Source organism: Brevundimonas huaxiensis (assembly GCF_014218725.1).
Classification (GTDB): domain Bacteria; phylum Pseudomonadota; class Alphaproteobacteria; order Caulobacterales; family Caulobacteraceae; genus Brevundimonas; species Brevundimonas huaxiensis.
Genome location: NZ_JABBJE010000003.1, coordinates 113,687 through 224,423, shown reverse-complemented (window position 1 = coordinate 224,423; position 110,737 = coordinate 113,687). Strand labels below are relative to the sequence as shown.

Genomic DNA, 110,737 nt, shown 5'->3' with positions numbered 1-110,737 from the left:
ACCCTGCTGGCCGCCGCCGCGCTGGCGCCGCTGGCAGGCTGCGCCACGGCGCCAAAGGCGAAGACGCCCGCCGAACTGACGCTCGTCACCTTCAACATCTGGCACAACATGGGCGACTGGGCCGCCCGCCGTCCGCTGCTGGTCGCCGCCCTGAAGGCCCAGGACGCCGACGTCATCGCCCTGCAAGAGGTGCTGGAGGACGCCAATGTCGGGCTGGAGAACCAGGCCCGGATGCTGGCGCGCGAGCTGGGCGGCTATCATGTCGCCTTCGTCTCGACCGACGCCGAGGGCGCCCCGCGTCGCTATGGCAACGCCCTGCTGACCCGCCTGCCGGTTCTGGCCGAGGCCTCGACCAAGCTCGAGCCGCTAGACGATTTCCGCACCGCGCTTCGGCTTCGCGTCGCGGTTCAGGGTCGCCCGGTCGATGTCGTCGTCACCCATCTGGCGTGGCAACAGGACGCCGGCCCGGTCCGCGCCCGCCAGATCGCCTCCCTGCTCGGCTGGCTGCCGCAGGACGGCACGCCCCTGATCGTCATGGGCGACTTCAATGCGACGCAGGAGGATTCCGGCCTGGCGACCCTGACGGGTCCCCGCTTCTTCAGCGCCCTGCCCCGCGGTTCGGTCCCGACCACCCTGAACCCCGCCAAGGGTCACCCCGAGCGCGTCATCGACCACATCTTCGTCGAACAGGCCGCCTTCATCCCCGGCGAGGCCCGTCGCTTCGGCGATACGCCGACCAACGGCGAATACCCGTCTGACCACTTCGGCGTCGTCGCGACCGTCCGTCTCAGGTGAGCGCCGAGGCGTAGGTCTCGGGCTTGAACCCCACCAGCCGCCGATCCCCCAAATCCAGCACAGGCCGTTTGATCATCGACGGCTGGGCCGTCATCAGCGCGATCGCCTTTGCCTTGTCGATGTCCGCCTTGTCGACTTCCGGCAGTTTTTTGAAGGTCGTCCCGGCCCGGTTCAGCACCGTCTCCCACCCGTGCTCGTCGACCCACTGGCTCAGCCGCCCCGCATCCACTCCAGCCTTCTTGTAGTCGTGGAAGACGTAATCGACCCCGTGCTGCTCCAGCCAGACCCGGGCCTTCTTCACCGTGTCGCAGTTGGGAATGCCGTAGAGGGTGTAGGTCATGGGGCTCTCGAAGGTCGTGGATCAAGCGAATGCAGCCGCTTTCGCCCCCTCGCCGACTATCGTCAACCGTCGGTCAGACGCGACGCCGGCGCTTTGAACGTCGCCGAGAACCCCTCTACGCCGTAACGAAGATCCGCGCCGCCGCACCCCAACAGCCCTCTTGCGAGCAGCTTGACGCCAAATCCGGTCTTGAGCGGCGGATGGGCCGGCGCGCCCCCGCCTTCGATCCACGTCAGAACCAGTTCACCCTCGTCCAGCCGCCAATCCACGGAAACGCGGCCGCCGGGCTTGCCGAGCGCGCCGTGCTTGAACGCGTTCGTCGTCAGTTCGTGGATGATCAAGGCGACCGTCTGCGCCACACGCGGCGACAGCTGCACCGACGGCCCCGAGATGGAAACCGGCCTGCGCACCAGATTACCGACCGCGTCGCGAACGATCTCGCCGAGGTCGCCGCCATTCCACGCCTTTTCGTCCAGCGTCTGCTGGGTCCGGGCGATGGCGTTCAGTCGCTCGTCAAAACGCTCCAGCACATCGCGATCGACGCCCGACAAGGTGCTGCGGGCGACCGCTTGAACCAGGGCGAGGGTATTCTTCACCCGGTGGCCGCATTCGTCGACCAACATCTGCCGGTGTTGCTCGCCCCGTACCCGCTCGGTCGTTTCGATGGCGATATTGAGAATGCCGACGATCGCGTCGCCGTCCCGTACCGGGCTGTACGACAGTGTCCAGCTGGTGTCTTCCGCATAGCCGTTTCTGACCATCGTCAGCGGCAGGTCTTCCAGAAAAACGGTTTCGCCTGCCAGCGCCCGTTCCGTCAGGGGGCGCAACACGTCCCAAACCTCATACCAGACCTGGTCCAGCGGACGGCCCAGGGCGTTCGGATGCTTTTGTCCGAGCAGCGGCATATAGGCGCCGTTGTAGAGCAGGGTGCGCTCCGGGCCCCACATGACGCTGGCCGCAAAACCCATTCCCATCATCATGTCATAGGTAATGCTCAGCGCGGGCGACCAATCGCGCCTTGGCCCCAGGGGCGTCGTCGCCCAATCGAACGCGTCAATAAGGGCCGGCATCGGCGCGCCCCCTATTGACGACGGCATTCGACGAGCAACCGACGAATGCAGCTCCAGCATCGATCTGGGATGCGAACCTCATCATCGTCGTTCAGAATAATCGGATGGTTTCGCTTGGCTGATCGACGATCACGCCCGCGACATAGAGTTTGCGCACCAGTTGCTGCGTGCCGAGGATCGTCCGGCTTTGGAAATCGAGCCAGTTCGCGACCAGGGTCTGATCCGGCAGATTGATGTCTCTCTTGCCCGCGACCCGGATCACCAGGCCTGCCTTTTCAAGCTGACCCAGGTGCCGGCGGACCGTTTCGTCGTCCATTGTGGCGGCCTTGGCGACCTCGATCACGCTCACCGGCCCGAACGGCGGGTTCAGGGGGCCGAGACGGCCGGCGTCCGGCTCGTCCTGAACGACCCGCAAGGCGCTTCCGGTGAGATGCGACAGCCAGAGCAGGACGTAGTGCGTCGTCATGCTGATTTCGGGCTTCAGCGACCAGGCGTGCTGGATGCCTTTCAGGACGTGGGCCGTCATCAGCCGCGTCGCCAGGCCGGCGACTGGCCAGGCTGGCGTGACGACCCTGTCGCCGTCGCGGGCGCCGCATGCATTCAGCATCGCCAGCCCATCGACGAACTCCACCGTGGCCAGCAGAAAGGCTTCCATCGCAGACTTGAACGGTTTCGACTGCGACACCTCGGCGCGCAAGACGAAGCCGCCGTCGGTCCGGACCAAGATCCCCCGCTCCACCAGGCCCGCCAGTTTTGTGCGCGCGCTCTCGCGCGGCACGCCCAGGGACATGGCGATGCTGATCGCATTCACAGGCCGCCGCAGGGCGTTCGGCAAAATGCCGGCTCCGATGGAAGGGTTGCGTGCCGCACCTTCGTCATCGGCGCCTCTGACGTTCGCATCCACGACGCCCGCAGTCAGCAGGGCGGATATCAAATCCTCGTCGATCCAGGTGCGGGATGCGGCGATGAAATCGAGCGTCAGCTTCGTATTCAGCCAAGCGACCTGAGCGGCTTGTAAACGCAGAGACATTGCAGACCATCAGAGGCTTCAGCGAACACTGTCGTCCTCGCTCGCGCCCCTGTCGACAAGACAACTACCGAAAATGAGGTTTCGGGACAGAGGCGGAGCGACGATCGATCCACGCTCTGCGGCGCCCCCCTTGCCGTCATTGTTCGCCGACAAATCCGCTTTAGTATCGGGCGTTTAGAGACGGCCTTCATCAATCGACCGTACGTATCCCCGAACGGGATTATGATGTCGACGGGTCTTTGAAAACAGCAGCGCTCAGCAATTGCACCGTCTTGCATTTTGCACGCCCTTTTTCCGCGCTGTGCAATTTCGCTCTGTCGCTGAGTTCAGACGAATTAGACGAATTAGACGGTGTTTTTGTCAGGCGACCGTCTAGGCCGCGAACCCGGCGAACACGCCGATGACCATCACGATGAAGGTCGCAACGACGCTGGACAGCCCGATGGCGATCATCACGATCAGGCCCTTGGCCAGGCCGGGGACCACGCCCCGATACCACCGTCCCCTCCCCATCCGCATGAAGGCCACGATGCCCAGCGCCAGCATCAAAAGGCTGCACGCCGCGGCCAGCGGGCCGGGGCTGAACATGAACCAGGCCAGCGGCAGCAACGGCACGGTCCAGGCGTTCAGATAGGCGAAGGCCGCGCGAAACCCGCATCTCAGGCCCAGGTCCTCGGCGTCCCACAGGCGAAACAGCGGCATGGCCGCCAGGGCGTAGAGCGGCGCCATGATCGGCACGGCCACCAGCGACATCCAGCCGTCGGCGTCCGACATGAAGGCGTCGCGCGACTTGCCCGCTTCCTGAAGCAGGGGGTTCAGCACGTCGGCCGGCATGCCTTCCAGGTATAAGCTCAAGCCCCCGCGCAGGAAGACGATCAGCATCAGGATCGCGTTCAGCGCCAGATACAGCTTCAACGGCTTGGCGTAACGCCCGCCCCCCGTCGGCCCCTCGATCATCCAGGCCTGGAGCACCAGTCGGGGCCGCACCAGCAGGTCGCGCGCGGTCCGCACCTCGGCGCCGCCAAAGCCCAGCGCGTCCTCGGACAGGTCCTTGAACGCCTGTTTGCGCGTCGTCTCGCCGTCGGTCATCGGATTCTCCCCTGGGGGATGCATACACCGCCCGGTTGACCGCGCAACCGCCGATCAGAACCGCTTGGTCAGAACCGCTTGCTCAGGCCAATGCTGACCACCCGCCCGCGCGGATCGGCTACGACCGGGTCATAGCCCAGGGCGAACTGCGCCAGCGGCGGCGCCTTGTCCGCGACATTGACCACCCCGACCGACAGATCGAGATCAGCGCCGATCGTGCGGCTGTAGAGCAGATCGACCGTCGTCTGGCTGGCGATGCTGGCGTCGGTGATCCCGCTGCGATCGTTGGCGTAGCCGTCGGTATAGTGAACCAGCGCCGTCAACGCGTTCGCCCCGCCGCTCCAGCCCACGGCGAACTCCCCGCGATTGCGCGGCAGGGACCGGCCGATGTTGTTCAGGTTGGTCGAACCGACGCCCGACACCTTGGCGGCCGACGCGTCCAGCCGGATGTCATAGGCGTCCACATAGGTCCACGTCGCCGAGGCCGTCGCCTCCCCGCCCCACAGGCCGCGCCGATAGCGGGCCGACAGGTCGATCCCTTGGGTCTCGATGGACGAGGCGTTGATGAAATAAAGCTGGACGAAGGTCAGGGCGCCGCTGGCCGAGCGGGTAATGCGGCTCTGCGCCTCCGTGCCGGTCCGCCCCGCCGCCGTATCGGCCGCCGCCTGGTTGATGATGGCCTGGGCCGACTCCTTGACCACCTGATCGGCATAGTCGAACCGCCAGGCGTCCACGCCCAGTTCCAGCCCGTCGATCGGCGTCCAGACTGCGCCCAGGTTCAGGCTCTCGGACTTCTCGGGCTTCAGGTCGGCTCGGCCCGAGGTCAGGGTGTTGACGAAGACGAACGCCCCCCGGTCGAAGACCGACGGCTGCGACGCCTGCGCCCCCGACTGGGCATAGACCGACGGCGCCCGGAACCCCTGCCCCCACGACGCACGCAGGGCCAGGGCATCGGTGACGTCCCACCGGATCGCGGCCTTGGGGCTGAACCGGCCCTCGTTGCCGTCGTAGGATTCGTAGCGCCCGGCCAACTGCGCCTCGATCCGGTCGCCCAGATGGAGGCGGGCTTCGGCGAACGCGGCCAGAGCTTCCTGATCGCCGTCGAAATCCGGCGACACGCCCGCCGTCAGCAGATCGCCCCGGTTCACCAGATCGCTCCAGTCGTGACGGAAGCCGCTGCGGCGATATTGGGCGCCGACGGCGACATCGATCGATCCGCCGGCCCAGGCCAGGGCCTCGCCGCTGGTGGAGGCGTCCGCCGTCGTCAGGGTCGCCGCGCCCCGCAGGCCGGTCGAGCCGATAAGGCTGTCGATCAGGGCGGCGCTGTTCGCCGTTCCGGTCCCCAGATAGGCGCTGCCGAACGGGTTGAAATACTGGCAACCCCCGACGCCGGGCGTCCCCGTCGCGGGATTGCAGCCCGCTCCGGCCAGGCCGTTCAGCGCATTCTGCAAGGCGCTGCCGATGGTGTCGGGCTTGTCATAGGCGACGTGCTGGCGGCTGCTGGTCGCGGACAGGTTCCAGGTCCAGCCATTGCCGAAGCGCCCATCCAGCCCGGCCGCCAGACGCCAGGTGCGATAGTCGAACTCCGCTTGCGACGCGCCGGCCTCCGCCCCCAGCAGCCGCCCCCGGAACAGCACCGCCTCGCCGAACGGATTGTCGGGATGACTCGCCGGGACCGTCAGCGACCGCGCCAGGATCGGCAGCGACGGCGACTGGCGCGCGATGGTGTTCGTCGCCGACCACGCCCCTTGCAGCGACAGGGTCATGTCGCCCACAGGCCGCCGGTAGTCCGCGAACAGCTGCGTGCGGGTCTCCTCCGGGGCCAGGTCGAAGAAGTCGGAATAGTCCAGCCGACAGAAGCTGTCGGTCGGCGTGTTCAGATAGGCGCTGCCGAACGCCGTATTGCCGCACGCCGGATCGGGCGAAAAACCGTTGCGGCTAGGTCGGAAATAGGAGCCCGGCTGGCCATAGCTGGTCACGGCCGTCCAGGCCGCGCGGCCATAGCGTTCGGCCTGGGTGAAGTCCCGCTCGTCGGAACCCAGGGCCGAGCGATGGAAATGCGAAGCCGCCAGCGTCAGGTCGCCGCCCAGCAGGCCGAACCCGCCGAGCGCCTCGATCACGCTCTCTTCCGACCCGTCGGCGACGGCGTATTTGGCGCTGATCTCGGGGCGGTCCACGCCCCGCCGGGTGATGAAGTTGACCACGCCCGCCACCGCGTCCGAGCCATAGACCGCCGAGGCGCCGTCCTTGACCACTTCGACCCGCTGAAGCGCGATCATCGGCACCAGGGAGTTGATGTCGACGAAGCCCGAGCCGTCCGTCGCCACCACGGCGCTGTTGGTCCAGCGCTGGCCGTCCACCAGGACCAGGGTCGAGCCGAGGCCGAGATTGCGCAGGTTGAACTGGGCCGTGCCCGAACTCTGCGGCTGGTTCAGCTGATCGACCTGGGCCTCGGAGCCCGAGTTCGCCGTGACCAGCCGGATCAGCTGAGAGGCATCGGCGACGCCGGCGGCGGCGATCGTTTCGCGGGCTACAGTCTCTACCGGGGCGATCCGCTCACCGCCCGCGATCCGGGAGCCGGTGACGACCACATCGTCCACGCGCGACGCCTCCTGGGCCTGGGCGGCCGCAGCCGTCGCCAACCAGGCGATCGAGGCTGTCGTCATCAAGAAGTTGCGCTTTGTCATTCGGATACTCCCCGCCATTGGCAGCGGACTTCTATCCAGCGCTTCGTTTTTGCGAAAGCCCAATTTTGCAGTTTTGCAATTTCAATCGTCGGCGAGACATCGTGCGCCATTGATCCTGCGATGTAACCGGTTACGCTGCGGCAAAACAAAACGGGTCAGGAAAGCAGGAAGCATGGCGAATGTCCGTCTGGTCGACGTGAAGAAGGCGTTCGGCGCCGTCGAGGTGCTGAAGGGCGTCGATCTGGAGATCGCCGACGGCGAATTCGTCGTCTTCGTCGGCCCGTCGGGCTGCGGCAAGTCCACCCTGCTGCGCACCATCGCGGGGCTGGAAGAGGCGACCACGGGCCAGGTTCTGATCGGGGACCGCTTGGTCAACGACCTGTCGCCGTCGGACCGGGGCATCGCTATGGTGTTCCAGTCCTATGCGCTCTATCCGCACATGACCGCCTATGAGAACATGGCCTTCGGCCTGAAGCTGGCCAAGACGGACAAGGGCGAGATCGACCGCCGCGTGCGCGCCGCCGCCGAGGCGCTCAGCATCACCGACTATCTGGATCGCAAGCCCAAGGCGATGTCGGGTGGCCAACGCCAGCGGGTCGCTATCGGCCGCGCCATCGTGCGCGAACCCGAGGTCTTCCTGTTCGACGAGCCCCTGTCCAACCTGGACGCCGCCCTGCGCGTAAGGATGCGCTATGAGTTCGCGCGGCTGCATGCCGAGCTGAAGACCACCATGATCTACGTCACCCACGACCAGGTCGAGGCCATGACCCTGGCCGACCGGATCGTGGTGCTGAACGCCGGTCGGATCGAACAGGTCGGCGCGCCGATGGAGCTTTACGAACACCCCGCCAACCTGTTCGTCGCTGGCTTCATCGGCAGTCCCAAGATGAACCTGCTGACTGCCGAGATCGTCGAGGCCTCGACAACCGGCGCGACGGTGGAGACGACGGCCGGCGAGCCGATCAGCATCGCCGTGGACGCCGCCTCGGCCAAGCTCGGCGATACCGTGACGCTGGGCGTCCGTCCCGAGCATCTGATCCTCAGCGACGACGGCGACGCCCTGAGCGCCGAGGTCATGTTCGTCGAGACTCTGGGCGCCACGACCATGGCGCACCTGAAGCATCCGGCGACGCCAGACACGCTGACGGTTCAGCTGGCGGGCGAACTGCGGGCCAAGGCGGGCGAGCGACTGACGCTGCACGTGCCCGCAAAACAGGCGCACCTGTTCGACGCGGACGGGAAAGCCTTCAAGCGGCTCTAACCCCTCCGTTTCAAGAGAGAAGGCTCAGTTCAGAACAACCCGCCGCGCCCCTGCCGGAATGACCAGTTCGTCGCCCGACCACGTCGCTGAGCGGCCGTCGATCCGAACGCGCTCCGGCCGCCCCTGCCCCGCCGCCCACTGAAGCACGAATCCGGCCGGCGGCGTCGCGCCGTCACCCAAGGTGAGGACGTAGCCCTGGCCTTCCTTGCGATAGGCGTAGGTCAGCGGCCCATAGGCGGTGCGCAGATCCCGCAGGCCGACACCCTCCTTCGTGTCCAGCCACACCTCCGGCACGCCCGCCGCCAGCACCAGAGCGTGATCGCTGTCCCGCTCATAGGCGAACAGATCGAGCGCCGAACGGATATAGTCGGAGCTGATCCAGGCGTGCGGCATGTCGCCGATGAAGCGCGGCTCGCGTTTTTCGCGGCCCACCACCTCGGCCCAGCCGTTCCAGGCCTCGGGCCGACGGTCGGCCATCAGGAAGTCCAGCACCTCCAGCGCCCGGTGCTTCTGACCCAGCCGCACATAGGCGCCGACCAGCCGCCATTCGTAGGGGGTGTAGTCCTTCCACGCCGTGCGATTGGTCAGACGGTTCTGGAAGTTTTCCCAGTAGCGATCGAAGGTTCGCGACAGAAGCTCGTGCGGCAGGTTATCCTGTTCGCCCGCCGGCGACAGGGCGATGGTGGTCGAGGTGGCGTCGAAATCGCCGCGGTCGGCCGCCCCCGCGATCCAGTCGATGCCATGATGCACAGCCGTCGCCGTGATTGAGGCGCGGATGTCGGCGGCGAATTGATCGCGCGCCGCTGCATAGCGTGCGGCGACGTCCGCATCGCCCAGGGTCTCGGCGATGAAGACCGCGTCCTTGTAGCCCAGCAGGCCCCAGAAATCGTCCCAGTAGGAATAGGCCGCCTTGTCCGAGTAGCCCTCGTGGCTGATCGTCGGCGGCAGCAGGCCGTACAGATGCCGCTGGTCCGGCGTCTGGAAGGCCGCCGTGCGGGTCGAGGCGCGCAGCGCGTCCATATAGGCGATGGCCTTTTGCACCTGCGGCCAGACCTGGTGCAGCAGGGCTTCGTCCCTGGTGTAGCGATAGGTTTCGGCGGCCAGGAAGACGAACTCGCCGTGGCTGTCGTTCTCGGGCACCGGATCGGCGCCGCGCGCATCGACGCAGCACGGGACCTTGCCGTTCTCGAACACATAGGGGGCGTACCAGCGCAGATAGTCGGCTGAATGCTCGGCCATGCCCAGCCGGTTCAAACCCTCGGCCATCATCGCCCCATCGCGGATCCAGGAGCGGTTGTAGCTGCGTGTGCCGGGTTGCAGGATCGGTCCCTGACGCGACATCAGCATATGGGCGAGCGACGATTTCAGCGCGTCCTCGATCCGCTGGGCGGCGGGCGGCAGGGTCAGGTCCACCCGGTCCAGCTTCTCGCGCCATTCAGCTGCCAGCCGGGTCTCGACCGCGTCCAGCACAGCCGCCGCCTGCCCCACCGGCTCGGGCGCCAGCGCGTCGCCGGACAGTTGCGACACCCAGCCGACCGTGCGCGTCTCTCCGGGTTGCAGCGTCACCTCGTAGGTCAGGAGGCCGGCGGCCAGACCTGTGGCGTCGGTCGTCGTCATGACCTCGGCGGCCGGTCGGCGCGCGGACGGCAGGATCAGGGACTGCGGATCGCTGCCCGCGTCGAAGGTCGCCAGCGCGACCTGATCCGGGGCCGCCAGCGGCTGCACCCGCACCGTGTCGTTCAGCTTCAGTTCGGCGCCGTCCCAGCCGATCGTCTCCACCGGGCTGACGCCACCGGGAATGGCCAGGAACTGACGCGGCGCATTGACCTGCATCGGGCGGGCGGCCAGGGCCAGCGTCAGGGTGCGCGGCCGGCTGGAGGTGTTGGTCAGGTCGTAGCGGCCCCACAGTTGCGCCTGATAGGGCGGCCCGTCGGCGAAGCTGGTGATCTTCAGCGTCCAGTCGTCGGCGGTCCAGGTCACCGACGGGATCGGCAGATCGCCGTCCTTCAGCCCCTGTTCGATATTGACGTCGGCCCAGGTGATCAGCCGCCCGTTGTCGACCACAAAGGGTTCGATACTGGGCCCGGCGCGACGGAGCTCGATGGCGCCGTCCTCGCCGATCAGGCCGCTCTCCCCGCCCCCATCGACCCCGACCAGGGTCCAGTAGGACTGCTCGCCGGAGAAGCCACGCGGATAGACGCCGCGCCGGTTTTCCTTGGCCACGGCTTCCAGAAACACCGTGCGGTCCGCGCCGAAGGTCAGCGGTTCGACCTCGATCTCGTTCAGCGCATAGGTCGTGGCCTGGGCCGCGCCCAGCCGCTGACCCGCGCCGGACGAGCCGACCACATCGGAGGCGGGAACGGGCTTCAGCGGTTCCAATCTCAGCCAGCGCGCCGTCGCCTCGGGCGTCCGCAACCAGTCGACGCCGCCATTGCCGCCCGTAACCGTCGTCAGCGGCCGCCAGTCGCGCCCGTCCATCGAGGCGGAAACGCGATAGTCACTCGCCGCGCCCCGCTCGCCCCAGCGCAGGGTCAGGCCGCCGAACTCGCGCTCGTAGCCCAGGTCCAATGTCAGGGCCGAGTCTTGGCCCACCGGCGGGGTCCAGGCGGTTTTTGGGTCCAGATCGACGGCGTTGGCGGCGGTCGAGTTCATCTGCCCATCGCTGGCCAACGGCTGGGGCGGAACCGGCGGATCGACCGGCAGGGCGCGCAGGGTCAGTTGGTCGATCTCGACCGAGCCCTTGCCGCCCTCCGCCGCGACCACGACGAACTCGACCCGCTCCGCGCGACGCAGGATGGTTTCAGGGCTTGGCCCCCAGGCTTTGGAAACCTGACGGCGTTTAATCACGAACCGGGTCCAGCCGTCGGGGAAGTCGTAGCGCGCCGTCTGCTTCCACCAGACATTGTCGGCGGAGGCGTCGGTCAACTTGACCTCGAAGGTGTTGGTCGGCCCGGCGCCCCGCACCCAGAAGCTGATCTCGTAGTTGTCGGGCAGGTCGAACGGCAGCGGCCGGCTGAGCACCGCATAACCTGCCTTGCCGTCGAAATCGTAATCGAGCCGCACCGCTTTCCCGTCATGGCCGGCGACGGCGGAGACGGCGGCGTGAACGTCGGTCGAGGCCGTGGCCTCCCACCGCGTCGCATCGTCCATGCTGTCGAGAACGCGCGTCTCCTGCGCGACGGCAGGCGCGGCCAGGGCGAGGGTCAGGACCGAGGCGGCGGCCAGCAGGAGATTACGCATTGGAACTCGCAGTTCTGGTCAGCCCTTCACGCTGCCCGCGAGCATGCCGCGGATGTAGTAGCGTTGCAGGGCGAGGAAGAGGATCAGCACGGGCGCGACCGTGACGACGGCGCCGGCCATCATCAGTTCGATGTCCTGCACATGCTCTCGCGACAGCGCCGCCAGGGCGACCGGCAGGGTATAGTTCGACTGATCCGTCAGAATGATCAGCGGCCACAGGAAGTCGTTCCAACTGCCCAGGAAGACGAACAGGCCCAAGGTCACGATGATTGGCTGCAAGGTCGGCAGGACCACGCGGCGGAAGATCTGGCCCTCGCTGGCCCCGTCGATCCGCGCGGCCTCCAACATCTCGTCGGGAATGCTCAGCGCATACTGGCGCACTAGGAACAGGCCGAAGATCGACGCCAGCCACGGCACCAGCGCCCCGGCATAGGTGTTCACCAGGCCCATCGATTTCAGCATCAGAAACAGCGGCAGGGTGCCGATCTGGGCGGGCACCACCAGGGCGGCGACCAGGAACTGGAACAGCCGCTCGCGCCCGGCGAACTTCAGCTTGGCGAAGGCGTAGCCGGCCGGGACGGTGAAGCTGAGCGCGAGGATCGTCGCCAAGGTCGCCAGGGCGAAGCTGTTCCACAGATACCGCCCCATGCCCTGGTTCAAGAACAGGTCGCGGTAGTGCTCCATCGTCCAGTGAGACGGCAGTAGCGGCGGCGGAAAGACCGCCGCCTCGCCCGTCGCCATGAAGCTGACCGACACCATCCAGACCAGCGGGAAGAGCACGATCAGGGCGATGAGGCCCACGGCCAGATTGAGCAGGATGGCGCGGATTTTCATTGATACGCCCCCACCCGCTTGGCGACCGCCAGCTGGACCAGGGTGATCGCCAGGATGCACAGGAACAGGACGAAGGCGACGGCGCTGGCGGAGCCCAGATTCCACCATTTGAAGCCCTCTTCGTACATGAAGTAGAGCACCGTCACCGTGCTCTGGGCCGGTCCGCCTTGGGTCATCACATAGGGTTCGGCGAACAGCTGGAAGAAGCTGGCGACCGAGATGATCGAAACCAGCAGCATGGTCGGCGCGATGGCCGGCAGGGTGACATGGCGGAACTGCTTCCATGGGCCGGCGCCGTCGATGCGAGCGGCCTCGTACAGGTCGTCCGGCACGGTCTGAAGCACCGCCAGGAAGATCAGCATATTGTAGCCGAAGATCTTCCACACCACGAACATCAAGATCGCCGGAATGGAAGTGGATGGGTCGCCCAGCCAATCCACGGCGGGCAGACCGATGCTCTCCAGACCCCAATTGATGACGCCGTACCGGGTATGCAGCAGATAGCGCCACACCACGGCCGTCGCGACCAGGGTCGTGACATAGGGGGCGAAGAACATGACCCGCCAGATCGGCCGCCACTTTACCACCCGCGCATTCAGGATCACCGCCGCCGCCAGGGACGCGGCGATGGACAGGGGCACGCCCAGCACCGCGAAGGTCAGGGTGTTCTTCATCGCCCCCCAGAACAGGGGATTGGTCAACAGCCGCTGATAGTTCTGCAAGCCGACGAACCGCAGATTGTCCAGGTTCGCCAGGGCGTAGATGTCGAAATCAGTCAGGCTGAGCAGCAGGGCCGCGATCACCGGAATGGCGAAGAACAGGCCGATGGCAAGCATAGCCGGGGCGACGAAGGCCCATGCGGCCCGTTCGCGGGCGCCGCGTCCGCGCGACGGCTTCACTTTGACCAGTGTCGGATCGACGACGGTCATACGGCCCTGCCCTGTTCCATCATCCAGCGACGCTTCTCCAGAAGGCGGTCGGCACGACGGTCGATCTCGGCGGCGGCGGCTTCAGGCGTGTATTCGCCGCGCACCATCCGTTCGGCGACGATCTGCATCTCGGTCACGATCCGCTCCCATTCCGGCACCTTGGGCACGGCCTTGGCGCGCGCCAGTTGCCCCCGGAACGGCGCCAGCATCGGATCACGCTCGACGCCTGCGATGTCCCAGGCGCTCTGGCGTGCGGGCAGGTCGCCGACGATGGTGTTGAACCGGGCCTGCACAGCCGGCTCGGACAGATAGCGGACCAGGGCCCAGGCCGCCTCCTGATGCGGGGAGGATTTGAAGACCGCCAGGCTGGACCCGCCCGGCGCCGAGGCGCCCAGGCCATTCGGTCCCGGCACGCCCGCCGTGGCCCAGTTCGGCTGGAACGACGCGGGCAGCTTGCTGCGGAAATCGCCGACGCTCCACGGCCCGGAGAAGTAGAAGCTGAAATAGCCCCTGGCGAACTCGGTCCAGACGTTGGAGATCTGCGTTGACGAGGCCAGCGGCGCCAACTGCTCGTCGAACAGGCTGCGATAGAAGGCCAGGGCCGCGATGAAGCCGGGGCTGGAGAAGTTTCCGCGCGTGTCGCGATCCCTCAGCAGCGGCTCGTCGATCTGAAGCCCGAAGGTCAAAAGCTGTTCGAACTCGTTCAACGGCAGCAGGATGGCGTAGTTGCCGTCGCCCGCCACACGCTTGATCGCATGCATGGCCCGCTTCCATTCGGCCCAGTCCTCGGGCGGCGCATCGAACCCGGCACGCGCCAGCAGATCCTTGCGATAGAACAGCAGCCGCGTATCGACATACCAGGGCGTGGTCATGGCGCGGCCGGCGATCTCATTCGTCTCCAGCACCGCCGGAAACTGGTCGGTCAGCAGGTTCGCGGCCTCAGGCGGGGTCGGCGACAGGGCGCCGATGGCGGTCAGCTCCGCCACCCAGGTATTGCCGATCTGGCTGACGTCGGGCAGCGACGCCCCGGCGTAGGCGGTCAGCAGCTTCTCGTGCGCCGCCGTCCACGGCAGGGGCTGGACCGAGACGCGGACGCCCGGATTGCGGCGCTCGAACTCGGGCATCAGCTGGCCCACCGTCCCGCCCTCATTACCCATGGCCCAGAAGCGCAGCACGGTCTCGCCGTCGCGGCGTGGGGTGCAGGCCGCAGCCGCCCCTCCCGCCATCAGGGCCAGAGCGCTGCGTCTATCAAGATTGGGCCTGGGGGCCGTCAAACTCATCCGTTCATCCAGCCGCCGGTGAAGCCCGCGATGTCGAGCGCGCGGCGGATATTGGGCTCGCCGCGCATATAGCGCCAGACGAACTCGGACCTGTGATTCTCGGTCATGATGACGATCGGCCCCTGGTCGATGCCCAGATAGTCGCCGTCCACCCAACCCACGCCGTCCACGATCTTGCCGTGCTGCAGCGGCCCGTCGCGCACCGTCAGGGTCGGGTTGAAGCTGTCGAGGAAGCCCCACTCGGTATAGACGCCCGCGCCGTAGCGCGCCTTCATCGCCTTGACGCAGGGCACGACGATTTCGGGCGCGAAGGCGATGGAGCTGGCCGCCGCCGTCGGCGCGATGGTGCCGTCGTCCCGGTCGCCGGGCCCGCGCGCGGAATAGCTGAAGAACTCGCGCTCCTTGCCGTCGATGACCTGTTTGAAGTCGCCCGGCCCGTCGCAGGCGGTCAGGCCCCAGACCTCGGACGAATAGCCCGCCCAGCCGCCCGGGTTGTCGTGGGCGTATTTCTGCTGGGCGTAGACGGCGCGGCGGCTGTTTTCGAAATAGTCGAGGTATTCGCCCAGCTGGGCCGACTGCCCACGCATCCAGGCGTCCTGAATGCCGCGGAAGTCGATGAACATATGGCTGTACTGGTGCCCGAAGATGGGCGCGAAATTCAGGTGCCAGCTGCCCCAGCGATCCGTCCAGCTCTCGTCATAGCTGGCCGCCCATTCGTGCCAGACATTGACCGACACCGGATGGGTGGGGCTGCCGATGGCCAGCAGCAAGACCAGCATGCCCTCGTTGTAGACGTGCCAGTCGGAGGGAATGAAGCCGCTCTCGGGGTGCCAGCCCATGGTGATGCGGTTGTCGCGGATAACGGCCCACGGCCATTCGATCCGCTCGTAGATGGCTTGAGCCTTCTGACGGATTTTTGCCTCGTCGGCATGACGGCCGTCGAAGTAGCGGGCGGCGAACAGCATACCGCCGATCAACAGGGCCGTATCGACCGTCGACAGTTCGTTGGTCCGGTAACGAAGCCCCGTCTCCATATCCAGGAAGTGGTAGAAGAAGCCCTTGTACCCCGCCGTGCCGCTGGCCTCCGGGCCCTGCGGCAAATCGTGGAAGAAGCGCAGCGTCGTCAGGGTCCGCTCGCGCGCCTCGGCCCGGCTCATCCAGCCGCGCTCGACGCCCACCGGCCAGCAGGTCAGGGCGAAGCCGACCGCCGCCACCGAACAGAAGGACGGCGTGGGCCAGCGATCCGGCGTCAGGCCGGTCCTGCGATCCGTGACCTTCTCGAACCATCGGAACGTCCGCTCCTGAAGCTCCTCGATCTCCTGATCCAGCCGCATCGGCCGTCTCTGCGTCCCATTGACCGCCCCCGTCGCCGCCGCCTGCTGCGCCGCCGCCATCACCGGAAATCCTACGGCCAGAGCCGCCGCGCCTGTGGTGGTCCGCATCAGGAAGTTTCGACGATTCATGGGCACGCTCACTGGGTCTCAATCGAAAAAGAAAGGCCGCCTCGCAACAAGCACGAGGCGGCCCAGGCTCAGGATTTAGAAGGAGTAACGCAGGCCGACCTGGAAGCTGCGGGTCGGCAGATACTGTTCCGTCCCCATGCCGAAGCGCGGGCTGTTGAAGCCCTGATCGAAGGACTTGTAGTTGGTGAAGTTGAAGATGTTGATCGCATCCACGATGAACTCCACCTTCTGGCCGCCATAGACTTCGAAGCCCTTCGTCAGACGCAAGTCGATCTGGCGGTAGGCGAAGTTCAGACCGGGCAAGAAGGCGCGCTTGTCCGGACGACCGCCGTTCCAGCAAATGTTCGGGCCGCCGGCGGGAGCGTTCGGGCAGTCGAACACGGTGTAGGGCAAGCCCGAACCCAGGGTCACGATGCCTGACAGCAGGAAGTCCGCGGGCAGACCGATGGTGCCGGACGCCACGATACGATGCGTTTCGTCGGTGTTCGACGGGAACTCAGGCGACTGTCCAGGCACATTGTAATCGAAGTCGAAGGCGCCATAGCCGGAGTCGCGGCTGCCGTTCTGGGTGGCGTCCATATAGGTATAGGCGATGTTTACGCCCCAGCGATCTTCGGCGTTGTAGTGCTTGTCGGCCGTGAAGTAGATCGCCTTGTAGTCGCGCTCTTTATCCGTGTTCTGGAAGAAGATCAGGTTGCGGAACTGCGGGAAGCCCACCGATCCCGGCGTCGGACCGTTGAACCGTCCGCCCGTCTCCGTCAGGGCATTGGCGATATACCAGCTGGATTCGCCTCTCGTCTTGCCGGCTGCAAGCGTCAGCGCCGTCTGGAACATACCGATCTTCTGGCGCACGCCCAAGCTAAACTGATCGGTGCGAGGCGGCTCGAAGTCGTTCTGCACCAGGAAGACTTCGCCGGCGCCCGGGCTGGCCGCCAGCAGGGGATCAAGACCCTGCGGCGTCAGATAGCTCGGGTTCCAGGCGATGGTTTGGACACCGCCACGAGGCCCGCCCGTGTTCGAGAAGTAGATCGTCTTGTTGAACTGGAAGGGCTTGAACCGCTCGTCGAACGCGAAGTTGAAGCCGATACGATCGTAGTAGCGGCCGGCACCGCCGAAGATGACCGTCCGCTCATCGTCGAAGACGTCGTAGGAGAAGCCGAAGCGCGGTTGGAACGCGCCCTTGAAGGCCTTGCGATCACCATCGGAAATATAATCCGCCGGGTTGAAATACGACGGGAAGTCGTAGTTCGGCAGGTTCTGGATCGCGGCCAGCATGTTGCGAATGGAATCAGGCGTGCGGTAGTCGTTGTTGACCGCATTGTCCTCGTAATCCCAGCGAATGCCGAGGTTCAGCTCCAGCTTGGAGGTGATCTGCCAGTCGTCCTGAATGTATAGGCCTAGAACATTGTTATCGACGTCCGCAGGCGGAACGGCGACTCCCAGGTCAACCGAGACGGGGATATCGCGGCTGCCGTTGATCTCGGGGCGGGCTTCGATGTCGTAGGTAAAGGTGGGGTTACGCCCGAAATCCTTCTGAACGAAATAGTTCTGCATCGAGTATTTCGCACCGATCTTGATCGTGTGCGTACCCATCCACTCCAGATCCGGAATGGTCAGATCGTTACGGATCGTGGTGCTCTTCTGCTCGAGGAACTGAGCATCAGCCCGCCCGCCGGCCGTGAATACGGTAGAGTCGCGGTTGTTGAAGTTATACTGGAACCCCGGCGTCGCTGCGCTGTCGTCGCGGAAGATTACGTACTGGCGCCCATAGTCGGACCCATTGATCACCGACTGTTCATAGCTTGACGTGAAGTAATCGATCGCGAACTCGTTAAGGAAGCGATCGCCCTGATACTGATGGCGCAGATTGAAGGCGATATTTTCGCCGTTGTTGCGCGCCGCGCGGCTGGGCGCATTCTGGCCGCTGGCTCCGCGGATATCTTCTTCCGTCTTGTACTCGCTGCTCAGTTCCAGCCTTTGGCGGTCGTTGATCTGCCAGGACAGTTTGCCGAAGAAGACGTCCTGCTCATAAGGCGTCGAGGTCGTGCCCAGGTCGTTGGCGAAGAAGCTGGTGTATTCGGTGCGGTTGAGGAAGGACTGCGAAATGCGCTCTTCGTCCTTGCGCTCATAGGCGCCGAAGAAGTGCAGCCGGTCCTGAATGATCGGGCCGCCCAGGCTGGCGCCGTACTGGATGCGCTTCAGAGGCGCCTTGGCGTCGCCGCGACGTTCCGAAATCACATCCTGAGCAATCCAGCCGGGATCCTGATAGTAGGCGAAGACGTCGCCGTGAAACTCGTTCGTGCCCGAGCGCGTGACGGCGGTGATGATGGCCGAACCGGCCTGTTCGTACTCGGCCTTGAAGTTCTGGCTGATGACGCGGAACTCTTGCACGGCGCCCTGCGGGAACGGCGTGCCGCGACTGTCGTCCTGACCGGCGACACCGCCGTCGTTAATCAGCGACTTGCGGTTCTGGCCGTCGATGAAGACGTTAATTGCCTGAGCGGTCTGGCCGCCGGCCGAGATCGTCCGCTCGGTGTCGTCCTCGGTCACGCGAAGACCCGGCGCCAGGGCGGCGAAGTTCAGGAAGTTGCGGCTGATCTGCGGCAGGTTATTGATCTGCTGCTGGGTCACGTTGGTGGCGACTTCGGGCGTGCGCACCTCGAAGACCCGGCGGCCGGTGACCACGATGTCGCCGAGCTCAGTCGCGCCGTCGGTGGCGGCTGTCGTCGTCGCTCCGGCGACATCCAGGTTCAAGGTGCCGACCTGACCCAGGGACAGGGTCACGGTTTCTTCCGCCGTCTGGCCGTCCGCGCTGGTGACCTGCACGCGATAGGTGCCGGGGCGCAGGCCGGACAAAACATAACGACCATCGGCGCCGACGCGCGCGCGTGTCGCATAACCGGTGGAGACTTCGGTCGCGACGACCGTCGCGCCCGTCTCGACGGTCTGGCCGTCATAGACCGCGCCGCGCAACGTCGTCGTTGCGTTCTGCGCCTGCGCCCCGCCGACGACCGCCATGCTGATGGCAAGCGCCGATGCGGCGGCCAAGGCGGCCTTACGCGTGTTGAACTGGGTCATCCTGAGCTCTCCCCTCCTGATGGGATCGGTTTTCAGCGACATGGCTGGCCTACCCTTTGTTGAACCTGGCGGACGAGGCCGCCGCGGTGGACTGGCGTTCGACCAGGATCGGCCGAACGATTTCGCAAGCGGTGTCCGTGGCGTCGGCGGTCGCGCCGGCCTGGACCAGGCCGATCAGGCGTTCGACGCCCCTACGGCCGATTTCCGCGATATTGACGCGCATGGTCGTCAGCGCAGGCCGCATCAGCGCGGCGATGGGCACGTCGTCGAAGCCGACGACGGCGATGTCCTCAGGACAGCGCACGCCGGCCTCCTGGAAGGCCAGAAGCGCCCCGACAGCCATCATGTCATTGGCGGCGAAAACGGCGTCGGGCCGCTCTGTCATGGCCAGAAGCTGGGTCGCGGCGCGGTGCCCCGAGGCCTGAGAGAAGTCGCCCTCGACGATGATCGGGTCATGACCGTCCAACGCCGCCGTATAGCCGGCCGCGCGCGTGTCCGCCTCGATATTGCCGGCGGCGCCGCGAATGTGGGCGATCCGCCTGCGGCCAGTGGACAGCAGATGCTGGACCGCGCCGACGGCGCCGCCGTGGTTGTCGATCATGATGGACGCCCGGCCGGGCTCGGCCGCGCCGCCGTTCATCAGCAGGACCGGCATCCGACCGGCGAACTCTGACGACAGGTTCGCCGCGCCCAGATGCGGCGACAGCACGATCATGCCGTCCACCCGCCCGCGCATCGAACGTACGGCCGCCAAGGTGTCTTCCGCGCCGTCATGCGAACTGGAGACGATCAGGTGCTTGCCGTGAGCGCGGGCGGCCAGGTCCATGCCCCGGATCAACTCGGAGAAGAACTCGCCGAACAGGTCAGGCAGGATGACGCCGATCGTGTCGTTCTTGCTGGTCGACAAGCTGCGGGCGCCGAAGTGAGGGACGTAGCGAAGATCCTCGACCGCATCGAGCACGCGCTGGCGCGTCGCGTCCGAGGTCACGCCCAAGCCGTTCAGTACACGAGACACGGACGCCACCGATACATTGGCGCGTTCGGCGACGTCGCGCATGGTGGCGGCCTTGGCGAAGGGCTGGCCCTCCTGCCGTGCAGACGCAGCGCTAGGCGCGGCCATGTCCAATTAAATTCTCCCTGCTCCCTATCGTCCCGGCCCCTTTTCGAAGATCCGTCGATAAGCGATGTAAGCGGTTACATGACACAGGAGCGATGTGCGCCGCAAGCGCCGTTCGGCCAAATTTCGGGCGATTTTCGATCTCTGCTCGAGCCGTCCCAACGAGCCACGGGCGCTAAGCCGCTGCTTTAGCTTCACTCTTCGCAGGCTCCTTCCGGCGAACGGAATAAGGCGAACGCGGTGGGCGCGCGCCTTGGTCGCACCAGCCGTCGGCGATCTGCGTCGCGGCTGCGGCCTCATACGAAAAGGCCCGCGCCGCCGAAGCTGCACGGGCCGCAATCACAATGCGAAAGACGAATCTATGCCGGGTTAAGCTCATCCAGCTTGCCGCGCAGCATCTGCAGCATGGCGGAGAAATCGCGGCCGCCGTGCCCGATCCCGTCGAACAGGGCGTAAAGCGCCTCGGCCTGTGCGCCCAGAGGCGTCGAGGCGCCGGATTTCGCCGCTGCGTCCTGGGCCAGCTTCAGGTCCTTCAACATCATGGCCGTGGCGAACCCGCCCTGATAGTCGCGGTTGGACGGCGCGGTCGGCACCGGACCCGGCCAGGGATAGTAGCTGGTCACGCTCCAGCACTGCCCCGAAGACTTGGACGCGATCTCGAAGAACCGTTCGGGATCCAGGCCCAGTTTCTCGGCCAGGGCGATGGCCTCGCACGTGCCGAGCATGGAGATGCCGAGCAGCATGTTGTTGCAGATCTTGGCCGCCTGCCCCGCGCCATGATCGCCGGCGCGGATGGTGATGCGGCTCATAGGCTCCAGCGCTGCCTCGACGCGGGCGAAGTCGCCCTCATCGCAGCCGACCATGAAGGCCAGCGTGCCCGCATCCGCCGCCGCGGTGCCGCCTGACACAGGCGCGTCGGCAAAGGCGTAGCCGGCCGATTTGGCAAGACCGGCGACCTTGCGCGCGGTTTCGACGTCGATGGTCGAACAGTCGAGCAGCAGGGCGGTCGACGGCGCCGCGCCGATGATCTGTTCGGAATAGACCTTATGCACATGCGGCCCGGCCGGCAGCATGGTGATGACCACCTCGGCGTTCTTGACCGCCTCGGCGACCGATCCGGCCGCGACGCAACCCGCCGACGCGGCCCGCTCCAGCGCCTGCGCCGACAGATCGAAGGCGGCGACCGCATGGCCCGCCTTGGCCTGGTTCGCAGCCATGCCGCCGCCCATATTGCCCAGGCCGATGAAGGCGATCTTGGTCATGGTCTCTCTCCCTTTTTGTCGTCCGCTCATCCCCGCGAAAGCGGGGACGTGGTCAGGCCAGCGGCGTCCATTTTTCATTGTCCGGCGAAGGCGCGAACAGCGCATCCAGCGTCTCGTCGGTAACGCCCGACAGGTCCGCCGGGGACCATTTCGGCGAATTGTCCTTGTCCATGATCACGGCCCGCACGCCTTCCTGGAAGTCGTGGGTGCGCACCACGCGGCCGCCCAGGGCGTACTCCATCGCCATATTGTCGGCAAAGCTGGTCAGCGTCGCGCCCGTGCGGATCTGGCGCAGCGAGACCTTCAGCGACTGTGGCGACTTGGTCTTCAGCGTTTCCAGCTGCTTCAGCGCCCAGTCCGAGCCGTCCGCCTCAAGCGCCTGGAAAATCTCTTCAACCGTGTCGAAGGCGAACAGCCGGTCGATGGCCTGGCGGTGGGCCGGCAGCGGCGCAGGCCCCGCGTCCCCGGCGTGGCGCGCCACGACCGACGACGGATCGGCGGCCTCGCCCATCAGATCGGCCTTCAGCGCCTCGACGCGATCCGCGGGCACGAAGTGCGTGTGGATGCCAAGGGCCACCGTATCCGCCGCCTTCAGCCGCGCGCCTGTCAGCGCCAGCCACACGCCGGTCTGGCCCGGCAGGCGCGGCAGGAACCAGCCGCCGCCCACGTCGGGGAACAGGCCGATCCCTGTCTCGGGCATGGCGTAGGTGGTGCGCTCGGTGGCCACACGAATGTCGGCCGGCTCGGAAATGCCGACCCCGCCGCCCATGACGATGCCGTCCACGATGGCGATGATCGGCTTTGGATAGTCGAACATCAGGTGGTTCAACCGATACTCGGCCAGGAAGAAGGCCTTGGCCTCCGACGCATCGCCCGCACCGCTTTCGGCGATCATGCGAATGTCGCCGCCCGCGCAAAAACCCCGCTCGCCGGCGTGGTCTATAAGTATGGCGGAGACGGAGGGATTCGAACGCCAGGCCAGCAGCGCCTCCGTCATCGCGTCGCACATCGCCCGGTTCAGCGCATGGATCGCCTTGGGTCGGTTCAGGGTGATGCGACCAACGCCGTTTTCGATCCGAGTGACGACCTCGGCCTCGTTCACTTGGTCATCTCCCGCGCGATGATCACCCGCATGATCTCGTTGGTGCCTTCCAGAATACGGTGGACCCGCAGGTCGCGCACGATCCTTTCGAGCGGATAGTCCTTCAGATAGCCATAGCCGCCGTGCAGTTGCAGGGCCTCATCGGCGATCTGGAAACAGGCGTCGGTGGCCAGGCGCTTGGCCATGGCGCACCACTTCGTCTTTTCCGGATGATCGGTGTCTATGGCCCAGGCGCCGCGCAGCACCATCAGTCGCGCCGCCTCCAGCTCCGTGGCCATGTCGGCCAGCCGGAACTGCAGCGCCTGAAACTCGCCGATCGGGCGGCCGAACTGTTTGCGGGTAGCGACGTAGTCCTGCGCCGTCTCCAGCGCCAGCCGCGCCCCGCCCAGCGAACAGGCGGCTATGTTCAGGCGCCCGCCGTCCAGACCCGCCATGGCGTAGCGGAACCCCGCCCCCTCTTCGCCCAGCAGATTGGCGACCGGCACGCGACAGTCGTCGAACTGGACGATGGCGGTCGGCTGGGCGTTCCAGCCCATCTTCCTTTCCTGCGCGCCAAACGACAGGCCGGGCGTGCCGGCTTCGACCACGATCGCGCTGACGCCCTTCGGACCCTCGCCGCCCGTGCGGACCATGACGACATAGACGTCGGACGTGCCTGCGCCGGAGATGAAGGCTTTGGACCCGTTCAGCACATAATGGTCGCCGTCGCGTACGGCCGTGGTCCGCAGCGCCGCCGCATCCGATCCCGAGCCCGGCTCGGTCAGGCAGTAGGAGGCGATCTTCTCCATCCCGACCAGCGACGGCACGAACCGGCCGCGCAGATCGTCCGACCCAAACCGGTCGATCATCCACGTCGCCATGTTATGGATCGAGATGAAGGCCGCCGTCGCCACGTCGCCGCGCGACAGCTCCTCGAAGATCACCGCCGCCTCGACCCGGCCCAAGGCCATGCCGCCGTGCTCCTCAGCCGTATAGATGCCGCAGAAGCCCATTTCGGCCGCCTGTTTCATCACCGCGACGGGGAAATGTTTGTCCTCGTCCCAGCGCGCCGAATGCGGCGCCAGCTCGGCCTCGGCGAAGGCGCGGGCGGCGTCCTGAATGGCGCGCTGGTCGTCGTTGAGAGCGAAATCCATGACGACCTCAGCGCATCGTCGGAATGACGAACGAACTGTCCGAATGCTCCAGCGCCGAGTCGGGCCAGCGGGCCGTCACGGTCTTGGTCTTGGTCCAGAAGCGGACGCCCTCCATGCCGTGCTGGTTGATGTCGCCGAAGGCCGAACGCTTCCAGCCGCCGAAGGTATGGTAGGCGACCGGCACCGGGATCGGCACATTGATCCCGACCATGCCGACATTGACCCGGGCGGCGAAATCCCGCGCCGCGCGGCCGTTCTGGGTGAAGATGGCGACGCCGTTGCCGTACTGGTGGTTCGACGGCAGGGCCAGCGCCTCCTCGAACGTCTCGGCCCGCATGATCTGCAGCACCGGACCGAAAATTTCCTCCTGATAGGACGACATCTCGGGTTTCACATGGTCGAACAGCGACGGACCGATGAAATAGCCCTTCTCGTGACCTTGCAGGCTGAAGTCGCGACCGTCGACGACCAGTTCGGCGCCTTCCTGCACGCCCTTTTCGATCCAACCCGCGACACGCTCGCGGTGCTGAGCCGTGACGACGGGGCCATAGTGGGCGCCCGCATCGGTCGAGACGCCGACCCGCAACGAGGGGATCTCGGCGACCATCCGCTCGCGCAGTTCGTCGGCAGTCTTCTTGCCGACCGGCACCACGACCGGCAGCGCCATGCAGCGTTCGCCAGCCGAACCATAGGCCGCGCCGGACAGATCCTTGATCACCTGATCCATGTCGGCGTCGGGCAGAACGATGCCGTGGTTCTTGGCGCCGCCCATCGCCTGGACGCGCTTATGGTTGGCGGCGCCCGTCTGATAAACATAGTGAGCGATATCGGACGAGCCGACGAAGCTGACGGCGTGAACCAGCGGATGGGTCAGGATGGCGTCCACCGCCGTCTTGTCGCCGTGCACCACGTTCAGCACGCCGTTCGGCGCTCCGGCTTCCAGCATCAGTTCGGCCAGACGCACCGGCACCGACGGATCGCGCTCTGACGGCTTCAGCACGAAGGTGTTGCCCACCGCGATGGCCACGCCGAACATCCACATCGGGATCATGGCCGGGAAGTTGAACGGGGTGATGCCCGCCACCACGCCCAGCGGCTGGCGCATCGAATAGACGTCGATGCCGGGGCCGGCGCCTTGAGTATATTCGCCCTTCAGCGCGTGCGGGATGCCGCAGGCGAACTCGATCACTTCCAAGCCGCGCTGGATGTCGCCCTTGGAGTCGGCGATGACCTTGCCGTGTTCGCTGGACAGCAGCTCGGCCAGTTCGTCCATCCGCGCCTCGACCAGGCGTTTGAAGTCGAACATGACGCGGGCGCGGCGCTGGGGATTGGTCGAAGCCCAACCGTCAAAGGCGTTCTGCGCCGCCTGGACCGCACGATCGACCTCGCCCGTCGTTGCCAGTTGCACGCGAGCCTGCACATCCCCGGTGTTGGGATTGAACACGTCGCTGAAGCGTCCGGACGCACCGTCGAAAGCCGCACCGTCGATGAAGTGGCGAATGTCGCGCATGGCCTGGATGTCCCTGTTGGTTCTTTTGTTGAGGCTATGGCTATCACCCCTGCGCGCGGGTCGATAATGCAAAGTTGCAGGCAACATTCTGCGTTTTTGCAAGACGACTGGACGGCCATGTACGACTGGGACGATCTGCGCATTTTCATCGCCGCGGCGCGCGCAGGCTCACTGGGCGGTGCGGCGCAGCGGTTGGGCGTCGACGCCGCCACGGTCGGGCGTCGGGTCGCCCGACTGGAGAGCGCGCTGAAATCCACCCTGGTCGTCCGCTCGACCACCGGGCTTCAGCTGACCGCCGCCGGCGCCCAGTTGCTCGATATCGGTCTGGAGGCCGAAAGCGCGATGGAGGCCGCCGGCCGCGTGACCCAACCGGATGCGCCGGCCGGCGTCGTTCGCGTCAGCGCGTCCGAGGGGTTTGGCGTCACCCTGATGGCCCCCGCCCTGCCCGCGCTGCGCCTGGCCCATCCGGGTCTAAGGATCGAACTGGCGGCCACCTCCGGCTTCCTGTCGCCGACGCGCCGCGAGGTCGATATGGCGATCACCCTAGCCGCGCCGCATGCCGCACGCCTGATCGTCGAGCCGCTAACGCCGTATCAACTGGCCCTCTACGCCTCGCCCGATCACCTGCACCGCAACGGCGTTCCGAAGACCGTCGACGACCTGAGCCGCTTCGACATCGTCGGCTATATCGACGATCTGATCTATGCGCCCGAGCTGCGCTATCTAGACGAGGTCCAGCCGGGCCTCGCGCCCCACGTCGCCTCATCTTCGATCCGGGCGCAGCGGGAGATCATCGCCGCGGCAGGCGGCGTCGGCGTCCTGCCGTGCTTCCTGGCCGAGGGTCTGGTGCGCGTGCTGCCGTCGATCCTGATCGAGCGTCGCTTCTGGCTGGCCACCCACCGCGACGTTCACGACACCGCACGTTTGCGCACCGTGCGTTCGTGGCTGAAGACCCTGTGCGAAGAACAACAGTCGAGCTTGAGGCCATTCTGACGTCAGCAGAGAAATCGAAGTGTGGTTCGCCGAACACACCCGCGCGTTTTTGAACGTTCGGGGAACGGAGATCTCGTTCAAATCTTAATAGAAGACGAACGAGGCCTGCCATGACACTGACCTTCAGCCTGACATTGATGACGGCCCTGATGGGCGCCCCGACTGGACCGCTGCTCAAGGACGCGGCCCTGTACAGCGCGCCTCAACCCGCCATCGAACGCGCCGTAGCGCCGAAGGCCCAGAGCACCGACCGCTTTAGCGTGCGCCTGCGCTGCACCGCCCTGGCATCTGGCCATGTTACCGACTGCGTCGTGCTGGAAGAAACCCGTCCGGGCATGGGCTTTGGCGAAGCCGCCCTGGCCCTGATGAACGGCGCCGAGGTCACGCCGATCATGGATCGTGGCCGTCCGGTCGATGCGCCCTTCGAACGCACCATCGACTTCACGCCGTAAGTCAAAGCTCTCCCCATAGGCAAGGTCCCCGGTTGCTTGCAGCCGGGGACTTTTCTTATTCGGCTAGGTCTCGAAGACATGAACGATTTCCCTCGCCCTTGCTGGACGAGGGAAAAGCCGGCCTATCGCGCAGGCGCGATGCGCCACACCGTATTCGACAGGTCGTCGGCGACGAACAGGACACGTTTGGTGCCATCGAACGCGACGCCGACCGGGCGTCCGCGCGCCTTGCCGTCCTTCAGGAAGCCCGTGGCGAAATCGACGGGCTGACCCGCTGGACGACCGGCGTTGAACGGCACCCAGACGACCTTGTAGCCGGACGGATCCTGGCGGTTCCAACTGCCGTGCATGCCAATGAAGGCGCCGTTGGCGAACGACCCGCCAAAACCGCCATTGCGGGCGAAATCCAGGCCCAGGGCGGCGACGTGCGATCCCAAGGCGTAATCTGGCCGAATGGCCTTGGCGACCATCTCGGGATTCTGAGGCATCACGCGCGGATCGCGGTTCTGGCCCCAGTAGCTGTAGGGCCAGCCGTAGAAGGCCCCGTCCCGCACTTGGGTCAGATAATCCGGGACCAGTTGCGGCCCCAGTTCATCCCGCTCATTGACGACCGACCACAACAGATTGGTCGTGGGCTCGATGGCCAGGGCCGTCGGATTGCGAATGCCGGTGGCGATGGTGCGCCGTGCGCCGGTCGCCCGGTCGATCTCCCACACCGTGGCGCGCTCTTCTTCGACCGCCATGCCGCGCTCACCGATATTGGAGTTCGAGCCGGTGCCGACATACAGCTTCGACCCGTCCGCGCTGGCGGTCAGGGACTTGGTCCAGTGGTGGTTGATGCGCGACGGCAGCTCCGTCACCCGCTCGGCGGGCGTGGCGATACCGGTCTGGCCCGGCTGGAAGGCGAAGCGAACCAGCGCCCCCTGTTCGGCGACATAGAGATAGCCGTCGACATAGGCTAGGCCGTAGGGCGCATCGAGGTTGTCCACCAGAACGGTCCGCAATTCGGGCGTGCCGTCGTTGTTCGCGTCGCGCACCAGGGTGATGCGATTGCCGCCTTTGATCTTGGTGTTGCCCTGCTTCTTGATGACGCCGGCGATCACATCCTTGGGCCGCATGGCGGGCGCATGGCCGCCGCGCCCCTCTGCGATCAGCACATCGCCATTGGGCAGGACCAGCATCTGACGCGGGATTTTGAGATCGGTGGCGAAGGCGGTGATCGTAAAGCCTTGCGGCACCGTCGGCGTCTCGCCGTTCCAACCTGCCGGCGGGCTGATCTTCATCGGAGGCACCAGAGTCTCATTGACCTTGGGCAGGTCAGGCGTCGCGCCGGTCTGGTTCAGTTTCGGATCGCTGGCGTTCCCGCACGATGCGACCGTCAGGGCCATGGCCAGGGTGGCGGCGCTGGCGGCGAGCAGGTTCTTGTTCATCGGACGCTCTCCCGCGCGGCATAGGCGGTCCAGCCGGCGATCAGGACCAGGATTGTGCAGAGAATCGAAAGGATCAGACCGAAGGCTCCGACGGAGCTCCAGGCGTCCTGGCTATGTTTGAAGGCGTTCACCAGACCCAGCACCCAGGCCAGCGCGAGCGCGACCAGATGAACCGTGGCCCGCCGTGAACGCCCATGGCGCAGACCGACGACGAAATCGAAGATCGAAAACAGGCCAGCAACGCCGCCGAACACCAGCGCTCCGGTGATCAGCCAGGCCGAGAAGTTTGTCCACTGGACCTCGGCCGTCTTCAGATAGGCGATGTCGGTGAACAGGGCGAAGGTGAACAGCGCGATTGGAAACGCCAGCAATAGCCAATGCAACGGTCGAACGACCGCATCCTTCAATCCATGGGTGCTCATGCCAGCCCTCTCCGTAAAGTCTGGCTTGGCTAACCGTCTGAACGGGAAATGGTTCACATCGGCTTTTGCCGCGCCGATCTTGCAGGGGCCGGAGCGAGGAAAGCGTTCTCGCTTGGCGCCTCACACATTGCGTCGCGGATGCGCCGTCAGCCCCCATCGACAATGCCGATCAGCGTCTCGGCTTTACCCGACCCGATTGGACCAATCGGCGTAAAGGTCTAACGCCTTCTGCAGCGAAGATATCCACCAGGAATAGCCGTTGCGTCTTCCGACGCAGATTTCATTCACATCGTCATGGATGGTCTGATCCTTGTCGCCGAAGATCGGACGCCCGGTCACCAGATCGTATTTGCGAGACCAGATCGGTCCCGCCCCGGCCTTGTCGATCAGCTTGCGTCCGTCGTCGGTCATTTCAAAAGACTTGTCATAGACACGCACCGCCTGAAGCCATTCGGCGGCGCCGCGAACGGCGGCCTTGATCTCCGGCGACGGGTTCTCCTCGCCCATCAGGAAGATCAGGATATCGGTTGTTTCGCCGCTTGCGATGGATCGCGGCTCGTAGTTCCGAGCGCTTGTTGGCACCAGCCGCATGGGCTCGACCTGCTGCGGCCAGCCCAACAGGCGATCCCCTTGACGCACCTGGGCCGCGAGGATCACCTCGATCGCCTTTTGGGTCGCCCTGGCCGCCTGTGTCTCCAAGTCAGCCGGCACGAAGTCGAAGCCCTCAGCGCCATGGGCGACATCACGAAGCAGCATGGCCGCGTTCGCCACCGCATTGTCATTGAAGGTGCTGGAGTCGTGGAAGCCGCCTTCGAGCGGCCAGATCTGAGGCCAGCCGCCATTTGGATATTGCGCGTTCAGAAGATACCGCACGCCTCGGATCACGCTGGCGCGCCAGGCGTCGCCGTCGCGTCCCGGCGCGTGCGCGGCGACCTTGGCCAGGAACCGCATTTCCGACCACGTCGCCTCGTTGTCCAACGTACCGACGAAGGTCCAGAAGCGATCCGCCGGCGCATCGAAGTTCGCCGGGTTCTGCTCCATGGTTTCGGCATCGTTGGAGAACCGCTGACCCGGCAGGCGCGCAATGCTGCGATCCTGGCTTTTGCTCCATCCGCCGGCGGGGGTCTGGAAACTGACGATCGCATCCGCGACGGCCCGGGCTTCGGCCGTGGCGTACCAGTCGGCAGGCCGATCCAGCGGCATGTTGTAGTGTGCGGGTCCGATGGCCTTGGGCGGCGGCGGCGGAGCCACTCCAGCGGGAAGCTCGGCCGCGAGCGCAGCGCGGTCGGCCAGATGCTGGGCCTGGGAGCGTGCCAGATACTCGGCCCACGGACCACGCTCCGCGTCGGGCAAGGCGCCGATCCTGTCGCTGGTCAGGCCCACCGCCGGCGTGTTCAGCCGCAGGACTTCAGCCTGAGCAACGCCGGAAACGCCCCCCACAAGCGCGACCACGCCAAATGCCAGGATCGAACAGGCGGATAGAATTTTCATCGCGCTAACTCCCACAATTTTTGGTTTTTCATGCTTGTCTGGATCGCAGCCCAGTGACGCCGGACGACGCGGTCACCTTGGGGCCTTGGCCGTCCAGGGTGTCGATGTTGCAATCGCGGAAGCGCCAGTTCTCGGCATTGGCGATGGCGCCCGCATCCTGCACATCCCAGTCCAACCGTTCGAAAATGAAGTCTTTCAGCGGCGCTTCGGGATAGGCGGCGGCGGCGAATCCGACTTTGCCGCCGACGGCCTTGATGTTCGACAGGCGAACATCGTGGATACGGGGAATGCCCTGTTCGCGCGGCACGGGCGTGGCGAGCGCGCGCCAGTAATCCGGCACGTCCGCGATTCCGCGCGGGATCTGGGCGTAGCTGTAGTTTGGGTACCAGTTCAGGTTCACTTGCATCAATGTGCGCACGTCCTGCAGATGGATGTCGCGCAGGCGGATGTTGGAGATCACGCCGCCGCGTGTGTGGCCTGATTTGAAGAAAATCCCCAGCGGCACCGGATACTCGATCCTCAGCCCAGAGACTTCGATGTCGTCAAATCCGCCAGATGTCTCCGATCCGAAGGTCATCCCGGCCAGGGCGTCACGGACGATGCAGTCGCGAATCTTCACCTGACGGCACGGCCGGGCTACCCGCAGCCCGTCCCAGTCGCGTCCGGCCTTGATGCAGATCGCGTCGTCGTTGACCGACAGGTCGCATCTCTCAACCAACACCCGCTCCGACGAGTCGATGTCGATGCCGTCCGTCGAAGGTCCGCGTCCGCCGATGTTATTCCTGATGATCAGGTCGGCGACCTTCACATCCCGCGAGTAGCAGACGTGGACGGTCCAGAAGCCCGATCGCGCCAGATTCAGACCGGAAACCTCGACCTGCTGTGAATCGTAAACGTGGACCAACCGCGGACGGCGGCAGTCGTAGTCAGCCGCCCATCGCAGGTCGCGCGGATCATAATCGCGGCGCAGCGCCCAGTAGGAGTCCCAGAAGAGCTTGCCGTCGCCATCGACCAGACCCTCGCCCGTGATCTTGGCGTTCTGTTGCTGATAGACATTCAGCAAGCCGGCGGGCCAGTCCATCTCAACGCCGGCAACACGCGTGCGAACCATCGGATAGGCGGCCAGATCCTGAACGCCGCGCAGAGTGGCGCCGCGTTCGATCGACAGGGTCACCCCCGACTTCACGAATAGCGAACCTGACAGATACAGACCGGGCTTCAGGACCACGACCCCTCCGCCCTGCCCTGCCGCTGCGTCGATGGTGGCCTGAATAGGACGCGTGTTGATGGTCACTCCGTCGCCCATCGCGCCATAGTCGGACGCATCGAAGGTGCGCGAACGGCTCGACTGTGCAAACGCCGGCGTCGCTTGCGTCAAGGCACTGACGACACCCAGTTGCAGAAGCGTGCGGCGATCGGCGCGCATCTAGATCTCCCACATTCTGTTCTTTCGTCTCACAATAGTGGACGATATAAGGCTGGCAAGAGATACCGATAGTTGATCGTCAGAATTTGACACCGGTTACGTTGCGGCTCGCTGTCCAGGTGGGCCACCAACCATCATGCGCCGCCCGGAGCAGCGCCGGAGGAAACATGGCCCTGCCAACCCGACCCTGCCTTGGCCTGATAGCAGTCCTGATGAGCTCGGCCGCCATGTCCGGCCCCGTTCTAGCGCAAACGACCGGAGCCTTGCCGCCGGGCGTCGAGGCTGAATGGCTGGCTGAACGCGATCGCCCCGCCCTTTACACCGACGTGGCAGGCGTGCCGTCTCGAGAGAGCACGATGGCGGCTGTCGAATATGTTGCTTCCTCGCAAATCGCCGCCATGGCCGCCGAGCCGCTCGCTCTATCGACGGGCAGCAACCTGACGCAGATGTCGTCGAACTGGGTCGCAGCCACCTTTTACGTCGGCGCCTCGCGACTTGCGCGCGTCTCGGACGACAGGAGAACCCTGCGCTTTTTGAGCGCCGTGGCCGATCACTACAACTACAGTGTACGGGGCGCGCGCTCGGGCAAGACGATGCTGAACGCCGACGATATCGCGATCGGCGATCTCTACGAAGAACTCTACGCGCGTCGTGGACAGGAGGGCGTGCTGATGCCGCTGCGTCAGCGGCTGGACTGGCAGGTCCCCTATCTGGCCCGGGCGGAAGACACACCGGCGCTGGTCTGGTGGTGGGCCGACGCGCTCTATATGGCGCCCCCGGTCTTCGCCCGGATGACCGCGATCACAGGCGATCCGAAATATCTGAACGCCGCAGACAAGGAATGGCGACGCACAGCGGCGCGGCTGTGGGTGGAGGACGAAAAACTCTTTCTGCGCGACGAACGGTTCAAGGACGAGAACCATCGTGACGCTGATGGCGACCGCATCTACTGGTCGCGGGCCAATGGCTGGGTCATGGGCGGTTTGGTGCGATGGCTGGAATCCGTGCCTGCCGATTTGGCCGGGCGCGGCTTCTATGTCGACCTCTTCCAGAAGATGGCCGGCAGGATCGCAGGTCTCCAACAAGAAGACGGACTGTGGCGCGCCAGCTTGCTGGATCCCGAAGCCTATCCCGAGGCTGAAACCTCAGGCTCGGTCTTTTATGTCTACGCTCTGGCCTGGGGGATCAATCACGGCCTTCTGGATCGCGACATCTACCTGCCGCACGTGTTGAAGGGTTGGGCCGGGCTGAACCGCCATGTGCTTGCGAACGGCCTGGTGGGCGCGGCGCAGAGGACTGGCGATCAGCCCGTATCGACCGACCCTGAGGACGTCGGCCTCTATGCTTCAGGAACCTATATTCTGGCCGGGCTGGAAGTCGCGTCTCTGAATGATCCAGTTCGCTCTCTGCCATTAACGGAACCCACGCGCGACACGGCCGAAGTGATCGCTGCGACCACCCCTGTCCCGCCCGCCCCCGTGACGGTCGTCGGCGCCGAAGAAATCCGACGTCGAGACGCCGAAATGCGTGCGACCTCGGCGCTCTCCTACGATCCATCCGCTCTGAATCGACCCTCGACCATCGAACCGCTGGAGCCGCCGCCGGAAGACCAGCAGCGACCGCGCGCGGTCGCCCGCTTCGCGCCGGATCGTTTGGATGACCTGCTATGGGAAAACGATCGCGTCGCTCATCGCATTTACGGTCCCACGCTTGAAGCGCGCGAGGCGCCGTCTGGCTCGGGCATCGATGTGTGGGCCAAACGGGTCCGCTATCCCTTCATGGACCGCCAGTTGAAGTTCCCGAACTATCACGTCGATCGCGGCGAAGGCCTGGATTATTACGACGTGGGACGCGGCAGAGGCGCCGGGGGTCTGGGCATCTGGTACGACAACAAGCTCTGGACCAGTCGCAACTTCTCCACCTACCAGATTGAGAAAACCGGCGGCGGCGAGGCGCGGTTCAGCGTGACCTACCGTCCTTGGCCTGTCGACGTCGTGCGCACGGTTTCAGAAAGGCGTGAGTTCAGCCTTCCGTTAGGCTCCAACTTTACGCGAATGACTTCCACTCTGACCTCGAACTCCGACGCACCGCTGATCGTCGCGATCGGCATTTCGAAGCGCAGCAACGACAACGGACGGGGCTTCGTCACGCGCGACGCCGCACACGGGCGTCTGATGTTCTGGGAGCCTGAAAACCCCGAGCATGGCTCGCTCGGCATCGCTCTGGCGGTTGATCCCGCCACGGTCGAAGGCTTCACCGAAGACGCCGACAACTATCTGATCCTGGTGCGGGTCACGCCGGGTCAGTCGTTCACCTACTACATGGGATCGGCGTGGGATCGCGGCCTGGACTTCGCCACGCGCAGCGCCTGGGAAGATTTCGTCGCAAACCAAAGGTTCGACTTCCGCCAAGGCGACTAGTCGTAAGCAAAAGGCCTCGCGCCGCGTCGCGCCATTTCCGCCAAGGTCAAAAAAAAGGCGGCGCCGGACATACCGACGCCGCCTGTTTTATTTCGCCGATCTGTTGGGATCAGAAGCGATACCGCGCGCCAATGTAAACCTGGCGGCCAGTGTGGTGATAGACATAGGTGCTGTCACGCGGCAGGCCGATGTCGCCGTGGTTCTGACGATTGGCTTCGTCGGTCAGATTCAGCCCCTCGACAGAAACACTGAGGTTATCGGTCAGGTTATACGATGCTGAAGCGTCGATCGTCGTGGTTTCGGTCTTGCCCTGATACGGGATCAGGCCCGTGGCGCCGTTTGAACCCGGCACGTTCTGGAAATAGGTGTCGCGATAGGCCGCCGACACACGCGCATTGAACTTGCCGTCGTCATAATACAGCGTGGCGTTCCAGGCGTTTGGCGACAGATTGACCAAGTCCGCTGTGACGAAGGCCGCGCAGGTTGCGGTGACGCAATACTGAATCTCCGATTCAACGTGCGTGTAGTTCAGCTGCGTACCGATATTCGACAGCAGGCTGGGCAGGAAGGAGAACGTCTGCTGATAGCTGATCTCGAAGCCTTTCAGCGGGCCGCCCGGCGTGTTTGTGGGCGTGCTGAACTGATAGATGTCGCCGGCAGGACGACCGCCCGCCGGGAAGGCCACAGGGTTCAAGGCCGTCAGTTGGCTGTACGAAAGCGGTTCGGTGGTCGTCTGCACATAGGTCGAGATGTCCTTGTAGAAGTAGGCGAAGGACAGCAGAGCTTCAGGCGCGAAGTAATATTCAACCGACAGGTCGTAGGTCGTCGCCCGATAGGGTTCCAACTCGACATTGCCCAACGACGCCGTATTCGTCGCCGCCCCGGCCGCGCTCAGCGTGAAGACCGGAACCAGACTGGTGACAGGCGGTCGCGCCATGACCTTGGCGGCGCCCAAACGCACGATCAAATCCTTCATCGGCTCGATCGACACGTTCAGCGACGGTAGGGTGTCGTCATATTCGTTCTCGCCCCGGACCGGCGTCGCAACACCACCGACGTTCGAATAACCCAAGGCGTCGACCTCGGTCTTGACCTGACGCACACCGACATTGCCTCGGAAGGGCACACCCATGATTTCCGTGTCCCAGTCGGCCTGGATATAGGCGCCGGTGTCGGTCTCGGTCACGTCACGCCAGTTGCCATAGGTGGACGGATTGCCGTTCAGGCCGATCAGTCGGAAATCACCGCCTGCTACGCCCGTGTCGCAGTTGCAGTTGTAGTTCCAGACTGTTTGCAATGCAGCCAGATCCGGCCGAACCCAGCTGGTCGCAGCGCCTGACGGGAGATCGAGATTGCGACCGAACCCGGTAAGCAGATTGGTGACCGAAGCCATGCTCGTGCCCGCCGGCAGCGCTGGCGAACCGTTGGCGTTGTTTGGGCGCGCGAAAGCGCGGCTGCTCGACTCATATTCCTTGCGGCTGACGCCCGCTTTCAGTGTGAGCCAATCGCTTACGTCGAAGGCGAAGTTGGCCTCACCCGTCGTATAGACGTTTTCCTGGAAGTTCGAACTGATGCGCAGTTCCGAGCGGGGAGGCCGCGCGGTCGGATGCGAGGGTGATCGTCCAAGCGGGCGTGGGCGTCCTTGCCTTGCGCGAGCTCCACACGGGCCACCGAGACGGCGGCGACGTGGTGACCTCGCATCTGCTTCATGAAGTCGATGTCGGCGTCCCCGGTGAAGGCGGGCATCGCCTCCATCATCGTGTTCATCGAGGCCTTGTAGCCTTGGGTGGCGACGGAGTCGCCGGGCGCAGGCGCAGCCATGCCGCCCTCCATTCCGCCATGGGCGTCTGCCGCTGCGGCGGCCTCAGGCGTGGCTACGGCGGGCTCTTCGGCTTGCGGGGAACAGGCCGTAGCCAAGGCGCAGGCGGCGAGGACGAGGCTGATGCGTTTCATGACGGCTCCTTGGGGTCCCGACGTTAGCGACCAGGAGGGCCCATTCGTTCCGCCGACCCTACCGTCCGGCCCGCGCCAAGAGCTCGATCAGCTCGCCGGCCTTGGCCTTGCGATCCTCGGGATCGTCGCCGGTCATGGCGCCCATGACGCAGTGGTCGAGGTGATCCCGTAGCACTTCGGTCTCCACGCGATGGAGCGCGGCTCGAACGGCCTGAAGTTGCGTCAGCAAGTCGACGCAATACCGGTCATCTTCAACCATGCGGGAGATTCCCCGCACCTGGCCTTCGATCCGACTGAGCCTGTTGAGGACTTTGGGTTTCGTGTCGGTTTGCATGCGGCCTGTCCTCCTGAGCACCCCCATATACCCCAGACGGGTATCTTGCGATATACCCCCCCATGGGTATATGTGAGCCCTTCGGTCAGCCGGAGAGAGCGACATGTCCACGCATCCTCACAATCATGCCTCGGGTCACGCCTGCTGCGGGGCGAAGGCCTCGGATGGCGCGGCTACGGTCAAGGATCCCGTCTGCGGCATGTCGGTCGATCCGACGACTACCGCTCACCGAGCCAGTCATGGCGGTCAGGACTATTTCTTCTGCTCGGCGGGGTGCCGGACCAAATTCATCGGCGATCCGATGCGTTACCTGAACCCTCGCGTGGAGGCCGAGCCGGCCGTTCCCGGCGCCATCTACACCTGCCCGATGCACCCCGAGATCCGGCAGGAAGGCCCAGGCTCCTGCCCGATCTGCGGCATGGCGCTTGAGCCGGAGACGGTCACGGCGGAAGCCCCGCCCAACCACGAGCTGATCGACTTCACCAGACGCTTTTGGGTCGGTCTGGTCCTGACCCTGCCGGTCTTCGCCCTGGAAATGGGCGGACATCTGGCCAATCTCCACATGTTCATCCCGGGCCAGATGTCGAACTGGATCCAGTTCGCTTTGGCGACCCCCGTGGTTCTCTGGTGCGGCTGGCCCTTCTTCGAGCGCGGCTGGACATCGCTGCGCACCCGTCGGCTGAATATGTTCACCCTGATCGCCATGGGGGTCGGCGTGGCATGGCTTTACAGCGTCGTGGCCGTCGTCGCGCCAACCCTGTTCCCGCCCGCCTTCCTGAAGGCCGACGGCAGCGCGCCGGTGTATTTCGAGGCGGCGGCGGTTATCACCGTGCTGGTCCTCGTCGGCCAGATTCTGGAGCTGCGCGCCCGCGAACAGACCTCGGGCGCGATCCGCGCCCTGCTGGACCTCACGCCCAAGACCGCCCGCCGAATCCGGGCGGACGGCGTCGATGAAGATGTCTCGCTTGACCAGATCGCCGTCGGCGACCGCCTGCGGGTCCGGCCCGGAGAGAAGATCCCGGTCGATGGCGAACTCCTGGAGGGGCGGGTCGCTGTCGATGAATCCATGGTGACCGGCGAGTCCATGCCGGTGACCAAGGACGTCGGCGACCGCGTCGTGGCCGGCGCGCTCAACAAGACCGGATCCTTCATCATGCGCGCCGACAAGGTGGGCGCCGACACCCTGCTGGCGCAGATCGTCCAGATGGTGGCCCAGGCCCAGCGCAGTCGCGCCCCGATCCAGCGGCTGGCCGATACGGTCTCCGGATGGTTCGTTCCCACAGTGATCGCGATCGCCCTGCTCGCCGCCGTCGTCTGGGGCCTGGTCGGTCCCGAGCCCCGTTTGTCCTACGCCCTGGTCGCCGCCGTTTCGGTGCTCATCATCGCCTGTCCCTGTGCGTTGGGTTTGGCCACGCCGATCTCGATCATGGTCGGGGTGGGACGTGGCGCCCACGCCGGCGTCCTGATCAAGAACGCCGAGGCGCTCGAACGCTTCGAGAAAGTCGACACCCTCGTTCTGGACAAGACCGGCACCCTGACGGAGGGCCGTCCGTCGGTGACGGCGATCCTGCCAGCCCAGGGCTTCGTGGAAGCGGACATCCTGCGTCTGTCGGCCAGCCTCGAGCGGGGCAGCGAACATCCGTTGGCCGACGCGATTGTCCGGGCAGCCAAGGATCGGGACATCCCCCTTACCGAGGCCGTGGACTTCGACAGCCCGGTCGGTCGCGGCGTCCGCGGGACGATTGAGGGCCGCCAGGTCGCCCTGGGCAACACCCGTTTTCTCGGCGAGCTTTCAATCGACGTCTCCGCGCTGGAGCCGAAGGCGGAGGCCCTTCGCCACGACGGCGCCACCGCCATATTCGTGGCTATCGACGGAAAGGCGGCCGGGGTCATCGGCATCGCCGATCCCATCAAGGCCACCACGCCGGCTGCGATCCTCGCGCTGAAAGCGGCCGGTCTGCGGCTGGTGATGATGACCGGGGACAACCGGACGACGGCCGAAGCGGTCGCGCGTCGCCTCGGCATCGACGAAGTCCAGGCGGAGGTTCTGCCGCAGGACAAGGCGTCTGTAGTACAACAGCTTCGTTCGCAGGGTCGGATCGTCGCCATGGCGGGAGATGGCGTCAACGATGCCCCTGCCCTCGCCGCCGCCGATGTCGGCGTCGCTATGGGGGCGGGTTCGGACGTCGCCATCGAAAGCGCCGGCGTCACCCTTCTGGGCGGAGATCTGCAAGGCATCGTGCGCGCACGGCGTCTGTCCCGCGCGGTGATGGGCAACATCCGCCAAAACCTCGTTTTCGCCTTCGGCTACAACGCCCTTGGCATCCCCGTGGCGGCTGGCCTGCTTTATCCCGTCTTCGGCTGGCTTCTCTCGCCTGCCCTTGCGGCGCTCGCAATGGCGCTCTCCTCGGTCAGCGTCATCGGCAATGCGCTGAGACTGCGCGCGGTGAGGCTTTAGCCAGGATAGGCAATCACCAGTCCGCCCACCCACCCAAGGGAGGAACCGGCTGTGACGGGCCGGATTGATTTAGACGCTGACCGCAGTCTCCAGGCATTCGCAGCGGCAGGCGAAGACGAACTGAAATTTCTGAAGAGGATACGGACGATGTCTCATCAACAGATGGACCACGGCGGGCAAGGCAACGCTCGTGGACTCGGCCCTTATCGGAGCCTGTACCTCGAGTTGGCGCTCGATTTCGTCATCATGTACCTGGTCATGTACACGATGATCGCCACGCTCGGTCACTTCTATCTCAACCTGAACAACGTCTACATGACCCTGATGATGGTCGCGCCGATGGCGGTCCTCATGCTCGTCTTCATGCGGTCCATGTACCCGTCGCGCAAAACGAACCTGGTCATTGGAGCGGTCGCCGTCGTGATCTTCGTCGGCAGCTTCGTCGGCATGCGCACCCAGGCGTTCGTTGGCGACGACGAATTCCTGCGATCGATGATCCCGCACCATTCCGGGGCTGTGTTGATGTGCGAGCAAGCCTCCCTGACCGATCCGGAGATCATCGCCCTGTGCGACGGCATCGTGCGTGGTCAACAGGAGGAGATCGCCCAGATGCAGGCGCTCCTCGAGAAGCGTCGCCGCTGACCCCGGCGTGCGGGGGAAGGCCTCAGCCGCCGCCCGCTTCCTCTTCATGAGGGACGCGGTCGTGTGGCGCGTAGAGAAGCAGAAGGCCGGGACCGGCCAAACGTCTGGAGACTGAGTATGCGTTACTTCAACCCCGCGCCCTTCATCGCCGTCGCGGCGGTCGTGGCCTTCGCCGCCGGACCGGCGGCGGCCCACGCTCGCCTGGTCAGCGCCACCCCGGCGCCCGACTCCACCGTGGCCGCGACCCGGACGCTGACCCTGACCTTCAGCGAACGCAGCGTTCCCGCCTTTTCCGGCTTCGACGTCGTCAATGCGGCGGGGGAGAAGATCGCGATCCGCACCTCGGTCGCCGAGGACGGCAGGACCCTCACGGGCGCGCTGGCTCGCCCGCTGGCCGCCGGCGCCTACCGTGTCGACTGGCGTATCGCGTCGAGCGACGGCCACCGCATGACGGGATCCTACACCTTCACGGTGCGCTGACGCCGTGCTGGAAGTCGCGGTCATCGCGCTTCGCTGGCTTCAATACGCCGGCGGCGTCGTCCTTCTCGGCGCGCCGCTGTTCCTTCTCTACAGCTTCAAAGACCCCGACGCGCCGAACCTGGAATGGTCGCGACCGACATTGCGCCTCGCGGCGATCATCGTCGCGCTCGGCTCGCTCGCCGCCCTGGTGGCCCAGACGGCCGTCATGGCGGGGTCGCTGAGCGAAGCCGTCAAACCCGCGTCCCTGTCCTTCATGGTCACCGGCACGGCCCTGGGCATGGCGATGGTCGTGCGGGCCGCCGCCGCCTTGCTTGGGCTTGTCGCCTTGGTCGCCCTGAAACCCGGTCGCGCGCTCTGGAGCGTGACGGCCGCCTTGGGTCTGATCGTGGCCGCCAGCTTCGCGTGGACGGGTCATGGCGCGGCCACCGAGGGCCCTGGCGGGCCCATACATCTCGTCGCCAACATCATTCACGCGGTGGCAGCGGCCTTGTGGCTGGGCGCCCTGGCGGCGTTGACGGCCCTGCTTTTGCGCCGAGCCGGTCCGGACGATCGTGCAATCCATCGCGCCCTGCATGGCTTCGCCGGTCTGGGAACGCTGGCGGTCCTGTTGCTGGTGCTGACCGGTCTCGTGAACAGCTGGTTCCTGATCGGTCCCGAGCGCGTGGCGTCGATCGCGGGCAACCTCTACGGCCAGCTTCTGGTCGCCAAGCTCGTCCTCTTCGGTTTGATGCTGGCGCTGGCGGCGAGCAACCGGTTCCGGCTGACGCCGACACTGGGCTCTGCGCTGGAGACGGGCCAACCCTCCCTCGCCGCCATGAGCGCGCTCCGGCGCAGCCTGTTGGTCGAAACGGGTCTGGGACTCGCCCTGATCGGCGTCGTGGCGGTCATGGGAACCCTACCGCCCCCGGCGTCTCTGTAGCCGCGATCGCGATGATCTGAATGAGGTCGTCGCTCCGCCGGCCATTGAAGTATGATCAGACGATGCCGTTCCTGCGTCATGACCTCGTCCGACTGACGACCGCGCTGCTAGCGGCGTTTGCCGTGCTGTTCGTGTCCACCGCTTCGATCGCCTGCGAAGCTCCGGTCGATCAGGATATGGCGTCCATGTCGATGAGCGGCGACGGCGTCCCTTGCGAGCCGAAGACCGTCAGGATCTCGTGCCATAAGGCGTGTCTGGCCATCTGCCAGGGCCTGGTCCCTCAGGGCGGTGAACCCACCCCCGCACGGGCCTATGCGTCTGTCCTCTATCCATCCCTTGATGCGCGGCATGCCGATTTCACCGCGGAGGCGGACGACCCGCCCCCGCGACGCTGATCCTGTTGAAGAAGACCGAACTCATTCAATCAAACAGAGATCAAAACCATGAAACGCACGCTCACCCTCGCAGCCCTGGTGCTGCTGGCTTCCGGTTCAGCCGCCTTCGCGGCCGCGCCGCACGCCGTGGCGCAGGCCGTATGCGCTTGCTGCGACGCTATCGCAGCCTGCGCGGAAGCCTGCACCTGCTGCTGATCGTATGATCGGGGACGCCCGCCCGCGAGGGCGGGCGTCTTCTCGATGTTCCTCACCGACGTCGCAGGGCCGGCGACCCGCTGGCGCGGGCCTGAGCGTCAGCCGGGCGCGCGCGACGACCAGTGAATGTGGTGGATGCGCCAGCCGTCGGCATGGCGTTTGAGGACCATGGTTTCGGTCGTCAGGCGGTCTACGGCGCGGCCGTTGAATTGGCCCGTGGTGCGGCCTTCGCTGGTGATCCAGGCGATGTCCCCGTCGGCCCATCCCGATCTGCGCGTCACCGTCGCTTCAGAGGCGGCGGCGAAGGCGGCGTCCGAGCCCAGGTGATGGGACGCATACTCGTCGCGCGATCGCTCCGCGCCACCCTCCTCGAAGATCATCACATCCGGCGCCATCAGGGCCAGGGCGACGGCCGTGTCGCCGGCCTTCAGGGCGACGTGAAAGGCGTCGACGGCCGCCGCCGCGTCCGCAGCTTCCGCGGCGACCGAGCCGGCGGCTTGGGCATGCACGTGGGCGTGGTCCTGGGCGAAGGCGGGTGTCGCCGAAAGCACGGCGAGCGACAGGACGAGGGCGAGAGAGGTGCGGGACATGGCGAACTCCGGATTGTGGGTGATCTGAACGGGCTGAGCGCGATCTGCGTCAGGCCGGCGGGTTGTGGCGGGCGAACACGCGGGTCGCGCCCGAGCGAAGCACCAGCAGAGTGTCGTAGGGCTCCTTGCGCCCCTGCGGCGTCTCCATGCCGGGCGAACCGAGCGGCATGCCCGGGACCGCGACGCCCACCGCCGCCGGTCGCTCGGTCAGCAGTCGAATGACGTCCGGGGCCGGCACATGACCCTCGACCAGATAGCCATCGATCAGACCGGTATGACAGGAGGCGAGCGCGTCCGGCATGCCCCGGCTGCTCCGGACCGATTGAAGGCTTGGAAGGACGGTGATGGTGGTGGTGAAGCCCGCCTGGCGCATGTGCGCGATCCAGGCGTCGCAGCAGGCGCAGGTGGGCGTCTTGAAGACCGTGAGGTTTCTGGACGGACGGGTCTGGGCGCAGGCGGACCCGCCCATGCCGATGAAGACGGCCGCGCCCATGAGTAGACGACGGTTCAGATTGGCGGGATTCAAAAGGGTTCTCCCTGATCGCTGTGGACGGATCGCTGCGCCTCGACAGGGTCGGCGCGCTGCGGCGCCAGCCGCGCCCGCAACCACCGTCGGCCAGGCTGCTCGACGAAGACATGGATGGCGGCCGCGGCGGCGAGCGTCAACACAAGCATGGCGGCCAGTTCGTCCAGGCCCATTCGATAGTCCGCACCCCAGCCGGAGAACGCCTGCGCCGCATTGCGCCACACCATCAGGATGGGGATGTGGACGAGATAGAGGGCGAACGACGCTTCGCCGGCGAACAGAAGGACGGGGTGAGACAGGAAGGTCCGGACCGGAGCCTTGGCCAACAGGGCGAGCGACAGGATGAAGAGACCGGCCGCCGCCACGATGACCCGGTCGTCGGCGCCGATCTGCATGAGCGTCAGCAGCAGGGTCGTGGCGACCAGGGCGCCCATGAGGGACATTCGCGGCGAAGGCGTCCAGCGCTGACCGAGATAGTAGAGGCCAATGCCGTAGAGGAATTCGGGAATGATGCGCAGGATGCCCAGGCTGTCCTCCGCCCGTGGCAGGACCCGCCCGAACTGCGTCCGGTAAAAGGCGTCAAGCGCGACGAACAGCAGCGCGGAGAGTGCGATCAGAGCCCACGGCCTCGACCGCAGGCGGAGGGCGACAGCAGCGTAGGCCGGGAAGAACAGATAGGCGAACCATTCGGCAGACAGCGACCAGGCTGGTCCGTTCCAGAGCGCCATGGTTTCGCGCGGAAACCAGGCCTGAACGAGCAGCAGAGTGCCCGCGAAATCGGCGGGATTGAATCGGCCTGGCTCCAGACCGACGCCGACCATCGGGGCGATCAATACAAGCCCGAGCATGGCCAGGAGGATGAACAGGTGAGCCGGATAGATTCGGGCGAACCGAGCTGCCAGAAACCGCTTGTAGTCGGGCGCGCCGTTCCCTTGCAGATAGACGTGCGCGAGGATGAAGCCCGACAGGATGAAGAAGACATCCACGCCGAGCCGGGCGCGGTTCAGCAGGCCCGCGCTCTCCGCAGGCAAGGTCCAGTAAAGCTGGAAATGGAAGAGCACGACGCCGAGCGCGAGGAAAAACCTCACGCTGGTGAGGGGATCGAGCACGTCCGGGAAGGGAGCCCGGGCGGGGCCTGACCTGTCGCTCACATCGATCCCCCTGGACGACACGGCTATTCCGGTCGTTCTCTGGTATCTACGCGGGGCCGGACCTTTCCCCTCATGAGGGGAAGCTCAAACCGGCGCGTATGGAGGGGGGGCGTGAGGCAGGTGCGCAATGACTGACGACATCGAAAGACTGATCGGAGCGGCTGCGCCCGGCGACGCTTCACGGCTTGCGGGCGTGGAGGACGCCGTCTGGTCCCGGATTGGCGAGCGCCGGGATCGCGCCCGAATGGGTCAGGTGCGGATCGCCGCCGTGGCGATCGCCCTTGTCGTCGGCGGTGCGAACGGCGGTCTGATGCTCATGACCCCACGGCCAGAGCCTTCAGAGCTGCGTATCTTCACGGTGTCAGCCGGCCTGTCACCTATGGCCAGCCTGGATGTTTGGGGATGAGGGCGACGTGGAAGTCGATCGTCGCCACGGCGATCTTGGCGGCGCTCGCCAGCGGGGCAGCGACCTGGGCGAGCGCGACCTGGATCATGCGCGAGCGCCAGCCGCCGAGCCTGCACAGCGTCGTCCATGAAAAACTCGACCTTAGCGCGGAGCAGGACCGCCGTCTAGACGTCATTGAAGCCCGCTTCGCCGCGCGTCGCCCGGCACTGGAGGCGGAGGTTCGTGCCGCCAATCGCGAACTCGCGGCCGCCATCGCCGCAAGCGACGGGGACACGCCGCAGGTCCAGGCGGCTGTCGATCACTTCCATACCGCCATGGGCGATCTGCAAAAGGCGACGATTACCCATGTGTTCGAGATGCGATCCGTTCTGACCCCGGCACAGGCCGAGGTGTTCGACGCGGCCGTCGTCGACGCCGTACGCTACGAAGCCGGCTAAGCGCGGCGCGTGGGGGTTGAAGCCAGCATCGAGGTCCGAGCGGCGGGTGGAGACCGGGCCGCTTTCACTGCCTTGATGACCGCCACCAAGGCCGACCTCTACCGGTTCATTCGCCGCTACGTCGGCGACGAGGCTGAAGCGCATGACGTGCTTCAGGAAGCCTATGCCTCAGCGTGGCTCGCCATGCGGCGATATGATCCGGCGCGGCCTTTCGATGTCTGGCTGCGTTCCATCGCCTTGAACAAGTGTCGGGACTGGAGCCGGCGGCGCTCCGTTCGCCGTGTCGTGCGCGGCGTGATGGGGCTCGATGCTCCCGAGGCGACGGCGGTGGGGGAAGACGCACCCATGCCTGAAGCTAGGCTGGACGATCAGCGCAGGGCCCAGGACCTGCAACACGCGCTGTCTGAGCTTCCCGACGCCCTGAAGGCCCCACTCCTGTTGGCCACGCTTGAAGGGCGCTCTCATGCGGAGGTCGCATCCATATTGGGCATCACGCCGAAGGCCGTGGAAACGCGGATCGCCCGCGCGCGAAAAAAGCTGGTCGACGCCTTGGCTTGAGCGCCGGTTCGGCGTCGCGGTGCCGAGCGCGCGCGCAAGAGCGTTATCTCGAAGACTGTGGCGACCTGACGCAAGGGATGCGCCGCTCAGATGCGTATCTGAACGAACGGCTCACTTGCCGACCAAGGAAAACTTCTCTGATGTCGACCGCTCGCCTTGATCGCCGAACGCTTCTCCGGGGCGCCGCCATCGGCGGTGGATTGCTGGGACTGCAAGGCTTGCTTCCGGCCTGGGCGCAGACGGGTTCGGCGGGGCTGCGGTCGGACCTGCCGACGCTGACCGGACCGAACGTCGACCTGACCGTCGGCCACTCGCCCTTCACGGTGGGGGGGCGCACGGGCCATGCGGTGACCATCAACGGCGTTCTGCCGGCGCCGCTGCTGCGCCTGCGGGAGGGCCAGAATGTCCGGCTAGCGGTCACCAACGGTCTGGACGAGGACACCTCGATCCACTGGCACGGCTTGCTCCTGCCGTTCCAGATGGACGGCGTGCCGGGCATCAGCTTTCCCGGCATCAAGGCCCGCGAGACCTTCGTCTATGAGTTCCCGATCAAGCAGTCGGGCACCTTCTGGTATCACAGCCACTCTGGTCTTCAGGAGGCGATGGGGCACTACGGTCCGATCGTCATCGATCCGGCGGGCGCCGATCCCATCGCCTACGACCGCGAGCATGTGCTGGTCCTGTCGGACTGGAGTTTCATGCATCCGCACGAAATCCTCGACAAACTGAAGAAGAGCCCCGGCTACTTCAACCAGCAGCGCACCACCTTGGCGGGCCTCCTGGATGGCAGCGACCGCATGAGCCTGGAGGAGCGGCGGATGTGGGGCCAGATGCGGATGGACCCTCGCGACATCCTCGACGTCAACGGCTCGACCTACACCTATCTCATCAACGGCCACGGTCCGCAGGAGAATTGGACCGGCCTGTTCCGGCCCGGCGAGCGGGTGCGGCTGCGCATCATCAACGCTTCGGCCATGTCGATCTTCAACATCCGCATTCCCGGCCTGCCGATGACCGTGGTCCAGGCCGACGGCGAGAACGTCCGCCCGGTCGAGACCGATGAGTTCCAGATTTCGGTGGCCGAGACCTATGACGTCATCGTCCGGCCGACCGATGACCGAGCCTACACCATCGTCTCCGAAGCCATCGACCGCTCCGGCATGGGACGGGCGACCCCGGCTCCCCGCCTGGGCATGACCGCCGAGGTTCCGCCGCTGCGCGAGGTTCCCAATCTGACCATGCGCGACATGGGCATGGGCGGAATGGATCACGGCTCAATGGGCGGCATGTCCGGGATGGATCACGGCGTGATGGCCGGCATGGACCACGGAGCCCCGGCCCAGGGCGCGGCGCCGGCGGGCGAAATGGCCGGGATGTCCATGGCCGGCATGAACATGCGTGACCCCGAGAACGCCCCGCCGGACATGGCGGTCGGCGTCGGCGTCGATGCGATCGCCATGGCCCCGGCCAACCGCCTCGGCGAGCGTCCGATCGGTCTCACAGACGTCGATCACCGCGTCCTTGTCTACACCGACCTGGTGTCGCTCCAGCCCAACAAGGACCAGCGCCCGCCGTCGCGAACGATGGAAATCCACCTTACCGGCAACATGGAGCGGTTCATGTGGGGGTTCGACGGCCGCAAGTTCAGCGAACTGGTCGAGCCGATCCGCTTCGAACGCAACGAGCGGGTGCGGGTGACGCTGGTCAACGACACCATGATGGCCCATCCCATCCACCTGCACGGCCACTTCTTTGAACTGGTGACGGGCGGGCCGGCCGGACATCAGCCGCTCAAGCATACGGTCAACGTCGCGCCCGGCGGCAAGGTGACCTTCGACCTGACCGCCGACGCGCCCGGCGACTGGGCGTTCCACTGCCATATGCTGATGCACATGCACGCCGGCATGTTCAACGTCGTGACGGTGCGGCCCATGGACGGAGCCAACTGATGATCCGCCTCGCCGTCGCCCTCGCCCCCCTGGTCCTCGCCGCCAGCGCCTTCAGCGCCCAGGCCCAGGACCCGCACGCCGGCCATACGATGCCGGCGCCGGCCCGCCCCGCTCCGGCCCCGACGCCGCAGGCGCCCGCCCGGCCGGCGGCGCAGGACCCCCACGCGGGTCATGTCATGCCGGCGGCGCCGACCCCGCCCGCACCCGATCCTCACGCTGGCCACCGGATGCCGGCTCAGCCCGCGCCCGTCGATCCCCATGCGGGGCACGACATGGCGGCCCCGGCCCCGGCGCAGCCTGATCCCCATGCGGGCCACGACATGTCCGCCATGGCCCCCGCCCAGGCCGATCCCCACGCCGGGCATGACATGTCGGCCATGAGCATGGGGCCGCCGGACGTCCCCACCAGCGCCGACAATCCCGGCCGGCCGCCCGAAGACCCGCTCCCCGCCGCCGCCCTGGGCGGCCCGGCTCACGCGGCCGATCTCGTCTTTGGCACCGAGGCCATGGCCGCCTCTCGCCGGACCCTGGTCCGCGAGAACGGCGACGTCCGCACCACCGCCGTCATCGTCGACCGTCTCGAAGCCGGTTTCGGCGACGACGGCGAATCATATCTCTGGGACGTCCAGGGCTGGACGGGCGGCGACATCAACCGCTTCTGGTGGAAGTCCGAGGGCGAAGGCGACTTCGGCGGCGAGCTCGAGGAGGCTGAGGTCCAGGCGCTCTACAGCCGCGCGGTGACGCCCTTCTGGGACGTTCAGGCCGGCGTGCGTCAGGACTTTCGTCCCGACGGCGAGGACACCACGCATCTGGTTCTCGGCCTGCAGGGCTTGGCGCCCCACTGGTGGGAGATCGACGCCGCCGCCTTCCTGTCGACCGAGGGCGACCTGACCGCCCGCGTCGAGGCCGAATACGATCAGCGCATCACCCAGCGCCTGATCCTCCAGCCGCGCCTCGAAATCGACGTCTCGGCGAGCGACATTCCGGAGCTGGAGATCGGCTCGGGCCTGTCCTCAGTCGAGGCGGGCCTGCGGCTGCGCTATGAATTCCGCAAGGAGTTCGCCCCCTATGTCGGCGTCGAGTGGAGCCGCGCGTTCGGAGACACCGCCGACTACATCGAGGCCCGAGGCGGCGAGGCTGACGACACCCGCTTCGTCATCGGCCTCAAGGCCTGGTTCTGAGGACCGCATCCATGAAGAACACTATGCTGCCCCTGATCGCCGCGTTCGGTCTGGTCGCCTGCGAGCCGGCGCAAAAGCCGGCCGACCCGGTCGGAGTCGAAGTGACGGCCCCTGCGCCCGTCCCGACGCCGCGAGCCGTAACCGGACCGGCGGAGCCTGCGGCCTCGCCCGCGCCGGCCGCTGCGGCTCCCTCGCGGGCGGCTCCCGCGAGACCCGCGGCGAAAGCCGCCGAATCTCCGGCTCCGGCGCCGCCGCCGTCGACCGCGCCGGCCCCGGAGCCGATGACCGACCATTCCGGGCACGACATGTCCGCCATGCCCGCGCCCCCGAAACAATGAGAGGAGACCACCCCATGATCCGCACCCTGGCCTTCACCGCCGCCCTGGCTTTCGCCGGAGCCGCCGCCGCCCAGGACCCGCACGCCGGCCATGCCGGGATGCAGCACCCGACCCCGGCCGCCTCGGGCATCGTCACCACCCCCGCCGATGGCGCCATGACATCCGGTTCACCCGAACGGTTCAGCGCGACCTTCCCGCACCCGATGGTCCTCAAGACCGTCACCCTCAGCGCAGAAGGTCAGGAACCGATCGTCGTGACCGCGCCCGCCGCACCGGCCGCCGCGGCTGTCAGCGTGGCCTTGCCGCGTCTCTCGCCGGGGACCTACACTGCCGCCTGGACCGCCGAAGGTCCGGACGGTCACAAGATGTCCGGCTCCATCCGCTTCATGGTCCACTAGGAGAACGACGATGAAGGTTTCCAACCTGCTGGCCGCGGCCGGCGCGATCCTGACGCTGAGCGCCGGCGCGGCCCTGGCCGCAGAAGGCTGCGCCTGCTGCAAGGACATGGCTGCGGACGCCGCCATGACCTGCTGCGACGACATGAAGACTGAGCCGGCCGCCCCGGCCGAACCGGCGCCGCCCGCGCCGGCTCCGTCGGACGCGCCCGCGCCCCAGGGCCACGCCGACCACAACTGATCCTCCGCATCGGCGCTTCCGGCGGCCGCCTCCAGGGGAGCCGCCGGAAGTGATCGGATGTCAGAGCGTCACACCGTGCGCCAGAGCGGCTGACGCCAGCGGTGAGCTCGCCGTTTCCACACGAACGAAGCGCACCGTCTCGGCCCGAATCCTGGGTTCGGCGACGAAGCCGGCTTCGGCAAAGGCGATGTGCTGGGGCATGACCGGCCCGGCCGGATCCGCGCTCCACCATCCTTCCACGGCCGCGGCCTTCGGCAGGATGCCGCCCACGATCCGTTCGATGTCCCGGAAGGTCAGGTCCACCTCGGCGCGCTTCTGGCGTCGGAGGAAGGCTGCGAGCGGGGCGTATTTGGGCATCGGCGTGTTTTCCTTTCTCTGATGGCCTCCGGTCAACCCGACTCGCGCGACCAGCCGCAAGCGGTGTAGGGTCATTGATGGCGGGTTCCGGGAACGATAGGCGCCGATCGAGAGCCAGGGGACGCGTGAGCGTCGGCGGCGATCGGCGGCGAAACGCCGGGCTTCCTCACAGAAGTTCCTGGCCCGCCCCCTCACCCTTCGCGCCTTGACCCGTCTTCGTCAGGATCGATGATGCCGGCGCGGACCGCAGCCGCGACAGCTTCGATGCGCGTCCGGACACGAAGCTTGGCGCAGGCTTTCTCGATGTAGCTGTCGACCGTCCGGGGCGACAGGCCGACGATCTGACCGATGTCCGCCGAACTCTTGCCGCGACTGACCCAAAGAAGACACTCGGTTTCGCGACCGCTGAGAAGCAGGGATGATTGGCGTTCCGCATGGGGACTACGCTGCATGGCTCGCTCCTTCCAAAGTACGCGATTCACGTTCGGCGGGAATCAACGACCGGGCAACGACAGTGAATTGCGGGCTCTCCGCCATTTTCTTGCGGGATAACCCGATCCGCGCGCCAGACCACGCCAGCGCTTGCCTCCGCCGGGGGCGGCTTCTAGACCGCCCCGGTCGGGCGCCGTGAGATAGGCCCACAGCTTGAGCCGGGGTCTGTCCGCGAGACAGAGGCGCCGCTGTGAACCGAAGCAGCGGGCCTCGCGATCGCAGAGGATTCCAACGCCCGACCCCTCCGGCTTGCGCCGGGATTCCGTTTGATTCATGCTGACGTCGCCGACGCTTGCGTTGGCGGGGCCTGGAATCCCCTGTGCGATATCAGATCATCGACGGCGGCGCGCACAGCGCGCATGCCCGTTCCCAACGCCTGACGGCGCGCGCCTGCGCGCCTGTCCCAGGCCGTGTGGACGCGTCTGGGTTCCGGACCCTCTCGTCGAGAGGCCGGAGAACCGTGGTGACCGATACGAAGCAGCTGGGCACGGAGGCGCAGGACGGTATCAACCGTCTCTATCGGCGCTATGCCGCCTGGCTGGATCGTCGCCTGCGAGCCCATGTCGACGCCGAGGCGGCGGCGGACGTCGTTCAGGAGACCTACATCCGTGCCGCGCCCTATGCGCTGGACGACATCCGTCATCCGAAGGCTTTTCTGCTCAAGATCGCCCTGAACCTGGTACGCGACGAGAGCCGGCGGGAAGGACGGCGGCGGCGGGATCGGGACTTTCAGATACCGGCCGGAGCCGAGGCCGCGCCGCAGTTCGATCAGGTTCTGCTCGAGCAGGTGATCGGATCCATGCCGCAACTCTACCGCGACGTCTTCGTCTTGAGCCGCTTTGGCGGTATGACCTATCCGGAGATCGCCCAGTCGTTCGGGATCAGCGTAAAAACGGTGGAATGGCGAATGTCCAGGGCGCTTGAGTACTGCGCGTCTCGGCTGGACCTGTAGGCAAGACGGATGACGATCGAGGCTGAAGCCGACATCAGGCGCAAGGAAGCAGCGGAATGGTTCACCACGTTGAGCCAGCGCAAGGTCACCACTGCCGATATCAAGGCCTTCAGCGTGTGGCGGCGGGATCCTGAGAACGCCCGCGCCTTCAGCCGCCTGGAGGCCATGTGGGACGCGGCCGGAACGCTGGCAAACACCCCCGGGATGGCGGCGCTGACGGAAGACGCGGCGAACCGGGCTCGCCAGGCTTCGACAAAGGGGGGAAGACGCACCTCCGGCCGCCTGGTCCCTCTCGGGGCGGCCGGGGCCATCGCATTGGCGCTCGTTGTGGGAAGCTGGTCCTGGTGGTCCGCCCAACGTTCCGACGTCTACGACACCGCCATCGGTGAGCAGCGCACGGTCCGGCTGGAAGACGGTTCACGCATCATCCTCGACACGGCGTCTCACGTGACGGTCCGGTTCAGCGGGTCCGAGCGTCTGGTCACGCTCACCTCCGGACGCGCCATGTTCGAGGTGCAGGGAGACGCCACCCGCCCCTTCCTGGTGAAGGCCGGCGATACGGAGGTGACCGCGATCGGCACCCGCTTCGACGTCCGGCGGACCGGCGCGGGCGCCCGGATTGTTCTGGTCGAGGGGCAGGTTGCCGTGCGGCAAGAGGCGTCGTCGCGGCCGGCATGGACCCTGGCGCCGGGACAACAGGTCACGACTTCGGTTCAACGCCCGGCGGTTGTGGCGGTGAACGTGCCGGCGGCGACGAGCTGGACGACCGGCCGCCTGACGTTCGAGAACACCCCGATCGCCGTCGCCGTCGCGGAGGTCAACCGCTACAGCCCCTCGCCGGTGGAACTGCGGGACGACCGGATTTCGGCCATCCGGGTCAGCGGGGTCTTCGATGCAGGCGATGTCGACGGCTTCGTCGCCGCGCTCAGGGACCTCTACGCCCTCGAAGCGGAGCGGGCGCCGGACGGCCACCTTGTTCTGACGGGACCCGCCTGAAAATAATCTGATCCCGGACTTAGGGGATGGGCCGCGACCCGACGTCTCCTCCCCGACCCGCAAAACTGCGGGTAGAGAATCGGGGGAGATCATGGGTGACAGGTTCACTTCTACCGCGCTCGCCGCACTGATGCTGGGGGTCGCCACGCCGGTGGCGGCGCAGACGGTCGAGGCCGTGCGCGCGTTCAGCATCGGAGCGGGGCCGCTCGAGCGGAGCCTGCCGGTCTTCGCCCAGCAAAGCGGCCTGCAGATCCTCTATCCCAGCGCGCTCGTCGCCGGACGTCAGTCCCAGGCCGTCACCGGCAATCTCACGGCCGAGGCCGCGCTCGCCCAACTATTGCGCGGAACGGGCCTCACCTATCGTCAGAGCCGCCCGAACGTCTTCGTGCTGATCGATCCGTCGGCCCGGGCGGAGACGGACGCTGAAGCCACCCAGCTCGAAGAGGTCGTGGTTACGGGCAGCTACTTCCGCGGCGTGGACAGTCCCTCGCCGGTCACAGTCCTGACCCAGGACGATGTAGCGCGGCAGGGGCGCGCGACGGTGGCCGAGACCTTGGCCGCCCTCCCCCAGAATTTCACCGGCGCCGCCTATGAGGGCTCCGCGAACACCGGCGCGGATCGTTCGGCCCGGAACAGCGGCGCGGCGACCGGGCTCAACCTGCGCGGACTCGGCGCAGACGCAACCCTCGTCCTCGTCAACGGCCGGCGGATCGCCGGCACGGGCATCTCCGGCGACTTCGCGGACGTCTCCAACATTCCCTCCAGCGCAATCGCGAGGGTGGATGTGCTGCTGGACGGGGCTTCAGCCCTCTACGGCGCGGACGCGGTCGGCGGCGTCGTCAACATCATCCTGAAATCCCGGTTCGAGCAGGCGGAAACCCGCGTGCGAGTGGGCGGCACGAGCGACGGCGGCGCCGAGGAAGTCCTGCTGTCCCATGTCGGCGGGTTCAACTGGTCGAGCGGAAGCCTCGTCGCGGCCTACGAGTTTCATGATCGCGGCGAGCTCCGTTCGGAGGACCGACGCGTGATCTCCAGCGCCGACCTGCGCCCGCTGGGCGGTTCGGACTGGCGGCTTGTTTACAGCGCGCCCGGCAACATCATGGCGCAGAACCCCATCTCGGGCTCCTATCAGCCCATCTTCGCCATTCCTCGCGATCAGGACGGCGCAGGGCTGACGCCGGGCGACTTTCGGGCCAATGAGGTCAACCTCACGAACCAGAACCTGGGCCAGTGGTTCCTGCCGCATCAGCGTCGGCACAGCCTCTTCGCCGCGGCGCGGCAGAGTCTTCCATTCGGCTTCAGCATCGACGGCGACATCCGCTACACAGAGCGGGACCACACCCTCCAGACGCCCGCCGACACCGGCATCGTCGTGATCACCTCCGCCAATCCTCACTTCGTGTCTCCGGTGGGCGCGACACGCCACGACATCGCCTATTCCTGGATCGACGAGCTTGGGCCGGCGCTCTCAGAAGGCCGCACGCGAAGCGTCAGCGGCGCCCTTGGGCTCAACGGCGCGATACGGGACTGGAACCTGTCGGCCTACCTCAGCGGCGGTCGGGAGTTCAGCAGCCGGACACTCTCCAACCGGGTTCAGACGACCTTCCTGCAGGAGGCCATGGGGTCCCGGGCGGATATACCGACGACGACGTTCAGAACGGCGGTCGACGGCTTCTTCAATCCCTACGGCGATCCCGCCAACACCAGCCCGGCGATGCGGGCGCATATCGGCTCGGGCTATTCCTGGACTGACCACACGACCACCGTGACCTCGGCAAACCTCAAGGCTGACGGGTCGCTTCTTGAGCTCGCAGGCGGTCCGCTGCGGGTGGCCGTGGGCGTCGATCTTCGCGGCGAACGGTTCGAAACCGAGGGCGAGAACTTCCTTTCCGGCATAGCGCCGCGCATCGTCGCCCCTCTCGTCTATGAGCGGGATGTCTCGGCGGCCTTTGTGGAGTTCCGGGCGCCCTTCGTGAGCGCCGCAAACGCCCGCCCGGGCCTGGAGCGCCTTGAGTTCTCCCTGGCGGCGCGGATCGAAGACCATGAGGGGGTCGGGCAATCCACCAACCCCAAGGTCGGTCTGCTCTACAGCCCGGCTTCCGACCTGCTGCTGCGGGCGAGCCATGGCACATCGTTCCGCGCGCCGGCGCTCCGCGAGCTGTTCACGGCCTATGCCCTCGGCCCGACCTTTCTCAACCGGGGCGGCGTCAATGTGCTCGCTGTCGTCCAGTACGGCGGAAATCCCGACCTGCGGCCGGAAACGGCCACTTCGACGACGGCGGGCTTTATCTGGACGCCGGCGGCCCTTAGCGGGTTCCGACTGGAGGGCGGCTGGTTCCGCACCCGGTTCGAGGACCGCATCGGCAATCCGGTCCTCGAGAATCTGACGAATGTTCTCAACGATCCCGCCCTGGCCCCTTTCGTCCGCTTCGTGAACCCGGCCACCAACGCCGAGGATCGCGCCCTCGTCCAATCGCTGCTGGACCACCCCGGCAATTTCAACCCGACCGTCATGCCCGTCACCGCCTATGGCGTGATCGTCGACAATCGCTTCGTCAACGCGGCCGCCGTCGAGGTCGAGGGGCTGGACCTGTCAGCGCGATATCGCTTCGACCTGGGCGCTGGTCAGATGTCGATCGATGCGTCGATGACGCATCTCCTGGCCAACGATCGCCAGATCACCGACGCGTCCCCCAATGAGGACCTGCTCGGAGACCCTCATTTCCCCGCCCGGTGGCGCGGCAGGCTCGGCGGCCAATGGGTAAGCGGCCCTCTGACGCTCGGCCTGATCGCCAACTAGGTCAGCGGCGGACGAGACCCCGTTGGCGGTCGCGGCATCGACGACTGGGCGACCTTCGACGGGCAGGTCCGCTACGACTTCCCTGGCTGGGGCGAGGGCCTTTCCCTCTCCCTGAACGTGCTCAATCTCGCGAACTCGGAGCCGCCGTTCTACGACGCGTCGCGCGGGATCGGCTACGATGCGGCCAATACCAACGCGCTGGGCCGCCAAGTCTCCCTGCAACTCGTCAAGCGCTGGTGAGACGCCATGCGCAAACGTCTGTCCGGCGCGCTGGTCGCGCTGGCTCTCGCGTGCCCGACGACGGGCGCTTCGGAGCCGCTGACCCTCGACACCCTGCTCGGGCTTGAGAGCTTCGGGCGGATCGCCGTCGATCCGACCGGCCAAGTGATCGTGTTCGAGGAACGCCGCGCGCGGGACGATCTTCCCCGCTACGACCTGCAGCCCGAGGGCGCGCTCCGCTACGCCCGCCTCTATCGGGCCGATGTCGCGAGCCCTGCCCGCGTCGCGCCGCTCCTGCCGATGGAGGAGGACGCCGGCTACACCGCCGGCCCCTTCTCCCCCGCCGGCGGCAAGCTCCTCGTCTTCCCTGCACGCCCTGCAGTTCCACATCGGGATCGTGGATCTGGGCAGCGGCGGCGTCGTGTGGACCGACATCTCTCCGGAAACGGGCGCCTGGGGCCGATCCGTGGAATGGCTGTCCGAGGATGTTATCGTGGTGCTCGGCATGCCCGACGGGGATCTGCCGCCGCGTCTGGCGGACACCAATCGAACCCAGAGAGAACTGCCCCCGCTCTGGGACCGGGCGGCCCGTGGGGAGGCGGCCTTCGTTTCGGTCGGGCTTGGGTCGGAACCGGCGCGGCCCCTTCGCGACCTCTTGCGGATCGACGCCCGGACCGGTGCCGCGACCCGTCTCGCCCGAGGGCCGTTCCTTGACCTGGAGGCGTCCCCGGACGGCCGCCACGTCGCCCTGATAGTCGACGGCGCCCTCCAGCTCCTCCCCTCTCCGGGCGCCGCAACGGAGTTTCGGCGTACCCGCGCCCTGCGGCTGGTCGACAGTCGCTCCGGCGAAACTCGGGACCCGCCCGAGGCCCGGGACGTCTCGACAAGTCTCCTGACTTGGTCGCCGGCGTCCGACACCCTCATGGTAGCCGCGATCGATGGCGACTCTCCCCGCCTTCTCGCCGTCAGCCCGGCTGGCGCGGCGCGGGACGTCACCCCGCCGGGCGTCACCCCGCTCATCCCGCTCGATTTCCACGGATTGCCGACGGCCGAGGCCGGTTGGATCGGTGAAACGATCGTCCTGCACGGCCGTGATCGGGATGAAGAGGGTTGGTTCTTGAGCGGCGAGAGGCTCCCGGCCTTGGCGCCGGACGCCCGCCTCATCGCACAAGGAGGCCGCGGGGCTCTGTTCTCCAGTCGCGGACATGTCGTTCGCCTGACCACCGACGGGTCGTCCGATGACCTCGGTGCGTTCGCCTCGGTCGTTCGGCCGGATGGCCCGCTTGGCCAGCGGGCCCTGGCGGGGCCAATGAAACAAGACAGCGCAGTGGTGTCGGAGCCGACAGGACAGCTGTGCCGGATCCGGGCTGACCCGGGCCCCATCGTCTGCGTCACGGGTCCTTCCGGCGCGGCAGTGAGTTGGTCTCAAGGTGTGGCCGTCGCGCGCGGCGGCGAGGGTCGGGCTGTCAACCGCCTCGCCGTGACACGCGGAACGTCGACGCAGACGATCCGGAGCCTCAATCCCGAGCTCGACGACGTAGACCTCACAGCGGCCCGGCGGGTTGACGGCCCTGGAGGGGCCGGTGGATGGCTCTACGCCCCGGCTCAAGGCCATCGGCCGCTTCCGGTGATTGTCATCCCCTATCCCGACCGCGCGTATGCAACCCCGCCGCCGACCATGCGCCCCGAGGCGGGTAATCTGACGCTCAACGGCCAGCTTCTGGTCGCCGCCGGCTACGCCGTCCTCTATCCCGACCTGCCTGTCGGCCCCGAGCCGGCGGCCGGTTTGGCGGACCGGATCCTCGCCGTGGTCGACGCCGCCGCCGCCGAGAGGCTCGTCGATGGCGACAGGATCGGCCTTTGGGGACACAGTTTCGGCGCCTGGGCGGTCGTGCTGAGCGCGTCACAATCCCCCAGGTTCAAGGCTGTCGTCGCCCTGAACGGATCCTATGACCTGGCCGGATCGCTCGGCAGGCTGTCCAACCATGCGCGTCTGGCGGGCGAGAACGAGGCTGCGATCATGGGAACGGCGCGGTGGCTGGAATCCGGTCAGGTCGGGATGCGTGCGTCCTACTGGTCCGATCCCGACAGGTACCGCCGCGGCAGCGCCTTCGAACAGGCGGATCGGATCACGGCTCCCATTTTGCTGGTCTATGGCGAGATGGACCATGCGACGGGCGAGGCCGAAGGCATGTTCGCCGCCCTCAGACGCCTCCAGCGCCCGGCCGCCCTGCTCTATCTGATCGGCGAGGACCACGGGATCCACAACCCCGGCAATGCCCGGATCTACTATGAGCAGGTCATCGGCTGGTTCGATCGCCATCTCATCGCGAACGCGCCTCCAGCCGCGCCGTCCACCGTCGAACCCAGGCCTCCGTCAGCGCCAGGGTGAGCAGGCGGGAGAAGCCGCCGCGCCACAGCAGCGCCTCCCGGGAAAGGTCCGTCTCAAGGTCGTCCAGCAGGCCCGCCTGAGCCAGGGCCCCGCCCAGCAGATAGTCCCGCAGGAAGGGCAGATTGCTCGCGGCAGCCTCGCCGTAGAAGGCTCCGAGTTCGCCTTTTGAACGGCGGGCATAAATCGAGGGAGGCAGAACGTCCTGAAACGCGTTTCTGGCCGCGGCCCGATCCCGGCCGCCCCAGGTCAGATCGACAGTCGACCAGGACAGGCCGGCTTCCATCACGGGCTGGCTCAGCAGCGGGTTCACGCAGACCCCGCGCCGGCTCCGTGCGGCCTGCCCCTGGAAGGTCTGGCAGAAGGCGAGGATCGAAATCTGCAGGGCCTTCGCAGGTGGAACGCTCCGCAGGTCGTCGAGCCAGGGATGATCCCAGTCGGCGCGGCTGCGCCGGTGTTCCCGGAATGCGCGGAACCAGGCCCAAGGCCAAAGGGACCGGCGGGTCCAGCGTGCGATCCGGTGCACGGCCGCCGGCCGCGCCCTGACCCCGCGCTCCTGGATTTCGTCGAAAGCGATGAGAGGGCTCGGCATCTGGAAGAAGACCGCGTCGCCGCCCTGTCCCGTGAGCGATCCCCATGCCCCAGCCTCCCGAACGCGGGCGGCGATGTCGTCATTGTAGTCCGTATCTATGTCGTTGGTGGCCGGTCGGAAGGCGTCCGCCGTGCGCGCCAGACGCTCGGCGGACAGGCTCAGCCCTTCGCGCCGCACCTCGGTCAGCGCATGTCCCTCGCGCGCCAAGACCGCCCGCGCATAGATGCGCTCGTCGCCTTCGGGCTGCTCGACGTAGTGGTTCACCCAGGCCGCGACGCGATTCCGCTGCGACGTCTCGAGGGACGCCGCGACAATCGCAGAGTCGAGACCGCCGCTGACCTCGGCGACCCATGTGTGATCGCCGGCTAGGCTGCGCACCGCCATCTGCACCACCGACCGAAGTTCAGGCGGACGGCCGCGCCCGCGTCGATAGACGTCCGCCGGCCGCCAGATCTGCACGCCGCGAGACCCGCCGGCGCCGACCGTTCGGAGCTCTCCGCCGGCGATCGGCGTCAGTCCGTCCAGGGCGAGATCGTGACGATATTCGCCGCCGCGGCTGACCAACCGCGACACCGCCTCCCAGTCCAGAGCCAGATCCTCGGGCAGGAGAGGGTCAAGAACTGGCGCCGCGCTGGAGGCGACGACGGTCACACCGGACCTGCGCCAGCAGACGGCCTCGATCGCACCGGAAGGATCGCGCAGGATCGCGGCGTCGCCGCCAGTGCGCCGGACCAGCACGTACCGGCCCCAGTGCTCTCCAATAATCCGTCGAGCGGACGCCGCATCCAGGGACCGGCAGGCCAGCGCGCCCCCCTCGGAGGCGGAAGCCGCCCGGCCCGTGTTGTCGAACATCTCGCCGATCAGGACGCCATGGCCGTCCAGCGCTGCTGTGATCCTGAGGCGGTCGGACGGCGCATAGACCTCGAGGAACGGGTGCGAGACACAGCGCGACCAGCCGGCGCCGGCCAGCCGCCGACGCAAGGGGGCCATGAGCGCATCGACCGCGCCGGCCGCGTCGCCGACGAGCGCCACGAAGGAGTCCGCGCCCATCCTCAGATGACCAGAATGGGATGGAAATGGCTGAGCGTTTCCGCGGACTGGCTGACGCAGACGTCATCGACCCGCAGCCAGCAATGGGCCAGGAACGGCCAGGCGCGGACCCCGAACACCCAGTCGGCGTCGAGGTCGCCGGCGTTCAGGAAGCGCAACAGCATCTCGGCCTGGAACAGGCATGCGCCGGTCCGGGGCGCGAAGGGCAGAAGCTGGAAAAACGTCTGCGCGCGCGCCGCGATCATTTCGAGGTCATCGCGCCGCCCGGTCCGGTCGCCATGAGCGGCCGCCAGTCCGGCCAGCGTCGGGCGACGCCAGGCCCGATCGGCCCAGATCGCGCCGAACGCGGCGATCTCTGCCAGGCGCGGCCGGCGACCGGAAATCTCAGGCAAGCTGTGCAGGGGGAGCGGCGGAGGCGGGACGCACGCAGGACGCGCTGGACCGGAATGCAGCAGTTCTGCTGACGCCAGTTCGAGGAGGGTATCCATCGGTCCGCGAAGGCGTTCGCCCAAGACCGCAACGTCACCGCAGTCCGCGAACAGCAGATAGTCATCCGCCGCCAGATCCAGAAGGACCAGATCGCCTCCGATCGGAACCGCGTGGACGCCCTGCGCCAGTTGCCCCTCCTCGGTCATTCGAGCGGGAGGTCGTAGCGGTGGGTCACCTGCAACTCCACGAACTCGCCGCCCTTGCCCCGAGTCAGCCGTCGCGCCGACCCGAGGACAACCAGGCGCCCAATCTTTCGTATCAGCATGAACTATTCCTCCAATGGGAGCCGCTCGGGGCCGCCCCGAGGGACGACCCCGGCCCGCTCATTCGGGCGGCATTTCCCAGCGGAAATGCGAGTTCAGTTCGGCGAAGTCGCCTTCGTCGACGGCGCGCGTCAGGCGGCGCGCGCCGCCCAGCCGCAGGATGCGGCCCTTGTTCTGGACCTTCATGGCCAGACTCCCTTTTTCGGTGAAAGCCTCTGATCAGGACGCGCCGGGCGAGGCCGGACCGGGCGTCCGTGCCGTCCCGGAGGACGGCACGTCGCGCTCAGGCGCCGGGCGGGATCGTGTAGAGCTTGGAGGTGTTCAGCTCGGCGTAGTCGCCTTCGTCGACGGCGCGCGTCAGGTCGCGGGCGGCGCCGAGGCGCACGAGGCGCGGGGTGCGGTGGGTGGTCATGGTCGTCTCCTCGTTGAAATATCGACAAAAGGTCGACGACGGACCATCAGCGCCTCAAAGCAAATCGATTCAAACTATATTGCGCGTATACTTTGACTGGTCGGGATCGATCCGCCGCACGCGCGAAGCGATTGTTCCCGCGGTGATCCGCCAGCGGGCGTAGTAGGCGTCGATACTGTCGCCATCGGATGGCCCGGCCGGCGGCTCCGTCGAAGGGCCAAGGCCTCGAAGCGGCGCAAGACGGCGACGGACCCGCGCGAGGCTCTCCAGCAGGGGCTGATTTTCGCAGACCTCGATCAGTTCGATGATCCACGCATCGACGGCCCCGTCCGAGCCGTCGATCGGATTGGCGAACCCGGCTCCGCGCGCCGCAAGCCGAACGTGAGCAGCTTCCAGATCCAGCAGGCCGAGGATGTCTTCGAGCGGCGTCGCCCGCGTGAAGTAGCCCAAGCCTCGACGGTCTTCGATCAGTCCCTCGCCGCAGAGCCGCGACAGGGCCTCGCGCACCGGGCTGGTGCTGAGGTTGAGCGAGGCGGCGATGTCGGCCACCGACAGATGCTGACCGGGCGCCAGCCCGTCCTCGATCGCTGTTCGCAGGCTGGCGAGCGCCGTGCCAAAGGGATCCCGCTGTCTCATCCCCGTGTCCCGCACGGGCCGCCGACGATCCGCAGGCCAGCGACCGCCAGGCACTGGGGGAGTCGGTCGACGCGATAGCGTCTATACTGTCGTCCGCAAGAAACTTGCGTCATAGCCGCAGCTTTTATGTTGTTGATCTTTATCAGCTTTCATTTGACGCTTGGCTGAGTCATTTTTCAACCTGTAGGGGTGAACCTGAGTTCGTAACGCGTGGTGCCGACGGCGAGGGAGTAAACCGAGAGATGGACGCCCGGCACACCCAGTCGACGAATGCGGTGCTCTCCTCGAGCCTGCGCCTGATCCGGTCCCATCGGCGCATGCGGTCGATCGACGTGGCCCAGGCCATGAACATGGCGCTCAGGTCGTACGAGCATTTCGAGTCCGGCGCCGGACGAATCAACATCGAGCGAATCCATCGCTTCGCCGAGGTGACCAACAGCGATCCGCACGGGATCCTCGCCGCCCTCGCCCTCGGGTCGCCCGCCTTCGCCTTGCGGTGCGCCGACAATAAATTGGCGACGATCCTCGCCGTCGCCCTGCAGGAATTCGACGAGGAGGCCGGCGACGCCATCGCCGACCTCGACGCCCGGCCGATCATCAACACCTTCACGAGGATGTTCAGGGATCTCGTGGACCAATCCGTCCGGCGCGACGCGGAAGCCGAGGCCTGGCTCGAACAACGCCGCAGCCGGCTGTTGGCCCCGGACCGCGAAGACGGCGGCTGAGGCGCCCCAGCCGCTGACGCCACCGCAGATTTACGGTGAGAAGGTCACGGACTGGCGCGCGGCCGGGATTTTCCGGCTGGATTCGGCGATGAAAGCGCTCGCCTCCCATCCCGCAGAGTCATCGGCCCTTCTGGTCGAGGCCCTGACCGGACGGCAGCGCGAATGCCTGCAGCTCGCGTCCACGGGACTGACCTCCTCCGCCATCGCCGAACGGCTGGGGCTCTCCCCGAGAACGGTCGATGAGCATCTCATGACGGCCTGCAGAATCCTCGGGGTGCGGACGCGCGTGCAGGCGGTCGCGCGCCTGGCGGTCGCCGCACGACGCGCAAACGAACCCCGCAGCTTCCTACCGTAGATCTCCCACGGGACGCTCGCGGGTCGTCGCCGCCGGCCGGATCGGCTGGGATTGGGGCGGTTCCTGGAGGCCCTGATGCTCGACCTCGCGTTCGTTCTCGCCCTCTCGCAAAGCTGCGCGCCTTCCGTGGCGCCTCAGACCCTTGCCGCTATCGCGCACGTCGAGAGCCGGTTCGACCCGCTGGCGATCGGCGTCAACGGCAATGGGCCCCGCCCCGCCCGGGCGCGCGACGCAAGGGAGGCGGCGGCGACGGCCCGTCGTCTCCTGGACCGCGGCGCCAACCTCGACCTCGGCCTGGCCCAGATCAACAGCGACAACCTCGGCTGGCTGGGCCTGTCTGTCGAAGACACATTCGATCCCTGCCTAAATCTCCGCGCCGCGGCGACGGTCCTCCGCGCGGGCTACAGGCCGTCCGGCGAGGCTCCGGCGCATCGCCAGGCCGCCCTGCGCGTCGCCCTGTCCCGCTACAACACCGGCGATGCCGGGCGGGGGTTCCGCAACGGCTATGTGGCCAGAGTGGAACAGGCGGCGGTCGCCCTGGATCTGGCGACGCCGCTCACGGCCGCCGCCGTCGGAGCGACCGGCGCGACCCTGCCCGAGACACCGCCCCCGAGAACCCCGCCCGCATCCTGGGACGTGTTCGCGCGCGGGCCCGTGCAAGTCGCCTTTTCCACATCCGACGACCGGAGCCGCTGATGTTTCGTCCTCTGATCCCCTCGCCTTTCCCCCGTCACGCCGGCGCTGCGGTCTGCATCGCGCTGGCGGCGACCTGCCTCTCGGCGCAGCCCGCGCTCGCCTCGGCCAATGTCGAAAGTTTGCTCCAGAACGTCGTCGACATGCTCACGGGCAATACGGCCCGTCTGCTGGCCGTGCTGGCGGTCGTAGTCGTCGGCATCCTGTGGATGTTCGGCCTGTTCGATCTGCGCCGGGCGGCGATCGTCGTGCTCGGCATCGTCGTGGTCTTCGGCGCGGCCGAGATCGTCAATCTGATCACGGGCGGCGCGTGATGACCGCCGCCGCGCCCTGGCTGTGGATCGGGTCGGCGTCAGCCGTCGTCGCCCTGTGCCTGATGCTCGGCCTGAAGCTGATCTCGCCCAAACGGTTCGCCCAGCTCCTCGGCGGGCTCGGCATCGGCCTGACCGTCGGCCTGGCCCTGTGGCGCCTGCCCGCGGGAGGCCCCCATGGCTGACGAACGCCTGGCCGAGGACCCGCTGTTCCTGGCCTGCACGCGGCCGGCGATGATCCTGGGCGTGCCCATGGAGGCGATGGGCGTCAACGTCATCGTGTCGGGCGTGGTCTTCCTCGTCGGCGGCAGCCTGCTCTATCTGCTCGTCGCCCCGGCCCTCCACCTGGTGTTCCGGGCGATCTGCCGCGCCGATCACAACGCCTTCCGGCTGCTCTTCGTCTATGTCGACACCAAGGGCCGGTCGCGCAATGCGGCGCTCTGGGGCGGCAGTTCGGCGACGCCTCTTCCCCTCGTGCGCCGCTATCGTGCCGCGGAGCTGTCCCGTGGCTGAGGGCGGCGTCAGCGCGGCGCGTCTGCGACGGGAGGCCGAGGCGCGGCCGCATCTGCCTTACGCCCGCCACGTCTCGGACCATGTGGTCGCGCTCGACAGCGGCGCCCTGATGATGGTGTTCCAGATCGACGGCGCCAGCTTCGAGACCGCTGACGCGCGCGACCTCAACGACTGGCACGTCAAGCTGAACCAGGCCTGGCGCAACCTCGCCGACGACCGTCTGGCGGTCTGGCACCATGTGGTGCGGCGTCCGGTCGAGCTGGAGCGGTCGACCGGCTACCGCTCCGCCTTCGCCGGTGAACTCGGCGCCCTCTACGACGAGCGCGTGGCCGGGCGACAGCTCTGGGTCAACGAATTGTTCGTCACCCTCGTGCTGCATCCCGGCCGCGACACAGGCGACCGCGCCGCAGCCCTGGCGAAACGTCTCAGGGCGGCCCGCCGCAACGACGCCGAGGTCGAGGTCGCCCATATCCAGCGCATCGAGGAGGCCGGGCGCGACCTGGTCCAGTACCTCGGACGCTACGCCCCGCGCCGGCTCGGTCTCTACGAGCGCGCGGGCCTGTGGTTCTCCGAGCCGATGGAGGTGATGCGGCTGGTCCTGACCGGACGACGGTCGTCCGTTCCGATCGTGTTCGGCCACCTCGGCTCGGCGGTGTACACCGTGCGCGCCATCTTCGGGCGGGAAACGCTCGAACTGCGGGACGCCGCCGATGCGCGCTACGCCGGCGTCCTCGCCGTCAAGGAATACCCCGCCACGACCCGGCCCGGGCTGTGGGACGAGCTGCTGAGCGTCCGCTTCGGCTTCGTGATCAGCCAGTCCTTCGCCTTCCTGTCCAAGGCCTCGGCCCGCGCGGTGATGGAGCGCAAGCAGAACCAGATGGTCTCCGCGCGGGACCGCGCGGCCTCGCAGATCACCGGCCTGTCGGACGCGCTCGACGACCTCGTCAGCAATCGCTTCGTCATGGGCGAGCACCAGGCCTCGATCCTCGTGCACGGCGACACCCCGACCGCGCTGGCCGACCACCTGTCCAAGGCCCGCGCCATCCTCGCCGACTCCGGCCTCGTCGTCGCGCGCGAGGACCTCGGTCTGGAAGCGGCCTTCTGGTCCCAGTTCCCCGGGGCCTTCGCCCGTCGCACCCGGCCGGCCGCGATCACCTCGCGCAATTTCGCGGCCCTCGCGCCCTTCCACGCCCATCCGGTGGGCAAGGCGCGCGGCAACCATTGGGGCGACGCCGTCGCGGTGCTGCGCACCTCGGCCGGCTCCCCCTTCTGGTTCAACTTCCACGTCGGCGATCTCGGCCACACCTTCATCTGCGGACCCTCCGGCTCGGGCAAGACCGTGGTCCAGAACTTCATGCTGGCCCAGCTGGAGCGGTTCGACGCCCAGCAGCTGTTCATCGACAAGGACCGGGGCGCCGAGATCTTCGTCCGCGCCTGCGGCGGGACCTATCTCGCCCTGCGCAACGGCGAACCGACCGGCTTCGCCCCGTTCAAGGCCCTCTCGCCCAGCCCCGCCAACCGCGCTTTTCTGGTCCGCCTGGTCCGAGCCCTCGTCGCCCGGCCGGAGGAAACCCTGACGGTGCCGCAGGCCCGCGCCATCGATCAGGGCGTGGCCGCGCTGGAGGCCCTGCCGCGCGAGCGGCGATCCATCGCCGCCCTGCGCAGCCTGCTCGGCCAGGCGGACGCCAGCGGCGTGGGCGCGCGGCTGGAGCGTTGGCAACGAGGGGGCCCCCTGGGCTGGGTGCTCGACAACGACGAGGACGCCCTCAGCCTGGAGGCCCGCTTCGCCGGCTTCGACATCACCCAGGTGCTCGACCACGACGAGGTCCGCACGCCGGCGATGTTGTATCTGTTCCACCGCATCGCAGAGCGGGTCGACGGTCGCCGCCTCGTCCTCGACATCGACGAGTTCTGGAAGGTGCTGGGCGATCCGGCCTTTACGGAACTGGCCCGGGACGGGCTCAAGACCTGGCGCAAGCAGAACGCCCTGATGGTGTTCGGCACCCAGTCCCCGGCGGACGCCCTGCGCTCCCCGATCGCCCACGCCATCCTCGAACAGTGCGCGACCAAGATCTTCCTGCCCAACGCCCACGGCCAGGCGCGCGACTACATCGACGGCTTCGGCCTCACCCAGGAAGAGTTCCGCCTGGTGCGCGAGGTCCTGACCCCGGAGTCGCATCGCTTCCTGGTCAAGCAGGGCCACGACAGCGTGGTCGTCGAGCTCGACCTGGGCGGGATGGACGACGCCCTGTCGGTCCTGTCCGGCCGCACCGAAACCACCGCCCTGCTCGACCGGCTGCGCGCCGAGGTCGGCGACGACTACGCGGCGTGGCGCGATCCCTTCCATGACCAGAGGAGGTTCCTGTGAGAACCCGCATCTCCATCGCCGCGGCGGCCGCCGCCCTCGTCCTCGCCTGCGCGCCGGCCGTCCAGGCGCAACAGATCGTCCACGATCCGCGCGCCTTCGCCCAGATGATCGAGGAGGCCCGGACCACGCTCGATCAGCTCCGGGCGCTGCAGGCCCAGGTCGAGCAGGGCCAACAGCTCCTCGACAGCCTGAACGATCTGTCCGGCGTCAACGCCCTGGCCAGCGAACTCGGGCTGCCGACAGTGCGCAACCCGCTGCCGGACATGCGTTCGCTGCGCGCTGCGGCCAACGGCGATCTCTCCGCCCTTGGCGACCTGGCGGACCGCGCCGACGCGATCCGTCGGGAGACCCGCCTCTACTCGCCCCCGCCGGGCGACGCGAACCCGGCGGAAGCCTGGTATCGGGACAGCCTCGAACGCGCCGGCGCCCGGACCGCCCGCGACCTCGCCATCGGCGAAGCGGTGGGCGGCGCGGCGGATCGCCGCCTGCAGGGCCTGGAGACGCTCCGCTCCGCCCTGGACACCGCGCCGAACGCCCGCGCCGTCCTGGATCTCGAAGCGCGCCTCGCGGCGGAACAGGCCATGATCCAGAACGAACAGGTGCGGTTGCAGGGCCTCGCCCTGACCCAGGCGGCCGAGGCGCGCCTCGAGGAACAGCGCGCCCGGGAGCGGGCCGAAGCCGCCCGGGCGGCGCGCATGGACGTCTATCGGCGGACCTTCCAGTGAAGCGGACCGCCCTTCTCATGATCCTCGGCCTGGCCGGCTGCGGCGCGCCCGCACGGACCGCCGGGGACTTCGCCGCCGATCCGCAAGAGGCGGCCCGGGTGGTCGCCGACTGCGACGCCGGACATGAGGAGGACGAATGCGAGGCGGCCCGACGAGGCCTGGCCGAAGCGCGCCGGGAGGCGCGGATGCGCGCCTACGAGCGGGCCTTCCGAGGATCCCGACGATGAGCTTTCGCGTCTTCGAGCCCAGCTACGACTTCATCGACGAACGGCTCAACGTCTTCCTCGGCGACCGTCTGTCGTCGGTGATCGCCGAGGTCGAGGGACCGCTGCGCATCGCCCTGGTCCTCTATGTCGTGCTTTACGGGATCGCCATCCTGAGAGGGGCGATCAGCGAGCCGGTCATGGACTTCGCCGTCCGGTCGCTGAAGCTGGCCTTCCTCTATCTGCTGGCGACCACGGCCGCCTATTCGACCTTCGTCACCGAGCCACTGTTCACCGCCCTGCCCAACGCCCTGACCCGGGCCGTCAGCGGCGCGGACACGCCGAGCGTCGGCGCGGCCTTCGACCAGTTCTTCGCCTATGCGGCCTGGCTGGGCGAGGACATTTCGCGCGAGGGCTCGGCCTTCAATCCGGGCCCGTGGGTGGTGTCGGCCGCCGTCTTCATCATCGGGGCTCTCGCGGCGGCGCTCGGCTTCGGGGTGGTGCTGGTGGCCAAGCTGGCCCTGGCGCTGCTCGTCACCCTGGGCCCCATCTTCATCGCCTGCGCCCTGTTCGACGCGACCCGCCGCTTCTTCTTCGGATGGCTGAGCCAGGCGGTGAACTATCTCGTCCTGTTCGCCCTTATCATCGTCATCTTCCAGCTCGTCCTGTCGCTCGTGCGCGACCAGTGGGGCGCGATCCAGGGCGCCGATCCCATGATCGGCGGGCTGATCTTCATCGCCCTGTGCCTGCTGGGGGCGATCTTCTTTCTGCAGACCCCGGCCATCGCCGCCGGCGTCGCGGGCGGCGCCAGCGCCGGCCTCGCCGACTTCGCCAACGCCGCCGCCCTGGGCGGGAGCGGCTCCGGTCGCAGCCAGGGTCCCCAGGAAGCTGACCGCCAGCCGCCCAGGGGCGGCGGCTCCATTCGACCGAGAGGCGCCTGACATGACCTGCCGACCCCTTCTGCTCGCCGGCCTGATGCTGCTGGCCGGCTGCGCCCACCGGGGCGATCCCGTCCTGCCCGCCTGCGACGGCTCAGACCGGCGGCCGGCCAATCCACATGGTTCGGTGCTCGCCCCGGAGGCCCCGCCGCAACCGGCCGCGCCGGCGGCTGGCGCCGCGGTCAACCCGGGCGCGGGAGGCTGCGCATGAGCGGCGTGCCCTCCCCCGATCTGAAGCGCTACTTCGCGGAGGCGCGGCGCTGGGATCAGGACCGGCTGGCGTCCGCGCTGCGGTCGCGCCGTCTCGCCTGGTCGGCCGCCGCCCTGGCCACGGGTCTGGCGGTGATCTCGACCGGCGCGGTGGCCATGCTGACGCCGCTGAAATCCACCGAACCCTTCGTCATCCGGGTGGATCAGACCACGGGCGCGGTCGACGTGGTGCGCGGCCTTTCGGCCGAGGACGGCCCGGTTCGCTACGACGAGGCCGTCAGCAAATATTTCCTCGCCCAGTACGTCCGCCACCGCGAGGGCTACCTCGATCCGGCCGCCGAAGACGCCTTCCGGCTCGTCTCCATCCTGTCCGCCCCGTCGGAGCAGCGGCGCTGGGCCGACCTGTTCCGCGGCTCCAATCCGGCGAGCCCGCAGAACCTCTACGGGCGCGACGGCGAGGCGATCGTCTCGATCCGGGCCATCGGCTTCATCAACGACGGCGTCGCCAACGTCCGCTTCCACCGCACGGTCCGCCAGGCCCAGCAGACGGTGGAGAGCGACTGGATCGCCACCATCGCCTTCACCTACACCCGCGCGCCGATGTCCGAACCGGACCGGCTGAGAAACCCCCTCGGCTTCCAGGTCACGTCCTACCGCGCCGATCCGGAGGTCATCCGATGAAATCCCCCCGACCCCTCCTGACCCTCATCGCCGGGCTCGCCCTGACCTCCCCCGTGGCGGCGCAGACTCTGCCCGATCCCCGGATCCACGAGCTCACCTACGATCCGGCGGCCGTCTACCGGATCGCCGGGGCGTTCCGCACGGCGACCCAGATCGTCTTCTCGCCCGAGGAGACCATCCGTCACGCCGCGATCGGGGACAGCGTCGCCTGGGAGGTGGCCGCGGAAGGCTCGGTGCTCTTCCTCAAGCCTCGCGAACGTCACCAGCCGACCAATCTGCTGGTCGTCACCGATCGCGGCGGCGCAGCCCGGCACTACGCCTTCGAACTTGTGGCCCGCGACACCGGCGACCGCACCGCCATCGCCTATCAGGTCCGGTTCCGCTACCCGGCCGACGAACAGGCCGAGGCGGCCCGCACCCTGGCCGCCTCGGCCGAGGCGGTGGAGCAGCGCCTGATCAGTCTTGAGCTGGAGCGCGGCATCGTCGAGGGCGCCCGCAACCTGGCCTGGTCGGCCCAGGGCGACGCCGCCCTGCAGCCCAGCGAGGTCAGCGACAACGGCCGCTTCACCGTGCTGCGCTTCCCAGGCGTCCAGGCCCTGCCGGCCCTGTTCGAGGTCGGGGAGGACGGGTCCGAGCGTCTCGTCCCCTATGACGTGCGCGGCGAATTCGTGGTCATCCATGGCGTCGTGCGCGGTTTGCGGTTGAGGCGGGGGCGGTCGGTCCTCTGCCTGTTCAACGACGCCCATGACGCCCGCGGCGTGGGCCTCGGCACCGGCACGGCCTCGCCCGCCGTCGATCGCGCGCCGGCGGGGAGCCCGTCATGAGCCACCTCGATCCGACCCCGCCGCCGGAAGATCCGAAGCCGCCGTCGCCGGCGACCGACCGCGGCGTCTCGCCCATCGCCGGCCGGCTCGGCGGACGGCAGGGCAAGGTCGTCACCCTCGCTGCCTTGGCGGTCGGGTGCGGCGTCTTCCTGATCGCAAGCTGGGACCGCGGCGACGCGGACGGCGCCGAGCCGACCCGGCGCGACGAGCCGCCCCGGCAGACGGCGCCGTTCGAGCCTGCCCGCCGCGAAACACCGCCCTTGCTGGACGACGGCGCCGTCGATCCGTATGCGCCGACGCTGACCGACGGGGAGGTCGTCCCGCCCCTTGAGGCGGGTCCCCGGGACCCGGCGCCGACCGCATCCGGTCCTTCGCCGGCGGAACAGCGGCGCGCACTGGCCGAAAGCGCCCGGCGCGCGCCCGTCCTCGCCTATAGCCGCGCCGGCGGCGGCCCATCGACTGCGCCGCCGGTCGTGGCGCCCTCCCTGCCTCCGGGCGCCCCGACCTCGCTCGACCAGCTGCGTCAGATCACGCCGGTGAGCCAGGCGCGGGCGGGCCGTCTGCCGGACCGCAACCTTCTGATCACCGCAGGGACCAGCGTGCCCTGCGTCCTGCAGACCGCCATGGACAGCACCACGCCCGGCTATGTGACCTGCGTCCTGCCGCGCGACGCCTGGTCGGACAACGGCGCCGTGGTGCTGATGGAACGCGGCACCCGGGTGCTCGGCGAGTATCGCGGCGGCCTGCAACAGGGCCGGCGCCGGCTGTTCGTCCTGTGGACCCGGGCCGTGACGCCCACTGGCGTCGCCGTCGCCCTCGCCTCGCCGGCCGCCGACGCGCTCGGCCGTTCGGGCTTCGACGGCGACGTGGACACCCGGTTCTGGGACCGGTTCGGCGGCGCCCTGTTGCTTTCCATCGTCGACGACGGCGTCTACGCCGCCGTGGGTCGGAGCGACGGCGGTTCCGCCACGGCCCGCCTGCCGTCCGACGCCGCGAGCGTCGCCCTTCAGGGCTCGGTCGACATCCCGCCGACGCTGCGCAAGGGTCAGGGGGCCGAGGTGTCGATCTTCGTGGCCCAGGACCTGGATTTCTCCGGGGTCTATCAGCTGCGGCCGCGCTGATGGACGACACCTCCGTTCTGGATCACTACATCGCGCCGCTGCGCCCCTTCCTGGAGCCGGCGTCCGTCACCGAGGTCGTCATCAACCGGCCCGGCGAGGTCGGGGTCGAGGCCGACGGGGCCTGGCGCTGGTCCGAGGCGCCGGAGCTGACCGAGGCCTGGCTCCGCACCTTGGCGGTGGCGGCCGCGGCCTACACCCGGCAGGACGTCGGCCCCGAACAGCCGATCTGCTCGACCACCCTGCCCGGCGACATCCGCTGCCAGATCGTCCTGCCGCCGGTCGCGGCCGACGGAGGCCTGTCCCTGACGCTGAGAAAGCCGTCGCGGCGCCGCCTGGGTCTGAAGGATTTTTCCGCGGCCGGCCTGTTCGACCAGGTCGCCGACGCCCGGGCCGACGCGTCCGACCCCGCCGACGCCGAACTGGTGCGGCTGCGCGAGGCCCGCGACTGGCCGGGTTTTCTCACCCTGGCGGTGGCGGCCCGGCGCAACATCCTGATCTCCGGCGCGACGGGCTCGGGCAAGACCACCCTGGCCAAGGGGCTGATCGAGCTGATTCCGGATCACGAGCGCCTGCTGACGATCGAGGACACCCGCGAGTTCGTGGTGCCGCACCGCAATGTCGTCCACCTCGTCTATTCCAAGGACGGGCAGGGTCTGGCCCGGATCGGCCCCAAACAGCTTCTGGAAAGCGCCCTGCGGATGCGGCCGGACCGCATCCTGCTGCAGGAGCTTCGCGAGGGCACGGCCTTCTTCTACCTGCGCAACGTCAACTCGGGTCACCCCGGTTCGATCACCACGGTGCATGCGGATTCCGCCGCCCTGGCCTTCGAACAGCTCACCCTGCTGGTGCGCGAATCCGAGGGCGGTCGCGACCTGCCGCGCGAGGACATCCGCGCCCTGCTCCACCTGCTCGTCGACGTTGTCATCCAGATGAAGAAGGTCGACGGGCGTTTCCGGGTGACGGAGGTCTGGCATGACCCGGTTCGCAAGCGCCAGCCCGGCGGCTAGGACGGCGCTGCTCGGCGCCGCCGCGCTCCTCGGCCTCGGCGTTGTCGGGGTCTTCGCCATGGCCGTCGCCCTGATCGGCCTGGGCCGGTTCTCCGGCGACATCGATCCCGCCCGCGTCCCGGCCTGGTTCCTCTACTACCGGCATGACCCCGAGGTCCGCCGCTGGCTGACGATCGGCTCAGCGTCCGGCGGCCTCGTCTGCCTGGTCCTTGCGGCCGCGGTCGCGCTCAACGCCCGCCGCCCGCTTCACGGCGCGGCCCGGTGGGCGTCCGCTTCGGAGCAGCGCCGCGCCGGTCTGCGCGCGCGTCAGGGGGTGATCCTCGGCCGGGCCGGCGACCGCCTGCTGATCGCTGACGGGCCGGATCACGTCATCCTCTATGCGCCGACCCGCACCGGCAAGGGCGTCGGCGTCGTCATTCCCAACCTGCTGGCCTGGCCCGGCTCAGTGGTGGTCCTCGACATCAAGCGCGAGAATTTCGCGGCCACGGCCGGCTACCGCGCCGAGGCCGGCCAGCGCGTCCTGCTCTTCGATCCCCTGGCGAAGGACGGGCGCACGGCCCGGTACAATCCGCTCGCCCACATCGAGCGGAGCGATCCCGCCGCCGTGCTGGACGAACTGCAGCGCATGGCCGCCATGCTGTTCACCGGCAGCGATCACGCCGACCCGTTCTGGTCCGAGGCCGCCCGGATCGGCTTCATCGGCGTCGGTGCCTTCGTCGCCGAGACGCCCGACCGGCCCTTCACCCTGGGCGAAATCTATCGCCAGCTGACCCAGGGCGATCCCCGTCTGCGCTTTCCGGCGCTGATCGAGGCGCGCCGCCGCCAGGGCCGTCCGCTGTCGCCCGGCTGCATCTCGGCCCTCACCGACTTCTGCGCCTCGAGCGAAAACACCTTCGCCTCGGTGCGCCAGTCGATCACCAGCCGGATGGGCCTGTGGCTCAACCCGGCCGTCGACGCCGCCACCAGCGCCAGCGACTTCGATCTCCGGACGGTCCGCCAGAGCGGCCTTTCGCTCTACCTGGGCGCCTCGCCGGACAACCTGTTGCGCGTCGCTCCGCTCTACGCCCTGCTGTTCCAGCAGCTCGTCGACCTGAACAGCCGCGCCCTGCCCGGTCCGACCGATCGCCCCGTGCTCGTCCTGCTCGACGAGTTCGCCCGGCTCGGACGGGCGCCGGTCCTGGCGCATGCCTTCGCCTGGGTGGCGGGCTATGGCCTGCGGCTGCTGCCGGTGATCCAGAGCCCGTCCCAGCTGCGCGGCCTCTACGGCGCGGATCTCGCCGAGGAGATCCTGACCAACTGCGGCATCGAGGTGGTCTTCGCGCCGAAGGAGCTCAAGGTCGCCCAGGACCTCAGCGAACGGCTCGGCTACTACACCTACCGCGCGCGCAGCCGCAGCCGGCCGAGCGGTCTGGCGCAAGGCCGCCGCAGCCAGACGGAGTCCGACCAGCGCCGCGCCCTGATGCTGCCGCAGGAGCTGATGCAGCTGCCGGCCGACGCCCTGCTGGTCCTCAAGGCCGGGCTGCCGCCGGTCCGGGCGCGCAAGATCCTCTACTACCGCGAGCGGGCCTTCACCGATCGTCTCCGCGATGCGCCGGTCGTTCCGCCCGCCCCGGCGCCGGCCGCGGGCTCCGACCCCTCGCCGATCGGCTCTGACACCCCGAGCCTGGATTTCGACAGCCTCGCGGCCGAACTCGCGGCCGAGGGTCTCGCCCCGCCCACGTCGGCCGCCTCGGAAGCCGAGTTCGGCGACTGGATCGACCGGATGATCGACACGGCGGGCCGGCCCGGGCCGGCCCTTATGGAGGCGCGTGACCGCTGATGGCCAGTCCGGACAAGACCGCGGCGCCGTCAAATCGCCTCTCGCCCGTCGGCGACGCCGGCGCGCGGCGGGCGCGGTCGCTGGACAAGGGCGACGTCCCCGCCGCCCTGCTCGACCGCTATCTCGTCGAACGCGACCGGCAAGGCCGTCCCGAACGCTATTATCGCGACCACCGCGCCCGCGAACCCATGTTCCAGGACAAGGGCCGATCGCTTGTCGCCCGCCAGTCCTACCCCGACACCGTGGCCGACATGCTCAAGGTGGCCGAACACCGGGGATGGTCGAGCCTCCGCGTCGCCGGCGATGACGCATTCCGGCGCGAGGTCTGGGTCCAGGCCCAGGCGCTCGGCCTCGAGGTGAAAGGTCATCGACCCACCGAACGGGACCGCGCGGCGGCCGCGCCAGCCGGTCGCGACCAAGGCCCGCCCGCGGCGGACCGCGACCGATCGCTGGAGCGCAAGCCCGCCTCCCGCACGGTGGAGGCGCGCCTGGCCATGGCCGCCCAGGTCGTCCGCGCCGTGGTGGTCGATCCCGAGATGCAGGCGCGGCTGATCGCCCGCGCCTGGACCCGCGCCGCGCCCTATCTGGAGCGCTCGCGCGACGCGCAAGACCGGCCCTCCAGGGGCGGCCGCGACCGCTGACCGGGGCGCGAGCCCCTATCGAGCGCGTCCGCCCGGCGCCCGCCCGTCATCCCGCTGGCGGGATGGCGTCTCCCTGGCCGCTTCAATCCGTCGTCGCAGCAGGTCGCGGCGGGTCTCGACCTCGGGCAATGCGCGGACGAACCGTTCGATCGCCTCTCCGAACCGCTGGTCAGCGGCGTCCCCAGACTTCTGCAGGGCGACGGCCTCGGCCACGAAGGCCCTACGGACCGCCAGCTGGCGGGCGCGGATCGGCCGCCGCCAGGGCTCCGATCCCGTCCCGCCCTCGACCGCCTCGCGCCAGGCCGAGGCGAGGACGCGGGGCATGTCGGTCCCACCCGCCATCGCGCGTTCCCGCAGTTTCCGGATGGCGATCGGGTCGGCCTTGCGCACCACGCCTCGCGCCCTGCGTGGCGTGGCCTCCGCCTCGACGCCTCGCTCGCGCAGAGTCCTGGCGAACCCTTCGCGCCAGGCCTGCAGGTCCGCCTTGCGGGGGTTCAGCCTCTCCCCGTCCCGACCCAGCATCCGCACGGTGAGATGCACGTGCGGATGCCGTCCCTCGTCGTGGAGCGCGAACACATAGGCGAACCGGTCGCCGAAGGTCGCGGCGGCGAAGGCCCGCGCCGCATCGTGCAGCCGATAGGGCTCGGTCCCGGCCGGCATGCTCAGGACCACGGACAGGGACGCCGGCGAATCCTTCCGGCGATGCGGCTCCACGGCCAGCTCCGCCGCCCAGTCCCCGGCCAGCGTCCTCACCGCCTCACGGCCGACCAGCCGCTCGCCGTCCGGCCCCTCCAGAGCCAGGGCGCCGTCGCGGGAGATGTAGTCGAGATGGCGCACGAGATGGCCGCCGTCGCGCGTGCGCCCGGTGATCTTGACCATGACCTCCGGCGCGCCCCGGACCACGCGCATGAGTTGACTGCGCGCCGCGTCCGGCGCCCTGGACGAGAGCTTGCCGAGCACCGCGGGGGTCAGCCGCGCCCGCCGTAGGTCCACCGGGGGGCGCAGCGCCTCCTCGAAGCCGGACGGGGTCCGCATCGGGCTCAAGGCTCGGACGCCCAATAGGCGAGATTGCCCTCGAAGGCGTCGCGCAGCCCGAGAAGATGGCGGCGAATCTCCTCGGTGAAGGCGGCCAGCTGCGCGGTCTCCAGGTCGAGCACCTGGCCCTCCATCACCGCCGTGTTCAGGGCCCGGGCGATCTGGTTGACGTTGACGCCGATGCGCCGGAGCTCGCGCTGAACCTCGATGAGGACGATCGCGTCCGGCGGACTGAACTGCGGCGACCCATGGAGACGTCGGCGGATCAGGGCGACGCACCATTGGGTCCGGGACAGGCCCACGCCGGCGGCCACGGCCTCGACCAGGGCCAGGTCGTCCGCCCCGAGGCGCAGGGTCAGCTTGCCGGCCCCGCCGCCCGGCGGACGGTCCGGAGCTTCGGGCACGGGCGCCTGGGCGGCCGCCTCCATCAGGCTGCGCAGGAACCGCGAGCGCCCGCCGCGACCGGCCGCCGCGGCGTCGAAGCGGCGCGCCAGATCAGGTGGAAGACGAAGGGTGAGGCGGTCCATCGGTCGGGGGCTTTGTCAGACATTGCCGGCGCAAAGCCTATCCTGCCCTAGACCGTCACCCCCCTCGCCCCGTAGGCCTCAGGTGTAGCCGCCCTCCCCTCGGCGACCGAAGACGGCCGCTCGCCCGCCGTCCTGCCGGACGCCCCAGCCGGAGGGTTCAGACCCTGACGCGTCGGTAGCCGGCACCCTCGACGAAGCCCGCTGCGAGGCATCCTTCGCGCACGAACCCGGTGCGCGTTCCGTTGGAGTACAGACGGCCGTCCCGCCGATACTGCAGAAACCTCGGCCATCGGGCGGGCCGGGCGCGGAGCGTTTCGGTGTGCACGAGCACATCCCGATCGGCCTGCGGAACGATGTCGGCCAGGGGGCGCACTTCGTAGCGAACGTGCTCGCCGACGACCTCGTCCCGGACCGCATAGGTCGTCCGGTGTCGCGGGGTCTGGCGACGGTCGGCCGCCTCCCTCACCGCGCCCGCGACCACGGTGCGGTCTTCCCATCTCCGGAAAAACAGGTTCGCCGCGCAGTTCAGGATCTGATGGTCGTTGAGCGCCAGCACGTCGTCCTCGCGTCGCAACTCGATCACGCCGTCCTGATGCGGAACGGCGTAGACGCCCGGATCGTGGAAGACGACGAGCAGCTCCGGAGACAGCGGCAGCAGCATCACCGCGCCGCCGCTGCGAACCCCGAACGCCAGCCCGCGCGCCCGGGGGTTCTGCAGGTGCCATCGATTGGTGAGAACCGCCGGATCGTCGGAGGTCACGAACGGCGTGGCGGTCCGGTTCCGGACGAGCGTCATCTGCAGATCGTCCACGATTTTCATCGAGCGCGCATAGAACAGCATCGCCGCCTGAACCGCCTCGAGCATCGCCGCCTTCGGGTCGAACGCCGCCCCGTCCGGTAAGACCCCCGGCAGCTGCGCCAGGGCGGCGGCGATCTGGCTGGCGCTGACGGACGCGGCCTCGGTCCGCAGATGCTGGAGAAGCACAAACCGGCGAAGCACGAGGCGATCGAGCCCGGTCGGGTCCGCGCCCTGGATGACCAGCCGCTGGATCGCTGACCCGTACGCCCCTCGATCGTCTGGATGGCTCTCTCGAGCTGTGCGTCCCGACCGTAGAGATAGTCGTGGGAGCACTGCTTGCGGACGGCCGCGTTCGGGATGGCCCGGCCGGCGTCCAGATTGAACAGGTGAATGGCCTTGCCTTCGCCGTCGACCGAGAACGGCTTCAGATGGGCCTTCGGGACAAAATGCTGGTTCTTGTTGTCGGCCATCGCCACCCTCCTGAGCGAAGGCTGGCTGAAGCTGACGCCGGAGACCAGACATCATCCCGACTGGAGCGCATGGAGCCACGCCACGGCGCGTTGGGCGTGGGCGGCGGCCGAGAAGATGAACCGGGTGTCGTCGCGCAGCACCTGGAGCCACGAGGCGAGATAGGCGGCGTGATCCTCGCGAGGCTGCAGGGCCAGTCCGAGGTCGGCGCAGAGGAACGCGGCGCCGAGTTCGGCCACCAGCTCTTCCCGGGCGTAGCCGGCGTCTCCGTGCCGACGGCGTCCGAAGTCGCGGTCGAGCCGGCTGGGATGCCGGGTCCAGTGCGTCAGCTCGTGGCTTAGCGTGGCGTAATAGGCTTCCGGATCGCGGAAGCTCTCGAACGCCGGCATCTGCACGAAGTCCGGCTCCGGCGCATAGAAGGCGCATCCGCCGCCATGACGGACCTCCGCCCCCGTCGCGGCGAAAAACGCCTCGGCCCGAGCGAGGCGTTGACCCGAGTTCAGGACCGGCGTCGGCGCCGGAGCGTACGACGCGGGCAGGCCCTCGATCTGCTCGACGTTGAAGACGGTGTAGGCCTTCAGGAAGGGAATTCGCCGGGTCGCCTCCTCGCCGGCGTCATCGGCGTCGGTGCGGACCAGTTGATCGGCGTAGACGACGGTGGAACCCCGCTCGCCCTTGCGGACACAGGCGTTCAGCGCCAGCGCCTGACGGAAGGTCATCCAGGTGGCGGACTGGAAGCCTCGGGCCGCGGCCTCGCCCCACAGCAGGACGACGTTGATGCCCTGGTAGGGCGTGCCGTCGTGCCTGAGCGGCCGGCTGACGCTTTCGGATGCGGCCCAGGGCTGGGTCCAGGGCCGGACGCCGGCTTCGAGCTGGGCGACGATCTGGCGGGTGATGCGGGTGTGGAGATCGGAACGTGAGGGTTCGTCGGGGCGCGACATGGCGGCCTCCTCGAAAAATGGGATGTGAAGAAGGGGCGGCGGCGCTGTCGTCAGCGCCGCCGCGGCTCGCTCAGCGGGACCAGATCAGGCTGTGTCCGCCTTCGATCTCGACCAGGGAGGCGTAGATCGGAGCGGGGAAGCTGGGATCGTCGAGCTTGACCGACAGGTAGTCGCGGTTCTGCTGGCTGGTCTTCTTCCAGGCGGCGCCGAACTCGGTCTGGCCGGAGAAGATGCGGAAGTCTGGAGCCTTGTCGTCGGTCTTCTCGTTGGCCCGGAGCTGGGCCGCCTTGACGTTGAGGGTCAGGGTCTTGATCGAACCGCTGTAGCTTCCGTCTGCTTGCTGGGTGAAGGAACCGATGGTGGCCATGGAAGTCTCTCCTTTGCTGTCGGGCCACGCCTGCCGCGGCCTCGATGGCGATCGACGGACCGGGAGACGGACGGCCCGCAGGTCGCAGCGCCGCAGGCGTGAGAGACCCCGCAGCGCATGCGAAGGACCGGGCGGGGCGTGTTTCTTGACTTGCGCGAGGAGGCCGCCAGGCCGGGGAAGAAACTCGCCCCGCGCCGGTTGCGGAAGACGGACGGCTTTCGGTCAGATCAAGCCCTTCGAGAGGCCGCGCGGGCTGGCCCGCCGGCGAGAGACCCTCACCCCGCCTCGGAGCCCTCCCCGCGCATGACCCGATCCGGTCCGACCTTCTGGCCCTGCACATCGGCTCGATCAGGGCCTTCTTGAACCTGCCCAGAGAAGGCCTGTAGATTGGCTACGACCGCACGCATGACCGGCGGACGCGTAAGGAGGCGATCGCTTGGCGATGCACCCCGACACCATCCAGTTCGCTGTGATCCGCGGCGATGGCGACTGGCGGGTTCTTCGCGACGGCCGAACCTCGGGGCATTTCGACTTCAGCGTTGACGCCATCGAGTCCGCGCTCGTCAAGGCGACGACCCTGATCGACAGGGGCGCGCGGGTCGAGGTCTTCGTCCAGGACGCCGCCGGCCAGCTGCGTCAGGTCGATCCGGTCGGCGGCGAAGTGCTGCACTGAACGCCCGTATCGGCGACCGCCGATCCAAAGCCGCGCTCGCTGGTGCATCGGTCGCGGTTACGGCGTGAGATCGGCGGTCCTAGGCGTCGTCATCGCGCGCCGCCTCGCGCAACTGGTCGAGGCGCTCCTGACACACGGTCGTCGCGACGGCCCGCAGAATCTCGACCCGCTCCGTCAGCCAGGCCAGTTCCTCGGCGCTGATCTTGTAGTGTTTGGAGTAGCGAGCCTTCACATAGGCCTCGCGCAGCAGCTCGAAGGAACGGCGCTCGAACTTGGTCTCGCGTGGCCAAGCCTCGGCCAGCCGGACGTCGATGGCTTCGCACTTCTTGCGTAGGAACGCGAGGTTGTGCGCCTTGCCGCTGTAGAGCGTCACCACGAGCAGGACGCAGTGATAGAGATGCTCGGAGGCTTGGTGGAGTAAGAACGCTGCCCAGTTCGGCTGATCGTTCTCGATGAAAAATCGGGCTCCCTTTTGCGCCCCAGTGGCGCTGGCCATCCACTTTTCTAGGTGCTGTTCCGCCTCGGCCAAGGCGACCTTCGCCTTCAAGTCCGCCGGCTTGTGGAGCTTGGCGCCAGACGTGTCGAACAGAACGATTCCCTCGCGCACGATGTCGGCCCAGAAGTAGCGCCCGCGATCCAGCTGCTCGTTCACGTCGCCAAGACTGTGCACGATCAGGCTGACCGGCGTGCGGATCAGTGTCTCGCCCGGCATCAGCTTGTTCTCGGCGTCGTGCCAGAACTCGCCGTCGGTCAGGTCTTCATGATCGACGACGATCAGCAGATCGAAGTCCGAAAAATAGCGTCCGACCGGATCGTGGACCCAGTCGCCGCGCGCATAAGAGCCATAGAGGATGATCTTGAGAATATTGCCGTTCTTCAGCCGCTCGGCCCGGCGGGTCGAGACGGCCTCGGCGAACGACTCGCGGATCACCTCGACTACCCGGCGCAGCTCCACCTGCTTGCGCGGCGGCAGATGATCGATCGAAGTCTTCATCGGGCGAGTCTCGCCCAAGGAGTGCATCGGAGCAAGGCGCGAAGCCTCAGTTCTGGATCAGGCGGACCAAGGTCCCGTCCGGGTCGATCAGCGCGCCGATCCGCAGCCCTGAATCCTCGACCTTTGGCGGGTGCAAGCGGGGTTGACCCCAACAGGTTTCCGGCAGGCCGGTGACAAGGCAGGCTGCGTAAAATGCGTCCAGATCGTCGAGCCTCAGGCAGCAGCTGAAGTTGCTGGTGAGCGGATCCAGGTCCGGATGCGGGAAGAACTCGAGCGTGAGTTCGCCCCGTTTGAAGATCATCCAGCCTTCGTCGCGCCAGCCCTCCTCGAAGCCGATCTTGGCGTAGAACCGGGAGGTGGTTTCGAAGTCCCGCGACGGCAGGTTGGGCGTTGCGTGGTCGGTCACGGCGAGCTCCGAATGCGGCGATGCCACCGAAGCCTAGCCGCAACAGCCCTTCCCATCCACTTGGATCGGAGGACACGGCACGTCGGCATAGGAGCAGAATACGCAGCAGTCGCCCGGCAACGGCTTCAGCTTCAAGCCGCACCCGAGGCAATCGTAAAACCAGATGCAAGCGTCGGTGGGCATGGTCTCCGTCGCGACATGACCGCAATGCGGGCAGGTCAGCGTCGACTCCAGAACGAAGGCGGCCGTCATCGCATCGCCGCCAGTCGGGGCGTGGCCCAGGGCTCGATGTAGGGCTGCCACGCCAGGGACAGGACGATCAGCACGCTGGCGGTCACCAGCAGCCAGAACGCCAGGCGCGAAGGGCGCCGGCATGCGCCGTCCTTCTTGCACATGCGCAGACGGCGCCAATGGAGCAACCAGCCGGCGGCGAGGATGACGGCGGCCAGGAGCGTCAGCCAGTTTCTCGCGCCAGCGATGACGGCGGCCCCGGCGAAGGATACGCCCGCCACCGACAGAGCGAGGGGCAGCACGCAGCAGGCGGCCCAGGCGAACACCGAGGCGGCGGCGCCGATGGCCGCCGAGGCGCTGACGGCGACCTCAGGATCTCTCGGTCGGTGTTGATCGATGGCCATGGAGCCTCCCGTTCGATTTCTGCTAGAGGCTACAACCCGTAGCCACTACGGGATCAAGAGCCATGTCCACACGAAGTTTGACGATCGGGCGTCTCGCGGCCAGCGCGGGAGTGAACTTGGAAACGGTGCGCTATTACGAGCGGATCGGCCTGATGCCAGCCCCGGCCCGGACCGACGGCGGCCACAGGAGCTACGAGCCGGAACACGCCCAACGCCTGCGCTTCATCCGTCGGTCACGCGAGCTGGGCTTCGGCATCGACGCCATTCGGCGGCTGATCGCGCTCAGCGAGCCCGGCGTGCAGGCGTGTTGCCAAGTTCGCGACATGGCCCAGGACCACCTCGCCAGCGTGGACGCCAAGATCGCGGACCTCGAACGGCTGCGATTGGTGCTTAAGCAGGCCGTCGCAGACTGCAGTGAGGGCGGCCGAGTCCGGTGTCCGGTGATCGAAGAACTGGGCTCGATCGCATAGATGCGGGCCGGAGCGCCCCGGGGAGCGGACAGGCTCACGCCAGATCAAGCGCCGATAAAGCCCAGGTGCTCAAGCAGGATAGTCAGGCCGAGCGCGACGAGGGCAAGGCCGCCGATCAGTTCGGCCATTTTGCCGAAGCGCTGGCCGACCGCCCGACCGATCAGCATGCCGACAGTGGTCAGCAAAAAGGTCGTGACGCCGATAGAAGCGGCGATGACCCAGATATTGGCTCCAATGAAGGCAAGGCCGACGCCGACGGCGGCAGCGTCGATACTGGTCCCGACAGCCGTGGCGATCAGCCCCCACGGTCCGGACCGGCGGGGCGCCTCGCCCGCTTCCTCCGACCGCGGACGGGTCGCTTCCCAGATCATCTTGCCGCCGACAGCGGCCAGCAAGCCGAACGCGATCCAGTGGTCGATCCTTTCGACGAGGCCAGCGGCGACCATGCCAAGCGCCCAGCCGATCAAGGGCGTGATGGCCTCGATGACGCCGAACACCAGTCCCGCCTTGACCGCGCCTGGCAGGGTCGGTCGATGCGAAGCGCCACGGCCGACCGCTGCCGCGAACGCGTCAGTGGACATGCTGAGGGACAGGACGGCGATGGCGACGGGAGTCATGACGGGCATCCACCGGGCAACGAACAGCGCCTCCCTTCCCGGCCGGTGCGGCGGTGGGACGCGCTGGTCTCGCTAGGCGGCGGTTCCGCTGGCCGGACCACGCGCCAAGCGCGAGTGTGTTGACCCGGCCCCGACGATGAATCGCCGGAAGCTACTCCCCAACAGGAAGCGGCCTTCTAGCCGGCGTTGCGTACAGAGGTCCATCGACAAGACGACGCATCATGATCGTGCGCTTGTTGAGATCACCGGCCCGGGCGAGGGTGCTTGGGCGACGGACATCGTCCAGCACGTGTCGGGCCAAGCCTTGGCGACGACGTTCGCCTCAGTGGCGCGAAGGCGTGATCGAGGCCTCGGCCGCCCGGCAGGCGCCTTCGCAGCGGCGGCATTCATCGGCGCAGATGCGGCAATGCTCATGCATCTCCGCGTGCTTCTCGCATTCGACAGCGCAATCGGTGCAAATCTCGGCGCAGGTTTCGAGCATGCGTTTGATCAAGGCCTCGTTGCTGCCGGCGCGCCGCGCGGCGAGGCCTGCCGTGGCCAAGCAGACATCCGCGCAGTCGAGATCGAGGCGGATGCACTGGGTCAGATCCCTCACCATCTCCTCGGCGAGGCAGGCGTCGGCGCAGATGCGGCACACGGCGGCGCAGCCGTAGGCCGCCTCGATCGCGCGAACAAGGCTGTCATTGACGCAGCCGCGCACGTCCGGATGGGTGCTGATCATCGGTTGGATTTGCATCAGGGGCTCCTTGGCTGATCGGAATCAAACCCGGGCGTTGAACTGATGTTCCGAACGGTGGAGCCTGGGAGGCTTCGCGTTTGCGTCCGTCGCCTACAGCCCTCCAGCCGGCAGCCAGACCGCGCCCTCGGGGGCGAGCGACGCCCAGCCGCCGGGCGTCGGGAGACCGGCTGCCGTAGCCAACCCGGTCGAGGCTTTCTTGGCGCGGACAGCCGAACGGCAGCGCGGTCGGGAGAACGCCTTCGCCAGACGCGGACTTTCCGGCAGGGACGGGCAGTTTCGCGCGCTGCTCGCCTCGTCACGCATAAGTCCGCCTGGGCTGGGACGCCAAGGAGCTACGCGAGAGCGGCTGGAGAGCACCCTGACAACGGAAAGCATTCACCTCCTAGTCGCCGCCGGGGCCAATCCCAGCGACGTGCGGCGGCTGCGCGCTCGCGGGGTCGATCTCTTCGAAGCGGCGTCCGCCGCCATTCGGGGGGAAGCGACTTTCGCCCAGCAGGCGACCCTGGCTCCCGTTGTCGTCGTCGCCGAGGCGGTGCAGGCGCGTCAAGCCGACGGCGGCGACGGGTTCGGATCTTCTATCGGTTTCCGCGTCGTCGAAAGCCTGAAGGGAGACCTGCCAGCGGGCGCCGACTTCGTTGTACGCCAGGTTTCCGGCGCGGACATGGATGTGAGCACCGATCTGCGCCCGGAAGCCGGCGACCGGTTCCTGCTGCTGCTCTCGCGAGACTATTACGAACAACTCGTCGCGGAAGCGGGGCGTTCACCGCGAACAGGCGCCTATGCCCAGCTGCTGCCGGGTTTCGTCGTGAGGGGCGAGCAGTTGCTGCCGACCGTGATCGGTCAGCCGCCCGTCGGCTCGCTGGCCGCGGCCCGAACCGCCGCAGGTCTTTAACCCGGAGTTCCGAATGAAGACGCTCGTCACCCTCGCCTCGTGCCTGACCCTGGCGACCGCACCGGCGCTCGCCCAGACGCCGCCCATGGAGCGGAAATGGGCCTCTCCGTCGGCCCAGGTCTTTATTCACGTCGACCTTCCGCCCGCCTGCGATCCGGCCACCCAGAGGGCGATCTCCACCTGGAATGGCCAAGGGTCGCTGTGGAACTACGGATGGTCTTCGCAAAATTACCAGACCGACTATCAGGCCTATACTGGCCGCGTAACCTTCGCCCCCCAGCGGCTGTCACCGTCCGTGCCGGGCCAGACCACGCGCTACCCCAGCACAGGAACGACCATGAATTCGGCCTGGATCGGGATCAACGACCAGATGCTGTTCTGGAACGGCAGCTACTATACGGCAGACGGGGATCTGCAGTGCCCGCACTCCGGCGGGGTTTCATCGACGCGCTACAGCTACGAATACGTGGCGCTTCACGAACTCGGTCATGCGCTCGGCTTCGGTCACCATGGCGACTATAGCTGCGTCATGAGCTACGGCACCTATGCGGGGGATCCAAGGACGCGCCCCTGTTCGGCCGAGACGCTCGAGCTTCGGAGGCAGTACGGTGCGCGCTAGATGGTCGGTCGTCGTCCCTGCCCTGGCGTCGACCGCCCTGGTTCTGCTCAGCGGCTGCGAACAGGAACCGGAAGGCGGCTCGATCACCCCGCCGGAATGGCGCACCATAACCTTCGACCGTTGCTGTGAGATCGCCCTCCCCCCTGGTTTCCGGGAAATACCGAAGCCGCCCGGCGTGGTCGACCCGAGCTTCATCGCCGTCGGCGACGGGTCCTCCGAAATCACCTTCGAATACCGGCCTCAGGTCGGCTTCCCGGAAGGTGCCTTGGGCCGGACGGGCTGGTCGAAAGAGACCGTTCTGGTTGACGGCCGGAACGCCGACTTGGTTCGGCACGATGCGCAAGACGCATTTGCCGGCGGGCGAACGCTTCGTCTCAGGGTGAGACTGCCGGATGTACCGACCCTGCAGTCCGCGCCCGCCGCCGCTAATGGCATGGAGCTAGGCGCGACCGGCCATTGCCGGGACGAAGCCAGCTGCGCGACGGTCGAACAAATTTATCGATCGATCGATCTGCCGCCGCTTCGGCGGGCCGACTGACTCGAACGGCTTTGTGGCGCCAGGGTGCCGGGCTTCATCGGGCCTGCGCCCGATCGGCAAGCTCGCCGCCGCCACCGGCGTCAAGGTTCCGACAATCCGCTTCTATGAAGAGATCGGCCTGCTTCCCGCGCCGCCGCGCACCGCCAGCGACCGGCGCATGTATGACGACGCGGCGGAGCGCCGCCTGTCCTTCATCCGGCATGCACGCCAGCTGGGCTTCGACCTGGACTCGATCCGCTCCCTGCTGGACCTGTCCGATCACCCGGACCGGCCCTGCGCCGAGGCGAACGTCATCGCCGAACGCCACCTGGCCGAGGTGAAGCAGAAGATCGCCCAGCTCAGGGCGCTGCAAGGCGAGCTCTCGCGGATGACGGCGGAATGCGCCGGTGGCCGGGTCTCGGCCTGCAAGGTGATCGAAGCCCTGCACGATCACCCGGCGTCGCTTTGAGCGCGACAGTCTCGCGGCGCGAATGCTAATGCGAGCCGCTCACAACTAGGTTTCCCATGCGTCCTCTGTTCCACCTGCTCGCCCTGCTGTTCGCCATGGCGCTGGCTGGCCCCGCCCTCGCCCAGGCCCCGTCCGCCTCGGAGGCCCAGGTGGCCTGGCGGCTGCTCGACTATGTGGCGGTCGACTACGCCGGCGCTGTGGCCGATGGCGAGATCGTCAACCCGGCCGAATACGGCGAGATGATCGAGTTCAGCACCCAGATCCGGACGCGTTTGGACGCCCTGCCGGCCAACCCGGCCAAGGCCGCTCTGGCGCGCGACGCCGCGGGCCTGCAGGCGGCCATCCGGGACAAGGCCGATCCGGCCGTCGTCGGCGCCCGGGCGAAGGCCCTGGCCGGCGCGGTGCTGACGGCCTATCCGAGCCCGCTGGCGCCTTCGTTCCCGCCCGACCTGGCTCGCGGCGCCGCCCTCTATGCCGAGCAGTGCGCTGTCTGCCACGGCGCGACCGGTCGCGCCGACGGCCCGGGCGCCGAGGGGCTCGACCCGCCGGCGATCGCCTTCGCCGACCTGGAGCGCGCCCGCCAGCGCAGCGTCTTCGGCCTCTACCAGGTGATCGACCAGGGGCTGGAGGGCACGGCGATGGCCAGCTTCTCGCACCTTCCGGCCGAGGACCGCTGGGCGCTGGCCTTCTATGTCGGCCGCTTCGCCTTCACCGACGCCGAAGCCGCCGATGGCAAGCGCCTGTGGGACGGCGATCCCGCGGTCCGTGCGGCCTTCCCCGACCTGGCCGCCCTCACCCAGACCACGCCGGCCGACCTGGCCACCCGCCTCGGCGAACCCCGGGCGCGAGCCCTGACCGCCTATCTGCGGCGTCATCCCGAGGCGGCGGCGCGCCCGGCCGGATCGACGCTGACCCTGGCGCGGACGCGCCTGGCGGAGAGCGAGGCGGCCTATCGCCGGGGCAACCGCAAGGCGGCGACGGACCTGGCGCTGTCCGCCTACCTCGACGGCGTCGAGCCGATCGAGCCGGCCCTCGGCGCCCGGGACAGCGCCCTGATGCGCCGGGTCGAGACCGCTATGACCGAGCTGCGCGTCTCGATCAGCCGGGGCGCGCCCGCCCGGGAGGTCGCGGACCGGGTCGCGCGTGCGAACGCCCTGCTGGACACGGCCGAGCGGGCCCTCGCGCCCCAGGAGGCGGACAATCTCGCCAGCTTCCTCGGCGCCTTCACCATCCTGCTGCGCGAAGGCCTGGAGGCCCTGCTCATCGTGGTGGCGATGATCGCCTTCCTCAGGAAGGCCGAACGCCCCGAGGTGCTGCGCTACGTCCACGGCGGCTGGGTGGCCGCGCTGGTCGCCGGCGGCGCCACCTGGGCGGCCGCGACCTTCTTCATCTCCATCAGCGGCGCCAGCCGGGAGCTCACCGAGGGCTTCGGCTCGCTTCTGGCCGCCGTCGTGCTCGTCTCGGTCGGCATCTGGATGCACGGCAAGTCGCACGCCGACGCCTGGCAGACCTATATCCGCGACAAGCTCTCCCACGCCCTGTCCAAACGGTCGGCCTGGTTCCTGTTCCTGCTGGCCTTCGTGGTGGTCTACCGGGAAGTGTTCGAGACCATCCTGTTTTATGCGGCGATATGGAGCCAGGGCGGCCATGTCGGCATGCTGGCCGGCGCCCTGACGGCGGTGGCGATCCTGGCCGTGGTGGCCTGGGCCCTGCTGGCCTACAGCAAGCGCCTGCCGATCGGCCGGTTCTTCTCCCTGAGCTCGATCCTCATGGCTGTCCTCTCGGTCGTCCTGGTCGGCAAGGGGGTGGCGGCGCTGCAGGAGGCGGGCTGGCTCGATGTCCACCCCCTGGCCTGGATCCCCCGCATCGAGATCCTCGGCCTCTATCCGACCGTCGAAGGCGTCGCCGTTCAGCTGTTGACGATCGCCATCCTCGTGGTCGGCTTCTCTCGGCATGGGACGCCGAAGGGCGCGCGGCCGGCCTCTTGAGCGGCCGTCTCCGTCTGCGGCCCTCAGACTGCGGCCCGTCGGCAAGGATATCGGCGCCGCTTGGGCACGAGGGCGCCGATACCCGAACGATCCGCGGATACCAAAGATGCGGGGCTGCAGCCGATGGCTGTGAGAGCCCAGCCTTGGTGTGCGGAGATTAAGCTCCCTATTCTCCGCACCATGCGCGGAGAATAGCCTTGCTCTTACGGCGAATAACGCCCATATTCTCCGCAAGGAGTGCGGTGAATGGCGGAGTACATCCACGAGATCGAAGGCTGGCCGCGTCTGGACTGGCGCGCTGACGCGCTCGCCGAGCGCCTCGCGGCGGTCCGTCACCGCCAGGGCCTTCTACTTGGCCGGATGCATACGCTCGGCTTCGACCTGCGCGCTGAAGCGGTTCTCGAGACCCTCACCGAAGACGTCCTCAAGTCCAGCGAAATCGAAGGCGAACTGCTCGACAAGGATCAGGTGCGATCCTCGATCGCCCGCCGCCTCGGCATGGATATCGGAGCCCTCGCCCCTGCGGACCGCAACGTCGACGGCGTGGTCGAGATGATGCTCGACGCGACCCAGAACTTTGCGTCTCCGCTCACCGAGGACCGCCTGTTCGCCTGGCACGCCGCCCTGTTTCCGACCGGGCGCAGCGGCATGACGAAGATCGTCGTCGGCGCCTGGCGCAACGAGAACTCCGGCCCGATGCAGGTCGTCTCGGGCCCTTTCGGACGAGAGCGCGTGCACTACGAAGCGCCGCCCGCCGCCCGTGTGCAGGACGAGATGCGGGTGTTCCTCGACTGGTTCAATGACGAGCCGCGGACGGATCCGGTCCTCAAGGCCGCGATCGCTCACCTGTGGTTCGTGACCATCCACCCGTTCGACGACGGGAATGGCCGGATCGCACGCGCGATCGCCGACATGGCGCTCGCCCGCTCCGAGAAAAGCGCCCAGCGCTTCTACAGCATGTCCGCCCAGATCCGGCTGGAGCGCAAGGACTACTACGCCACCCTGGAGACGACCCAGAAAGGCGCGCTTGACGTGACCCTCTGGCTGGACTGGTTCCTTGGCTGCCTCGATCGCGCGTTCGACGGCGCGGAAGCCACCCTGACCCATGTGATGCGCAAGGCGCGCTTCTGGGAGGCGCTCGCCGGTCAGACGTTGAGCGGGCGCCAGAGCACGGTCATCAACCGGCTGCTCGACGGCTTCGAAGGCAAGCTCACCTCGACCAAATGGGCGGCGCTGACGAAGTCCTCGCCCGACACGGCCTTGCGCGACATCAACGATCTGGTGGATCGGGGCATCCTCGTGAAGGATGAAGGCGGCGGGCGCAGCACGAGCTACTCCCTGGTCGATCGAGGATAGGCGGCCTCCTACGGCGCCGGCGGGACTCTGGGCGGGGCGGCTCCGCTCAAGAAGCGGGTCTCAACAGGGTGAATCGCAATTCGCCACTTCTGGCGAGTTACGCCAAGACGCCAGCTTATTTCCCCAGAAGTGGCGACTTACGACCTTTGCCAAGCGCGCGACGCCCCAAGCCGCCGCCGACGCGGCCTCAAGCCTGACGCGCGATGGCGATAGCCGGGAGATCGGCGGCGGCGTCGACCGGAATTCCGGCCGCCTTGCGCTCGGAATAGCGGTCCACGAGCTGGGACGCGTGGGGCCGGACAAGGATGGTGAAGCGCACCAGTTCCTCCATCACATCGACGATGCGCGCATAGTAGGCCGAGGGCTTCATCCGCCCCGCCTCGTCGAACTCCTGGAAGGCCTTGGCCACGCTGGACTGGTTGGGGATGGTGATCATCCGCATCCAGCGGCCCAGCAGGCGCAGGGTGTTGACGGCGTTGAAGCTCTGGGAGCCGCCCGACACCTGCATGACCGCGAGCGTCCGGCCTTGGGTCGGGCGCATGCCGCCCAGGCTCAACGGCAGATGGTCGACCTGCAGCTTCATCAGGCCGGACACCTGGCCGTGCCGCTCCGGGCTGCACCAGACCATGCCTTCCGACCACAGGGCGTGCTCGCGCAACTCGCGCACCGCCGGATGGTCGTCGTCGCCGGGCGCGCCCGGCAGGGGCAGGTCGGACGGGTCGAAGATGCGGGTCTCGCATCCCATGCGCTGCAGCAGGCGGGCCGCTTCCTCGACGCAGAGCCGCGAGTAGGAGCGTTCGCGCAGCGACCCGTACAGGAGAAGAATGCGTGGCGGGTGGTCGTGCGGACCCAGGCCGCCCGCCGGATCGCTCGACAGAAAAGCCGCGTCCAGGGCCGGCAGATGATCCGGATCCGGCAGCGGCCGCAGACGCGCGAAGGTCATCCGAGATCCTTGGTGAGATAGGCGGCCGAGGCCGGGCAGATGTCCGTGAACTCGCCGGTTCGCCGGATCGCTTCGGGCGCGGTCTCCCGATCGGCGGCGACGAAGCCGCGCCGGATGAAGAAGGGCTCGGCCGTCGTGGTGAGCAGGTGAAGACGTTCCCCGCCCATGTCGCTCGCCACGGCTTCGGCGGCGGTCAGGATGCGGCTTCCGAGGCCTTGCGCCTTCCTGTGGGCGGATACGACCAGGGAGGGCAGCAGCAGGTCCCGCCCCTGCCCTTCCAAGCCGACGTATCCGGCCAGGGCGCTGTCGTCGTCGGCGCGGAAGTAGCGGCCGGCGCCGGGGTCCGGCAGGCCCTCGGTTCTGAGCGCGGCGATCAGACCGGAATCGTTTGCATCGACGCGGTGAAGCCCGATCATCAGACGACGTCCGCCGGCGGGGCGGTGTCCGGGAACCAGCGCCGGCCCATCCACAGCGCGACCGACACCAGCAGGATCAGCACCGGCACCTCGACCAGCGGCCCGATGACCGCCGCGAAGGCCACCGGCGAGGTCAGCCCGAACGCGGCGATGGCCACCGCGATGGCCAGTTCGAAATTGTTCGAGGCCGCTGTGAAGGCCAGGGCTGTGGTGCGCGGATAGTCGGCCTCGATCAGCCTGCCCAGGAGGAAGCTGACCACGAACATGACGAGGAAGTAGATGGTCAGCGGAATGGCGATGCGCAGGGCGTCGAGCGGAAGAGCCACCACCTCGCCGCCCTTGAGGCTGAACATGACCACGATGGTGAACAGCAGGGCGACCAGGGTGATCGGCCCGATGCGCGGCAGGAAGCGGCGCTCGTACCAGTCGGCGCCCCGGCGGGCGATCAGACTGCGGCGGGTCAGGAAGCCGGCCAGGAACGGCAGGCCGAGGTAGATCAGAACGGCGCCGGCGATGGTCCAGACGCTGACGTCGACCACGCTGCCCTGCAGGCCGAACAGCGGCGGCAGGACCGTCAGGAAGATCCAGGCGTAGAGGCTGAAGAACAGGATCTGGAAGATCGAGTTGAAGGCGACGAGCCCGGCCACATACTGGTTGTCGCCCCGCGCCAGCTGGTTCCAGACCAGCACCATGGCGATGCACCGCGCCAGGCCGATCAGGATGACGCCGGTCATGTATTCGGGCTGATCGCGCAGGAAGATGACCGCAAGGACGAACATCAGCACCGGACCCAGCACCCAGTTCTGGAACAGGGACAGGGCCAGCACGCGCCTGTCGGCGAACACGCGCGGCAGCGCCTCATAGCGGACCCTGGCCAGCGGCGGGTACATCATCAGGATCAGACCGATGGCGATCGGGATGTTGGTCGCGCCGACCGAAAGGCTGTCGACCCAGGCGGGAAGGCCGGGAACCAGGGTTCCCAAGGCGACGCCCAGACCCATGGCGGCGAAGATCCACGCCGTCAGCCAGCGGTCGAGGAAGGACAGGCGGCGCGGCGGCGCGGCCTCCGACACGGGCGTATCGATCATCGTCCCACCCGCCGGCCGTCGACGTCGATGACCACCTCGCCGTCCTCCTTGGTGAAGGGTTTGAGGCCCTCAGCGGGCAGAAGGTCAAGCACGGCTTCGGACGGCCGGCAGAGCCTGACGCCCAAGGGACTGACGACGATCGGCCGGTTGAGCAGGATCGGATGGGCCTCGATCGCGTCCAGAAGCTGATCGTCCGTCAGGTCGGGATTCCCGAGCGCCAGTTCGGCGAAGGGCGTGTCCTTCTCGCGCAACAGGTCTCGCAGCGGCGCGCCGGTGCGTTCGGCCAGCCAGGCGACCATGGCGCGCGACGGCGGGGTCTTCAGATACTGCACGACATGCGGCTCGATGCCGACGTGGCGGATCAGCTCGAGCGCGTTGCGCGACGTCCCGCAGGCGGGGTTGTGATAGATGACGATGTCCACGGGATCCTTAGGGGCAACAGGGCGCGAGTTCAGCCAGCAGGGGTTCGCACAGGTCCGCCCTGCCCCCGCAGCAGTCCTTGAGCAGGAAGAGGACCAGGTCGCGAAGCCGATCAAGGTCGGCCCGGTAGATGATCGACCGGCTGCGCCGCTCCGACCTGATCAACCCCGCGCGGGTCAGGACGCCCAGATGGGACGACAGGGTGTTGGCCGGGATCGCCAGATGGTTTGCGATTTCACCGGCCGGCAAGCCGCCGGGTTCGTGACGCACGAGCAGGCGGAACGCCTCCAGCCGCGTCGATTGCGCCAGGGCGGCGAGCGCCAGGATCGCGGGTTCGGTTTCCATAGTTCCGAATTAGTCGAAATATGGATATGTGCAAGCCCTCTCCGCGCACAACGCAGTAAGCCTACGGTCGAGAGGTTGGCGGCTAGGCCTGACGCGGTCTTTCGACTTCGATTCCCACGACACTGTGGAGATATTCGATGGCCCAGGCCGACCCCCCGCTGAAGCGTACGATCAAGAAGCCCCAGTTGCGCCAGATGGTGCCCCTGGCCGACAGCACCATCTGGGAGATGGAGCAGCGCGGCCAGTTTCCGAGACGGTTCCTGCTGACGCCGCGCTGCGTGGTCTGGGATCTCGCCGAGGTCGAGGCCTGGCTCGCGCTTCGCCGGGCCAAGCCGATCCGCAGGGCTCCGCCGCCCGACGTGCGCAAGCGGGTCAGCCGACCGGTCAGAGCCGCGGATCGAAGCGAGGTCCGGCCGTTTCCGGGATGACGAGCACGGGCGTGAACGCCCGCCCGGCCTCCCAGGCGTCCACGGCGTTCGACCACTCCTGGGCCATGTGACGGCGCTGGGCCTCGAACTCGGCCTTGTTGTAGACGCCGCGGGACGACCGCTCCTCGTGGGCCAGACATTTCTCGATCCAGTCCGAGTTGAAGCCCATCTCGTGCAACAGCGTCAAGGCGGTGCGCCGCAGGTCGTGGACCGTGAAGGGCTCCAGCGGCAGGTCTCGCTCGCGCGCCCGCTCGGCGATCGCCGAGGTCACCCGGTTGAAGGTCGCCCGCGACATCGGCGCGTCGGCGTCATAGCGCGAGGGCAGGATGTAACGGGAGTTTCCGGCGCAGGTCTTCAGCGCGATCAGGATGTCGAGCATCTGGGTCGAGAGATAGACGTTGTGCGGCCGCGACCGCTTCATCCGCTCCTTCGGAATCGACCAGACCGCATTGGCGAAGTCGACCTCGTCCCAGACGCCATCCTGCAGCTCACTCTTGCGAACCATGCTCAGCAGGATGAACTTCATGCCGAGGCGGATCGTCGGCAGGGTCGCCACCTCCCCCAGCAGGCTCAGCGCGATCCGGATCTCCGTTGGCGACAGCGACCGGTCACGTGGCCGGAAGGTGGCGATCGAGGCCGGCCCCACCCCGTCGGCGGGATTGTCGATCTTCTCCCCGTGCAGGATGGCGTAGGCGTATATCTGTTTGACGATGTCGCGCACGTGCACGGCCGTCGCCGGCGCGCCCCGCTCGACGATCGTCTTGCAGTGGGCGCGAAGATCGTTGGGGGTGATCTCGTTCAGCAGGCGGGTGCGCCATTGAGGCAGGATTTCCCGGTTGAAGATGGACCGCCGCATGTTGCGGGTGCTGTCCGCCATCGGAGCATGATCCATCCATCGGATCGCCACCTGCTCGAACCTCTGGGCCTCCTTCAGCCGGCGCTTGACCCGCTGCTTGTCCAGCGCCGGCGAAACGCCTTCGGCGATCTGGCGCTTCGCCTCGACCAGCTTCTCCCGCGCCCTGGCGAGCGAGAGCCCGGTCGGGCCGTAGGCGCCGAACGTGACCGTCTCGCGCCGCCCGTTGAAGCGGTAGTCGTACTTGAAAGCGATGCCGCCTGTCGGTGTTACGAGGACGTACAAACCGTCCCTGTCGGTCTTTTTGTAAGGCTTCGTTTTTCCACGTGTATTTCGCAATTCAGCGTCGGTGAGCATGCCGTTTTCACTCCAAAAGACCGTCAGGCGTTTTCGGGACCTTTCGGGATCTTTTTCCTCAGCCAAATCCGCAGCTTGGCTCAGAAAAAAGACCGTCAGGACGCCCTCGGCCCTATGACGGTATGGAGCGGAGTCTCCGCGAGCAATGGCGGCGGGACCGTCGGAGCGACCGACAAAAACGAAAGCAGCCCCTCGAAAGGTATCGAGAGGCTGCGAAAGCATTTATCTTGCAAGTCAGTGATTTAGCGCTATATTTCAAAGCGCCGCCGAAAGACTTCGAAAGCCCTGAATCACTCCCACTCGATCGTCCCGGGCGGCTTGGACGTTACGTCGTAGACGACGCGGTTGACGCCGCGGACCTCGTTGATGATGCGGGTGGCGGTCTTAGAGAGGACGTCCCAGGGGAACTGGTAGAAGTCGGCGGTCATGCCGTCGGTGGAGGAGACGGCGCGCAGGGCCAGAACCTTTTCATAGGTGCGGGCGTCGCCCATGACGCCGACGGTCTTGACCGGCAGCAGGACGGCGAAGGCCTGCCAGATCTTGTCGTAGAGGCCGGCCTTGCGGATCTCGTCCAGATAGATGGCGTCGGCCTGTTGCAGGGTCTCGACGGCGTCCGGCGTGATCTCGCCGGGGATGCGGATGGCCAGGCCCGGTCCGGGGAACGGGTGGCGCCCGACGAAGGCGTCGGTCAGGCCCAGTTCGCGGCCCAGCGCCCGGACCTCGTCCTTGAACAGTTCGCGCAAGGGTTCGACCAGTTTGAGTTTCATATAGTCCGGCAGGCCGCCGACGTTATGGTGGCTCTTGATGACGTGGGCCTTGCCGCTGGAGGAGGAGACGCTCTCGATCACGTCGGGATAGAGGGTGCCCTGGGCCAGGAATTCGGCCCCTTCGATCTTGGCGGACTCGCGATCAAACACCTCGATGAACAACCTGCCGATGGTCTTGCGCTTGGTCTCGGGGTCGGAAATGCCGGCCAGTTCGCCCAAAAATTCCTTCGACGCATCAACGTGCACCAGCGGGATGTTGTAGTGCTCGCGGAACAGGGTCGTGACCTGTTTCGCTTCGTCCTTGCGAAGCAATCCGGTGTCGACGAAGACGCAGGTCAGTTGATCCCCGATGGCCTCATGGATCAGGACGGCCGCGACCGATGAATCCACACCGCCCGACAGGCCGCAGATCACCTTGGCGTTGCCGACCTGTTCGCGGATCTGGGCGATCTTCTCGTCGCGGTAGGCGGCCATGGTCCAGTCGCCCTTCAAACCCGCGATGCCGTGGGTGAAGTTCTTCAGCATCTGATGGCCGCGCGGCGTGTGCATCACCTCGGGGTGGAACTGCACACCGTAGAAGCGGCGGGCCTCATCGGCGATCACCGCATAGGGCGACCCTTCTGACGAGGCGACCACGTCAAAGTCTTGCGGGATGGCGACGATCTTGTCGCCGTGGCTCATCCAGACCTCTTCGTTCTCGCCGACGGGAGCCAGATCGGCCAGCAGGGGCGAGGCCTTCTGAACCGTGATCTCGGCGCGGCCAAACTCGCGCGTATGGCCGCCCTCGACCTTGCCGCCCAGTTGCTCGCACATCGTCATCTCGCCGTAGCAGATGCCCAGCACCGGTACGCCCGCCTCGAACACGCCCTGCGGCGCGCGGGGGCTGCCCTCTTCATGCACGCTCTCGGGACCGCCCGACAGGATAATGGCCGCCGGTTTCATGGCCGTCAGAGCTGCCTCGGCCTTCTGGAACGGATGGATCTCGCAATAGACGCTGGCCTCGCGAAGGCGGCGTGCGATCAGCTGCGTCACCTGGCTGCCGAAGTCGACGATGAGGACCTTTTGGTGGTCTTGCGGCGTGGTCATGGCGTGATCGAATCCGGGGCAGGAGGATGGGCGGGGTCTTGGCCGGGCGGGGCCGATATTTCAAGGGCGGGACGCTCAAGAGCGGCGGGGCCGTCGGCCTCCAGCGCGGCGATCAGGCGATCCAGGGCGGCGGCCAGGGTCTCGTCCACATGATGCAGGGTCGAGGTCCAGTCCTCCAACGCCTTCAACTCGGCGCGACCGTCCGACACGCCGCGCAGGGCGATCAGGGGCACACCGAAGGTCTGGGCGGCGCGGACCAGGGCCCAGGTCTCCATGTCCACCATCTCGGCGTCGATGGTGTCATAGGCGGCGCCGGAGACGACGTTCGCCCCCGTCGACAGCGTCGCCGTCGGCACGCCGGGAACCGGGCACGGCAAAGACAGGACGGCGGGCTGGTCCAACAGGGGCGTCACGCCCTTTGCGAATCCGAGCGGGCTGGCGTCCATGTCGCGATAGGCGACGGACGAGGCCTGATAGACCGCCGCATGCTTCAACACCCGCGATCCGCATGAGCCCAACGATATGATCAGATCCGGCAAATCGCCCGCCGCTTCCAGCCGCGCCAGGGCGACGCCCAGGCTCACGGCGGCCTCGACCGGACCGACGCCGGTCATCAACGGCGTGATCCGGGCCTGAAGATGCGGCCCGTACTCGGCGGGCGCGGCCATGACGTAGAGCAGCGAGACCCCGCCATGCCGCGCCAGCTTCATGCCGCGCGCTCGTAGACGGCGGCGAAGAAACCGTCCGTGTCGGCCGAGGCCGGCGACAGGCGCAGGCGCGCCCCGGACGCCAGCTCGGCGAACTTCGCCTGAGCCGCCGTCGTCAAAAATCCTCCCCCGTCCACGGGGGAGGGGGACCGCGAAGCGGTGGAGGGGGCGAACGCATCCCCGGCGCCGGAACTGGGGTCGCCCCCTCCACCACGCTGCGCGTGGTCCCCCTCCCCCGCTTCGCTGGGGAGGATCGGGACGGGATGGAATTCGGGATGCAAAGCCTCGAAGGCGTCGACACTGGCCTCGTTCTCGCGCGCCAGCATCGAACATGTGACATAGACCAGTCTGCCGCCCGGCTTCACCAGCTTGGTCGCCTGGCTCAAGATACGCACCTGAAGGCCGTGCAGCTTTTCGACCTCCTCGGCGGTCAGACGCCAAGCGTCCTCGGGCCGACGACGCCAGGTGCCGGACCCCGAACAGGGCGCATCGACGAAGACCAGATCGGCCTGCCCGTTCAGATCTTCCAGGCCGCCGCCATTCTGACCGATCAGGACCAGCTCCGCCTCGACGCCCGCGCGCTGCAGGCGAGGACGAATATTTTCCAGCCGCTTGTTGACGACGTCGGAGGCGACCAGCTTGCCTTGCGCCTTCATCGCCTGGGCCAGACCCAGCGTCTTGCCGCCGCCGCCGGCGCAGTAATCCACCACCGTCATGCCGGGTTGCGCCCCCGCCAGCCAGCAGACGACCTGGCTGCCTTCGTCCTGAATTTCGAACCGACCAGCCTTGAAGCCGTCCAGCGCCTGGATGTTGGGCGGCGGTTCCGACGGCACGCGCAGGCCGACGCCCGACCAGGGCGTGCGCGAAACGTCGAGACCGGCGGCCTTCAGCTCGGCCTCGACCTCATCGATCGTGGCGGCCGCATCATTGACGCGCAGGTCGATCGGCGCGCGCGGCGCCATCAGGGCGTGGGCTTCCTCGGCCCAGCGGTCGCCGAAGGTGGCCTTGAAATCCTCGACCACGAACTCGGGCAGGCCGGCGGCGACCCAGCCCGGCAGTTCGCCCTGCCCGGCCGTGATGCGGCTGCGCTCCTGTTTGGACAGCGGGCGCGGACCATAGCCGTCGCCCGAATGCAGGGCCTCGATCTCTTCCAAGGACAGGCCGTCGATGGCGTGCAGCGAACCGATGACCAGGGCCCGACCGTCCTCACGCCCGCCCATGATCCACGAAAGGCGGCCGCGCGCGCGCAGGACTTTATAGACCCGGTCGGCGATGGCGCGTCGGTCCTTGGACCCGGCGTAGCGGTTGGCCGTGCCCCAGGCCTTCATGACGGCCTCGGCCGGTTGGCGGCCCTGGGCGATGGAGTCCAGGACGGAGGCGGCGGCGGCGAGGCGAGCGGCTGGGGTCAATTCAGGCTTTCAAACGAAGAACAGGGACGCCAGGACCATGACCAGCCCCGCAAGCGAGACCACCCAGACCAGCGACCGGATATAGGGAACACCGAAGGCGTAGAGCGGCACATAGACCACCCGCCCCCAGAAATAGAGCGCCGCGCCCCACACCGTCAGGGCGCTGGACGCGCCGATGACATGGGCGATCAGCACCGCGCCGATGAACAGCGGCAGGGTCTCGTACAGATTGGCCTGGGCGCGTTCGAGACGGCCGGTCAGCGGCTTCTTCGCCTCCGGCGTCTCGTCGCGCGGACCCGCATTCCATTTCGAGCCGAACTCGGCCGTCCGCGCCCCGGCGGGCAGGAAGATCTGAACCAGGGCGAGGATCAGCGTCAGGGCCAGATAGGTGAGTTCGGTCGTCATGCTCGCCTACCCTTGCCGATAGTTGGGCGCTTCACGCGTGATCATCACGTCGTGGACGTGGCTTTCACGCAGACCCGCGCCGGTGATGCGCACGAACCGGGCGCGTTCCTGGAACTCCGGGATCGTGCCGGCGCCGACATAGCCCATGGAGGCGCGAAGACCCCCGACCATTTGGTGCAGGACCGGGCTGATCGGCCCCTTATAGGGCGTCTGGCCCTCGATGCCCTCGGGCACCAGCTTCTCGGACGAGACTTCCTTCTGGAAATATCGATCCGCCGAGCCGCGCGCCATGGCCCCGACCGAGCCCATGCCGCGATACGACTTGTAGCTGCGGCCCTGGTACAGGAAGACCTCGCCGGGGCTTTCGTCGGTGCCGGCGAACATCGATCCCATCATGGCCACGTTGGCGCCGGCCGCGATGGCCTTGGCCAGGTCGCCCGAATATTTGATGCCCCCGTCCGCGATGACCGAGGCGCCCGTGCCCTTGGCCGCCCGCGCGGAGTCCATCACCGCCGTCAGCTGCGGCACGCCCACGCCGGCGACGATGCGGGTGGTGCAGATGGATCCGGGACCGATGCCCACCTTCACCGCATCCGCGCCTGCGTCGATCAGAGCCCGCGTCGCATCATAGGTGGCGACATTGCCGGCGATGATCTGCAGCCGGTTGTTCTCGCGCTTGATCCGCTCGACCACCTGGGCGACCGAGGCGGAGTGACCATGGGCGGTGTCGATCACCACCACGTCGCAACCCGCTTCGGCCAGCGCCATCGCGCGTTCGTATCCGGCGTCGCCGACGGTGGAGGCGGCGCCGACCAGCAGGCGGCCCTGCTCGTCCTTGGCGGCGTTGGGGAAGGCCTGGGCCTTTTCGATGTCCTTCATGGTGATCAGGCCGACGGCCCGATAATCCTCGTCCACCACAATGACGCGTTCGATCTTGCGGGTCTTCAGCAACTCGCGCGCCTCGTCGCGGCTGGCGCCTTCGCGCACCGTGATCAGGTCGCCCGTGGTCATCAGCGAGGCGGCCGTGACGTTGAGGTCGCTCTCGAAGCGCATGTCGCGGTGGGTCAGCATGCCGACCAGCTTGCCCGTCGCCGGATCCACGACGGGGAAGCCGGTGATCTTCTTGCGCGCCACGATCTCGCGCACTTCGCCCAGAGTCGTTTGCGGGTCGACCGTCACCGGATTGACCACCATCCCGCTCTCATAGCGTTTGACGGCGCGGACCTCGTCGGCCTGCTCCTCGATGGTCATGTTGCGGTGCAGAACGCCCAGACCGCCCGACTGGGCCATGGCGATAGCCAGACGGCTTTCCGTCACCGTGTCCATGGCGGACGACAGCAGCGGGATGTTCAGTTTGATGTCGCGCGTCAGCTGGGTCGAGACATCGACCATCGCCGGCATGAACTCGGATGCGCCGGGTTCCAGCAAAACATCGTCGAAGGTCAGTCCTTCGCGTATCTCCATAGGGAGTCTCCGTTTTGCGGGCCGCGTATAACGGGATGCGGGGGTCGGGGGCAAGGCCGATTGCGGTTATAGGCCCGATAGATTTTATTGCTTTGCAACCCGCAGGGCCGCTCACCATTCTCTCCGCATGGTCGGCGTCATCCTCAGCACCGCGCGCAAACTGGCTCTGAAGATCGCCAGCTATGGCGTCATGCACCTGATCGTCGCCATCCTGGTCGCCTTCGCGATCACCCGCGACTGGCGCATCGCCCTGGCCGTAGGCATGGTCGAGCCGATCTTTCAGACCATCGCCTACACCGTCCACGACCGCGTGTGGCACAAGGTCGAGCGGCGGCGCATGGCCTCCAGTATCGAGGAAGCGACCGAGGCCTTCACCGCCCGCCTCGACATCATGTCGCCCGAGGAACAGCGCCGCTCGCACGATGCCCATCACGGCCACAGCCATGCCCTGCCCCGGTCGTTCAAACAGATCGCGCTGAAGACCGTCACCTATGGCGTCATGCATTTCGCCGTGGCGGTCGCCGTGGCCTACGCCCTGACCAACGACATCCGCACGGCGCTGACCATCGGCATGGTCGAGCCTCTGGTGCAGACGCTCTTCTTCGCCCTGCACGACCGCATCTGGTCGCGCCTGGAAGATCGCAGAGCCCGCGCGAGCACAGCCGCCGCCTGACGCGTCAGCGCTTGTTCAGCGCGACCAGAAACACTTCGGCGCTGTCCTTACGGCTCGACGCCGGCTTGACGTATTTCACCGTCTCGAACTCCTCGCGCAGCCGCGCCAGAACGCCGCCGGCGTCTCCGCCCTGGAAGTTCTTGGAGACGAAGTTGCCGCCGGGCCGCAACGTGCGGATGGCGAAGTCAGCGGCGATCTCGATCAGGGCGATGATCTTCAAATGGTCCGTCTGGCGATGCCCGACCGTATTGTGCGCCATGTCCGACAGAACCAGGTCCGGCGCCCCGCCGATGGCGTCGATCAACTGCTGGTCCACGCCCGGATGGGTGAAATCGGCTTGAAGCAGGGTCGCGCCCGGGATCGGCGCGATCATCAGCAGGTCCACACCCGCTACGGCGCCCGCACCGCGGTTCAAGGCCACCTGGACCCAGCCGCCCGGCGCCGCGCCCAGGTCGATGACCTTCGACCCGCGCTTGATCAGCCGGAACCTGTCGTCGATCTCGATCAGCTTGAAGGCCGCGCGCGAGCGCCAGCCCTCGGCCCGCGCCTTTTCAGACCATTTGTCCGACAGCTGGCGCTTGATCCACTGCTGGCTCGACATCGACTTGGTGTCGGCCGTCTTCATCTTGGTGCCCATGCCGCGTCCGGCGGCGGTTCCGCCGCTGGGCGGTCTCACCATCCGGCGGCGTTCTCCCGCCGGTTGATTCTGGGGCTTTTCGTCTTCGCTCATCGTTCCCACATAGCCCCGACCGGCGTTGCGGGCTATGTCCCGCCTCAAATCAACCCAAAGAGGACGACCGACATGGCCGACACCCTGACCTTCACCCTGGACACCGGCGACGGCGAAGCCCGCGACGTGGTCATCAAGCTGCGCCCCGACCTGGCCCCCGGCCACGTCGAACGCATCACCGAACTGGCCAAGGAAGGCTTCTACGACGGCGTGGTCTTCCACCGCGTGATCCCGGGCTTCATGGCTCAGGGCGGCGATCCGACCGGCACCGGCACCTCGGGTTCCAAGAAGCCGAACCTGAAGGCCGAGTTCTCGGCTGAGCCGCACGTGCGCGGCGTCTGCTCGATGGCCCGCACCTCTGACCCCAACAGCGCCAACTCGCAGTTCTTCATCGTCTTCGACGACGCCACCTTCCTGGACCGCCAGTACACCGTTTGGGGCCAGGTCGAATCGGGCATGGAACACGTCGACGCCCTGCCCAAGGGCGAGCCGCCGCGCAGCCCCGGCAAGATCGTCAAGGCGACGGTCAACTAACCACGCAATCTTGACGTTTCTCGATGATGGCTTTCAGTTGCAACGCTGAGCCATCGTCGGGGGACGACATTGCGCATTCTTCTGGTCATCGAGCCGTCCGGCGGCGGCTCGGGGCGTCATGCGGTCGATCTGGCCCGCGCCCTGATCAGAAGCGGCCATCAGGTGTCTCTGATCTGGTCGCCACGCCGTGCAGAGCCTTGGTTTCAGGCCGCGGTCGCCGCTCTGCCCCTCCACGCCAATGAACGCCTGCCTATGCGACGCAGCGTCGGACCGTGGGACGTCGCCGCGCTTCACGCCCTGAATCGCCTGATCGCCCGCCTCGGCCCGTTCGAGATCGTTCACGGCCACAGCGCCAAGGCCGGCGCCCTGGTCCGCCTGGCCCACGCGCCCCGCGCCGCCAAGATCTACACCCCTCACGCCCTGCCGATGATGGGCCCGGCCAGCCCGGCGACGATCAGCGCCGGCGCGGCCGAGGCGCTTTTGGCCCGGTCCGGCGACGCCATCATCGCCGTTTCTGAGGAAGAGGCCGCCGTCGCCCGTCTCTGGGGGCTGGGCGGAAACCGCTTGCACGTCGTCCCCAACGGCCTGGCCGCTCCGCCCGCCAACGATCGTCTCGCAGCCCGCCAAGCCCTCGAGGTTCCCGACGACGCTCTGGTCATCGGATTCGTCGGCCGGCTTTGCGCTCAGAAAGACCCCGTCCGATTCGCGCACGCCGTCCGCCGGGCGAACGCCGTCGATCCGCGCATCATCGGCGTCATGGTCGGCGACGGCGATCTGGCCCCGTCGGTCAGGACCGCCGGCGGCGACGCCCTCCGTCTGCTGGGCGCACGCGACGCGGGGCCGCTGATGGCGGGCTTCGATCTGTTCGCCATGACCAGCCGTTACGAGGCCGATTCCTACGCCATGATTGAGGCGGCCGCCCTAGGCCTGCCCATCGTCTGCATCGACGTCGGCGGGATCGCGCGTCTGACCCAGATCGGCGCGCGCATCGACCGCTTGCCCGTCGACGCCTCGCCCGATCATCTGGCCGAGGCGATGCGCGCCGCGCTGGCCAGCCGCGTCGTGCCCCTGCCGATCGCGCCGGGCCTGCTGTCCGCTTCGCTGATGGTCGAACAGACGGTTCGGATCTACCGCGACGCCTTCGCCCGCCGACGCCTGGGTGGCTGACCCCGTCTTTATCAACGGCCGCTTCCTGACCCAGCCGATGAGCGGGGTTCAGCGTTATGCGCGTCAAATCGTCCGCGCCCTGGACCAGCGCCCCGGCGCCGCCGACCGCTATGTCCTGCTGACGCCCCCCGGCGCCGACAACCTGAACCTGCTCCACATCCCGACCCGCACGATCGGACGCGCTGGCGGCCATCTGTGGGAACAGACCGCCCTGGCCTGGACCGCGCGCCACGGCCGCCTGCTGTCGTTAGGCGGTTCGGGCCCGGTGCTGCACCGGCGGCAGATCGTCGTCATCCACGACGCCGCCGTCTTTCGTCATCCCGAGCATTTCCGAACCGGCTACGCCGCCTTTCACCGCGCCCTGAACAGGATCCTGGCGCGCCGTGCGCGGCTGGCGACCATCTCCGACTTCTCCCGGCGCGAGCTGGCCTCGGTCCTGAACCTGTCGCCTGACAGCGTCGCCGTCGCCCCGAACAGCGCCGACCATCTTCTCAACATCACGCCAGACCCGGCCGTCATTGAACGTCTCGGTCTGACCACCCGCCCCTACTACGTCGCCCTGGGCAATCTGACGCCGAACAAGAACCTCGCCGGCGCCATCCGCGCCCTCTCTCGTCTTGCGGACCCTGCCGTCCGGCTGGTCATCATCGGCGACCGCCCCGCCGTCTTCGACCGTTCCGCCTTTCCCGCTGACCCGCGCCTGATCTTCACCGGCCGTCGCTCGGACGCAGAGATCGCCGCCCTGCTCGGCGGCGCGCAGGGGCTCGTCTTTCCCAGCCTCTACGAAGGCTTCGGCATTCCGCCGCTGGAGGCGATGACCCTCGGCTGTCCGGTCATCGCCTCCGACATCCCGGCGACGCGCGAGGTCTGCGCCGACGCCGCCCTCTATTTCGATCCCGCCGACGACGCAGCCCTGGCCGCCCATATGGCTGACCTGCTCAGCCGACCGGATGTCGCCCGTCCCGACGCCGGCCTTCGCCGCGCTGACCGTTACGCCTGGTCCCGCTCGGCCGAAGTCATCGAAGATCTTCTGCTCAGCACCTGACGATAGGCGGCCCTATGAGCCTCGACGATCGATGCCTCGGTCCAGGCCGGCGCACCGACCGCCGCGAAACGCCACCGTTCCGGCTGGTCCACAGCCGCCTGCATCGACGTCGTCAGCGCGTCTGCATTCCCCGGCTCGATCAGGGCCGACATGCCCGCCCCCTGCGCCGCTTCCGGCAAGCCGCCGATGCGCGAGGCGATCACGCCCCGTCCTTGCTGAACCGCCTCCGCGACGCTGCGTCCGAACGGCTCGGCCCACACCGCCGGCGCGACCAGCACATCCACCCTGGGCCAGAACGCCTCCCCCTCCACCTGCCCCAGCCAGACGATGCGCGGATCCTCATACGCCCGCCTCAACGCCTGCACGTAATCCTCCTCGCCCCGCCCGGCGATATTCAGCGTCCAGTGACCGTCCAGCCGCCTCGTCGCCGCCAGCAGAACCTCGATCCCCTTTTCCGGCTCGATCCGCCCGAGAAACCCAAACCGCATCGTCGGCGCCTCGGCCAACGATGGTCTTGGCGCGATCGCCGCCGCGCCCGCTGCATTGCCGATCACCGACCCTGGCGTCCGCCGAAAATAGCCCGCCGCCCGATGCGTCTCCAGCACAGGCCCGCTCAGCCCGATGACATGATTCACGCCTTGCGACCGCGCCCGCTTGCCCGCCGTCAACAACACGCACGACCCACACCGCCGCTCGCAACGCCGTCCGCGTCGAAACAGCGACGCCCGCGCGCACAGCATCGACCAGTCCCTCAGCGTCTGCACCATCGGCAGGTCTCGCCGCGTCGCCGCGCGATAGACCGACAGCGAAAACCCCGTCGTCAGGTGCAGGTGGATCAGATCCGGCCGCACCCGCGCGACCGCGCGATCCACCTGATCATCCATCAGCGAATTGGCCGCCTCCAGCCCATGCCAGATCGCCCGCCGGAACGCCGGCCGCCGCGCGCCGTCATAGGGCCAGTACAGATTTCGCAGCGGCAGCCGCTGCACGGGGACGCCGTCGATCCGCTCGTTCACCGTTTCGCGCCCCGGCTTCAGCGTCAGCACCGACGCCTCCACGCCGGCCCGCGTCAACCCTTGGGCCAACTGCGCCACGCTTCGTTCCGCCCCGCCGACCTGCGCCGGCGGATACAGGGTGTTGACGATCAGCACCCTCACGGCGCCAGCGGCCTTCGCCACGCCAGGGCGCCCACCAGACAGCACAGGAAGACCATCCCCGCCCCCTGCGTCAGATCCTCTCCGAACATCGCCGCCAGCACATAGACCGACAGCGGCGTCAGCGCGTCCAGCCGCGCCGCCGACGCCAGATGCAGCCCCAGCAGCACCAGCGCGCTCACCACCCCCGCCGTCCGCGCCGTGAACAGATAGCCGTTGTGGCTGACCGACAGCGCCCGAAACGCCCCCATCTCCTCCGCCGACGACCACCCCGTTCCCATTGGCCTTTCCACGACCAGATCGACCGTCCGCCTCCAGGTCAGCATCCGTCCGGCCAGATTGTCCCGCAGCGCCATCCTGTCGAACCGTCCCGCGAACCGGCCGCCGTCGAGGTCGAACCGCCAGGCCTGCAAAGCCATCGCGCCCGTGGCCAGCACACAGACCGTCAGCACCATCCCCAGCGGCCGAACCCGCTCGCGCCATCGCCAACCGACGACCATCCTCGCCAGCCCCGCCAGCATCGCCGCCATCATGCCGCCCCGCGACAGGGTGCTGACGAACCCCAGAACCGCCACGCCGACGCCGCCCCACGTCGTCCCGCCCCGCGCCCAGCGCCGTCCCGCCAGCATCACGCCGGCCGGGACCGCCAGTCCGATCATCGCCATCGCCGCATTCGGATGCTCGGCCAGGGTCGTCAACCGCACATGAGCGGCCGTCGTGGTCACCATCGCGCGCGGCGACGCCAGCCCCACGGCCTGCAAAGGCTCCAGCCCGACCAGCATCGCCATCCCATAGGTCGCCAGGTGACACGCCGCGCCCGCCAGCACGGCCAATAGGAACAGCCGCCGCCGTCGCTCGTCCCTGAGGATCAGGCTCGCCACAGCCGGCGCCGCCAAGGCCGAGGCGATCCACCGAAACCAGAAGACCGCATCCCCGATGTTCAGCCGATCGCCGCCCCGCGCGACCTGAACCAGCAGCGTCATCACCAGAAAGCCGGCCGCGACCACGACCGCCGCCCTCAGAACCGGCGCCATGCCTCGCCACGTCACACCCACGAGCGGCACAGCAACCGCCAGCGCCAGATCGCCCAGCCGCGGCCCGCTGACCTGCCCCGGCGTCAGAAAGAGCGGCAAGGTCACGCCCAGGCCCAGCAGGCTTAGCGCCACCCGCTCATAGGCCGCGCGCACCTGCGACCACCGCAGCGTCCCGCGCCGCGATGCGCTCAGGACGGCCTGCAATGCTCGACCTCGGGATCGAACCGCGCCCCGTCCATCACGCCCGCGACCAGCACCCCGGCCTGTCGCCAGCGTCCGCCTAGCGCCAGCCGACCTGCCAGCCTCAGCCGCGAGGCGGCATAGCGCAGCGCCGAGCGCCGCCCCTCGTGCCGCCGCTTGGCCAGGATGACGTTGCGCGTCAGATAGCGATGCAGCCGTTCGCGCCGCGCATCGGGCTCTGTCTCGATGGTCAGCCGTCCCGGCGCCGCGCGCACGTGCTCGACCCGGCTGGCCGCGACCAGATAGCCCGGCGCCTCGCGCGACAGCCGCAGCGTATATTCCGTATCGTCGCCCCAGATGAACATGGGCGCCAGCGGCAGGCCGTGCCGCATCACCGCCGCCCGGCTGACCAGGACCGACACGAACGTCGCCTGCCGCACCGGCGCCATCCCCTGCTCCAGTCGATCGCCCCAGGCCGGATAGCCCAGCACATTCTCGCGTCGATCGATCTCGGGCGTATTGGTCAGATGCCCCTCAGGCGATCGCACGCTGGAACACAGGAAGGCCGGCACGACGCCCTCGTCCGCCAGCCCCGCTTCCGCCGCCAGCAAGGCCTCCAGCGCATCCGGCGCCGCCAGCACGTCGTCGTCCATCAGCCAGACACGGTCAGCCCCGGCCTCAATCGCCGCGCGGATTCCGGCGTTGAAGCCGCCCGCCCCGCCGGTGTTGACCGGCATCCGCACCACCATCGCCTGCCCCGCCCAGGCGTCAGCCAGCATCTCGGCCGTGCCGTCATCGCTGGCGTTGTCGACCACCACAACCCCGTCGCAATGGCGCGTCTGGGCGATCAGATGCGCCAGACATTGCTCCAGCAGGGCGCGCCGGTTCCACGTCACCACCACGGCCCACACCGACGGCTTCACGCGGCTATCCGAGCGATGGCCGGCGCCAGCGACTTCTCGACCAGGCTCAGCGCCCTCCCGACCGCCTGGTCCATGTTGTAGTACTGGAAATCCGCCAGCCGCCCGGCGAACCAGACCTTGCCCGCCAGCGTCGCGGCCATCTCGCGATACTGCCCAGCCAACGCGCGCGAAGCCTCCGTCAGGATCGGATAATAGGGGTCGTTCACGCCCGCCTCATAAGCCATCGGATATTCGGTCACCGTCGCCGTCGTCGGCCCATGCTCGCCGGTCAGGTGGCGGAAATCGGTGATGCGCGTGAAGTCGAAGTCATTGGGATAGTTGACCGTCCCGACCGGCAGGCCATCCTCGACATCCACGACCCGATGGTCGAACCGCACGCTGCGATAGGGCAAGGCTCCGACCGACCGGCCGAAATAGTCATCCAGCGCGCCGCAATAGACCATCCGATCCCACGACCCCGCTTCGACCTGATCCATCGGCGTGTTCAGCGACACCGTGATGTTCGGATGATCCAGCATCCGCCTAAACAGCGCGCCATAGCCGTCGCGCGGCATGGCCTGATGGCGATCTACGAAATAGCGATCGTCCCGGCTGACCGCGATCGGCACCCGCGCGGTGACCGAGGCGTCCAGCGCCTCGACCGGCAGCCCCCACTGTTTAGCGGTGTATCCAGCGAACACCTTGTCGAAGACATAGTCGCCCAGCCGCCTCAGATCCGGATCGTCCCCCGCCTGTCGCAGGTCATGGATGCTGGGCCGCGCCCCGAAACCGAACCGCTGGACCAGGGCCTGCCTCATCCGCTCGGCCACCGCGGCAGGAAACAGCGTCTCGATCGAATCCAGATTGAACGGCAGCGGCACCTGTCGCCCGTCGAGCAGCCCCTGGACCCGATGGGCGTATGGCCGCCAGGCCGTAAACCGGCTCAGATAGTCGAAGATGCGCGCGCTGTTGGTGTGGAACACGTGCGGGCCATACGGATGGATCAGCCGCCCGCCCGCATCGCGTCGGTCGTGCGCATTGCCGCCGACGTGGTCGCGCCGGTCGATCACCAGCACGCTCTGGTCCAGCCCGCGCGCCAGCCGTTCGGCGACCACCGCCCCGGTGAAACCGGCGCCGACGATCAGCCAGTCATATCGCCGGGACATCGCGCCTCCCGCCGGTCTGGAACAGCGCGCCCCAATGCGCCCTCAACCCGATCAGACACGCCACGACCACCGCCGTCTCGCCGATGATCCGCGCCCCCGCCATGCCGACCCCGCCAAGACCGGGCGCCAGCATCACCGCCGGCCCCAGCGTCGCAACACAGCCCAGCGCCACGATCAACGCGAACCGTCCATCCATCCGCAGCGGGTTCATCAGATGCAGCCCCAGCACCTGGCTGACGGCCACCAGCGGCAGCACCCAGGCCAGAAGACGCAGCACCTCGACGGCGGCCGCAAACCCCGGCCCGAACAACAGCCGGATCAGCAGCGGCGCCGTCAGCGTCAGCGCCGCCGCCAGCAGCACGAACGCCCCCGTCGATGCGGCTAGCGTCCATCGCGCCGTGCGAAACGCCGCCGCCGGATCCTGTTCCAGCAGTCCGGCGATCCGGGGCGCAATCAGGCCGGCCAGCGGCCGCATCAGCGATCCGGACGCCGCGACCAGCCGGTCCGCCGCCCCATAAAGCGCCGCCTGCGCCGGCCCGGCCAGCGCCGCGACGACCAGAACGCCCGCCCCCGTATAGGCGACGATCACCGCCCGACCGGCGAACAGCGGACCGCCCTGAATCAGGACGCGCCTTACAAAGCCCCGCTCCGGCGCCTGAACCGTCTGCCGTCGCAGCAACAGGGCGCCGGTCGCGATCCATCCGGCCCAGACGCCGCCCGCCTGGACGGCCAGCACACCGCCGACGCTCAAGTCGGGCAGCGCCAGAACGACGCCCGTCGCGGCCAGGGCAAAGCCGACCTCCAGCATCGCTGCCGGACCGGGATCGCGAATACCCTGAAAGAACCACAGCAGGCTGGCCCCCTGCCCGATTCCCAGCACGACCGCCATCGCCACGACGCCACTGGCGCCTTCCAGAACCGGATTGAGGGCCGCCAGACCGACGCCGACCGCAGCGGCGGGCAGGATCAGAACGCCGCGCATGGCCAGGGCCTGACCGACTACCACACCGCGTCCTTCGACGGCTCCGGCGATGTCACGCGGCCCCGACAGCGATTGCCCGTAATCGACCACCACCGACACCACCAAGGCCAGGGCGATGGCCGAGGCGAACACCCCGAAGCCTTCCAACCCCAAGCGTCGCGTCAGAACCGGATAGAGCAACAGCGGCGAGACATAGCGGGCGACATGCGCGCCATAGACCCAGCCCGCATCGGCCGCGCCGCGCGCCGACAGCAATCGGTGCTTGCCATCCCCCAACTGTCGCCCCCGCGATCAACCCTGGCGCGAGCTTTAGACACGCAAGGTCGCAATCGCAAGCGCGGGGCGGTCGGGCGGCTTAGCCGAAACGGCCCTCGGCCCAACGCGCAGCGAAATAACCGCCGGTCGCCGACAGCATCGTCAGGGTCGTGCCCCAGATCAGGTCGATGATCGTCAGCTTGGTCTGCCACACCGCCAGCGTCGCCTGATTGGTCAGGTCGTAGGTGGCGTAGGCGACGAAGCCCAGGGCCGCCCCATTGATCGCCGCCCGCGTCCAGTTCCCCTCCTTCAGGGCCGGCGCAATCGCCAGGAACACGGTCCCGGCGATGGAGATCAGATAGAAGGCCACCGCCGCCTTCATGTCCGGCTTGTCGGCCATGATCGGCCCGATGACGGGCTTGTATAGCCGGTTCGTCATGGTGGTCAGCCAGACGAAATCGATGGCTGCAAAGGTCAGGCCGGCCCCGAGATAGGCCGCGACATATTTGATCATCCTCGTCTCCCTTAAGCCGGCTTCAGGCGATAGTGGCTGACCGCCCAGGTGCGGCCCTCGTCGTTTCCGAACAGACCGGCCGTCGCCAGATAGAAGCGCCGCCAGCGACGGGTCCAAAGCTTGGCGTCGTCGCCATAGGTCTCACGCATCAACACCGCGATCCGCGCGGCGTTCCGGTCCATGTTCGCCAGCCAGTCGTTGGCGGTCTTCGCATAGTGACCGCCGTTCCAGGACCATTCCTGCTCGACCGCGAACAGGTCGGGAAACTGTCGGATCAAACCGTGGCTGGGCATGACCCCGCCAGTGAAGAAGTGCTGGGCGATGAAGTCGCCGCTGTCGGTATGGTCGAACCGATAGGGCGCGTTGCGGTGCGTGAAGACGTGGATGAACATCCGCCCGTCCGGCGTCAGCCAGCGCCTCGCCTTGGTCAGCAGGGCGCGCCAGTTGGCCATATGCTCGAACATCTCCACCGAGACGATGCGGTCGAACCGCTGCTCGGTGTCGAAGGCGTTCATGTCCTGGGTGATGACCGTCAGATTGGTCAGGCCCCGCGCCGCCGCCTGCGCTTCGTTATGGCCGCGCTGGCCGTGGCTGTTCGACACCGCCGTGATCTTCGCATTCGGATAGGTCTCGGCCATCCACAGCGACAGCGAGCCCCAGCCGCAGCCCATCTCCAGAATCGTCTGACCGTCCTTCAGATCGGCATGGGCGCAGGTCTCGGCCAGCGCCGCCTCCTCCGCCTGATCCAGCGTCTCGCGGCCCGTGGGATAGAGGCAGCAGGAGTATTTCAGCCGCTTGCCCAGGCACAGCTGGAAGAACTCGGGCGGCAGTTCGTAATGCTGCTGGTTCGCCGCATCCGTATGTTCGGCGATAGCGCGCTGGGCCATTTCGCGCGCAAAGGCCGCCTCGTCGTGCGGCCCGTCGCGATCCAGTCGCTTTCGGGCTTCCGTCACTAGGCTGTCGATCGCCGGACGTGTCACGAAGTCCGGGAACGGCGCGTCCTGAAGCTGGCGAATGGCGACATTGGTCAGGTTCATCGGCGTCCTCGATCGTCGGGTCTTGCTGCTGGCTTGACTGCAATACGACGCCTCGCCCCCGATGGATGCCTCGCCCTCTTGAACGCAACCCCAAGGATGCCGACATCAGTCGCCCGCGCCGACCGATTCCGAAGAAAGTGCACCAATTGCACCCTCTTTTTTGAACCCGCCTCGCCGTCGGTTCAGACGAATTAGACTCTGTTTTTCGCCTTCGCCGTCTGAAATCGCCGCGTCGGATCGACGCCGCGTCTTGCCCCCCGCCCGCCCCCGCGTTAGGCGTGGTCAAAAGCCGATATTCATCAGGCAGTGAAAAAGGGAGAGCGATGGGAAAGATCTACGCTGACGTCACGTCCGCGCTGGAGGGCCTGACCTTCGACGGCA

117 protein-coding genes and 1 pseudogene (2 of these 118 cut by a window edge) are annotated in these 110,737 nt (G+C 67.5%); 54 read left to right on the top strand and 64 right to left on the bottom strand.

Translation table 11 applies throughout. The features are described from left to right. Positions 1 to 795: the 3' portion of an endonuclease/exonuclease/phosphatase family protein gene (locus HF680_RS08420; RefSeq protein WP_185224735.1), read on the top strand. The gene continues 15 nt to the left of window position 1, outside the view; only the last 795 of its 810 coding nucleotides appear in the window; its start codon lies off the left edge, out of view; its stop codon occupies positions 793 to 795. On the opposite strand, the gene HF680_RS08415 is transcribed toward HF680_RS08420, so the two are convergent. From HF680_RS08415 to HF680_RS08395, 5 genes are all read right to left on the bottom strand, one after another. After that, positions 788 to 1,135, bottom strand: coding sequence for an ArsC family reductase (locus tag HF680_RS08415; protein WP_185224734.1), 348 nt, complete (start codon positions 1,133 to 1,135; stop codon positions 788 to 790). The genes HF680_RS08420 and HF680_RS08415 overlap by 8 nt on opposite strands. A 62-nt stretch (positions 1,136 to 1,197) precedes the next feature. Beyond that, entirely contained in the window at positions 1,198 to 2,205 is a 1,008-nt protein-coding gene (locus tag HF680_RS08410) for a sensor histidine kinase (RefSeq protein WP_185224733.1), read from the bottom strand. A 91-nt stretch (positions 2,206 to 2,296) separates the two neighbouring features. Next, entirely contained in the window at positions 2,297 to 3,235 is a 939-nt protein-coding gene (locus HF680_RS08405; protein ID WP_185224732.1) for a winged helix-turn-helix domain-containing protein, read from the bottom strand. A gap of 372 nt (positions 3,236 to 3,607) precedes the next feature. Beyond that, complete coding sequence (locus HF680_RS08400) at positions 3,608 to 4,324, bottom strand: hypothetical protein (RefSeq protein WP_039245249.1); 717 nt, start codon at positions 4,322 to 4,324, stop codon at positions 3,608 to 3,610. A gap of 68 nt (positions 4,325 to 4,392) precedes the next feature. Continuing rightward, on the bottom strand, positions 4,393 to 7,011 hold the full coding sequence (locus HF680_RS08395; protein ID WP_045810570.1) for a TonB-dependent receptor domain-containing protein: 2,619 nt from the start codon (positions 7,009 to 7,011) through the stop codon (positions 4,393 to 4,395). Positions 7,012 to 7,183: 172 nt separating this feature from the next. On the opposite strand from HF680_RS08395, the gene HF680_RS08390 reads away from it, so the two are divergent. After that, positions 7,184 to 8,272: an ABC transporter ATP-binding protein gene (locus HF680_RS08390; protein WP_045810571.1), complete on the top strand. Its 1,089-nt coding sequence runs from the start codon at positions 7,184 to 7,186 to the stop codon at positions 8,270 to 8,272. A gap of 24 nt (positions 8,273 to 8,296) precedes the next feature. Here HF680_RS08390 and HF680_RS08385 read toward each other — a convergent pair whose 3' ends face one another. The 11 genes from HF680_RS08385 to HF680_RS08335 form a co-directional block, all read right to left on the bottom strand. Further along, positions 8,297 to 11,512, bottom strand: a complete 3,216-nt coding sequence (locus HF680_RS08385) for a discoidin domain-containing protein (protein ID WP_185224731.1) — start codon at positions 11,510 to 11,512, stop codon at positions 8,297 to 8,299. 18 nt (positions 11,513 to 11,530) lie between these two features. After that, a complete protein-coding gene (locus HF680_RS08380) occupies positions 11,531 to 12,346 on the bottom strand; it encodes a carbohydrate ABC transporter permease (RefSeq protein WP_045810572.1) in 816 nt (271 codons plus the stop codon). Next, positions 12,343 to 13,275, bottom strand: a complete 933-nt coding sequence (locus HF680_RS08375; protein ID WP_235968895.1) for a carbohydrate ABC transporter permease — start codon at positions 13,273 to 13,275, stop codon at positions 12,343 to 12,345. Before HF680_RS08375 ends, HF680_RS08380 begins: the two co-directional genes overlap by 4 nt. Beyond that, positions 13,272 to 14,555: a sugar ABC transporter substrate-binding protein gene (locus HF680_RS08370; RefSeq protein WP_197071013.1), complete on the bottom strand. Its 1,284-nt coding sequence runs from the start codon at positions 14,553 to 14,555 to the stop codon at positions 13,272 to 13,274. The genes HF680_RS08375 and HF680_RS08370 overlap by 4 nt, the downstream gene beginning before the upstream one ends. Beyond that, positions 14,552 to 16,018: a glucoamylase family protein gene (locus tag HF680_RS08365; protein ID WP_045810574.1), complete on the bottom strand. Its 1,467-nt coding sequence runs from the start codon at positions 16,016 to 16,018 to the stop codon at positions 14,552 to 14,554. Before HF680_RS08365 ends, HF680_RS08370 begins: the two co-directional genes overlap by 4 nt. Before the next feature lie 75 nt (positions 16,019 to 16,093). Next, entirely contained in the window at positions 16,094 to 19,096 is a 3,003-nt protein-coding gene (locus HF680_RS08360) for a TonB-dependent receptor (protein ID WP_045810575.1), read from the bottom strand. 49 nt (positions 19,097 to 19,145) lie between these two features. Then, positions 19,146 to 20,216, bottom strand: a complete 1,071-nt coding sequence (locus HF680_RS08355) for a LacI family DNA-binding transcriptional regulator (RefSeq protein ID WP_197071014.1) — start codon at positions 20,214 to 20,216, stop codon at positions 19,146 to 19,148. A 356-nt stretch (positions 20,217 to 20,572) separates the two neighbouring features. Then, positions 20,573 to 21,475 (bottom strand): 3-hydroxyisobutyrate dehydrogenase, encoded by a 903-nt coding sequence (gene mmsB / locus HF680_RS08350; protein WP_185224730.1) that lies wholly within the window; start codon positions 21,473 to 21,475, stop codon positions 20,573 to 20,575. A gap of 52 nt (positions 21,476 to 21,527) precedes the next feature. After that, positions 21,528 to 22,577: an enoyl-CoA hydratase/isomerase family protein gene (locus tag HF680_RS08345; protein ID WP_185224729.1), complete on the bottom strand. Its 1,050-nt coding sequence runs from the start codon at positions 22,575 to 22,577 to the stop codon at positions 21,528 to 21,530. After that, positions 22,574 to 23,710, bottom strand: coding sequence for an isobutyryl-CoA dehydrogenase (locus tag HF680_RS08340; RefSeq protein WP_185224728.1), 1,137 nt, complete (start codon positions 23,708 to 23,710; stop codon positions 22,574 to 22,576). Before HF680_RS08340 ends, HF680_RS08345 begins: the two co-directional genes overlap by 4 nt. Positions 23,711 to 23,717: 7 nt before the next feature. Further along, a complete protein-coding gene (locus HF680_RS08335) occupies positions 23,718 to 25,220 on the bottom strand; it encodes a CoA-acylating methylmalonate-semialdehyde dehydrogenase (RefSeq protein ID WP_185224727.1) in 1,503 nt (500 codons plus the stop codon). A gap of 117 nt (positions 25,221 to 25,337) precedes the next feature. On the opposite strand from HF680_RS08335, the gene HF680_RS08330 reads away from it, so the two are divergent. Further along, positions 25,338 to 26,213, top strand: coding sequence for a LysR family transcriptional regulator (locus HF680_RS08330; protein ID WP_185224726.1), 876 nt, complete (start codon positions 25,338 to 25,340; stop codon positions 26,211 to 26,213). A gap of 110 nt (positions 26,214 to 26,323) precedes the next feature. Then, positions 26,324 to 26,665 carry a TonB family protein gene (locus tag HF680_RS08325; protein WP_045810579.1) on the top strand — a complete coding sequence of 114 codons (342 nt, stop codon included), beginning with the start codon at positions 26,324 to 26,326 and terminating at the stop codon, positions 26,663 to 26,665. Positions 26,666 to 26,787: 122 nt separating this feature from the next. Here HF680_RS08325 and HF680_RS08320 read toward each other — a convergent pair whose 3' ends face one another. The 4 genes from HF680_RS08320 to HF680_RS08305 all read right to left on the bottom strand — a co-directional run bounded on the left by HF680_RS08320 (position 26,788) and on the right by HF680_RS08305 (position 31,434). After that, positions 26,788 to 28,053 carry a PQQ-dependent sugar dehydrogenase gene (locus HF680_RS08320; protein WP_449374901.1) on the bottom strand — a complete coding sequence of 422 codons (1,266 nt, stop codon included), beginning with the start codon at positions 28,051 to 28,053 and terminating at the stop codon, positions 26,788 to 26,790. 38 nt (positions 28,054 to 28,091) lie between these two features. Further along, positions 28,092 to 28,517 carry a DUF2231 domain-containing protein gene (locus tag HF680_RS08315; protein WP_039245278.1) on the bottom strand — a complete coding sequence of 142 codons (426 nt, stop codon included), beginning with the start codon at positions 28,515 to 28,517 and terminating at the stop codon, positions 28,092 to 28,094. A gap of 183 nt (positions 28,518 to 28,700) precedes the next feature. Further along, positions 28,701 to 30,008 (bottom strand): pectate lyase, encoded by a 1,308-nt coding sequence (pelA, locus tag HF680_RS08310; protein ID WP_185224724.1) that lies wholly within the window; start codon positions 30,006 to 30,008, stop codon positions 28,701 to 28,703. A gap of 28 nt (positions 30,009 to 30,036) precedes the next feature. Continuing rightward, positions 30,037 to 31,434, bottom strand: coding sequence for a glycoside hydrolase family 28 protein (locus HF680_RS08305; protein WP_185224723.1), 1,398 nt, complete (start codon positions 31,432 to 31,434; stop codon positions 30,037 to 30,039). A gap of 167 nt (positions 31,435 to 31,601) precedes the next feature. Here HF680_RS08305 and HF680_RS08300 point away from each other — a divergent pair, with 167 nt between their 5' ends. Further along, on the top strand, positions 31,602 to 33,854 hold the full coding sequence (locus HF680_RS08300) for a glycoside hydrolase family 88 protein (RefSeq protein WP_185224722.1): 2,253 nt from the start codon (positions 31,602 to 31,604) through the stop codon (positions 33,852 to 33,854). 109 nt (positions 33,855 to 33,963) lie between these two features. Here HF680_RS08300 and HF680_RS08295 read toward each other — a convergent pair whose 3' ends face one another. Genes HF680_RS08295 through HF680_RS08285 form a run of 3 tightly spaced genes read right to left on the bottom strand, consistent with a single transcriptional unit; the run spans position 33,964 to position 36,141 of the window. Further along, positions 33,964 to 35,433, bottom strand: a complete 1,470-nt coding sequence (locus HF680_RS08295; RefSeq protein ID WP_185224832.1) for a TonB-dependent receptor — start codon at positions 35,431 to 35,433, stop codon at positions 33,964 to 33,966. Next, positions 35,364 to 35,807, bottom strand: a complete 444-nt coding sequence (locus HF680_RS08290; protein ID WP_235968894.1) for a DUF305 domain-containing protein — start codon at positions 35,805 to 35,807, stop codon at positions 35,364 to 35,366. The genes HF680_RS08295 and HF680_RS08290 overlap by 70 nt, the downstream gene beginning before the upstream one ends. 58 nt (positions 35,808 to 35,865) lie before the next feature. Next, positions 35,866 to 36,141, bottom strand: coding sequence for a metal-sensitive transcriptional regulator (locus HF680_RS08285; RefSeq protein ID WP_040349360.1), 276 nt, complete (start codon positions 36,139 to 36,141; stop codon positions 35,866 to 35,868). 103 nt (positions 36,142 to 36,244) lie between these two features. Between HF680_RS08285 and HF680_RS08280 the strand changes: the two genes are divergently transcribed. The 6 genes from HF680_RS08280 (at position 36,245) to HF680_RS08255 (ending at position 41,230) form a co-directional block, all read left to right on the top strand. Continuing rightward, the gene (locus HF680_RS08280) at positions 36,245 to 38,599 is read left to right on the top strand and encodes a heavy metal translocating P-type ATPase (protein ID WP_185224721.1); all 2,355 of its coding nucleotides are present in this window, start codon (positions 36,245 to 36,247) and stop codon (positions 38,597 to 38,599) included. Between the two features lie 147 nt (positions 38,600 to 38,746). Then, a complete protein-coding gene (locus tag HF680_RS08275) occupies positions 38,747 to 39,241 on the top strand; it encodes a DUF305 domain-containing protein (RefSeq protein ID WP_230974793.1) in 495 nt (164 codons plus the stop codon). A 117-nt stretch (positions 39,242 to 39,358) separates the two neighbouring features. Next, the gene (gene copC / locus HF680_RS08270; RefSeq protein ID WP_165117293.1) at positions 39,359 to 39,721 is read left to right on the top strand and encodes a copper homeostasis periplasmic binding protein CopC; all 363 of its coding nucleotides are present in this window, start codon (positions 39,359 to 39,361) and stop codon (positions 39,719 to 39,721) included. Positions 39,722 to 39,725: 4 nt separating this feature from the next. After that, complete coding sequence (gene copD, locus HF680_RS08265; protein WP_185224720.1) at positions 39,726 to 40,640, top strand: copper homeostasis membrane protein CopD; 915 nt, start codon at positions 39,726 to 39,728, stop codon at positions 40,638 to 40,640. A gap of 62 nt (positions 40,641 to 40,702) precedes the next feature. Beyond that, positions 40,703 to 41,035 carry a hypothetical protein gene (locus HF680_RS08260; protein ID WP_185224719.1) on the top strand — a complete coding sequence of 111 codons (333 nt, stop codon included), beginning with the start codon at positions 40,703 to 40,705 and terminating at the stop codon, positions 41,033 to 41,035. A gap of 48 nt (positions 41,036 to 41,083) precedes the next feature. Continuing rightward, positions 41,084 to 41,230 carry a hypothetical protein gene (locus HF680_RS08255; RefSeq protein WP_185224718.1) on the top strand — a complete coding sequence of 49 codons (147 nt, stop codon included), beginning with the start codon at positions 41,084 to 41,086 and terminating at the stop codon, positions 41,228 to 41,230. Between the two features lie 98 nt (positions 41,231 to 41,328). Here HF680_RS08255 and HF680_RS08250 read toward each other — a convergent pair whose 3' ends face one another. Genes HF680_RS08250 through HF680_RS08240 form a run of 3 tightly spaced genes read right to left on the bottom strand, consistent with a single transcriptional unit; the run spans position 41,329 to position 43,434 of the window. After that, entirely contained in the window at positions 41,329 to 41,820 is a 492-nt protein-coding gene (locus HF680_RS08250; protein WP_185224717.1) for a YybH family protein, read from the bottom strand. Positions 41,821 to 41,869: 49 nt separating this feature from the next. Then, entirely contained in the window at positions 41,870 to 42,346 is a 477-nt protein-coding gene (locus HF680_RS08245; RefSeq protein ID WP_084375403.1) for a DUF411 domain-containing protein, read from the bottom strand. After that, the gene (locus HF680_RS08240; protein WP_317134026.1) at positions 42,343 to 43,434 is read right to left on the bottom strand and encodes an acyltransferase family protein; all 1,092 of its coding nucleotides are present in this window, start codon (positions 43,432 to 43,434) and stop codon (positions 42,343 to 42,345) included. The genes HF680_RS08245 and HF680_RS08240 overlap by 4 nt, the downstream gene beginning before the upstream one ends. A 190-nt stretch (positions 43,435 to 43,624) precedes the next feature. Here HF680_RS08240 and HF680_RS08235 point away from each other — a divergent pair, with 190 nt between their 5' ends. The 8 genes from HF680_RS08235 (at position 43,625) to HF680_RS08200 (ending at position 49,002) form a co-directional block, all read left to right on the top strand. Beyond that, entirely contained in the window at positions 43,625 to 43,903 is a 279-nt protein-coding gene (locus tag HF680_RS08235) for a hypothetical protein (protein WP_045811507.1), read from the top strand. Next, positions 43,900 to 44,340: a Spy/CpxP family protein refolding chaperone gene (locus HF680_RS08230; protein WP_185224715.1), complete on the top strand. Its 441-nt coding sequence runs from the start codon at positions 43,900 to 43,902 to the stop codon at positions 44,338 to 44,340. The genes HF680_RS08235 and HF680_RS08230 overlap by 4 nt, the downstream gene beginning before the upstream one ends. 9 nt (positions 44,341 to 44,349) lie before the next feature. Further along, positions 44,350 to 44,898 carry an RNA polymerase sigma factor gene (locus HF680_RS08225; RefSeq protein WP_292077791.1) on the top strand — a complete coding sequence of 183 codons (549 nt, stop codon included), beginning with the start codon at positions 44,350 to 44,352 and terminating at the stop codon, positions 44,896 to 44,898. A 140-nt stretch (positions 44,899 to 45,038) separates the two neighbouring features. Then, on the top strand, positions 45,039 to 46,847 hold the full coding sequence (locus HF680_RS08220) for a copper resistance system multicopper oxidase (RefSeq protein ID WP_185224713.1): 1,809 nt from the start codon (positions 45,039 to 45,041) through the stop codon (positions 46,845 to 46,847). Beyond that, a complete protein-coding gene (locus tag HF680_RS08215) occupies positions 46,847 to 48,028 on the top strand; it encodes a copper resistance protein B (protein WP_185224712.1) in 1,182 nt (393 codons plus the stop codon). Before HF680_RS08220 ends, HF680_RS08215 begins: the two co-directional genes overlap by 1 nt. A gap of 11 nt (positions 48,029 to 48,039) precedes the next feature. Then, entirely contained in the window at positions 48,040 to 48,366 is a 327-nt protein-coding gene (locus HF680_RS08210; protein WP_185224711.1) for a hypothetical protein, read from the top strand. A gap of 14 nt (positions 48,367 to 48,380) precedes the next feature. After that, positions 48,381 to 48,764, top strand: a complete 384-nt coding sequence (locus HF680_RS08205) for a copper resistance CopC family protein (protein WP_185224710.1) — start codon at positions 48,381 to 48,383, stop codon at positions 48,762 to 48,764. Between the two features lie 10 nt (positions 48,765 to 48,774). Then, positions 48,775 to 49,002 carry an ammonium transporter family protein gene (locus HF680_RS08200; RefSeq protein WP_185224709.1) on the top strand — a complete coding sequence of 76 codons (228 nt, stop codon included), beginning with the start codon at positions 48,775 to 48,777 and terminating at the stop codon, positions 49,000 to 49,002. A 60-nt stretch (positions 49,003 to 49,062) separates the two neighbouring features. Here the strand turns inward: HF680_RS08200 and HF680_RS08195 are convergent, their stop codons facing one another. Beyond that, on the bottom strand, positions 49,063 to 49,359 hold the full coding sequence (locus HF680_RS08195; RefSeq protein ID WP_185224708.1) for a DUF7662 domain-containing protein: 297 nt from the start codon (positions 49,357 to 49,359) through the stop codon (positions 49,063 to 49,065). Positions 49,360 to 49,550: 191 nt separating this feature from the next. Beyond that, complete coding sequence (locus HF680_RS08190) at positions 49,551 to 49,811, bottom strand: response regulator transcription factor (protein WP_185224707.1); 261 nt, start codon at positions 49,809 to 49,811, stop codon at positions 49,551 to 49,553. 359 nt (positions 49,812 to 50,170) lie between these two features. Here HF680_RS08190 and HF680_RS08185 point away from each other — a divergent pair, with 359 nt between their 5' ends. The 4 genes from HF680_RS08185 to HF680_RS08165 all read left to right on the top strand — a co-directional run bounded on the left by HF680_RS08185 (position 50,171) and on the right by HF680_RS08165 (position 57,210). Beyond that, positions 50,171 to 50,803: an RNA polymerase sigma factor gene (locus HF680_RS08185; RefSeq protein WP_224762116.1), complete on the top strand. Its 633-nt coding sequence runs from the start codon at positions 50,171 to 50,173 to the stop codon at positions 50,801 to 50,803. Between the two features lie 9 nt (positions 50,804 to 50,812). Beyond that, positions 50,813 to 51,799, top strand: a complete 987-nt coding sequence (locus HF680_RS08180) for a FecR family protein (RefSeq protein WP_185224706.1) — start codon at positions 50,813 to 50,815, stop codon at positions 51,797 to 51,799. A 91-nt stretch (positions 51,800 to 51,890) separates the two neighbouring features. Further along, the gene (locus tag HF680_RS08175; RefSeq protein WP_185224705.1) at positions 51,891 to 54,599 is read left to right on the top strand and encodes a TonB-dependent receptor domain-containing protein; all 2,709 of its coding nucleotides are present in this window, start codon (positions 51,891 to 51,893) and stop codon (positions 54,597 to 54,599) included. An 874-nt stretch (positions 54,600 to 55,473) separates the two neighbouring features. Next, entirely contained in the window at positions 55,474 to 57,210 is a 1,737-nt protein-coding gene (locus HF680_RS08165) for a S9 family peptidase (protein ID WP_205196153.1), read from the top strand. Here the strand turns inward: HF680_RS08165 and HF680_RS08160 are convergent. From HF680_RS08160 to HF680_RS08150, 5 genes are all read right to left on the bottom strand, one after another. Further along, on the bottom strand, positions 57,143 to 58,849 hold the full coding sequence (locus tag HF680_RS08160; RefSeq protein ID WP_185224703.1) for an asparagine synthase-related protein: 1,707 nt from the start codon (positions 58,847 to 58,849) through the stop codon (positions 57,143 to 57,145). The genes HF680_RS08165 and HF680_RS08160 overlap by 68 nt on opposite strands. Before the next feature lie 2 nt (positions 58,850 to 58,851). Further along, a complete protein-coding gene (locus HF680_RS08155; protein ID WP_185224702.1) occupies positions 58,852 to 59,484 on the bottom strand; it encodes a lasso peptide biosynthesis B2 protein in 633 nt (210 codons plus the stop codon). A 177-nt stretch (positions 59,485 to 59,661) separates the two neighbouring features. Beyond that, positions 59,662 to 59,787, bottom strand: a complete 126-nt coding sequence (locus tag HF680_RS16175) for a hypothetical protein (RefSeq protein WP_263973020.1) — start codon at positions 59,785 to 59,787, stop codon at positions 59,662 to 59,664. A gap of 97 nt (positions 59,788 to 59,884) precedes the next feature. Beyond that, positions 59,885 to 60,013 (bottom strand): hypothetical protein, encoded by a 129-nt coding sequence (locus HF680_RS16170; protein ID WP_263973019.1) that lies wholly within the window; start codon positions 60,011 to 60,013, stop codon positions 59,885 to 59,887. A 69-nt stretch (positions 60,014 to 60,082) separates the two neighbouring features. Next, positions 60,083 to 60,649 carry a GntR family transcriptional regulator gene (locus HF680_RS08150; RefSeq protein WP_185224701.1) on the bottom strand — a complete coding sequence of 189 codons (567 nt, stop codon included), beginning with the start codon at positions 60,647 to 60,649 and terminating at the stop codon, positions 60,083 to 60,085. A gap of 242 nt (positions 60,650 to 60,891) precedes the next feature. Between HF680_RS08150 and HF680_RS08145 the strand changes: the two genes are divergently transcribed. The 17 genes from HF680_RS08145 to HF680_RS08065 all read left to right on the top strand — a co-directional run bounded on the left by HF680_RS08145 (position 60,892) and on the right by HF680_RS08065 (position 73,783). Beyond that, positions 60,892 to 61,374 carry a helix-turn-helix domain-containing protein gene (locus HF680_RS08145; RefSeq protein WP_205196151.1) on the top strand — a complete coding sequence of 161 codons (483 nt, stop codon included), beginning with the start codon at positions 60,892 to 60,894 and terminating at the stop codon, positions 61,372 to 61,374. Positions 61,375 to 61,462: 88 nt separating this feature from the next. Beyond that, on the top strand, positions 61,463 to 61,729 hold the full coding sequence (locus HF680_RS08140; RefSeq protein ID WP_185224700.1) for a helix-turn-helix domain-containing protein: 267 nt from the start codon (positions 61,463 to 61,465) through the stop codon (positions 61,727 to 61,729). Positions 61,730 to 61,804: 75 nt separating this feature from the next. Continuing rightward, a complete protein-coding gene (locus HF680_RS08135) occupies positions 61,805 to 62,425 on the top strand; it encodes a lytic transglycosylase domain-containing protein (RefSeq protein ID WP_185224699.1) in 621 nt (206 codons plus the stop codon). Next, entirely contained in the window at positions 62,425 to 62,736 is a 312-nt protein-coding gene (locus tag HF680_RS08130; protein WP_185224698.1) for a TrbC/VirB2 family protein, read from the top strand. Before HF680_RS08135 ends, HF680_RS08130 begins: the two co-directional genes overlap by 1 nt. After that, entirely contained in the window at positions 62,733 to 62,918 is a 186-nt protein-coding gene (locus tag HF680_RS08125) for a hypothetical protein (RefSeq protein WP_185224697.1), read from the top strand. The genes HF680_RS08130 and HF680_RS08125 overlap by 4 nt, the downstream gene beginning before the upstream one ends. Further along, the gene (locus HF680_RS08120; protein ID WP_185224696.1) at positions 62,911 to 63,246 is read left to right on the top strand and encodes a type IV secretion system protein VirB3; all 336 of its coding nucleotides are present in this window, start codon (positions 62,911 to 62,913) and stop codon (positions 63,244 to 63,246) included. Before HF680_RS08125 ends, HF680_RS08120 begins: the two co-directional genes overlap by 8 nt. Next, the gene (locus HF680_RS08115; RefSeq protein ID WP_317134024.1) at positions 63,239 to 65,614 is read left to right on the top strand and encodes a VirB4 family type IV secretion/conjugal transfer ATPase; all 2,376 of its coding nucleotides are present in this window, start codon (positions 63,239 to 63,241) and stop codon (positions 65,612 to 65,614) included. The genes HF680_RS08120 and HF680_RS08115 overlap by 8 nt, the downstream gene beginning before the upstream one ends. Further along, positions 65,611 to 66,339 carry a type IV secretion system protein gene (locus HF680_RS08110; protein WP_317134023.1) on the top strand — a complete coding sequence of 243 codons (729 nt, stop codon included), beginning with the start codon at positions 65,611 to 65,613 and terminating at the stop codon, positions 66,337 to 66,339. Before HF680_RS08115 ends, HF680_RS08110 begins: the two co-directional genes overlap by 4 nt. Beyond that, entirely contained in the window at positions 66,336 to 66,566 is a 231-nt protein-coding gene (locus tag HF680_RS08105) for an EexN family lipoprotein (protein ID WP_205196149.1), read from the top strand. The genes HF680_RS08110 and HF680_RS08105 overlap by 4 nt, the downstream gene beginning before the upstream one ends. Beyond that, positions 66,563 to 67,483: a type IV secretion system protein gene (locus HF680_RS08100; protein ID WP_185224693.1), complete on the top strand. Its 921-nt coding sequence runs from the start codon at positions 66,563 to 66,565 to the stop codon at positions 67,481 to 67,483. The genes HF680_RS08105 and HF680_RS08100 overlap by 4 nt, the downstream gene beginning before the upstream one ends. 1 nt (position 67,484) lies before the next feature. Then, positions 67,485 to 67,691, top strand: coding sequence for a hypothetical protein (locus HF680_RS08095; RefSeq protein ID WP_185224692.1), 207 nt, complete (start codon positions 67,485 to 67,487; stop codon positions 67,689 to 67,691). Further along, a complete protein-coding gene (locus tag HF680_RS08090; RefSeq protein WP_185224691.1) occupies positions 67,688 to 68,371 on the top strand; it encodes a virB8 family protein in 684 nt (227 codons plus the stop codon). Before HF680_RS08095 ends, HF680_RS08090 begins: the two co-directional genes overlap by 4 nt. Continuing rightward, positions 68,368 to 69,195 (top strand): TrbG/VirB9 family P-type conjugative transfer protein, encoded by an 828-nt coding sequence (locus tag HF680_RS08085; protein ID WP_185224690.1) that lies wholly within the window; start codon positions 68,368 to 68,370, stop codon positions 69,193 to 69,195. The genes HF680_RS08090 and HF680_RS08085 overlap by 4 nt, the downstream gene beginning before the upstream one ends. After that, positions 69,192 to 70,316 carry a type IV secretion system protein VirB10 gene (gene virB10 / locus HF680_RS08080; protein ID WP_205196147.1) on the top strand — a complete coding sequence of 375 codons (1,125 nt, stop codon included), beginning with the start codon at positions 69,192 to 69,194 and terminating at the stop codon, positions 70,314 to 70,316. Before HF680_RS08085 ends, virB10 begins: the two co-directional genes overlap by 4 nt. Then, positions 70,316 to 71,323: a P-type DNA transfer ATPase VirB11 gene (gene virB11 / locus HF680_RS08075; protein ID WP_185224689.1), complete on the top strand. Its 1,008-nt coding sequence runs from the start codon at positions 70,316 to 70,318 to the stop codon at positions 71,321 to 71,323. Before virB10 ends, virB11 begins: the two co-directional genes overlap by 1 nt. Then, the gene (locus HF680_RS08070) at positions 71,289 to 73,142 is read left to right on the top strand and encodes a type IV secretory system conjugative DNA transfer family protein (protein ID WP_185224688.1); all 1,854 of its coding nucleotides are present in this window, start codon (positions 71,289 to 71,291) and stop codon (positions 73,140 to 73,142) included. The genes virB11 and HF680_RS08070 overlap by 35 nt, the downstream gene beginning before the upstream one ends. Further along, positions 73,142 to 73,783, top strand: coding sequence for an LPD7 domain-containing protein (locus tag HF680_RS08065; protein WP_185224687.1), 642 nt, complete (start codon positions 73,142 to 73,144; stop codon positions 73,781 to 73,783). The genes HF680_RS08070 and HF680_RS08065 overlap by 1 nt, the downstream gene beginning before the upstream one ends. Positions 73,784 to 73,798: 15 nt before the next feature. On the opposite strand, the gene HF680_RS08060 is transcribed toward HF680_RS08065, so the two are convergent. The 6 genes and pseudogenes from HF680_RS08060 to HF680_RS08040 all read right to left on the bottom strand — a co-directional run bounded on the left by HF680_RS08060 (position 73,799) and on the right by HF680_RS08040 (position 77,920). Beyond that, a complete protein-coding gene (locus tag HF680_RS08060) occupies positions 73,799 to 74,818 on the bottom strand; it encodes a relaxase/mobilization nuclease domain-containing protein (protein ID WP_185224686.1) in 1,020 nt (339 codons plus the stop codon). 5 nt (positions 74,819 to 74,823) lie between these two features. Further along, positions 74,824 to 75,345: a plasmid mobilization relaxosome protein MobC gene (gene mobC / locus HF680_RS08055; protein WP_185224685.1), complete on the bottom strand. Its 522-nt coding sequence runs from the start codon at positions 75,343 to 75,345 to the stop codon at positions 74,824 to 74,826. 157 nt (positions 75,346 to 75,502) lie between these two features. Further along, complete coding sequence (locus HF680_RS08050; RefSeq protein ID WP_394353525.1) at positions 75,503 to 76,477, bottom strand: DUF4238 domain-containing protein; 975 nt, start codon at positions 76,475 to 76,477, stop codon at positions 75,503 to 75,505. Further along, positions 76,417 to 76,614, bottom strand: a pseudogene (locus HF680_RS16245) (DUF4238 domain-containing protein); the annotation flags it as partial. The gene HF680_RS08050 and the pseudogene HF680_RS16245, both read right to left, overlap by 61 nt. 51 nt (positions 76,615 to 76,665) lie before the next feature. After that, entirely contained in the window at positions 76,666 to 77,553 is an 888-nt protein-coding gene (locus tag HF680_RS08045) for an ArdC family protein (RefSeq protein ID WP_185224683.1), read from the bottom strand. A gap of 70 nt (positions 77,554 to 77,623) precedes the next feature. Continuing rightward, positions 77,624 to 77,920, bottom strand: coding sequence for a DUF736 domain-containing protein (locus tag HF680_RS08040; RefSeq protein WP_185224682.1), 297 nt, complete (start codon positions 77,918 to 77,920; stop codon positions 77,624 to 77,626). Positions 77,921 to 78,356: 436 nt separating this feature from the next. Between HF680_RS08040 and HF680_RS08035 the strand changes: the two genes are divergently transcribed. Then, complete coding sequence (locus tag HF680_RS08035; RefSeq protein ID WP_185224681.1) at positions 78,357 to 78,593, top strand: hypothetical protein; 237 nt, start codon at positions 78,357 to 78,359, stop codon at positions 78,591 to 78,593. A 79-nt stretch (positions 78,594 to 78,672) separates the two neighbouring features. Here the strand turns inward: HF680_RS08035 and HF680_RS08030 are convergent, their stop codons facing one another. The 4 genes from HF680_RS08030 to HF680_RS08020 are packed head-to-tail and all read right to left on the bottom strand — an operon-like array spanning position 78,673 to position 80,628. Then, positions 78,673 to 79,587: a HEPN domain-containing protein gene (locus tag HF680_RS08030; protein ID WP_185224680.1), complete on the bottom strand. Its 915-nt coding sequence runs from the start codon at positions 79,585 to 79,587 to the stop codon at positions 78,673 to 78,675. Positions 79,588 to 79,633: 46 nt separating this feature from the next. After that, on the bottom strand, positions 79,634 to 79,993 hold the full coding sequence (locus HF680_RS08025; protein WP_185224679.1) for a bleomycin resistance protein: 360 nt from the start codon (positions 79,991 to 79,993) through the stop codon (positions 79,634 to 79,636). Positions 79,994 to 80,026: 33 nt separating this feature from the next. Then, a complete protein-coding gene (locus tag HF680_RS16165) occupies positions 80,027 to 80,245 on the bottom strand; it encodes a GDCCVxC domain-containing (seleno)protein (RefSeq protein ID WP_276568684.1) in 219 nt (72 codons plus the stop codon). Then, positions 80,242 to 80,628 carry an MFS transporter permease gene (locus HF680_RS08020; RefSeq protein WP_185224678.1) on the bottom strand — a complete coding sequence of 129 codons (387 nt, stop codon included), beginning with the start codon at positions 80,626 to 80,628 and terminating at the stop codon, positions 80,242 to 80,244. Before HF680_RS08020 ends, HF680_RS16165 begins: the two co-directional genes overlap by 4 nt. Positions 80,629 to 80,690: 62 nt before the next feature. Between HF680_RS08020 and HF680_RS08015 the strand changes: the two genes are divergently transcribed. After that, positions 80,691 to 81,098: a MerR family transcriptional regulator gene (locus HF680_RS08015; RefSeq protein WP_185224677.1), complete on the top strand. Its 408-nt coding sequence runs from the start codon at positions 80,691 to 80,693 to the stop codon at positions 81,096 to 81,098. 44 nt (positions 81,099 to 81,142) lie between these two features. Here the strand turns inward: HF680_RS08015 and HF680_RS08010 are convergent, their stop codons facing one another. Further along, positions 81,143 to 81,679: a manganese efflux pump MntP gene (locus HF680_RS08010; RefSeq protein ID WP_235968910.1), complete on the bottom strand. Its 537-nt coding sequence runs from the start codon at positions 81,677 to 81,679 to the stop codon at positions 81,143 to 81,145. 358 nt (positions 81,680 to 82,037) lie between these two features. Further along, on the bottom strand, positions 82,038 to 82,451 hold the full coding sequence (locus HF680_RS08005) for a four-helix bundle copper-binding protein (protein WP_185224675.1): 414 nt from the start codon (positions 82,449 to 82,451) through the stop codon (positions 82,038 to 82,040). A gap of 415 nt (positions 82,452 to 82,866) precedes the next feature. Between HF680_RS08005 and HF680_RS08000 the strand changes: the two genes are divergently transcribed. The 6 genes from HF680_RS08000 to HF680_RS07975 all read left to right on the top strand — a co-directional run bounded on the left by HF680_RS08000 (position 82,867) and on the right by HF680_RS07975 (position 88,295). Continuing rightward, entirely contained in the window at positions 82,867 to 83,346 is a 480-nt protein-coding gene (locus HF680_RS08000) for a hypothetical protein (RefSeq protein ID WP_185224674.1), read from the top strand. A 13-nt stretch (positions 83,347 to 83,359) separates the two neighbouring features. Continuing rightward, positions 83,360 to 83,965, top strand: a complete 606-nt coding sequence (locus HF680_RS07995; RefSeq protein ID WP_185224673.1) for a matrixin family metalloprotease — start codon at positions 83,360 to 83,362, stop codon at positions 83,963 to 83,965. 175 nt (positions 83,966 to 84,140) lie between these two features. After that, complete coding sequence (locus tag HF680_RS07990; protein ID WP_205196144.1) at positions 84,141 to 84,503, top strand: hypothetical protein; 363 nt, start codon at positions 84,141 to 84,143, stop codon at positions 84,501 to 84,503. Between the two features lie 13 nt (positions 84,504 to 84,516). Further along, positions 84,517 to 84,951, top strand: coding sequence for a MerR family transcriptional regulator (locus HF680_RS07985; RefSeq protein WP_449374899.1), 435 nt, complete (start codon positions 84,517 to 84,519; stop codon positions 84,949 to 84,951). Between the two features lie 56 nt (positions 84,952 to 85,007). Next, positions 85,008 to 86,939, top strand: a complete 1,932-nt coding sequence (locus HF680_RS07980; protein ID WP_185224671.1) for a cytochrome c/FTR1 family iron permease — start codon at positions 85,008 to 85,010, stop codon at positions 86,937 to 86,939. A gap of 246 nt (positions 86,940 to 87,185) precedes the next feature. After that, complete coding sequence (locus HF680_RS07975) at positions 87,186 to 88,295, top strand: Fic family protein (RefSeq protein WP_185224670.1); 1,110 nt, start codon at positions 87,186 to 87,188, stop codon at positions 88,293 to 88,295. A gap of 187 nt (positions 88,296 to 88,482) precedes the next feature. On the opposite strand, the gene arsH is transcribed toward HF680_RS07975, so the two are convergent. Genes arsH through HF680_RS07950 form a run of 5 tightly spaced genes read right to left on the bottom strand, consistent with a single transcriptional unit; the run spans position 88,483 to position 91,507 of the window. After that, positions 88,483 to 89,238: an arsenical resistance protein ArsH gene (arsH, locus tag HF680_RS07970; RefSeq protein ID WP_184272753.1), complete on the bottom strand. Its 756-nt coding sequence runs from the start codon at positions 89,236 to 89,238 to the stop codon at positions 88,483 to 88,485. After that, positions 89,235 to 89,654, bottom strand: coding sequence for a GNAT family N-acetyltransferase (locus HF680_RS07965; protein ID WP_185224669.1), 420 nt, complete (start codon positions 89,652 to 89,654; stop codon positions 89,235 to 89,237). Before HF680_RS07965 ends, arsH begins: the two co-directional genes overlap by 4 nt. After that, positions 89,654 to 90,742 (bottom strand): ACR3 family arsenite efflux transporter, encoded by a 1,089-nt coding sequence (gene arsB, locus HF680_RS07960; protein WP_184272728.1) that lies wholly within the window; start codon positions 90,740 to 90,742, stop codon positions 89,654 to 89,656. Before arsB ends, HF680_RS07965 begins: the two co-directional genes overlap by 1 nt. Next, the gene (arsC, locus tag HF680_RS07955) at positions 90,739 to 91,164 is read right to left on the bottom strand and encodes an arsenate reductase (glutaredoxin) (RefSeq protein WP_185224668.1); all 426 of its coding nucleotides are present in this window, start codon (positions 91,162 to 91,164) and stop codon (positions 90,739 to 90,741) included. The genes arsB and arsC overlap by 4 nt, the downstream gene beginning before the upstream one ends. A 7-nt stretch (positions 91,165 to 91,171) precedes the next feature. Then, entirely contained in the window at positions 91,172 to 91,507 is a 336-nt protein-coding gene (locus HF680_RS07950) for an ArsR/SmtB family transcription factor (RefSeq protein WP_185224667.1), read from the bottom strand. 137 nt (positions 91,508 to 91,644) lie between these two features. Here HF680_RS07950 and HF680_RS07945 point away from each other — a divergent pair, with 137 nt between their 5' ends. Beyond that, positions 91,645 to 91,935 carry a helix-turn-helix transcriptional regulator gene (locus HF680_RS07945; protein WP_185224666.1) on the top strand — a complete coding sequence of 97 codons (291 nt, stop codon included), beginning with the start codon at positions 91,645 to 91,647 and terminating at the stop codon, positions 91,933 to 91,935. Here the strand turns inward: HF680_RS07945 and HF680_RS07940 are convergent. The 6 genes from HF680_RS07940 to guaB form a co-directional block, all read right to left on the bottom strand. Then, positions 91,892 to 93,145, bottom strand: coding sequence for a tyrosine-type recombinase/integrase (locus HF680_RS07940; RefSeq protein ID WP_185224665.1), 1,254 nt, complete (start codon positions 93,143 to 93,145; stop codon positions 91,892 to 91,894). The genes HF680_RS07945 and HF680_RS07940 overlap by 44 nt on opposite strands. A 290-nt stretch (positions 93,146 to 93,435) precedes the next feature. Continuing rightward, positions 93,436 to 94,998 carry a glutamine-hydrolyzing GMP synthase gene (gene guaA / locus HF680_RS07935; protein WP_185224664.1) on the bottom strand — a complete coding sequence of 521 codons (1,563 nt, stop codon included), beginning with the start codon at positions 94,996 to 94,998 and terminating at the stop codon, positions 93,436 to 93,438. Then, positions 94,995 to 95,708, bottom strand: a complete 714-nt coding sequence (locus tag HF680_RS07930; protein ID WP_185224663.1) for a 5'-methylthioadenosine/S-adenosylhomocysteine nucleosidase — start codon at positions 95,706 to 95,708, stop codon at positions 94,995 to 94,997. The genes guaA and HF680_RS07930 overlap by 4 nt, the downstream gene beginning before the upstream one ends. Continuing rightward, entirely contained in the window at positions 95,705 to 97,114 is a 1,410-nt protein-coding gene (locus tag HF680_RS07925) for an RsmB/NOP family class I SAM-dependent RNA methyltransferase (RefSeq protein WP_185224662.1), read from the bottom strand. The genes HF680_RS07930 and HF680_RS07925 overlap by 4 nt, the downstream gene beginning before the upstream one ends. Before the next feature lie 9 nt (positions 97,115 to 97,123). Next, the gene (locus tag HF680_RS07920) at positions 97,124 to 97,519 is read right to left on the bottom strand and encodes an MAPEG family protein (RefSeq protein ID WP_185224661.1); all 396 of its coding nucleotides are present in this window, start codon (positions 97,517 to 97,519) and stop codon (positions 97,124 to 97,126) included. Between the two features lie 6 nt (positions 97,520 to 97,525). Beyond that, entirely contained in the window at positions 97,526 to 98,983 is a 1,458-nt protein-coding gene (guaB, locus tag HF680_RS07915) for an IMP dehydrogenase (RefSeq protein WP_045810170.1), read from the bottom strand. Positions 98,984 to 99,110: 127 nt separating this feature from the next. On the opposite strand from guaB, the gene HF680_RS07910 reads away from it, so the two are divergent. Beyond that, positions 99,111 to 99,656, top strand: a complete 546-nt coding sequence (locus tag HF680_RS07910) for a DUF2061 domain-containing protein (RefSeq protein WP_045810171.1) — start codon at positions 99,111 to 99,113, stop codon at positions 99,654 to 99,656. A gap of 4 nt (positions 99,657 to 99,660) precedes the next feature. Here the strand turns inward: HF680_RS07910 and HF680_RS07905 are convergent, their stop codons facing one another. Then, positions 99,661 to 100,386: an RlmE family RNA methyltransferase gene (locus HF680_RS07905; protein WP_045810172.1), complete on the bottom strand. Its 726-nt coding sequence runs from the start codon at positions 100,384 to 100,386 to the stop codon at positions 99,661 to 99,663. A 72-nt stretch (positions 100,387 to 100,458) separates the two neighbouring features. Here HF680_RS07905 and HF680_RS07900 point away from each other — a divergent pair, with 72 nt between their 5' ends. From HF680_RS07900 to HF680_RS07890, 3 genes are all read left to right on the top strand, one after another. Beyond that, positions 100,459 to 100,920, top strand: a complete 462-nt coding sequence (locus tag HF680_RS07900; protein ID WP_017504078.1) for a peptidylprolyl isomerase — start codon at positions 100,459 to 100,461, stop codon at positions 100,918 to 100,920. Between the two features lie 69 nt (positions 100,921 to 100,989). Continuing rightward, positions 100,990 to 102,087 carry a glycosyltransferase family 4 protein gene (locus HF680_RS07895; RefSeq protein ID WP_052689487.1) on the top strand — a complete coding sequence of 366 codons (1,098 nt, stop codon included), beginning with the start codon at positions 100,990 to 100,992 and terminating at the stop codon, positions 102,085 to 102,087. Next, positions 102,080 to 103,132 carry a glycosyltransferase family 4 protein gene (locus tag HF680_RS07890; protein ID WP_185224660.1) on the top strand — a complete coding sequence of 351 codons (1,053 nt, stop codon included), beginning with the start codon at positions 102,080 to 102,082 and terminating at the stop codon, positions 103,130 to 103,132. Before HF680_RS07895 ends, HF680_RS07890 begins: the two co-directional genes overlap by 8 nt. Here HF680_RS07890 and HF680_RS07885 read toward each other — a convergent pair. The 7 genes from HF680_RS07885 to HF680_RS07855 all read right to left on the bottom strand — a co-directional run bounded on the left by HF680_RS07885 (position 103,078) and on the right by HF680_RS07855 (position 110,356). After that, positions 103,078 to 104,310, bottom strand: coding sequence for a glycosyltransferase (locus tag HF680_RS07885; protein ID WP_052689489.1), 1,233 nt, complete (start codon positions 104,308 to 104,310; stop codon positions 103,078 to 103,080). The genes HF680_RS07890 and HF680_RS07885 overlap by 55 nt on opposite strands. Then, positions 104,286 to 105,524, bottom strand: a complete 1,239-nt coding sequence (locus HF680_RS07880; RefSeq protein ID WP_045810174.1) for an O-antigen ligase family protein — start codon at positions 105,522 to 105,524, stop codon at positions 104,286 to 104,288. The genes HF680_RS07885 and HF680_RS07880 overlap by 25 nt, the downstream gene beginning before the upstream one ends. Next, positions 105,509 to 106,423 carry a glycosyltransferase gene (locus HF680_RS07875; protein ID WP_185224659.1) on the bottom strand — a complete coding sequence of 305 codons (915 nt, stop codon included), beginning with the start codon at positions 106,421 to 106,423 and terminating at the stop codon, positions 105,509 to 105,511. Before HF680_RS07875 ends, HF680_RS07880 begins: the two co-directional genes overlap by 16 nt. Continuing rightward, entirely contained in the window at positions 106,420 to 107,568 is a 1,149-nt protein-coding gene (gene glf, locus HF680_RS07870; RefSeq protein WP_185224658.1) for a UDP-galactopyranose mutase, read from the bottom strand. The genes HF680_RS07875 and glf overlap by 4 nt, the downstream gene beginning before the upstream one ends. Next, entirely contained in the window at positions 107,552 to 108,826 is a 1,275-nt protein-coding gene (locus tag HF680_RS07865; RefSeq protein ID WP_185224657.1) for an oligosaccharide flippase family protein, read from the bottom strand. Before HF680_RS07865 ends, glf begins: the two co-directional genes overlap by 17 nt. Before the next feature lie 79 nt (positions 108,827 to 108,905). Beyond that, positions 108,906 to 109,319, bottom strand: coding sequence for a DUF2177 family protein (locus tag HF680_RS07860; RefSeq protein ID WP_066626091.1), 414 nt, complete (start codon positions 109,317 to 109,319; stop codon positions 108,906 to 108,908). 11 nt (positions 109,320 to 109,330) lie between these two features. Continuing rightward, on the bottom strand, positions 109,331 to 110,356 hold the full coding sequence (locus HF680_RS07855) for an SAM-dependent methyltransferase (RefSeq protein ID WP_185224656.1): 1,026 nt from the start codon (positions 110,354 to 110,356) through the stop codon (positions 109,331 to 109,333). Between the two features lie 323 nt (positions 110,357 to 110,679). On the opposite strand from HF680_RS07855, the gene HF680_RS07850 reads away from it, so the two are divergent. Continuing rightward, on the top strand, positions 110,680 to 110,737 hold the start of the coding sequence (locus HF680_RS07850) for a CoA transferase subunit A (RefSeq protein ID WP_017504088.1). 668 nt of this gene lie beyond the right edge of the window; only the first 58 of its 726 coding nucleotides appear in the window; its start codon is at positions 110,680 to 110,682; its stop codon lies beyond the right edge, outside the window.

Excerpts from the sequence above, each read along its gene's own strand:
- HF680_RS08415 (WP_185224734.1), bottom strand. The coding sequence starts at position 1,135 with ATGACCTACACCCTCTACGGCATTCCCAACTGCGACACGGTGAAGAAG.
- HF680_RS08410 (WP_185224733.1), bottom strand. The coding sequence starts at position 2,205 with ATGCCGGCCCTTATTGACGCGTTCGATTGGGCGACGACGCCCCTGGGG.
- HF680_RS08405 (WP_185224732.1), bottom strand. The coding sequence starts at position 3,235 with ATGTCTCTGCGTTTACAAGCCGCTCAGGTCGCTTGGCTGAATACGAAG.
- HF680_RS08400 (WP_039245249.1), bottom strand. The coding sequence starts at position 4,324 with ATGACCGACGGCGAGACGACGCGCAAACAGGCGTTCAAGGACCTGTCC.
- HF680_RS08395 (WP_045810570.1), bottom strand. The coding sequence starts at position 7,011 with ATGACAAAGCGCAACTTCTTGATGACGACAGCCTCGATCGCCTGGTTG.
- HF680_RS08390 (WP_045810571.1), top strand. The coding sequence starts at position 7,184 with ATGGCGAATGTCCGTCTGGTCGACGTGAAGAAGGCGTTCGGCGCCGTC.
- HF680_RS08385 (WP_185224731.1), bottom strand. The coding sequence starts at position 11,512 with ATGCGTAATCTCCTGCTGGCCGCCGCCTCGGTCCTGACCCTCGCCCTG.
- HF680_RS08380 (WP_045810572.1), bottom strand. The coding sequence starts at position 12,346 with ATGAAAATCCGCGCCATCCTGCTCAATCTGGCCGTGGGCCTCATCGCC.
- HF680_RS08375 (WP_235968895.1), bottom strand. The coding sequence starts at position 13,275 with ATGACCGTCGTCGATCCGACACTGGTCAAAGTGAAGCCGTCGCGCGGA.
- HF680_RS08370 (WP_197071013.1), bottom strand. The coding sequence starts at position 14,555 with ATGAGTTTGACGGCCCCCAGGCCCAATCTTGATAGACGCAGCGCTCTG.
- HF680_RS08365 (WP_045810574.1), bottom strand. The coding sequence starts at position 16,018 with ATGAATCGTCGAAACTTCCTGATGCGGACCACCACAGGCGCGGCGGCT.
- HF680_RS08360 (WP_045810575.1), bottom strand. The coding sequence starts at position 19,096 with ATGACCCAGTTCAACACGCGTAAGGCCGCCTTGGCCGCCGCATCGGCG.
- HF680_RS08355 (WP_197071014.1), bottom strand. The coding sequence starts at position 20,216 with ATGGCCGCGCCTAGCGCTGCGTCTGCACGGCAGGAGGGCCAGCCCTTC.
- mmsB (WP_185224730.1), bottom strand. The coding sequence starts at position 21,475 with ATGACCAAGATCGCCTTCATCGGCCTGGGCAATATGGGCGGCGGCATG.
- HF680_RS08340 (WP_185224728.1), bottom strand. The coding sequence starts at position 23,710 with ATGGATTTCGCTCTCAACGACGACCAGCGCGCCATTCAGGACGCCGCC.
- HF680_RS08335 (WP_185224727.1), bottom strand. The coding sequence starts at position 25,220 with ATGCGCGACATTCGCCACTTCATCGACGGTGCGGCTTTCGACGGTGCG.
- HF680_RS08330 (WP_185224726.1), top strand. The coding sequence starts at position 25,338 with ATGTACGACTGGGACGATCTGCGCATTTTCATCGCCGCGGCGCGCGCA.
- HF680_RS08325 (WP_045810579.1), top strand. The coding sequence starts at position 26,324 with ATGACACTGACCTTCAGCCTGACATTGATGACGGCCCTGATGGGCGCC.
- HF680_RS08320 (WP_449374901.1), bottom strand. The coding sequence starts at position 28,053 with ATGGCCCTGACGGTCGCATCGTGCGGGAACGCCAGCGATCCGAAACTG.
- HF680_RS08315 (WP_039245278.1), bottom strand. The coding sequence starts at position 28,517 with ATGAGCACCCATGGATTGAAGGATGCGGTCGTTCGACCGTTGCATTGG.
- pelA (WP_185224724.1), bottom strand. The coding sequence starts at position 30,008 with ATGAAAATTCTATCCGCCTGTTCGATCCTGGCATTTGGCGTGGTCGCG.
- HF680_RS08305 (WP_185224723.1), bottom strand. The coding sequence starts at position 31,434 with ATGCGCGCCGATCGCCGCACGCTTCTGCAACTGGGTGTCGTCAGTGCC.
- HF680_RS08300 (WP_185224722.1), top strand. The coding sequence starts at position 31,602 with ATGGCCCTGCCAACCCGACCCTGCCTTGGCCTGATAGCAGTCCTGATG.
- HF680_RS08290 (WP_235968894.1), bottom strand. The coding sequence starts at position 35,807 with ATGAAACGCATCAGCCTCGTCCTCGCCGCCTGCGCCTTGGCTACGGCC.
- HF680_RS08285 (WP_040349360.1), bottom strand. The coding sequence starts at position 36,141 with ATGCAAACCGACACGAAACCCAAAGTCCTCAACAGGCTCAGTCGGATC.
- HF680_RS08280 (WP_185224721.1), top strand. The coding sequence starts at position 36,245 with ATGTCCACGCATCCTCACAATCATGCCTCGGGTCACGCCTGCTGCGGG.
- HF680_RS08275 (WP_230974793.1), top strand. The coding sequence starts at position 38,747 with ATGTCTCATCAACAGATGGACCACGGCGGGCAAGGCAACGCTCGTGGA.
- copC (WP_165117293.1), top strand. The coding sequence starts at position 39,359 with ATGCGTTACTTCAACCCCGCGCCCTTCATCGCCGTCGCGGCGGTCGTG.
- HF680_RS08260 (WP_185224719.1), top strand. The coding sequence starts at position 40,703 with ATGCCGTTCCTGCGTCATGACCTCGTCCGACTGACGACCGCGCTGCTA.
- HF680_RS08255 (WP_185224718.1), top strand. The coding sequence starts at position 41,084 with ATGAAACGCACGCTCACCCTCGCAGCCCTGGTGCTGCTGGCTTCCGGT.
- HF680_RS08250 (WP_185224717.1), bottom strand. The coding sequence starts at position 41,820 with ATGTCCCGCACCTCTCTCGCCCTCGTCCTGTCGCTCGCCGTGCTTTCG.
- HF680_RS08235 (WP_045811507.1), top strand. The coding sequence starts at position 43,625 with ATGACTGACGACATCGAAAGACTGATCGGAGCGGCTGCGCCCGGCGAC.
- HF680_RS08230 (WP_185224715.1), top strand. The coding sequence starts at position 43,900 with ATGAGGGCGACGTGGAAGTCGATCGTCGCCACGGCGATCTTGGCGGCG.
- HF680_RS08220 (WP_185224713.1), top strand. The coding sequence starts at position 45,039 with ATGTCGACCGCTCGCCTTGATCGCCGAACGCTTCTCCGGGGCGCCGCC.
- HF680_RS08215 (WP_185224712.1), top strand. The coding sequence starts at position 46,847 with ATGATCCGCCTCGCCGTCGCCCTCGCCCCCCTGGTCCTCGCCGCCAGC.
- HF680_RS08210 (WP_185224711.1), top strand. The coding sequence starts at position 48,040 with ATGAAGAACACTATGCTGCCCCTGATCGCCGCGTTCGGTCTGGTCGCC.
- HF680_RS08205 (WP_185224710.1), top strand. The coding sequence starts at position 48,381 with ATGATCCGCACCCTGGCCTTCACCGCCGCCCTGGCTTTCGCCGGAGCC.
- HF680_RS08200 (WP_185224709.1), top strand. The coding sequence starts at position 48,775 with ATGAAGGTTTCCAACCTGCTGGCCGCGGCCGGCGCGATCCTGACGCTG.
- HF680_RS08195 (WP_185224708.1), bottom strand. The coding sequence starts at position 49,359 with ATGCCCAAATACGCCCCGCTCGCAGCCTTCCTCCGACGCCAGAAGCGC.
- HF680_RS08190 (WP_185224707.1), bottom strand. The coding sequence starts at position 49,811 with ATGCAGCGTAGTCCCCATGCGGAACGCCAATCATCCCTGCTTCTCAGC.
- HF680_RS08180 (WP_185224706.1), top strand. The coding sequence starts at position 50,813 with ATGACGATCGAGGCTGAAGCCGACATCAGGCGCAAGGAAGCAGCGGAA.
- HF680_RS08175 (WP_185224705.1), top strand. The coding sequence starts at position 51,891 with ATGGGTGACAGGTTCACTTCTACCGCGCTCGCCGCACTGATGCTGGGG.
- HF680_RS08160 (WP_185224703.1), bottom strand. The coding sequence starts at position 58,849 with ATGGGCGCGGACTCCTTCGTGGCGCTCGTCGGCGACGCGGCCGGCGCG.
- HF680_RS08155 (WP_185224702.1), bottom strand. The coding sequence starts at position 59,484 with ATGACCGAGGAGGGGCAACTGGCGCAGGGCGTCCACGCGGTTCCGATC.
- HF680_RS16175 (WP_263973020.1), bottom strand. The coding sequence starts at position 59,787 with ATGAAGGTCCAGAACAAGGGCCGCATCCTGCGGCTGGGCGGCGCGCGC.
- HF680_RS16170 (WP_263973019.1), bottom strand. The coding sequence starts at position 60,013 with ATGACCACCCACCGCACCCCGCGCCTCGTGCGCCTCGGCGCCGCCCGC.
- HF680_RS08150 (WP_185224701.1), bottom strand. The coding sequence starts at position 60,649 with ATGAGACAGCGGGATCCCTTTGGCACGGCGCTCGCCAGCCTGCGAACA.
- HF680_RS08145 (WP_205196151.1), top strand. The coding sequence starts at position 60,892 with ATGGACGCCCGGCACACCCAGTCGACGAATGCGGTGCTCTCCTCGAGC.
- HF680_RS08140 (WP_185224700.1), top strand. The coding sequence starts at position 61,463 with ATGAAAGCGCTCGCCTCCCATCCCGCAGAGTCATCGGCCCTTCTGGTC.
- HF680_RS08135 (WP_185224699.1), top strand. The coding sequence starts at position 61,805 with ATGCTCGACCTCGCGTTCGTTCTCGCCCTCTCGCAAAGCTGCGCGCCT.
- HF680_RS08130 (WP_185224698.1), top strand. The coding sequence starts at position 62,425 with ATGTTTCGTCCTCTGATCCCCTCGCCTTTCCCCCGTCACGCCGGCGCT.
- HF680_RS08120 (WP_185224696.1), top strand. The coding sequence starts at position 62,911 with ATGGCTGACGAACGCCTGGCCGAGGACCCGCTGTTCCTGGCCTGCACG.
- HF680_RS08100 (WP_185224693.1), top strand. The coding sequence starts at position 66,563 with ATGAGCTTTCGCGTCTTCGAGCCCAGCTACGACTTCATCGACGAACGG.
- HF680_RS08095 (WP_185224692.1), top strand. The coding sequence starts at position 67,485 with ATGACCTGCCGACCCCTTCTGCTCGCCGGCCTGATGCTGCTGGCCGGC.
- HF680_RS08090 (WP_185224691.1), top strand. The coding sequence starts at position 67,688 with ATGAGCGGCGTGCCCTCCCCCGATCTGAAGCGCTACTTCGCGGAGGCG.
- HF680_RS08085 (WP_185224690.1), top strand. The coding sequence starts at position 68,368 with ATGAAATCCCCCCGACCCCTCCTGACCCTCATCGCCGGGCTCGCCCTG.
- virB10 (WP_205196147.1), top strand. The coding sequence starts at position 69,192 with ATGAGCCACCTCGATCCGACCCCGCCGCCGGAAGATCCGAAGCCGCCG.
- virB11 (WP_185224689.1), top strand. The coding sequence starts at position 70,316 with ATGGACGACACCTCCGTTCTGGATCACTACATCGCGCCGCTGCGCCCC.
- HF680_RS08070 (WP_185224688.1), top strand. The coding sequence starts at position 71,289 with ATGACCCGGTTCGCAAGCGCCAGCCCGGCGGCTAGGACGGCGCTGCTC.
- HF680_RS08065 (WP_185224687.1), top strand. The coding sequence starts at position 73,142 with ATGGCCAGTCCGGACAAGACCGCGGCGCCGTCAAATCGCCTCTCGCCC.
- HF680_RS08060 (WP_185224686.1), bottom strand. The coding sequence starts at position 74,818 with ATGCGGACCCCGTCCGGCTTCGAGGAGGCGCTGCGCCCCCCGGTGGAC.
- mobC (WP_185224685.1), bottom strand. The coding sequence starts at position 75,345 with ATGGACCGCCTCACCCTTCGTCTTCCACCTGATCTGGCGCGCCGCTTC.
- HF680_RS08045 (WP_185224683.1), bottom strand. The coding sequence starts at position 77,553 with ATGTCGCGCCCCGACGAACCCTCACGTTCCGATCTCCACACCCGCATC.
- HF680_RS08040 (WP_185224682.1), bottom strand. The coding sequence starts at position 77,920 with ATGGCCACCATCGGTTCCTTCACCCAGCAAGCAGACGGAAGCTACAGC.
- HF680_RS08030 (WP_185224680.1), bottom strand. The coding sequence starts at position 79,587 with ATGAAGACTTCGATCGATCATCTGCCGCCGCGCAAGCAGGTGGAGCTG.
- HF680_RS16165 (WP_276568684.1), bottom strand. The coding sequence starts at position 80,245 with ATGACGGCCGCCTTCGTTCTGGAGTCGACGCTGACCTGCCCGCATTGC.
- HF680_RS08020 (WP_185224678.1), bottom strand. The coding sequence starts at position 80,628 with ATGGCCATCGATCAACACCGACCGAGAGATCCTGAGGTCGCCGTCAGC.
- HF680_RS08015 (WP_185224677.1), top strand. The coding sequence starts at position 80,691 with ATGTCCACACGAAGTTTGACGATCGGGCGTCTCGCGGCCAGCGCGGGA.
- HF680_RS08010 (WP_235968910.1), bottom strand. The coding sequence starts at position 81,679 with ATGTCCACTGACGCGTTCGCGGCAGCGGTCGGCCGTGGCGCTTCGCAT.
- HF680_RS08005 (WP_185224675.1), bottom strand. The coding sequence starts at position 82,451 with ATGCAAATCCAACCGATGATCAGCACCCATCCGGACGTGCGCGGCTGC.
- HF680_RS07995 (WP_185224673.1), top strand. The coding sequence starts at position 83,360 with ATGAAGACGCTCGTCACCCTCGCCTCGTGCCTGACCCTGGCGACCGCA.
- HF680_RS07980 (WP_185224671.1), top strand. The coding sequence starts at position 85,008 with ATGCGTCCTCTGTTCCACCTGCTCGCCCTGCTGTTCGCCATGGCGCTG.
- HF680_RS07975 (WP_185224670.1), top strand. The coding sequence starts at position 87,186 with ATGGCGGAGTACATCCACGAGATCGAAGGCTGGCCGCGTCTGGACTGG.
- arsH (WP_184272753.1), bottom strand. The coding sequence starts at position 89,238 with ATGACCTTCGCGCGTCTGCGGCCGCTGCCGGATCCGGATCATCTGCCG.
- HF680_RS07965 (WP_185224669.1), bottom strand. The coding sequence starts at position 89,654 with ATGATCGGGCTTCACCGCGTCGATGCAAACGATTCCGGTCTGATCGCC.
- arsB (WP_184272728.1), bottom strand. The coding sequence starts at position 90,742 with ATGATCGATACGCCCGTGTCGGAGGCCGCGCCGCCGCGCCGCCTGTCC.
- HF680_RS07950 (WP_185224667.1), bottom strand. The coding sequence starts at position 91,507 with ATGGAAACCGAACCCGCGATCCTGGCGCTCGCCGCCCTGGCGCAATCG.
- HF680_RS07945 (WP_185224666.1), top strand. The coding sequence starts at position 91,645 with ATGGCCCAGGCCGACCCCCCGCTGAAGCGTACGATCAAGAAGCCCCAG.
- HF680_RS07940 (WP_185224665.1), bottom strand. The coding sequence starts at position 93,145 with ATGCTCACCGACGCTGAATTGCGAAATACACGTGGAAAAACGAAGCCT.
- guaA (WP_185224664.1), bottom strand. The coding sequence starts at position 94,998 with ATGACCACGCCGCAAGACCACCAAAAGGTCCTCATCGTCGACTTCGGC.
- HF680_RS07930 (WP_185224663.1), bottom strand. The coding sequence starts at position 95,708 with ATGAAGCTGGCGCGGCATGGCGGGGTCTCGCTGCTCTACGTCATGGCC.
- HF680_RS07920 (WP_185224661.1), bottom strand. The coding sequence starts at position 97,519 with ATGACGACCGAACTCACCTATCTGGCCCTGACGCTGATCCTCGCCCTG.
- guaB (WP_045810170.1), bottom strand. The coding sequence starts at position 98,983 with ATGGAGATACGCGAAGGACTGACCTTCGACGATGTTTTGCTGGAACCC.
- HF680_RS07910 (WP_045810171.1), top strand. The coding sequence starts at position 99,111 with ATGGTCGGCGTCATCCTCAGCACCGCGCGCAAACTGGCTCTGAAGATC.
- HF680_RS07905 (WP_045810172.1), bottom strand. The coding sequence starts at position 100,386 with ATGAGCGAAGACGAAAAGCCCCAGAATCAACCGGCGGGAGAACGCCGC.
- HF680_RS07900 (WP_017504078.1), top strand. The coding sequence starts at position 100,459 with ATGGCCGACACCCTGACCTTCACCCTGGACACCGGCGACGGCGAAGCC.
- glf (WP_185224658.1), bottom strand. The coding sequence starts at position 107,568 with ATGTCCCGGCGATATGACTGGCTGATCGTCGGCGCCGGTTTCACCGGG.
- HF680_RS07860 (WP_066626091.1), bottom strand. The coding sequence starts at position 109,319 with ATGATCAAATATGTCGCGGCCTATCTCGGGGCCGGCCTGACCTTTGCA.
- HF680_RS07855 (WP_185224656.1), bottom strand. The coding sequence starts at position 110,356 with ATGAACCTGACCAATGTCGCCATTCGCCAGCTTCAGGACGCGCCGTTC.